Genomic DNA, 115,343 nt, shown 5'->3' with positions numbered 1-115,343 from the left:
AGCCTATTGCAACCCATTAACCTTATCCTGGCCACGAGCATCGAAACCATCCACACTTTAGAGAAGCAGGTAAAGAAAATCGATAAGGCGATCGAAGCAGAAATCAGGCATTTCTCTAATACGCTCATTACCGTTCCCGGTATTGGCCCAGTGCTTTCAGCTGGTATTATTGCTGAGATTGGAGACATCCGTCGTTTTCCAAATGAAGGAGCCTTAGCAAAGTTTATTGGGTTAACCTGGCGTTCTCACCAGTCAGGTGATTTTACAGCCGATGACACACCCTTAACCCGAACCGGCAACACCTACTTGCGCAGTTATATCATCCAGGCTGCTAATTAGTACGCCAAAAGGAACCGGAGTACAAAGCCTTCTACCAACGTAAATTCTCGGAAAGTAAGACTCACCATCATCGCCGTGCTCTAGTGCTTACTGCACGTAAACTCGTCCGTATGGTTGATGCTCTGCTACGCAGCAACCAAATCTATATGCCACATGGCAATAGGGGGAATGCAAACTAAGCATGAACTACGATAATTGAAATCCCATTTTTGTAACTTTTTCCCATATCTTTTTGGGAATGAGATGGTTTCTTATTGTCTTTTTTACCCACTGATTATTAACTTACTGAAAAATTGACTCGCTTAGGGTCTTGACATATTACCGAAGGACTTACAAGCCTGAATTGACTCTTTTGCCTTGCTTTTTATGCCGATAAAACCTAATATGCGGGCCAGCACAACGGCCAATACCACTGAAATTCCTCCGAACAGGAAAATCGCTGTGCTTGTTGCCTTGACATGTCCTACGCTGGCATTAATGTAAACAAATGAAATCCCCATGCATGTGATTAAAAACCAAATTACATATAATGCCCAAACCAGCGCGGTCTGCCAATTTTTCTCTTTTTTGGCACGTGGCTTGATAAATAGGATACCGGCCAAAAAAAGAATCCCCGCTAAAAAAATTAAGAATGTACTCATCATTCTCACCTCCTTAAATTTTGCTGCGTGTTTTATAAGATTATTGTATTGGTTATTACAATATCGGTTATAAGTCCCGGATTACATTGCGTATTAGGTGGAACTTTTTTTGCATTTTTGATGAAGAAAAAAATAAACCGCCTTTCGGCGGTATTTAATGATTCATCCAATCCTCAATCAAAACTTTTAGTTGTGGGAAGTCATAAATAATAATCTTACTCCTTGTTTTATTTAAAATATTTTCTTTTTTTAGATATCTTAAAATTTTATTGACCGTTATAAAATGAACCCCTGTTATTTCGGAAATCGCCCTTTGAGATATTTTCACATTGATTTCATAAACATTATCAACCAGTTTCCCTTGTGTATTGCAGAGTAAATAAAAAAATCGTAAAATCCTGACGGATGGCTTATAAAGAACCGCCTCACTAGCCTCATGCATGAAATAACAACGTTTGGATGAAAAACACGTAATAAATTCTAAAAGCAATTCTTTGTTCTCATGAAGGATCATAAGAAATTGAAATTTTTCAAAAAAACAGACGCTGCTATCTTCCTCCGAAACAACATGAACATAAGAGCTTGTAAATATGCCAAGGGCTTCATCTATGAAAGTGTACGGATCCGCATGATACATAAATTTTTGCTTTCCATTCTCATGCATGAAGCTGATACCCAATTTTCCCGAAAGTACGAAGATGATACTATCAATGGTTTCTCCAGGGAAGACGATGGATTCCCCTTTGCGATAATTACGGATGATTCCCAAATGAAGGTAATCGCGAAATTTCAACATCGGATAAAAATTTTGGGGCAAAATATAATGATCATTCATCATTTTTCCCATGTTTATCCCCTTCCGAAAGAGTCTTCCAGTAAGATTTTAATAAGATAGCAACTATTTATTATTATCTTAGACTTATTTTGGATCGAGGGCAAGAAATATATTTTAGTATTTACTAAGTTCTCCTGTGTTTAGCTTAAATGCCTCCTGGCTGTAAATCAACAAAGTTTACCGGTGTTCACATCGTGTATGGGTAGCGAGAAGTTCTGGGGAGGTTCTGGTTTGGGCAAAAACTTTGCTTTGGAAAGGGTAAATCCGATTTAGAAGATTGTTAGGACGGGAAAAATTATTTTCCAGTCCTTGTTTATTATTACTTGACTTCAACATTGTACTAGTGTACTATTTACATAGTGAACTAGTACAATGTTGAAGGGGTGACACAATGAATTTTGATAATACTGCGCCGATTTACATTCAGATTATGAATTTGATTAAGAAAGACATAATTCTAGGAAAAATGAATTTAGGCGAAAAACTGCTGTCATCAAGGGAGTATGCCCAAAACCTGAAGGTGAATCCCAATACCATGGTAAGGGTCTTCAATGAACTGGAACGGGAAGGAGTGACCTTTACCAAACGAGGGGTAGGAACTTTTATTACAGAATCGGAGGAAAAGGTGGAGATTATGAAAAAAGAAATGGCAGAGGATATCGTCAGAAACTTTATTGAAGGAATGATGGAATTGGGATTTAATTTTAACGACATGATCGAGCTGATAAAAAGCAGGCTGGATAAGGAGGCTGTTCAATGACATCTGTATTGATTGCTGAAAATGTCAGCAAAGGATTTTTCCGGAACAAGGCACTGCACGACCTGGATCTGAAGATTGAAGAGGGCAAAGTATACGGACTGCTCGGTCCTAACGGCAGTGGAAAAACTACATTTTTCAAGATTGCCGCAGGCCTTTTTAAGCCAACTTCCGGCAGAATGACGGTTATGGGTTATCCCATCGGGGCAGAAACCAAAAAACTCACGGCTTTTATGCCAACGGATGATTTTCTGTTCGGCTGGATGAAAATTGACGGGATCCTCAGTTTTTACACAGACATGTATGAGGACTTTGATCGAAATAAAGCACTGGAATATTTAACGTTCATGGAATTACAGGAAAATATGAAAGTCAGCAGTTTATCCACGGGCATGAAAGCCAGGCTCAAACTGGCCGTAACGATGGCCCGGAAGGCCAGGCTTTATCTTCTGGACGAACCGCTGAATGGGATTGACCCGATTTCCAGGGAAAAAATTGTAAAGATGATTATGGGTGCTTTCCGCGATGACTGTGCAGTGATTATTTCGAGCCATCTGGTCAGTGAATTGGAAACGATTCTGGATGAAGTAATTTTCCTGGATCGCGGAACGGTCGTCCTGGCTGGTGATGCGGAAAAATTCAGACTGGAGAAATCCTGCTCGATTGAGGCACTGTATAAGGAGGTTTACCATGGCTAATCTGATAAAATATGAATTTATCCGAAAATGGAGGGGCCTGGGCATTTTTATGGCCATCGTCCTGATCCTGAATGCGGTTATTTTGATCAAACTACAAATTGGCACGCATACTCCTGATGAGCAAATGATTGCTCTGGGGGCATTCTTTACGGGAATACTCGGCGTCTTTTTTATCCTATATATCATCGATGTAACAATGATGTACAGCCGCGATCTTGACCATAAGACGGGGTATATGTTTATGCTGACGCCGAACAGTGGCTACAAGATCCTTGGGAGCAAGGTCATTACTGCAATATTGGAAGGATTGCTGTTTCTGCTGGTCTACTTGCTGCTGCTTGCGGTCAATTTTGTGGGATTTTACGGGGAACCTCTCCGGGCTTTGGTCGGAAGTGATCTGTTTTCAATGATTGTCAATCAGGTTCATCTGGAAGGGGTTAATTTGATTTCCTATTTTACAGTGAGTCTGTTGATGATGTTTGTATCGATTGTGGGCTTGTTTTTAATGATCTATGCCGCAATATCCATTCGCAAGAGTATCCTTGCTGAGAAAAAATTCGGCGGTTTGATCAGCTTCATCATCTTTATGCTGTTAGCCTGGGCTGACAGTGCCATAACAAATACGCTGACAACGGATATCTTTAGTGCCAATTCGATGATCAGTCCAGGGGTGCCAAGCTATACGTTTCTTTTGATTCAAATTTTGATTCAGGTGATGCTGGGTGCCGTTTTCTTCTGTGTCTCCGCCTATTTGCTTGAGAATAAAATGGATATGTGATCAGAAGAAATATCTGAATAACGAAAAAAGCTGCTACAGACAAAGATCCGGCGTCTGCAGTAGCTTTTTTCTAGGTATAGGCATTTCTTCGGCAAGTGCCGATACTACTTCCGGAGGGGACGCAACAATTAAAGAACAATTCAGATCAGAAGAGTCTGAGGACATCAGTGTCTTATATTTCTTTAAAAAATGATAAAAATCGCTATAAACCGCTTAAATGCAATATAAATTATGGCATTTTAATGGTATAATTACACCAGTCAAAGTACCTTTAATCTTGATAACAAGGAGTTCACATGAGGTTAGTCAATATCAAATACGTTCAGGAAGGATCTGTGCTGGCCAGACCGATAAGAAACTCCTACGGCAGGATACTTCTCGGTAAAGGAGTCGAGCTCAATAAGAACTATTTAGCAAAGCTTAAAGATATCGGCTACGATATGGTATTCATTCAAGACGAACGGTTTCAAGATGTTGAAATCGGTTATGCCATTATGGACAAGACCAAAGAGATTGCATATAATGCGGTTCGGGGAGTTACCGATGAACTGGAGAAACATCCGGAGGCAGAGATAGATGCGGATTCAGTCCGTTTTGCGGTTCTAAATCTAGTTCAGGATTTGTTGCACAGTTTTGATATCCTTAGTAATCTGACTGATATTAACGGCTACGACGAATATACGTATCATCATTCGATCAACACCACAGTCCTGGCTTTGATGCTCGGAATCGGCAAAGGTTTTACCCAAAACCAGCTTTTGGAGCTCGGGATGGGAGTTCTGATGCATGACATCGGAAAAACAAAAATATCGAAAGAAATTCTAAACAAAAAAGGCAAATTGGAAAAAGAAGAATTTGAGCAGATTAAGACCCATCCGTTGCATGGTTATGAATATATCCGCGGCAATCGTGATTTCAGCATCCTGTCTGCCCATGTTGCGCTGCAGCATCATGAGAAATGGAAGGGCGGGGGCTACCCCAGGGAACTAAGAGAGAATGAAATTCATGAATACGCTAGGATCGCCTCTGTCGCCGACGTGTATGAGGCCTTGACCAGCAAGCGCCCTTATCGCGATGCAATGCCACCTTATCTGGCATACGAATATATCATTGTTCATTCAGGGCTGCAGTTTGACCCTGAAATTGTTCGCATTTTTGCTCAGTCTGTGGCGCCGTATCCGACAGGAACAGGTATAGAGCTTAGTAATGGTTTGCGCGGTGTTGTTATCAAACAAAACCCTATTTTGCCAACAAGACCGGTGGTCAGGGTAATCACTCAAGGTGATCAGGCCCTGGACAATCCGGACGACCTGGATTTATCCAAGCATTTATCTACGATGATCACCACCATTGTGGATCATTGATGAAGTATTATTCCTCTACGAAAATTGGAACGAAGGCGGCAAGAATATGGATATCCAAGGCCTAAATGTATGAACCGATAAGAGACCTTTCGTAGCATTGCTGTGGGAGGTCTCCTTATTATTGGTCATATTCCGAACATTAGAACAAAAAAACAAAATAATGTTCGGATTCTGATTGACCCTGTATTTGTTGTCGGGTAAAATATGTTTAGAATTTATTGCAGATAATATGGTTGAATTTGATTATTTCTGCTCACAAATAAGAAAAAGCATTTAAAGGAGGAAATGAACGAATGATCTCTGTTGGTGTAATCATGGGTAGCGATTCTGATTTTTCCATCATGGAAGAAGCAGCAAAAATCCTGCAGCAATTCTCAGTACCCTTTGAAATGAAAATATCTTCTGCTCACCGCACGCTGAAAAGAACCGTGGAATGGGTGGAAAGTTTTGAGAAACAGGGAGGAAAAGTGATCATCGCCGGAGCCGGTATGGCTGCGCATCTTCCAGGCGTGATCGCCGGAGCCACGACGCGCCCTGTTATTGGTGTCCCGATCAAGAGTGGTGCTTTGGAGGGTGTAGATGCGCTTTATGCAATTGTGCAAATGCCTCCCGGTATCCCGGTCGCCACGGTTGGGATCAACGGTGCCCGCAACGCAGCGCTCTTGGCTGTAGAAATGCTGGCGATCGCTGATCTGGAACTGCAGAACCAGCTGAAAGCTTTTAGACAAAAAATGGCGGCAGATGTTGAAGCCAAGGACAGTGCGCTTCAGGATAAACTGAAAGCTTAGAAAATATTTAAATAAAGGAGAATTTCTGTGATAGAAAGGTACACGCTTCCCGCTATGGGGAGACTATGGCAAGATGAATACCGTCTAACGCTCTGGCTGAAGATAGAAATTGCAGCCTGCGAAGGATGGGCGAAAAAAGGAAAGATCCCGCAAGAGGCTGTCGAAGTAATCCGTCAGAAGGCCGCTTTTTCCTGGGACAGGGTCAAGGAAATTGAAGAAGTCACCCAGCATGACGTATTGGCCTTTTTGACCAATGTCGCTGAGAACGTCGGCGATGAAGCCAAATATATCCATCTCGGACTGACCTCTTCCGATGTACTGGATACATCGCTCTCGCTGCAGCTGGTTGAGGCTTCCGATATCCTGCTCGAGAAGATGGATAAGCTGATTGATGTTTTGGGCAGAAAAGCCCTCGAATACAAAGATACGCTGCAAATGGGAAGATCGCACGGGATTCATGCCGAACCAATCACATTCGGCCTGAAATTCGCACTCTGGTATGACGAAATGAAACGGCAGAGGGAGCGGCTGAAATATGCGCGCGAAGAGATTCGGGTAGGCCAGATTTCGGGTGCAGTCGGCACGTTTGCGAACGTTGATCCTGCCGTGGAAGAATGGGTCTGTGAGAGCCTGGGCTTAAAGCCGGCTCCAGTGTCAACCCAGATTATCCAGCGGGACAGGCATGCATTCTATGTAGGCGTGTTGGCCGGAATCGCTTCTTCACTTGATAAGATTGCTACGGAAATTCGTAATCTGCAGCGGACGGACGTCCATGAGGTCGAAGAACCTTTTGGTAAGGGACAAAAAGGCTCTTCAGCGATGCCGCATAAGAAAAATCCGGTTATTTCGGAAAGAATTTGCGGAATGGCCCGCCTAATCCGCGGGAATGCCCAGGTCGCTTTTGAAAATGTCGCACTCTGGCATGAAAGAGATATATCCCATTCCTCAGCTGAACGCGTGATCCTTCCTGACAGCACCATTGCGCTGGATTATATGCTGCATAAGATGATTCAGACTTTGGAAGGATTAAGAGTGTCCCCGGAACAGATGATGACAAATATTGAAAAGGTCTATGGTCTGATCTTCTCCCAAAGGGTTATGCTGTCGCTGGTCGATAAGGGCATGAGCAGGGAAGCATCCTACGCGCTGGTACAGAAAAATGCAATGAGAGCCTGGGATACCAAAGTGCCGTTTAAGGATTATGTGCTTCAGGATGCTGAGATCATGCAGTTTCTAACCAAAGAAGAAGTTGATGCGCTGTTTGATTATGAGTATCATACGAAAAACATTGACTATATTTTCCGCAGAGTCGGCCTACTGAAATAAATAAACATAAAATCAACTTTTTGAAAATTACCTATTTAAATCACATTGTTATAAGCAGCCTTAAACTCGAACGGTTTATTAAACGATGAAAATTGAATATGGATGTAAATTTAGACATTATTACTGGAGGGTTATGATATGGAAAAGCTCGCAATGCTTTATGAAGGCAAAGCCAAAAAAATCTATGATACGGATGACAAAAATGTTTTCTGGGTCGAGTACAAAGATGATGCAACTGCCTTTAACGGGATAAAAAAGGGTACCATTGTTGACAAAGGGATTATCAACAACAAGATGTCCGCGATGATGTTTTCCTATCTTCAAAAAAATGGCGTGGATACGCATTTTGTTGAGCTTTTAAGTGACAGGGAACAAATTGTCCGGCGCCTGCAGATGGTTCCGTTGGAAATCGTTGTCCGCAATATTGTAGCCGGTAGTCTCGTAAAGAAGGTGGGCAAAGAAGAGGGCTATTCTCTGGCTTCGCCTGTGCTTGAGCTTTATTATAAGGATGACGCGCTCGGTGATCCGATGGTCAATGAAACCCATGCGCTTGCAATGGGATGGGCAACGATCGAACAAATCAACAAAATGAAGGAAATTGCTTTGAAGGTCAATGAGCTCATGACCAAAATTGTTGCCAAGGCCGGGATTGACCTGGTTGACTATAAGCTGGAGTTTGGTCTGATTGACGGCAAAGTCATGCTCGGAGATGAGATTTCTCCGGACACTTGCCGCTTTTGGGACAAAGATACCGGAGAAAAGCTGGACAAGGACCGTTTCCGTCGGGATCTTGGCAAGATTGAAGAAGCGTATGCCGAAGTCTATACCCGTCTGAAGGACGCTGTAGAAAATGCTTAAAGCGATTGCTAAAAATACGATGCTGGAAACATAACTGCTAGAGGACAGAGACAGCATATGACAGTAGTTGAAAGGAGTTCTTGACTGTGGATTTGCTCTGGGATGACAAGCCCAAAGAGGAGTGTGGTCTCTTCGGAATCTTTGCTCCTGAAAAGGAAATTGCCCGTCTGACTTATTATGGCCTTTATGCGTTGCAGCACAGGGGACAGGAAAGTGCGGGGATTGCTGTTTCCGATGGAAGGAAAATCGTTGTAGAAAAAGGAATGGGCTTGGTATCCGAGGTATTCTCGCCTGATTTGCTCGCAGGTCTGCAAGGGAAAATGGCGATTGGACATGTCCGGTATTCAACGACGGGTTCAAGCCTGTTATCGAATGCACAGCCGCTGGTTGTTCATTTTCAGAACGGAATGATGGCGCTGGCGCATAACGGAAATCTGACGAACGCCGTAGAAATCAGACAGGAGCTTGGCAGTCAGGGAACAGTCTTTCAGACAACCATTGACAGCGAAGTCATTCTGAATATGATTGCGCGTTACCGCAGGCATAGCCTGGAAGATGCGATTATCAAAACGATGATTGATATCAAGGGAGCCTATGCACTGCTGATCATGGCTGAAGACAAAATTGTCGGGGCGAGAGATCCCCATGGCCTGAGGCCCTTGTGCATCGGACGTCTGGGAGAGCGGTACTGTTTCGCTTCGGAAAGCTGTGCGCTCGATACGATCGGTGCGGAATTTGTCAGGGACGTTAAACCAGGAGAAGTCGTGACGATCGACGAAGCAGGGCTTCATACCCGTTTCGGTACGCCGCAGGAACGGATTGCCCCCTGCTCTTTTGAATATATTTATTTCGCGCGGCCTGACAGTACGCTGGATAATCTGAATGTCTGGGAAAGCAGGAGGCAAATGGGTGTTCAGCTGGCGAAAGAATGCCCGATTGAAGCTGATGTGATTATTCCGGTTCCGGACTCCGGGACGCCGGCCGCCCTGGGCTATGCCCAAACGCTGGATATCCCTTTTGAGGAGGGGCTGCTCAAAAACAGGTATGTTGGACGGACGTTCATTCAGCCCACGCAGGAGTTAAGAGAAGTTGCTGTCCGGATTAAGCTGAATGCCAACAAGCAGGTCATCCGCGGACGCAGGGTTGTGATGATCGATGATTCGATTGTCAGGGGGACAACGAGCTCCAAGCTTGTCGAAATGGTCAAAGGATGCGGCGCCAAGGAGGTTCATCTTCTGATTAGCTCACCTCCGGTGAAGTATTCCTGCTATTATGGCATCGATACGGCCGAAAGGGAAAAATTAATTGCTAATCAAATGAACATCGATGAAATTCGCAGGTTTGTCGGGGCGGACACCCTGTACTATCTGTCGGAGGAAGGGCTGAAAAAGGCTTTGGGTAGTGATTCAGTCTGTCTGGCCTGTTTTAACGGTGAGTATCCGACCACTGTTCCGAAGAAGTTTTCCAAAGAAGACATGGAGTGTTAAACTAGCCGTTAGGAGGAGTAATCATGGGAATTACCTATAAAGATGCCGGTGTGGATATCCAGGCCGGAAATGATGCTGTAGAGAAAATTAAGCCTGCGGTAGCTGCAACCTGGCGGCCCGGAGTATTAGGGGGACTCGGCGGATTCGGCGGATTGTTCAGTCTGGATCTGCAAAAATATTCTGATCCCGTGCTGGTTTCCGGTACGGATGGTGTCGGAACAAAATTGCGGCTGGCTTTTCAGTTGGATAAGCATGATACCATCGGCCAGGACGCTGTTGCAATGTGCGTGAATGATGTTCTGGTCCAGGGCGCCGAGCCATTGTTTTTTCTAGATTATCTTGCAGTAGGGAAACTGGTTCCGGAAAGAATTGCTTCCATTGTAGGCGGCGTGGCCGAAGGCTGCCGTCTGGCAGGCTGTGCACTGATTGGCGGAGAGACTGCTGAGATGCCCGGTTTCTACGTTGAAGAAGAATATGATATTGCCGGCTTCGCTGTGGGTGCGGTGAACAGGGACAAGTTGATTGACGGCTCGGACATCCGCGAAGGGGATATTCTTCTGGGACTGAAGTCCAGCGGACTGCACAGCAACGGCTTTTCTCTGGTCCGCAAGATTTTTGCGGAATACCCCCTTGACAAGGTATTCCCGGAACTCGGGAGATCGCTCGGGGAAGTATTGATCACCCCGACCAGAATCTATGTAAAGTCAGTACTGGCGCTTCTGGACAAGATTGCTGTTCCGGGTATGGTACATATTACCGGCGGCGGTCTGACTGAAAATGTTCCAAGGGTTCTGTCGTCCGGACTCGGAACGGAGATCGTCACTTCCGCGTGGCAAGTTCCGCCGGTATTTGAGTTAATGCAGAAGCTTGGCAATGTTGAAGATGAGGAGATGTTAAGGACGTTTAATATGGGAATCGGGTTTGTTCTGATCATTCATCCTGAAGATGAAAAGCAGGCCATGGATATTCTGGCTGCAAACGGCGAAGAGCCGATCAGGATAGGCAGTGTGATTTCCGGTCAAGGAGTGAGCTATCGATGAAAGCAGCCGTACTCGCTTCAGGGCGTGGCAGCAACCTGCAAGCCTTGCTGGACGAATGGCAGGATGGCCAGCTCCCTGTAGAATTTGTCGGCGTAGGTTCGAATAAAATAGACGCAGAGGCTCTGGTTAGGGCAGAAAGAATCGGTATTCAGGTCCGGACTTTTCCGAGGGAAAGTTATGCAGACAATAGCTCTCAGGAAACGGATATCTTAAACTGGCTTGAAGTCATCGGTACGGAACTGCTGATTCTGGCCGGTTACATGCAGGTGTTAAGCTCGGATTTTATCCGCAGGGCCGAATATCCGATTCTGAACATCCATCCTTCGCTGCTGCCGTCTTTTCCGGGCTTACATCCCCAAAAACAGGCAGTGGAATATGGTGTTAAAGTCAGCGGCTGCACGGTGCATTTTGTGGACGAGGGAATGGATTCCGGACCGATTATCCTGCAGGAGACGGTGCCGGTTTTTGCTGAGGATGACGCCGACCAGCTAGCTGCAAGAATCCTGAAAGTTGAGCACACGATATATCCAGAGGCAGTCAGACTGATTGCGAATGGGAAGATAAAAAGAGAGGGAAGAAGAGTGATCGTCCTCAGAGACTCATAATCGCGAGTACCTTGTCAACCCTAAAATTATCATAAATGGCGAGCAGATTTCTTGTAAAGCAAGGAGCTGCAAGACAATGCAGTATTACGAGAAATATGCCGCTCAGGATATATAAGATTTAGGGTTGAGATGGCACGAATGTATCGGCGTATTTAAGGATTATTCGGGGGTTGTTCCAAAGAATAATTTTGGATTGTTCTGAGGAAATCTCCAAGGAATGATGATAGGGGGTTGACATGATGGTGAAAAAAGCAGTGATCAGTGTTTCAGACAAAACAGGTATTGTAGAATTTGCCGGAGGCCTTGTTGCCGAGGGCTTTGAACTGATTTCAACAGGCGGTACGTATAAGACATTGAAAGAAGCGGATATTCCTGTTCGTTATGTCAGTGAAATTACAGGGTTTCCGGAAATTCTTGATGGCAGAGTAAAAACCCTGCATCCAAAGATTCACGGCGGAATCCTCGCAATTGATACTGAGAAACACCGGGCTCAGTGCGCGGAAAACGGAATTGATTTTATCGATTTGGTTTGTGTAAATCTTTACCCTTTCAGAGAAACGATTGCCAAAGAAGGGGTTACCTTCGAAGAAGCGATCGAGAATATTGATATCGGCGGACCGACCATGGTCCGTTCAGCTGCGAAAAATCACAACAGAGTAACCATTATCGTCAATCCGGAAAACTACGGCAGGGTGATTGAGAGCCTCAGGGAGAACGGTCTAATCCCATTGGCCTTGCGGAAGGAACTTGCAGCCGAAGCGTTTGCGCATACGGCGGAATATGACCGTCTGATTGCTGGATATCTGGAAGGTCAAATCAATACAAAAGCCTCTTTTCCCCAGCATCTCCGTCTGGTGGCGGCAAAGGTGCAGGATCTTCGCTATGGAGAAAATCCCGGGCAGCAGGCGGCCTTTTATGCGGACCCGGAGGCCGGAAAAGGGACACTTGCCTATGGCCAGCAGCTCCAGGGCAAGGAGCTGTCCTATAATAACTGGATGGACATGGACGCGGCCTGGAAAATCGCTATGGAATATGACAAGACAGTCTGTGTGATCATTAAACATACCAATCCATGTGGTGTTGCGCTTGGAAACTCACTGCTGGAAGCTTATCAAAGAGCGCTGGAAGCGGATCCGGTCTCGGCGTACGGCGGAATTATTGCGCTTAACCGCGTGATAGATGAGGTCACAGCTGAAGCGATTAAAGAGAAATTCTACGAAGTGATCATTGCTCCAGATTTCAGCCCGCGGGCGAAGGAGATTTTGGCTGCAAAGGTTAACCTTCGTTTGTTCGCAGTTGGCAGGGAAGCGTGCTGTAAGACGCGGGGCTGGAAAATCCGTACGATAAACGGCGGTTTCCTGGTTCAAGATGAGGATGAGGGAACAACACCGCCTGTCGAATGGGAAGTCGTTACAGAAACCAAGCCGACCGAAGATGATCTGGCGGAACTGGAGTTTGCCTGGAAAGCCTGCAAGCATGTCAAATCCAATGCGATCGTCATTTCGGCGAAGAGACAGGTCATCGGTGTTGGAGCCGGCCAGATGAACAGAGTCGGCTCGGCGAAAATCGCGCTTGAGCAGGCTGCAGAAAAAGCACAGGGCGCCTATATGGCTTCGGATGCTTTCCTGCCATTCCCGGATACGGTCGAACTGGCTCATTCCCATGGGATCGAAGCCATTGTTCATCCCGGTGGTTCTATCCGGGACAAAGAAGTGATTGAAACAGCCAACAGGCTTGGGATGATTATTCTCCATACCGGAAGAAGGCATTTTGAGCACTAAGAATAAATATTACTTATTGAGGTGGGAAAACGATGGCTGACTTGTCTGGTTGTCAAAAAAACGGGAAGAAAATTTTGGTTGTAGGCTCAGGAGGAAGGGAGCATGCTCTTGCCTGGAAAATCAATCAGAGCACTTCTTGTCAGAAACTCTTTGTAGCTCCGGGTAACGCAGGAACAGAGCAATGGAATGTCCCGATCAAGGCCAATGAACTTGACGCTTTGGTTGACTTTGCCAAGGATGAAGGGATTGATCTTACGGTTATTGGTCCTGAGGAACCGCTTAGTCTGGGAATTGTCAACGCTTTTCAGGCTGCAGGTCTCAGAGTTTTTGGCCCGTCCGGAGCGGCGGCGACGCTTGAAAGCAGCAAAGCCTTTGCCAAGGAAATTATGGCACAGGCGAAGGTCCCGACAGCAGACTACCGGACTTTTACCGAGAAGAGTGAAGCGGAAAGATACATCAGACAAACCGGCGCTCCAATTGTCATTAAAGCGGATGGTCTGGCAGCAGGTAAAGGGGTTATTGTGGCAGCTACACTGGAAGAGGCGTTTGAAGGTATCGAGACCATTATGGGTGGGGCCTTTGGTGCTGCCGGAGACAAGGTCGTGGTAGAAGAATTCCTGGAGGGGCAGGAGGTCAGTCTGCTGTGCTTTTGCGACGGTGAAAAGGCTCTCCCGATGACCCCCGTTCAGGATCACAAGAGAGCGCTTGACGGGGATATGGGGTTAAATACAGGCGGAATGGGGACTTATTCGCCGCCTCCTTTCTGGACCAAAGCATTGGAACAGGAAGTTATCAATACGATCGCTCAGCCGACGCTTTTAGTTATGCGCCAAAGAGGAACTCCATTTACCGGCGTACTGTTTTTAGGCTTAATGATTACGGCCAAAGGCCCAAAACTCCTGGAATACAATGTCCGGTTCGGTGATCCTGAGACACAGGTTGTGATGACCCTGCTCAAGTCGGACTTGATCCCAATCTTCGAAGCGTGTATCGACGGGAAACTGTCCGAAGTCAAAGTCGAATGGCATGATGGCACCGCGCTGTGTGTGGTCATGGCAGCTCCAGGTTATCCGGGTGAATACAGGAAGGGGATTCCGATCAGTCTTACGATGACCCAAGAAAACCAGGTAGTTTTCCATGCCGGCACGGAGATGGAAGACGGAAAACTGGTCAGTTCAGGCGGCCGGGTACTTGGAGTTACCGTCCGTGATGCATCCATCGCGGCAGCCAGGGAGAATGTCTATGCACTAGTCGACAGCATCGATTTCCCTGATGCCCATTTCCGCACCGACATAGGGATTAAAGGACTCAACATGTGATGATAATTCCGGAGCTTATTCCAATCGGAATGAATGAATTTGGATCGAATTCAAGATGAAGGAGGTTTTAGAATGTTTATCAGCGAATTGTTCCAACAGAAAAAGGTCGTATCTTTTGAGATTTTCCCACCAAAGCTTACTTCATCTATAGAGGTCATTTACGATACGATTGATGCTCTGGCACCGCTCCGTCCTGATTTTATCAGTGTTACCTACGGTGCCGGAGGAAGTACCAGCAAAACGACCGCAGAAATTGCATCCATTGTTGAAAATAAATACAACATTAATTCTTTGGCCCACCTGACTTGTATTACCTCTTCCAAAGAACAAATTGAGGGAACACTGACGCAGCTGGCAGACAGCAACGTCTCCAATATTCTCGCTTTACGGGGAGATATTCCGAAGGGTTCGGAAGAGACCGGCAGGGCGAGGGATTTTCAATATGCTTCCGATCTTGTCGCGTATATCCAGGACAAACATTCGTTCTGCCTGGGCGGCGCCTGTTATCCGGAAGGCCATCCCGAGTGTCCCGATAAAGACCAGGATATTGAAAATCTTCGGCGGAAAGTGGATGCCGGAGTGGGGTTTCTTGTTACACAGTTGTTCTATGACAATGATGCCTTTTTTCGTTTCCAGGAGAAAGTTGCTAATCTAAACATCAATGTTCCAATTCTGGCAGGGATCATGCCAATCACTAATCGGGTTCAGATTGAAAGAATATTAGCACTGTCGAATGCACGGATGCCGCAAAAACTGATTAAAATACTTGACAAATTTGAGCATAACATGGAAGCTTTAAAAGATGCCGGTATTGCTTACGCGACCAAACAAATTGTGGAATTGCTTGCAAATGATATTGACGGTGTCCATATCTATACAATGAACAAACCGCAGATTGCGAAGGACTTAGTCCGCAATCTCGATTCTCTTTTCTATGCGGTGAACAGCCAGGAAACCAGGAAGGAAGGCAACCTAGCTTAAATCTAAAACGACAGGATTACAGAAATGGATAATCATCGAATTGATTCAAAGTTAATCGCTGAAATTCTGGGGGTATCTGTGCCAAGTATCCGCAACTGGGTCCGGCATGGCTATCTCCATCCTTCTGATCCTGACGGGAAGGTCTTTGATCTTGATGAGGTGCTCCTGCTTCGGGAACGGATTGCGCAGGGAGAGCTTGACCGCTTAAGAAAAAGAGCAAACAAAGCCGGAGCTGATAAACGATTTGTCCCGACAGAATACATCCCAAACGAACGAACACGTAAGCAGATCATGGATATATTGACGTATCTGCTCCGGCACAACATAGACCGGGGATGGGCAGTCTTCATTCTGGCTTTGAATCTTTTTCGGAGATCGGGAGACATATTGTCCGACGACCTGAAACAAATTATTGATTTCCCGGAAGCTATTTTCCAGCGACAGCATGTCCGCATAGAGCTAAAGAATTTTTATCAGGATATACTCAGGACATCTAAAAAATCTTCTTTAGGATCTTCTTTGAAGTTTTCGTACGGCAGGCCGGATTCTCAGCACCTTGAATATCTTTTTAACATCCGTTTTCCTTTAGAAGAAGATATACTCGGTGTCATCTATCAATCACTGACCATGGAGGGAAATAAAGCTCGCCTTGGTTCTTACTTTACCCCGCCAGGCATTGCGTATGACGCTGTCCGGGCTTATATCCGCAGCGGACAGAAGGTGCTTGATCCCTGCTGCGGCACGGGACAGTATCTTTTATCCTTTGCCCGGAATATGGACGAACCCGAAAACATCTATGGGATGGACCTCGATCTGACATCGGTAAGGATTGCCAGACTCAATCTTCTGTTGACATGTTCCCGGGATTTTCAGCCTAACGTTATTCACTGCAATACTTTAACCGATATGCGACGGGAATCTTCCGCTTTCGGGAAATTTGATTTTGTAGCCACGAACCCTCCGTGGGGAGCGGAGATTGATGCGGGTGTCCGCCAGAAAATGGCTGTGGAGTTTCCGGAAATAACTTCCGGGGAGTCCTTTTCTTATTTTCTCAGGGCGAGTCTTGATCTGCTGAAAGACGGAGGGGTTATCTCGTTTATTCTGCCAGAATCCATTCTGAACATCCGTGCTCATGCCGATATCAGAGGATATTTGCTTGAGAATTGCCAGATCATCAGGATCGAATATCTGGGCAGGAGATTTAAAAATGTCTTCTCAGCGGTGGTCCGCCTCGATCTCAGAAAAGCCTTGCCATCGGAGCAGGACCAAGTCCTGGTGAAATTTCCGGAACAGGAATACCTGGTTTCTCAGGAAAGGTTTCGGAGTAATGACTGGCACATTTTTGATATTTACCTGAGCAGCCAGGAGGAAGTTATTTTCAGCAAGGTCTATTCGACCAGACATACTTACCTGAAAGATAAGGCCGGCTGGGCCTTGGGAATCGTCACCGGAGATAATCGGAGATACCTGCTTCAGATGAACGGTCCGGGTGCTGAGCCGGTCTACAAGGGCTCAGATGTGGACAGGTTCGTTCTGAAGAAGCCGTCTTCTTTTTTACGGTTTCAGCCGGACAAGTTCCAGCAAACAGCACCGGAGCAAAAATATAGGGCGGCGGAGAAACTGATTTACCGTTTCATTTCTGAAAGACTTGTTTTTGCCTATGATGATCAGGGCAGTCTTACACTGAACAGTGCCAATATCCTGATCCCCGAACCAGAAAACTATCCGGTGAAATTAATTCTTGCTTTATTTAACAGCAGCCTTTATCAATTTCTTTTCCGCAAGAAATTTCATACCCTGAAAGTGCTCCGGGGAGATCTGGAACTACTTCCGCTGCCCTTATGGGAACAGGCAGTGATTGACCATATCCTGCAATTAACAGACCGAATCATCATTGGGGAAGATCAGTTTGAAATCCTAGATGAATTCATTATGGAACAGTTTAGGCTGACGCCCGAGGAACGCCGTCATATCAGAGATTTTTCCGCATGAACAGATGACGAGTTATCTGCTATAATTGATACAGCATCCGATTTTTTGACATCAGCAGGGAGGAACCTTGAAATTGAGCGGATACGCAGAGGTGCTGATCGATGTCGCCAACAGGCGTCTTGATCAGAGTTTTCATTATTACATTCCGGACAATCTCGTAATTCATGCGGGGATGATGGTGGTTGTCCCGCTTAAGTACAGAAAAGTCCGGGGCCTCGTTGTCAGTATCAGTTCCGACCCGCCTGAACTCGACGGTGAGCCCAAATTCCGCAGCATAGAAGCGGTCCTGGAGGAAAACTATCTAATTCCACCGGAGCTCATAGAATTGGCCTGCTGGCTTTCGGAGACGACGATCTGCCCAAAGGCGCAAGCCCTTCATTCAGTGTGGCCTTTTTTAAAGGGAAAGGGAGAAACCTGGATGACTTCCATGGCCAGCATGGACGATGAGGACGTTAAAGTTTTGGAGCTTCTCGATCCGGATACATTTCAGGTCTTAAAAACCCTTAACAGGTCGCGCCGGGGAGGTCTGCCGGAAAATGTCCTGCTAAAAAGAAGCGGAGCGAAGAAAGAACTGCTTGAGGATATGCTTAAGCAGGGATGGATCAAAAAAGAAATCCGGTTTTCCGGAAAAACAGGCAGTCCCGACATAAATGAAAGAAAAAAAAATAACAGGGAGAATAAAATTGATATAGACTCAGATAAAGACATAGACGCCGATATAAAAAACAATATTGAGCAGATAACAGCTGGTTCCGTTTGGCACATTACAGGCACATTAAGTCCTGCCCAGGAAAAAGCTTTCCAGGATATTCTGGCGTTTCGCAATAAAAATGATGGCGGGACGGTTTTGATCCATGGGATAACCGGCAGTGGCAAGACAGAGGTTTATAAAGAGCTGGTGGCAAAGGTACTGGTTGAAGGCGGCGATGTTATTCTGCTTGTACCTGAGATTTCACTTACTTCTCAGATCTCTAGAATATTTCTGGAACAGTTCGGAGATATTGTCGGAATTATTCATTCAGGCATCAGCTCCGGCGATAAACTAGCAATTTGGGAGCAAATTCTGCAACGGAATAAGCGCGTGATTATCGGAGCGCGCTCCGCTGTTTTTGCGCCTCTGTCAAACCTTAAACTGATCATACTGGATGAGGAACACGATAACGCTTATAAACAGGATGAAAACCCAAAATATCATGCGCGGGACGTCGCACGGAAAAGGATGGAAGACAGAGGCGGGCTTGTGCTTCTGGGCAGCGCTACCCCATCCCTGGAAGCGTATGCGGCGGCCCAAAGGGATAAGATTGGTCTTGTGTCGCTGGAAGAACGCTTCAACCAACGGGCTTTACCCGCTGTCGATATTGTGGATATGAAACAGGAACTGGCCAGCGGCAATAAAACAATGTTTTCCATGGTACTCAGAAACAAGCTTCAGGAGAGAATCGACAACGGAGAACAAAGTATCCTTTTTCTGAACCGCAGAGGTTATTCCACTTTTGTATTTTGCCGTGAATGCGGGTATGTCGCACGCTGCCCGCATTGTGATGTTTCCCTGACATATCACAGTCATAATCAGCAGCTGTGTTGTCACTACTGCAATTATCAACAGGATGTTTTTCACCGTTGCCCGGAATGCAACAGCCGATTTATCCGTTTCTTCGGCCAGGGAACCCAAAAAGTTGAAGAAGAGGTTTCCGCTTTGTTCCCAGGAGTTGAAGTCTTACGGCTGGATACCGACACGACCTCCGGTTCCCGGGAGTACAATAGAATTCTAGAACGGTTTCGCAGCGGAGAGGTTCCGATTCTTGTCGGGACTCAAATGCTGGCTAAAGGGCTGGATTTCCCGAACGTTACCCTTGTCGGTGTAATCTCTGCCGACCAGCTTTTCAATATGCCCGACTTTCGATCCAGAGAACGAGCTTTCCAGCTGCTGACTCAGGTTGCTGGCAGGGCAGGACGTGGGGCTAAAGGCGGCGAAGTGGTGATCCAGACCTATTCACCTGAAGAGAGATCGATCCAGCGGGCAGCCAAACAGGATTATGCAGCCTTTTTTTGGGAAGAGATCACTTACCGCAAACAGCAAAGTTATCCGCCGTTTGCTCATATCATCAGGATCATGATTTTTCATGAAAAAGAAGATCGGGTAATCAAAGCGGCTCAGGACCTGGCCAACAGCATCCGTCTGGTGCTTGCTGATCAGGATCAGGAATATGTGATTCTGGGCCCAGCACCGGCTGTTTTGACCAGGCTGAAGAATGAATTTCGCTGGCAGGTGTCGGTCAAAGGAAAGAACCCGGCGGTCCTCCGCAGGATCGTCCATCAAGGAGTCCGGGCTTTCTATCTTGGAACGGCCAGTTCAGGGATCAATATCAGTATTGAGGTGAATCCGCTATCTTAAATACAACATATTTGAGGTAGGTCAGCACGCCACAGTAGCGCTTTCGGACATTGTGTCATCCCTGACACGTCGCTCTTAAGGTGTTAATTGCTTTCAGGCTTTCAGAAATGTATAATTCTATTATATGGTTTTTTTATGGGATATTATTTTAGAAATTGCGTGAGAAGGGAGCGGATCCAGTAATGGCCGTTTACCAGATAGTAAAAATTGGAGAAGACATTCTGCGGGAAAAAGCAATAGAAGTCAAGAAAATTACCCCGAATATCATTAAATTGCTCGATAACATGGCTGAGACCATGTATGAGGCGAAAGGGGTAGGGCTGGCAGCTCCTCAGGTCGGCGTATCCAAAAGAGTTGTGGTGATCGACGTCGGAGACGGTCTTTTGGAACTAATCAATCCGATGATTATTAAAAAAGCCAGTTCGGAAGTAGATGAAGAAGGATGTTTAAGTGTCCCAAATAAGACTGGCCGGGTGAAACGGGCAGCTGAAGTGGTGCTTCAGGCCATGGACCGCAATGGAGAAATAAAGGAATATCATGCCGATGGTTTCCTGGCCAGAGCGATGCAGCATGAAACGGATCATCTTGACGGGATACTGTTTGTTGATATTGCAGACAAGATTTATAATGTGTAGTACCTTAGTATCTCGGGTCTGTCTGCGTGCCACAATTCTGCTTTCGGCCGTTGTATCATCCTTGCCCCGTCGCTCCTTGCCATCCATGGCATCGCGACATTAGGCCATCCATGGCCGTCAAAAGGCCGCGCTACGCACTCCATGCTCCGCTTGACGCTGAAATTGTAGCATGCAGACAAAATATGGGGCATAAGATTTATGGCTAAGATTTGCTAGATGCGCGAAGAGAGAGTCTTTGCATTTAGAATACGGAACGGGAAGTGACAGTGTTAGATGCGGCTTGTTTTTATGGGAACACCGGATTTTGCGGTGCCTGTCCTGGAGGCGCTCTATGCTTCAGGACATCAAATCGGCGGCGTTTTTACCCAGCCCGACAAACCTGCGGGAAGAGGGAACAAATTGAAAGCGAGTCCGGTCAAAGTGCTGGCTGAAAAGTATGGACTTGCTGTATTTCAGCCTGCCAGGATTAAAGCACCCGAAGCGGTCGACCAGATCAGGGATTTGCAGCCGGACTGCATTGTGGTGGTCGCTTTCGGACAAATCCTGTCCAAAGAGATTCTGGAAATACCGTCTTTTGGATGCATTAACGTGCATGCCTCACTGCTTCCGGCTTATCGCGGAGCAGCTCCGGTCCACTGGGCAGTGATGAACGGAGAGTCTAAGACCGGTGTTACAACCATGCTGATGGACGAAGGTCTGGATACGGGCGCAATGCTTATCAGCGAAGAATATGCAATCGTACCGGAGGCCACAACGGGTGAAGTTTACGATGCGCTGGCCCAAATCGGCGCTAAGGCGTTGATTAATACACTCGAAGGATTGCAGAATGGGACCGTTCGGCCGGTACCGCAGCCTAAAGTATTTTCGTATGCACCGCTTCTGAAAAGAGAACATGAGCAGGTGGATTGGTCCTGGGACGCAGCCAAAATCCATAACAGGATTCGCGGACTGAATCCCTGGCCCGGTGCTTTTACGCTTTTCCGGGGAGAACAGGTTAAAATATGGCTAAGTGAGCTGTCCGGAAAACCTGCCTTATCCGGACAGACTGCGCAAAACGCTTTGCCGGGAAGCATTTTGTCCCTTGCTAAGGGAGGACTGCTGGTTCAGACCGGGGAAGGTATTTTAAAAATTTCAGAGCTTCAGCCTGCTGGGAAAAAGAAAATGCGTGCCCAGGACTTTTATAACGGATATAGACTTAAAGCAAATGATCGTTTTGAGTAAACGATCGCACTCGTCTTTCCTTCTTTTAAGCAAAATCTAAGAATAAATGGATATACTTCTAATAGTTAAACAATGATTGTTTTAGTGCCTTGAATTATACATAAGAAGCATGACTCCTATGCTATTTGAGCAGGTCTGGCTTTTTAAGGAGGAAGATTATGTTTTTATTTGATTACACAATTATACTGCTGATTCCAGCGATTATTCTGACTGTCTATGCTCAGGCCAAGATCAGTGGTGCTTACGGCAGATATTCCAAAATGAGGAGCAGTTCGGGAGCGACGGGTGCAGACGTGGCCAGAGCGCTGCTGAATGAGAATGGCCTTTATGATGTTCAGGTAGAGCAGGTTGCCGGAAACCTTACGGACCACTACGACCCGAGGACTCATGTTGTGAGGCTCAGCAGCGGTGTATATAACAGTACGTCCATTGCAGCGCTGGCTGTCGCGGCTCACGAAACAGGTCACGCTGTGCAGCATGCTGACAGCTATGTTCCGTTGAAACTCAGGTCGGCCTTTGTGCCAGTGGCTTCATTCGGCAGTCAGGCAGGACCCATCTTGATCCTTCTTGGGCTGTTCCTGCCGTCGATATCCTTCTTGTTGGATATTGGGATTTATGTTTTTGCGTTTGCAGTTCTGTTCCAGATCGTTACGCTTCCTGTTGAATACAATGCCAGTAACAGAGCCTTAGCTTTTCTGGGAGACAGCGGCATTATTAAAGATACAGAAGAGATGACAGGTGCAAGAAAGATGCTCAGTGCAGCAGCCCTGACCTATGTCGCCGCAGCACTGACTGCGATCCTGACCTTGCTGCGTTTTGTGTGGATTGCACAAGGCCGGGATGATTAATACCGAATCAAGAGAATAAAAAAGATTGGGATAGAAAAATGACGGAGAAGAATAACCCTATTACTGAAGAAAAAACCAAACGTAGGCGGAAACGCATAAACGATCAAAACGCACGGCTGATAGCCGTGCGTATTCTTACGCGGGTCGAAAAAGAAGGGGCCTATGCCAATCTTCTTTTACGTTCCCAGCTTTCAGGACTGACTCAGAGCCGGGACAGGAATCTGGCTACTGCTTTGGTCAACGGGGTATTAAAAAACAAATTGACGCTGGATTATGCGTTGAGAAAACATCTGAATAAGCCGATGTCCGCATTACCGCAGGAAGTCAGGGCTGTTTTAAGGACCGGTGTTTTTCAGATACTACTCATGGACAGAGTGCCGGTGCCCGCCGCGGTCAATGAGAGTGTTGACCTGATGAATCAACTGAACCGAACCTATTCCCCCCTTGTCAACAGTGTCCTGCGCAAGGCGGCTGAAACAGGCTGGAATTTTGAATGGCCAGACCAAAAGAAGGAAACGGTCCGCTATCTTTCGGTCAGATATTCTCATCCTGAATGGATGATCAAGCGCTGGCTGGCAAGGTGGGGGCAGGAAGAAACAGAAGCTTTGCTCAAAGCCAACAACGAACCTTCCCTTACTTCTATCCGTGTAAACACCCTAAAGACAACAAGGCAGGAACTAAAAACCTTATTGGAAAGTCAGGAAATTGAGGTCGCGGACGGAGAATACACACCGGAAAGCTTAATTCTGAAAGATTTTGGCGGATTGGACCAACTTTGGGAATTCCAAAACGGATATTTCGCGGTTCAGGATCAGAGTTCTCAGTTGGCTGCTCATCTATTGGGAGCGCGGGAAGGGGACAGCGTATTGGATGTCTGCAGTGCCCCGGGAGGGAAGACAACCCATCTGGCGCAATTGATGAAAAACAAGGGAACCATTGTTGCTGTTGATATGTATCCCCAAAAGCTTGATTTGATCAAGGAATCAGCCGAGCGGCTCGGAATTACAATGATAAAAACTGTTGAGGGCGACGCCCGGATTTTGGAAGGAATCGGAGAGAAGTTTGACCGGGTCCTGGTTGATGCGCCCTGTTCGGGCTTGGGTGTGCTTAGGAAAAGAGCTGATCTGCGCTGGCAGAAGAGAGAAGACGAGATCAGCAAACTGCCAGAACTCCAGCTGGCAATCCTGCTGAAAGCTGCCGATCATGTGCGGGAAGGCGGAGAGCTTGTTTATTCGACCTGTACCATGGAGCCGGAAGAAAACTTTGAAGTGGTTAAAGCTTTCCGGCAGCTTAAGCCCGAGTTTGTTTCCGTTGACTTGTCGGGAAGTTTGCCTTTTGCAGCAGAGGAGAGAGATCTGAAACAACTCCGGAAAGGGGTATGGCAGATCCTGCCTCATCATCACAATATGGATGGATTCTTTATCGCTAAGTTTCGAAGGCCACGGATGGCCTAGTGACGCGATGCTACGGATGGCAAGGAGCGGCAAGAAGATTTTATAGCAAGTCTATGTGCTCTAATTGACAAAGCTTTACGTCTGGCGGAAAAACATGTTTAAGATTATGAAATTGGGAGAATAATACTAATTATGGAAAAGCTGGATTGCCGCGGTTGTCTTGAAGGAGAAATGCGTGCAGTATGCCTCGAAAACGGCTTGAAAAAGTTTAGGGCCAATCAGGTTTTCAACTGGGTTAATGCCAGAGGAGTTCATCATTGGGATGAAATGATGAATATCGGGAAACAGGACAGCGAACGGCTTGACAGGGTTTTCTTTATCCAGCCGCTGACTGTTTTAAAAGCGCAGCGTTCTGCCGATGGGACCCGGAAGTTTTTATTTCGCCTGGCTGATGGAGAAAGCATTGAAACGGTGCTGATGGACTATGATCATCTGACAAGCCGGGACAGACACACTCTATGTGTCTCGACTCAGGTAGGATGCCCTGTGGGATGCCCTTTCTGTGCAACCGGAATGGATGGATTCCGCCGAAACTTGACTGCAGGAGAGATCACCGGCCAGGTGCTCGAAATCAGTCGGCTGCTTCAGCAGGAGGACCCGAAATTCACGGTAACCAATATTGTTTTCATGGGGATGGGCGAACCTTTTCTTAATTATGATGCGGTGATGAAAGCGATTCGAATCCTGAACAGCGAGAACGGTCAGAATATCGGCATGCGGAGAATGACCATCTCGACGAGCGGTGTTGCCCCCAAGATCATTCAACTGGCACAGGACAACCCGCAAGTCGGTTTGGCTGTATCGCTTCATTCAGTCAGAAATGAAGTCAGGGATACGCTGGTTCCTATCAACAGGAGATATCCATTGCAGGAACTGCTGGAAGCCTGCCGGTATTATTCCGATCAGACGAACAGAAGAGTTACATTTGAGTTTGCTTTACACCAACAGAATGTCTCCAAAGAGGAAGCAGAGAAACTGGTCGTTCTCCTTAAGGGCATGCTGGCCCATGTCAATTTGATCCCCATTAATCCGGTAATCGGCAGCGACGTTCAAAGAGCGGGCAAAGAGCGGTTAACGATGTTCAAAAGGGTTCTCGAGGCGGGCAAGATTCCTGTTTCGATCAGAGAAGAAAAAGGCCTGGACATTGACGCAGCCTGTGGTCAGCTTAGACAGCGTTTGGAGTGTGAGGAGTATGCGTCTCTTAAACAAAGTTGAATCGATCGCCGAACAGATGGCTACATTTTTGTTCAGCAAGTCGGTGGGCACGATTCAGCCTGTTCAGGTTGCCAGGGAACTCAATAAAATAATGCTGAAAAATAAGCAGGTCAGCATATCCCATGTCTATGTCCCGAATGTTTACACTGTAAGTTTAAACCCTGAGGATTATGCGGTCTTGGAAAGTTTTGGAGAGACACTGCTGGTGGAGCTGGCCAAACATCTCTATGACGAAGGGACCAGGCAGGGCTACACTTTTCTGGCGCTTCCGGTTGTGCGGATGCAGCCTTCGGAGAAGATTGATGCTGGCTTAATGAAAACCCAGGTTGAGTTTAAAGATTCTGTTGTCGCCAATTGGCGGATTAACGAAGAAAAACTGCCTGCGGAAGATGAAGAAATGGAAAAAACAACAGTTCTGGCGGATGCTGCAAGATTAATCATGGCATCATCCAAAACAGTCAGCAGGAAAACTCATCCTTATCTCGAAGTTATAAAAGGGACAAATGAAGGTGAGATTTACGATCTTAATAAGGACGAGTATATCGTCGGACGCCAGGAAGATTGTGATATCGAAGTCAGAGACCTGGAGATCTCCCGTCACCATTTGAAGCTTTATACAGAGAATAGAAGGTGGTTTGTTCAGGATCTAGGCAGTACCAACGGTACCTATCTGAACAAATTAAGGGTTGACCGCTATATGGTAAATCCTGGGGACAGGATAAAGGCCGGACAAACGCATTTTCAATTTCAGGTAGATAAGTAAAGTCGGTGATTGAATGCAAATGCTTACGGTAGTTGGAAGGATTGTATTTGTTGGTTTTATCTATCTCTTTCTCTTACGGATATTGACGGTTATGCTGGCCGATTTAAGGTCGAGGGGAATCATGAGCAAAACCGAATCTGATCTTGGCTGTATCGAGGTCTTAGGCGGAGCTGAAAAGCTACCCAAAGGACGCAAGATTAAGATTGATTCCCGGGGGCTTTCCATCGGAAGAGGAAAGCACAACGATATCGTCGTTCCGGACCATTATTGTTCGCTGGATCATGCTGAATTCAAGCATAACAGAGGGATGACAACGCTGGAGGATGTTGGGAGCACGAATGGTACCTGGGTGAACGGAGAACGGATCAACTCCCAGGTCCAGCTTGTTTCCGGTGACTTCATCAAGATAGGCAGCATTACTTTTCTATATTCGAGGTGGGGAAATGAAAGCAGTTAGGATTTATGAGACCGGTTGTGTTAGAAAAAACAATGAAGATTATTTTCTTATATTGCCGGAGGAGTCATTTTTTGCGGTGGCCGATGGAATGGGCGGACATAATGCCGGGGAAATAGCTTCGAGGATCGCGGTCGAACAATTAGAGGAAAAAGCAGCTGAATTAAAATCTTCGGATATTCAGGATATGCAGGACTGGATCGTTCAGGCTGTGAATCAGGCCAACCGTGAAGTATACGAGGTATCGCTTCGGACTGAAGGGACGGAAGGCATGGGAACAACCCTGACTGCTCTGATGATCTATGACAATAAAGCCGTTGTTGGCCATGTGGGCGACAGCAGGATTTATTTATGGCGAAATCAGACCCTCACGCTCCTGTCGGAGGATCATTCCATGGTAAACGAACTTGTCCGCCTCGGAGAGCTGACGGAGGAGAAAGCCAAAAATCATCCGCACAAGCATGTTTTGTCCAGAGCGCTGGGTGTGGAGCTCAACATTGATGTAGATTGTTTCCAACTTAAAGTACAGGACGGAGATGTTTTTCTTCTGTGCACGGATGGCTTTTCGAATGAAATTAGTGATCAGGAGATTGCTGCGGAGTTTTCCGAGGCTAAATCATGGGATGACCATCTCGAAACCTTGAAGAATGTTGTGATCGAACGGGGGGCTCCGGATAATTTTACGGCAATATGCTGTATTGTGGAGCGGTGAGAACATGCTACATCGTCTATCTTTGAGAGTTCTGACTTTAGTAATTCTATGGATGGGACTCGGTGTACTGAAACTGGATGATATGAGTGAAAGCGGTTTTTTCCTGCAAGGAGCTGTATTTTCTTTTTTGATCCTAGCAGGTGCCTTGTTTGAAATATTTTTTTGCTATCAGGGAGATCCGTATCTCCTGCCGGTAGTTCAGACCATCCTCGCGATTGGCTTGGTTTTTCTAGCAAGGATCAATCCTGCCCAGGCGGCGGACCAATTTATCTGGGCGAATCTGGGCTTGATCATTTACTATGCTGTCTTTTTTATTTTACGAGATTACCGCAAGCTTGGTGAGTATCAGTATCTCTGGGGAATGCTGGCCTTGCTTATGCTTCTGCTGACGCTGATATTTGGGACCACCATCAATGGTGCGACAAGCTGGTTTAGGTTTGCCGGGGTGGGTTTCCAGCCCGAGGAGCTCGTCAAAGTGGCCCTGCTTCTTTTCCTGGCATCCTATTTAAGTGATAATAAAGAGCTTTTGCGTTTTGGAACGATTCAGGTTGGGAGACTTTCTCTGCCTGATGCCAAAACAATGGGCCCGTTTGTTTTTATCGGCGTATTTGTTCTCGGATTGCTGGGTGCCCAGAAAAGCCTTGGAACGGCGCTGGTATTCTTCCTTCTTATGGTGTTTATCTTGTATGTCGCAACCGAAAGACTGCTTTATCTCGTGGTTTCCGTTCCGTTGGTCATGGCGACAGGGGCAGCTGGTTATTTCCTGTTTGATCATGTCCGCGTAAGGGTTGCTACCTGGATTAACCCGTGGCTGGATGCCAGCGGCGGGGCTTATCAGATCTCCCAGTCGATCTTCGCCATAAGTGGGGGAAGGCTTCTGGGGACAGGTCTCGGAAATGGGATAGGTGCTTACCAGATTCCGAATGCGGACACTGATTTTATCTTTTCGGTGATTGCTGAGGAAATTGGTTTTATTGGCGCAATGGCAATCATCAGTCTGTTTATTATTGTCGTAATGCGCTGTTTCTGCGTCAGCACCAGAGCTGTGGATCGGTTTGGCCAGATCCTGGCGGCGGGAATAGGCATTCTGATCGGTGTGGAAGCGCTGATCATCCTGGCCGGGGTGACCAAAATGCTTCCGCTTACAGGTCTGCCTTTGCCTTGGATGAGCTACGGGGGAAGTTCCATGGTCGGACACTTTTTACTCCTTGGGATTCTGGCCGGCATTTCTCATAGCTCAGCTTTCTCCGTGAGTCAGATACCAATCGGAAAGCAGGCAGATGCCTTATGAACAATGGAATCCGCAAAATTGCACTGATCATGGTTTTTAGCTTTGTTTTTCTAAGCCTGGGTCTGGTATACTGGCAAGTGGTTAAGGCCGATGAGATGCTGGATAATCCAGCTAACCGGCGCGCGGTTTATTTAGAGGAAAGAATTACCCGGGGCGGCATTTTTGACCGCAACGGCGTTGTTCTGGCAAAGACGGAGCAAACCGCTGACGGAAAAGTCAGAACGTATCCGCAGGGTGAGATGTTTGAGCCTTTACTGGGGTATGCCACAGTAAAATACGGTTCTGCCGGCCTTGAAGCAACGGAGGCGGAAACACTTCTCGGAATGAAGAATCCTTCCATTCTCAGACGGATTCAGAATGCATTTGAATTGCAGAGAACAGGTAATGACCTGATACTGACACTTGATTCCCGTCTACAGGAGACTGCTTATCAGAGTTTGCAGGGCAAGACCGGAGCAGTGGTGGCAATCGATCCGCAAAACGGGGATGTTCTGGCGCTGGTCAGTCAGCCAAGCTATGATGCTGGAGCAATTGAACAGGACTGGGACAAGATTATTGCTGAGGAGGACAGTCCGCTGGTGAACCACGCTTTCTCGTTGTTTCCTCCAGGATCAATTATGAAAGTTATTACTTCAGCAGCCATTTTTCAGGCAGGACTCGACACAACGGAGCTTTATGATTGTGAAGGTTCTACTGTGATTAACGGGCAGACGATCCAGGAACAAAATGATAAAGCGCATGGCTGGGTCAATTATGATCTTGCTTTGGCCTACTCCTGCAATACTTATTTTGCTCAGTATGGGATCAAAGCTGGTGTGAATCATTTTTTGGAGGCTGTGTCCAATTTCGGATTTGGCAGGGATATCCCGTTTGATCAGTATGTTCCGATCAGTTCAATTACCAGGGATGACCCTTTGCCGGAGAACTTAAGCCTCAATTTGTTTGCCGAGAGTACCTTCGGTCAGGGTCAGGTAATGGTTAGTCCTTTCCATATGGCCTTGATCACAGCCGGAGTTGCCAATGACGGCAAAATAATGGTTCCACATTTGATTGACAGTGTGCTCGATTCCAAGCAAAATAGTATCTATCGAAGGACACCTGAAGTTTGGCTGACGCCTCTCAGTAAGGAAGAAGCAGAAAAAATAACAAGCGGCATGGTTTTGGCTGTCAATAAAGGAACAGCATCTCCCGGAGCCATATCTGGGGCCCAAATAGCAGCAAAAACTGGCTCGGCTGAACCGGGAGGAGACGGGGATACCCACGCCTGGTATATTGCTTTCGCTCCTGCGGAGAATCCGGAAATAGCTGTAGCGGTCCTGGTGGAACATGGCGGAACCGGCGGCGGAGCGGCAGCGCCGATTGCTAAAGCAGTCATAGAGAAAGCACTTGAATTGAAAGAAGGTGAAAACTAATGGAAAAGATGTTCGGAGGAAGATATGAAATAGAAGAAAAAATTGGGGCCGGAGGGATGGCAATCGTCTACCGGGCCAAGGATACATTACTGAACAGAACCGTTGCTATCAAGGTCCTGCGGGAACAGTACGCTTCCGATGAGGGTTTTATCCGTCGTTTTCGCCGGGAAGCGCAGTCTGCAGCCAGCCTGTCTCACCAGAACATCGTTTCGATCTATGATGTGGGCAGAGACGGGAACGAAGATTATATTGTCATGGAGTATGTCAAAGGCCAGACGTTAAAGGATATTATCCGTACGCAAGCGCCTCTTTCCCAGGATAAGGCGATTCATATTGTCCGTCAGATTGCTGAAGCACTGGTTCATGCACATGCCAACAATATTATTCATCGGGATATCAAACCGCAGAATATTTTAATTGCACCGGATGGAAGGGCCAAAGTTACTGATTTTGGGATAGCCAGAGCCGCCTCTTCGGCAACCGTCACCCATACCGGGGATATCGTCGGCTCAGTGCATTACCTGTCACCGGAACAGGCCAAGGGTTCCCAAACCACGGAACAGTCCGATATCTATTCGCTTGGAATCATCCTTTATGAACTGATTGCGGGAAGGCTTCCGTATGATGGAGATACCGCGATTACCATTGCCTTGAAGCATATCCAGGAGGAAGTCGAGCTGCCCGGGAAGCTTGTTGCCGGAGTCAGCCCGGAACTGGAAACCGTGATCATGAAAGCACTGGCCAAATCACTTCAAGACCGCTATAAAAGTGCAGCGGAATTTCTCGAGGATCTCGACAGGATCGAAGCCGGAGAGATCATTGTTTGGGAAAAAAGACAGGCCAGAGACCATGAAGATACCATGCAGACCCAGGTTCATAGGGGCTTGAAGGATAAAGTAATCCCGAATGAGGCCAAGAATGATGCGCTTCTGCGTACCAAAAAGCGCAAGAAAAAAATTCCGATGCTGGTTATGATTGCTATTGCCGCACTGATTGTAGTTGTCGGGACATCCTCAGGAGTTTGGGTTTTCACCCATACACAGGTGGTTAACGTTCCGGATCTTACGGGTAAGACTGTAGAAGAAGCTAAAATCGAATTGACCAAAGCCCGTCTAGTTCTCGGCAACCGGACCGAAACCTACAGCGATGAAATTAAGCAGGGTGGGATTGTTTCTCAAAGCATTAAGCCGAAGAGTGAAGTTAAGGCTGGAAGGTCAGTGGACATTGAGATCAGCAAAGGGGTAGAATACATTAAAGTACCGAATGTAACAACCGGGTATCCACTTCAGGAAAACGCTGAGAGTACGCTTAAGGAAGCCGGTTTTACGAATATTACGGTCAAAACAATGCTGAGCGCTTCCGTTTCGAAAGGACATGTTTTCGGACAATCGGTTGCGCCCGGTTCGACCTGGACAAAGAACGGAGAGATCGAACTGTTTGTCAGCGAAGGGATTCAACCAACGATTACCGCTATGCCTGATTTTACAGGCATGTCACTGGAGTTTACCACGGATTACCTAGAAAAATACGATATGAAAGTAATGCCGATCATGGAAGAATCGGATTTATTTCCGGAGAAAGCCGTGATTACAACTGAACCCAAACCGGGCAAACCAATCCAGCAGGGTTCGGAAGTGACCATCGTTGTGTCTCAGGGACCGGGACCCCCGGCCTAAAATGACCCAAATATCTGATGCTATCATTTTTTTGACATGATAAGAGGTACAGGAGTTATTTGAATTAGAGCGGAGGAAAGAACAGGATATATGCTGATTCAGGGAACATTGATGAAAGGATATGCCGGCTTTTATTACGTATACGCCGATGACCGGGTATGGGAATGCTCCCTGCGCGGTCGTTTTCGTGTAAAAAAGCAGGAATTTATCCCCGGCGACAAGGTGATGGTTCTTCCAGGAACAGGGGATAAGGCCACGATTGAAAAGGTACTCGAACGTCAAAATTCTCTGGTCAGGCCGTATATTGCAAATGTGGATCAGGTTCTCTTGGTCTTCTCCTTGAAGACCCCTGATCCGGATTACAATTTGCTGGACAGGCTGCTCATTCAGGCCGGGGAAGCAGGAATCAGCATTTTGATCGTATTCACCAAGGAAGATCTGGATGTTGGAAATAAAACCCCATCTGTCGATTACCGCAGGATCGGCTATGAAGTCGTCCAGGTGTCGAATCGGACTCTGACAGGGATTGATGAAATTGCTGAAAGGCTCAAGGGCAATGTGTCTGTGTTAGCAGGACCTTCCGGATCTGGCAAATCCAGCCTGATCAATGCTCTGAATCCCGGGAAGACACTTAAAACAGGTAACGTCAGCGACAAAATCGGCCGGGGAAGGCATACAACCAGGCATGTCGAGCTTCTTTCCGTAGCAGGAGGACTTGTTGCAGATACGCCGGGATTTTCATCCCTGTACCTGCCCGAAATGAAGAGAGAGGAACTGCAATCCTACTTTCCTGAGTTTGTCCGGATTAAACATGAATGCCGCTTTTCAAGCTGCCTTCATGACAAGGAACCTGACTGTGCTGTAAAAGAAGCCCTGAGCGAGAGCCTTATTAATTCTTCCAGATATGAGCACTATCTGCAGTTTTTAAAAGAAGTCATCGAACATGAAAAAAAATATTAGATGTATCAGAACTTAACTTAGAATTTTTTTGATACCCTAATAAAGGGTTTCAGGGCTGAACGAAGAATAATTACAGAAAACCGTACAATTAATGATAAGAAACTGCACGCAGCCAAAGAAACAGCACCATAGGTTTGGAAGGAGGATCTTTATGGCTTTGACGATTGCCCCATCGATACTGTCTGCCAATTTTGCCAGATTGGGAGAGGACGTCAGTCTTGTTGAAAATGCGGGGATTGATATGCTGCATATAGATATTATGGATGGACATTTTGTTCCGAATATCTCGATAGGGCCTGCCGTTGTTGGATCGCTCCGCAAGGTCTCCGCGCTGGAGTTTGATGTTCATCTGATGATTGAACATCCTGAAAAGTATGTTGAAGATTTTGTGAAGGCAGGTGCCGACTCGATCACGATTCATGCTGAGGCGACCAGGCACCTTCACCGGGTCATCCAGCTGATCAAATCTCTGGGGGCGAATGTGGGCGTTGCACTGAACCCTGCAACCCCGCTGGAAATGCTGACATATGTTTTGCAGGAACTTGATGTTGTGTTGCTGATGACTGTGAACCCTGGTTTTGGCGGCCAAAAGTTTATTCAGGAAGTCTTGCCGAAAATCGTAGCGCTGTCGGAGATTCTGAAGGAAGTGAACCCGCTTTGCCGTATTGAGGTGGATGGCGGAATCAATGTTGAGACAGCCCGTCTGGTAAGCAAAGCCGGGGCCGAGATATTAGTAGCTGGTGCAGCTGTATTTAGTTCTCCGGATCCGCAACAGGCGATTTGTGATATCCTTGAAGCAGCCAAAGAGGAACAGCGTGATAACAAAAATAAAAGATTCCGGGGGAAGATCAAGCAATGAAGGTTGCAGTCGTGGCAAACGGAGAATGGGATGCTGCGTGGGGCCGCGGCGAACTCGCCGGGAATCATATCGAGATGTTGATCTGCGCGGACGGAGGCGGCAACAAGGCCATCGCTTCGGACAGAATCCCTGATGTATTGATCGGGGACCTCGATTCCATTACAAAAGAAAATCTGGAAAAATGTATAGCGGCCAAAACAACCGTCAAACAATATCCCTGCGAAAAAAATGAGACGGATTTAGAGCTCGCTGTGGCCTATGCAGATACATATTTAGATTCTCAGGGATGTTTTCAGGACGAAATCGTCCTTTATGCCGCCGGCGGTAAAAGGCTGGATCACCTGATGGGGAATATCTCAATCATGATTGCGTATGCTGAGAAAGGCAGACGGCTGAAGATGAAAGACCCGAGATCCGATGCTTGGGTGATGCTTCAGGGTAAAGAGAACATCAAGGGCAGCATTGGTCAGCAGTTGTCGATCGTCGCCTTATCCGATGATGCCCGGGTATCTGCCGAAGGGCTGTACTATCAGCTGGATATGCTAAATCTTGCGCATAATTCCCCGCGTGGAATCAGCAATGTGTTTACGGATAAAGATATTTCGATTGAAATTCATGAAGGCAAAGTTCTGATCTATGTTCAGATGCCTTGTTAATCTTAAAACTTACTCCTCAAAATTGGTTGAAAAGCAAAAACCCCGGCTTTAAAGTCGGGGTTGTTTTAATCCAATCACAGTCGTTTCACGATGAAGTTAGATTGCTCGTTTCACTTTACCTGAACGAAGGCATCTTGTGCAGACTTTGACATGGGTGGGAGTACCGTTCACTACAGCACGGACACGCTGGAGGTTTGGTTTCCAGGTACGCTTGGAGCGAATATGGGAGTGACTGACACTCATCCCGGAAGAAACTCCTTTTCCGCAAACATCACAAATACTAGCCATGATTTCTTCTACCTCCTTTTCACCCAAAAATGACACTATTATAGTTTAGCAGAACTTAAAAGAATTGGCAAGGGCAGGTTTTTATTATCCGACGAGGTTTATATAGGTCTTATACATCCTGCAAATGCAAATATTTTATTCATATATTATACTACATTTACCGGGTACTGATAAGAAAAAATAAGGAGTTGTTCCCTGAGGTATTCACATAGTATTTGACGAAAGCTACCGCGTATATTATCCTAATTATATTAAAGGAAACGGTGAATCTTTCAAAATGGAATTTTATCATGCAAAAGATTAAATTGATGCTGGATTATAGGGAAAGCGAGGTTGAAAAGATGGCAAAGCTGATGGAAACAAAACTGGGAAATGTAGAAATATCAGAAGATGTTATAGCTACGATCTCAGGTGCGGCGGCAATCGAGTGCTATGGATTGGTGGGTATGGCTTCGAGAAAGATTTCGGACGGCGTTTCAGGTTTGCTTAAAAGGGAAAACTTATCCAAAGGGGTGAGTGTCACCCTTCAGGAAGAGGACTTGATCATAGACCTTAACATCATTGTGGGATACGGAATTAAAATATCGGAGGTTGCCTCCAATGTAATGGACCGGGTCCGATACACTGTCGAGACAATGACAGGTCTAAAAGTGGCTGAAGTAAACGTAAATGTTCAAGGGGTAAGATTTTTAGAATAGTTGAGAATACACTCAGATGATCTTAGGATGAGTAGGAGGATAAATTTTGAAAGCCGTGTCGGACGCTCAAAAAATTGACGGAAACGTATTAAAAGATATGATAAGGTCGGGGTCTCGTCTGCTGGAGCAAAGGAAGAAGGAAATTGATGCTTTGAATGTATTTCCGGTCCCGGACGGGGATACGGGTACAAATATGAATTTGACATTCAAAGCAGCATCATTAGCAGCAGACAAGGTAACGGGCAATTCTGTGCATGAAGTCGCAAGTGCCGCTTCTACAGGTTCCCTGATGGGTGCCAGGGGGAATTCAGGTGTTATTTTGTCTCAGATCATGAGAGGGATTGCCAGGGGCTTGGAAGGTCTTAACGAAGCAAATGCTCTCCAGATGGCTCATGCGCTGCAAACGGGCGTTGAAAGCGCGTACAAGGCAGTAATGAAACCGGTCGAAGGAACAATTCTTACTGTATCCAGGGAGACTGCCCGGGGTGCATATCTTAAAGCAAAAAGCGGAACGACTGATATTTTGGAAGTTTTGAGGGCTGGTTGTGAAAAAGGTGAAGAGGCGCTGGCCAGGACGCCTGAGATGCTGCCTGTTCTGAAACAGGCAGGTGTGGTTGATGCCGGCGGTCAGGGCTTCCTGACTATTCTATACGGCTGGATCTCGGCTTTGGAAGGCAAGGAAATTGGTTACGCTGAGGTACAGCAGGAGGAGGTCCAGATTCCTGCGGTTTCAGGTATTATTGCCGTTGGAAGCCTGGAATTTCCATATTGTACTGAGTTTCTGATGAAAGGAAATGGCCTTGATCCCGATGTTATAAGACAGGCACTCCTGGACAAAGGTGACTGCTTGTTGGTCGTGGGCACGGAGGATGTGGTCAAGATCCATATTCACACCCGGAACCCCGGACTTATTTTGGATTATGCCATCAAATATGGTTCTCTGCATGAAGTTCAGATTCACAATATGCTTGCCCAGAATGAGCTGGCTGCCCATCAGGCTAAAAATGTGCCTGAAAGCAGTGAAGCTGCTTATACCGGCGGGCTCGCGGATACTTCATCAGGGGCTCCTGCAGACCAGGCGGCTTCGGCCGGGACAACAGAGGTCAAGGACTATGGGATCGTTGCCGTCGCCATGGGAGAAGGTATTGCCCAAATCTTCACCAGTCTGGGTGTCGATGAGGTTGTTTTCGGCGGTCAGACTATGAATCCGAGTACCAGTGATCTTGCCGAAGCGATTAGGAAAGTTCCCGCCCGCCATATTTTCCTTCTGCCGAACAACAGTAACATCATCATGGCGGCCGGTCAGGTCAACGAACTGATTGAAGACAAAGAAATCTACGTTATTCCGACTAAGACAATACCGCAGGCGATCGCTTCTTTACTTGCTTTCAATTCTGACAGCCTTCCGGAGGAAAACGTTCAAAATATGACAACGGCATTCAGACAGGTAAGTTCGGGAGAAGTAACTTATGCAGTCAGAAATTCGCAGTATGGCGAGCTGGAGATTGCCGAAGGGGATATTCTTGGCCTGATTGAGGGAACAATAAAGACGACAGGCAGAGATATTCTCGACGTTGCCAAAAATGTTCTGGAGGAAATGAATTGGCGCGAAAAGGATCTTGTCACCATTTTTTACGGTAAAGACATGGCTGAAGAAGATGTAAGCCTGCTTACGGACTGGCTTAGCGAGGAGAAACCGGAGATTGAAGTCGAGGTTTATTCCGGGAAACAGCCATTATATTATTATATTCTCGGGGTTGAATAAACAAAAAACTTCGGCTTCGGCCGAAGTTTTTTTTATCAAGCCGGTTTCTCGATGTAGGTCTTCGAACGTGTCTTGTTAGGGCAGATCTCCTGAGCCAATCTGCTAGGGTAAGTCTGCATGCCACAATACCGCTTTCGGCTATTGCGTCTTCCTTGACGCAAAAAGCCGCGCTACGCCATCCAGGCTTCGCTTGTCGCGGAACTGTGGCCCCCAGACTTACCCTAGCATAATGGTTATGTAAGTAAGCCATCCATAGTAAATGTATGAATGTATGAATGGATGAAAACGGATTACCCCAAATTATTACTGAAGGAAGGTGAGCCGGTGAAGGTCGGAAGCGTTTTTGATTTGCTGGGGCCGGTGATGGTCGGGCCCTCCTGACTTTAGAAGATAAAAGACGAAAAATCGCTGAATCACTTGATGCGCAAGAGATTCAGCGATTTTAAATTGTCCTATTATTTTAGGTTTATTGTTAGATCCAATTTTGTGCATGAACGGAACTTGGTCAGTGTCATGTTTGTCTTTAGAGGAGTCAGTTTGAGTATCGATGCGAGATCGAGATAAGTCTGGGAAACTTGGGTTGGGGTAACGATATTATTTGGGTATTCTCCCTGAACTAATGCAAGGGGGTCCTGTATTGCTTCCATGATTTGCGCGGCCGAAACGCTCTTGCCCATTGATTGTTCGAGTAAGTACTGTGCATAACGGAGTATGCATAACGCGATGAAACACATGGCAAAGTGCCCCTTAATATGTTCGTCATTCCATACGAAAACCGGTCGTGCTCTAAGGTCAGTCTTAAGTATTCTAAAACTCTCTTCGATCTTCCATAGTCCTCCGTATATCTTGGAAACCTCATCTGTGCTCAAGTTCAGGTTGTTGGTAATGACCGCATAATACCCATCATAGCGGGCGGCTTGCTCAATTTTTGCTTCATCCAGCTTCCAATCTTCTGTGTCAAGCTCCATCTGCAAAAACTGATTGCAACCCCGTTTTACTGCAGCCTTAAGCTGATAGGGTTTGTCAAGGCGTTTCTTGAGCTTCTCTAGTACGCGTTCCCTGTCGGATCTGTCTTTGTTAGCCCGTTTGGCCGACCAGGTTAAGTGTATCTTTACGGGAATTTTTTCAATAGTGTACTTCCTGGGCCTTCCTCTTTTTTTCTTTTCAGCACTTTCCTCATCCTGATCTATGGGAACCTTGACCTCCAGTATTTGCTCTACGATCTTGGAACGAGAGGTTATCTCCCCTGTGGCAAGGTCCACACTATCTTGCCATCCTTCGTCGTTCCATACAAGTTCCTTAAAGGAGTCAGGAGAACGCTTTAAAGTATAGCTGATGACGAAGTCGTGCCCACCCTTGCAGAGGTACTCAAGATTGCTGCCGCTGTTGAGTCCTCTGTCGGCAACCACCGTGATCTTTTCCAGCCTGTACAGACTCTTAAGCTTCTCTACCGATCGGGTCAGAGTACACTGATCCATCGTGTTGCCTGGAAAAAGTTCATACGTTATGGGTATGCCGTTGTTGTCCAAAAGCAGCCCCATGACCACCTGAACTTCGTTATTTTTGTGATCCTTCGAGAAGCCAAACATTCGTAATTCGCCCCAGCGGGTGCTCTCAAAAGCGTACGTTGTGACGTCATAGTATGCTTCAGGACCACTGCGGCTGGTTTTCTTTTCAAAGAAGTCAGCAAGGTGGCTTATGATGGCCTCTTTCTGCTGGGAGAGTACATCAAGAACATCGTAAAGGACATCGATCCCAAGAGAAAGGATACCCGCATAGGAATTCTGTTCCAATGCACTCGCATGGATACTGCAAGGATCTGCGCAGCGATGGGCGACAAGGTAGAATAGAGCTTGTCCAACAGCTGTAGCATTGCGCTTTCCGCAATTAGCAAGAAAAAAGGCGTCTAACCCCATAGTGCTCCAAAGCTGTTTGATTAGCGCATGACCGAACCTGAAGGAAGGAACAACATCCTGAGGTGATGTGATGTCCATAACGGTAACGCTTAAAGCGAGAGGAGCGTTCGTTTCCTTCTTTGCCCTTGTCAGTTCAGCTGCTTCAGCCTTAAGCTTGGCAATAATGTCCGGATCCTCAGCGAGCATTCGTTCATAGTTACCAATCGTCTTCACGACATGCGTCTTTTTCTTCGTTGTTCCCGGAATACGGGTATCTTCTCTAAACTGTATGACCGGGCCTTGCCCGAGCCTGTTATGGCAACGTACATACAGAAGGCTCCTCTGGATTAAAAATATCTAAAACTATTATACCATAATCGCAACTAATATAAAAGGACATAATAGGACAAAATATAATATATTTTCTACATAAAAATCAGCCCTGAACTCCGCTATCTAAACGGTTTTTCAGGGCTGAGTGCTAGCAGTTTTTCGTCTTATAAGTCCTAAAGTCAGGAGTAAGCCATCCATAGTAAATGTATGAATGTATGAATGGATGAAAACGGATTACCCCAAATTATTACTGAAGGAAGGTGAGCCGGTGAAGGTCGGAAGCGTTTTTGATTTGCTGGGGCCGGTGATGGTCGGGCCCTCAAGTTCCCATACGGCGGGGGCGGTCAGGCTTGGTCTGATGGCTGCAAAAATACTTGGCGCCAAAGTGAAGCAGGCCCGTATCCAGCTGCACGGTTCTTTCGCGGAGACGGGGAAGGGACATGGAACTCATCTTGCCTTGACAGCAGGGCTGCTCGGGATGAAGCCGGATGATAGCCGGATCAGGGAGGCTTCGAGGATTGCACTAGAGGCTGGGATGGAAACGGTATTTGAAAATGTCAATCTGGGTGATGTACACCCGAATTCGGTTCGTTTCCTGCTAACCGGCTGGGGCGGTGAAAAAGCTGAAATCAGTGGTTCATCGTTGGGCGGCGGGAAAATACTGATCACCGAGGTAAACGGTTTTGAAGTTGAGTTCACCGGGGAATATCCGGCTTTGATTGCAATTTATATGGATTATCCGGGAATGATAGCTGAAATAACCAAACTGCTTGCGGGCAAAGGAATCAATATTGCCCAGATGAAAGTATCCAGAGAAGGCAAAGGGCAAAATGCGCTGGCGGTTATTGAGACGGATGAGCCGATCACGGATATTCTTAGCAGCGAAATGAAAAAGATGCCGATGATCGAGCAGGTGATGTTTATTGAACCTATCATAGACATTTGACGCGGGGGGCTGACAGATGCGTTCTTATGGTGAATTAGTGGAAAAAACTGAAAAGCTTAATAAAAAAATCAGTGATATGGTTCTTCAGGAGGAATGTCTGAGGACAGGTATACCGGCTGAACAGCTGTTAAAAAAAATGAAGAACCATTATGCAGTGATGCGGGAATCAGTTGAAAGCGGAATGACTGGAGAGTGGAAATCATTGTCAGGCCTTGTAGGAGGAGAAGCTGCTCTTTTGGAGAAATATAGAGAAAGCGGCAAGTCGATTCTGGGTAATCCGGTGAACAAGGCGGCGGCCAGAGCAATGGCCGTAGCTGAGGTAAACGCCGGCATGGGAAGGATCGTTGCAGCACCGACAGCAGGATCGTGCGGCGTGTTGCCTGCTGTACTGCTGACAGTTCAAGAGATGTCGGATGCAACGGAAGAAGATGCCGTTCGGACTCTTTTTACATCTGCCGGCCTTGGGATGGTCATTGCGGAAAGAGCTAGTGTCTCAGGTGCAGAAGGCGGGTGTCAGGCTGAGATAGGTTCAGCGGCTGCCATGGCTGCAGCGGCGGCAGTGGAATTGTGCGGCGGATCGCCCGATCAAACAGCGCAGGCAGCAGCATTGGCTTTGAAAAGTTTTCTTGGTCTGGTCTGTGACCCTGTAGCCGGGCTGGTTGAGGTGCCCTGTGTAAAAAGGAATGCCATGGCAGCAGTTATAGCATTAACCGCAGCAGAAATGGCTTTGGCTGGAATCAAAAGTGCGATCCCATTGGATGAGGTCATTGATGCAATGGCTTCAATCGGCAGGGAAATGTCCTGCAGCCTCAAGGAAACGTCCCGGGGGGGACTCGCCGTCACTCCTGCGGCTCAGAAATATAAAGATCATTTGGCAAGGTGAGAATGTGCTGCAATCAGATCATTGGCGAAACAGCGTGAATAGGGCGATGAAAGCCGAGGAAAAACAGGGATTTATTAATACAGGCGCTGTCGGCGGCTTCAGCAGCTTTTTACTGGACTTGCTTGCTGAACTGGACGGTGTTTTTTCCGCGGAAAACCTCGCCTTAATGCAGTGTATTGCAGAGGAATATCAAGAAGTTAGCCCGTATAAACGACGGGCTTTATGGCGTGAACTCCAGGAACTACTGGACAAAACAACATCTTCAGATGCTCCTGGAATAGCTTCTGGAGCAATCTGCGGAACAACATCCGAAGAAGCATCAGGAACCTTTCGTACCACAGAGAAAGTCTTAACCAGCCTTGAAGTTCAGACAGGAAGCATCTGTCAGCCCCAAAATCTGCAGTATATCAAAGGTGTCGGACCGCAAAGAGCCAAACAGTTCGAAATTATGGGGATTTATACTGTTGAGGATCTTCTGCGGTATTACCCGCGCAAATATGAAATCCGATCGAAACGGCGGATTCAGGATATTCAGGACGGGGAGTATGTTACGATTGACGGGATTGTAACTGGAAGCCTGGTTACCAAAGGCAGAGTCAAGGTCGTCAAATTAAATATTGAACAGGACGGCAGAAGCATTCATGCCGTCTGGTTCAATCAAATACATATTCCAAAACAATATCCGGACGGAACAAAGGTCACTGTGACAGGAAAAGCACAATGGCGCACCAGAGTCCCGGAATTGCTCGCGTCCGAAATCAGGAAAGGACTTTACGAGGGTCCTGCTCAAAAAATGGTTCCAGTATATTCGGAAACAGCCCGTCTCAATTCGAAAACTATCCGGGAGATCATCCAGGTTATTTTGCCGCAGGCTGACCGAATCTTTGACGAGTTCTTTCCGTATGAGGAAAACAATTTGATGGAACGGCGGCAAGCCATCAAAGAAATTCATTTTCCGCACTCCGCGGAAACCTTGAAAAAGGCACGTGAAAGACTGGTCGTTGAGGAAATCCTTCTGCTCCAGCTGGCGTTGGCTAGGCTTCGTTCCCCCGGGCCTCAGAAAGCAGGTCTCGTTTTAAACCAGGGTGGAGCTTTGGCCCAAAAATTTGTTTCCGGGCTTCCTTTTCGGCTGACGGGTGCCCAGCAAAGAGTCATCCAGGAAATATTCCGAGATATGGGGAGCATCGAAAAGCCGATGGCCCGTTTGCTTCAGGGCGATGTTGGATCAGGTAAAACCGTGGTAGCAATGGCTGCCCTGCTGCAGGCTGTGGGCTCGGGTTTTCAGGCCGCTATGATGGCGCCGACTGAGGTGCTTGCCCAGCAGCACTATGAATCGCTGCAGGCCGCGTTTGAACCTTTGGGGGTAAAAGTTGTATTCCTTGTCGGGAACCAAAGTAAGCCTGAAAGGGAACAAATCTTAGGACAGATTTTGAGCGGAAAAGCCCAGGTTGTCGTCGGAACCCAGACCCTCATTCAGGAATCCGTCCGATTTAACGCCCTCGGTCTTGCCATCACCGATGAACAGCACCGGTTTGGCGTCAGACAGCGGACCCTATTGCAGGACAAAGGCGAGAACCCACATGTCCTGGTGATGACCGCTACTCCGATCCCGAGGACGCTTGCGCTGACTTTATACGGCGATCTTCAGCTTTCGGTGCTAGATGAGCTTCCTGCTGGCAGGAAGCCGATTATCACCAGGAAAATTTCAGACCGCAGCCGCTCCAGCATGGAAAAATTTCTGAAGCAGCATGTCGCTGCGGGTCGGCAAATCTTTGTCGTTTGTCCGCTTGTCGAGGAAACAGAAAAATCGGATTTTGTTTCAGCAACTCAAAAGGCTGATGAATTGAGCCGCATTTTTGAAGGAAGCAGTGTTGCGCTTCTGCACGGAAGAATGAAAGGACAGGAGAAAGAGGAGATCATGCAGCGCTTCCGACGCGGGGAGATTGATATCCTGGTTACGACAACTGTCGTCGAAGTCGGAGTCAATGTACCGAATGCGTCTGTGATGGTGATCGAGGATGCTGAAAGATTCGGGCTTGCCCAGCTGCACCAACTTCGCGGAAGAGTCGGACGCGGACAAGAACAGTCGTATTGTCTTCTGATCAGCAATACCCGGGACAGTGCCCGGCTGAATGTTCTTTGTGAGACAGAGGACGGCTTCCGGATTGCCGAGGAGGATTTGAAGATCCGGGGCCCGGGAGAGCTGCTTGGGCTTCGCCAGCATGGCGTACCGGAGTTAAAGCTTACAGACCTGGGAACTGACGGAAGACTGGTTGAAAAAGCCTATCAACTGCTTCAAAAGGTTCTGAAAGATCCTCAAAAATACGAAAAAGCCTATCAGGAAGTCAGCCGCCTTTATCCCAAAGAAAAAATCGGAGTGAATTAGTGCTGAGAGCAATTTTATACGATGAACAAGTCACAGTACGTATGATTTTTTTACACAGGCTCATACTATTTCTTGTCGGCACATTCCAGTCATGGATTGATGCAGAACTTTCAAGGAGGCAGAGGGCATGACAGAGACGAAAAAAGATACGACAAGTGAATTGGAAAATCTTAAATATGAAATTGCGCAAGAGATGGGTCTTACCCAGAAAAAAACAAAAAGAAAAAGTAAAAACAGAGAAGACGTAACGAATAACGAATGACGAGATACGGAATAAAAAACCTTCTGTTGAAGCATTGATTGATAGGCTTCAACAAAAGGTTTTTTAGTTACGGTTAAAGGATATTCTTCCTCTTATAATCATTATAGTTATTCGGGTCGATGTAAAAAAGTAGATTGTTTAATGGAGGTAGGTCTCAAAATTATGGCCGTCAATTCCGGGATGAATGCTCTGGTTGATTGCTGCAGCAATAATTTTAGCGCTTCTTTCAATTAATTCATCGACTTCCTTGGGTGTAACCATCAGGCTGCCCTCGTAAGGCGACAAGGCTTTCTGCATGACATTCATCAAGACCTGTTCATTTTCCTGTTGATAAATTTTGGCCAGGGAAGGTTCGGATTCCATTTGTTCAAAAAGCTCTTCGATAGTCTTATGCGCAATGATTGCAGCATTGACAACAGTCGGAACGCCGATAGCAATGACTTTGCAGCCAAGGGTTTCTTCGTTGAGCCCTTTGCGGTGATTGCCAATTCCGGAACCAGGATTGATCCCGGTATCCGCTAATTGAATGGTTGTGCCGATTCTATCCAGTGCACCTGCGGCCAGGGCATCGATTGCGATCACATAATCCGGACGGACATGTTCAACCAGTCCGCGGATTACCTCCGCCGTCTCGATTCCGGTCAGGCCAAGCACACCAGGTGATATCGCTGACACTTGGCGCACTTTCCCCTCAATTTCTTCGGGGGTATAATGAAAAAGGTGACGGGTGACCATGATTTTCTCGACAACTTTGGGCCCAAGCGCGTCTGGAGTTGCCTGCCAGTTGCCAAGACCAACGATCAAAAAACTGGTATCTTCCTTAAAATTAAACAATCCGGCGAGATGCCTTGCTAATACTGCAACGATTTTATTGTGCTGCTGGTAGTTGTTTTCTTTGATATCCGGAGCATCAATTGTAATATAATTTCCTTTAGGCCTGCCCAATTCTTTTTCACCTTTGGCATTTATGATTTGAATTGCGGTGACAGTTGCCTCTTGAAGTTCTTCTTTTTTCATGATGACGCCCGCTATCTCCTGGCCGCTTTCTCCCCGCAGCAAGTCATGGGCTTCCACCGCCAGGTCGAGAGAAATATTCATTTTTTTTAGAAAGCTTGATTTGTTCGATAATTTCATATCGGCAGCAGCTCCTTTTTAAATCTGTTTTAGTATGTTGGATTTCTAACACAGATATTCAAATCAGGAAGATTAATGAGTTAAAGATAAATGAGTAAAAGGTAAAATGGCAAATTCAAATTGCGCATCAAATGAAATATTAATTGGAGATTCAAGAGATTCAAGTCGGAGATTCATTAGATACTGGAATGGAATAATATGTTTTTCGTTTGGAATCAGATATGATATACTAAAAAAATGGAAGTATCCTGTAAAAAAATATTTAAATCAGGTTAGATCATTGTATAATAAAAGGATATAGTGAAGACATCATACTCAGAGGATTAAACATCGTGCGAATTATTTCAGGGCAATGGAAAGGCCGCAATTTAAAAACTGTTAAAGGCATGGATACCCGTCCGACTTCCGATAAAGTCAAAGGGGCGATTTTCAATATTCTTGCCGGCAAGGTAATGAACGCCAGAGTGCTGGATCTTTTTGCGGGAACCGGAAACCTTTCCTTTGAAGCTTTGTCCAGGGGGGCCCGTCATGCTGTTCTGGTTGAGAAAGATACTTCAGCCCTGGAGACAATCAGAAAGAATGCCGAAATTCTAGGGGCAGCACCAAGGACCAGCATACTCCGGATGGACGCAATGAATTTTTTTAAACAAGCAGTTCAGGAACGCTTTGACTTAATTTTTCTTGATCCGCCTTATCGGCGGGGACTGGCCAACATGGCCCTTGCCTATTTGCAGACGCATCCTGTGTTAAATCCCAGTGGAGTCATTATCATTGAAACTTCTTCAGACGAAACCATTGATGATGCGATAGATCCTCTGGAGATAAGGTTAACAAGAGAATATGGAGATACCAGGTTATGGTTTATTCAGAACAAAGAAGAGCATGAGGAGGGATAATTCCTTTGGAAAATCATTTGATTGATCTCATTGAACAGTTGGAAGAAGTGCTTGACCATGGAACCAAGGTGCCTTTAACCGGCAAGATCATGGTTGATGAAGAAACAGTATTAGAAATATTGGATGGAATTCGTTCCGTTCTGCCCGAGGAAATCAAACAGGCGAATTATGTTTTGGCTGAAAGAGACCGCTATATGGAAGAAGCTCGCAGCGATGGGCAGAGAATTGTAGACCGGGCGCAAAAGCAGGCTGACCAGCTGCTTCAGGAAAATGAGATTGTTGCTCAATCCCGGGCTTATGCCGAAGAAATTGTCTTAAAGGCGCAGCAGTATTCCCGCGAAGTAAAATTAGGCGCTTTGAAATATTCCGATGATCTGCTTCAGGATATTGAATCAAAAATGGGAGAGGCTTTTCAATCCATCAAAGCCAGCCGGGAAGAATTAAATGCCATGGCCCGCTGGGATGAACGGGTTCAGACCATGGAGCAGGAATAAACAAATTTATCTTAATGGCGGTGCACTTTTTTCCATATTCCAATCATGAAGACAATGAAAAGCAGAGCCAAAATGCATAGGCCAAAATACAGGCTGCTCCATCTTAAGGACAACAGCCAGGAAGCATCACCTCCAGTTAGCTGTACAGGGAGGCCGGAGGTTGGAATATCGCTGAATTTTAGCAGCAGCTGACTGATCAGAAGCGCCAAAATGGAATGGATGGTTCTGCCGGCTACAAATGGAAGGAGCCGAAGGTCTGTCGACACTGTAAAGCTGGATACCTGTGCAAAAACAGAAATCCCCCCCCATCCAAGCAGCAAGGCCAGAACCCCAATCTTGCTGTTCAGGGATGAAAAGGCCTGGACGGCTGCATTACAGCCCAAGGTGGTTTCCAGGAATCCCTGGATGATGGCATTTGCTTCCAGAACAGAAATGGATCCGGCCGAGAGGAAATGGAATGTGTCGGCTAGAACGGAGCTCAGATGCGTTACTGTTAGAAGATGGGTTATTACAGAGAAAAAAATGATATATCCTCCAACCAGGATAATCGTTGACGTACTTTCCCTGACTGCATCAGCCAATAATGCGCCAATGGTTTTATTGTTTTGTTGGAGGTTTTTTAATTCACGCAAAGCCTTTCTCCAGGAAGAATTCGTTCTTGGAATAGGCTTTTCGGATGAAACACCATAATTACGAAAAATTAAACCGACCAGCAGGTTGGCCAGATAAACAGATCCTGCAATAATAATACCCAGAGCAGGGTTTCCAAGCATCCCCGACGCCACTGCCCCGAACATAAAACCTGGACTGGGATTGCTAGTAAAAGCAAGAAGTCTTTCCCCTTCGATCCGTGTAATATCTCCGTTTTTCCTGAGTTTGCATGTCAGTATCGCTCCAATCGGAATCCCCGAAGTATGTGTCATGGCCAAAACAAAAGAGGCTTTGCCCGGCAGACGGAAAACAGGACGCATCAGTGGTTCGAGCAAGACTCCTAGAAAGTTGACCAGGCCAAGCTGCAGAAGAAGTTCAGAGACAATGAAGAATGGAAATAAGGCCGGCAAGATATAATTTACCCAAAGCGTTAAGCCTTTGGAGGCAGAACTCAATACTTCCTGAGGATAAATGAACATACAGGCGGCAAGTATTAAAAAGAGCAGGATTCTCAGGAATGGCAAGGCAGTCGTCACCATCCTTTAGCGTATTTAGAATGGAACACCAAAATGGGGTTGACAGGGCACAAAGATATGATAGACTCTTTATAATCAGTTCATATATTGTTTATTTTATTTCACTCATATTTAGGGTATTCCTATATGTGATTTATATAACCGGAGTATACAAAGATAAGAAAGAGAAAAAAATACAATATTATATAGGCAATGTATCTTGATTGGTGGAAGAGAGTAAAGGAGTGTAATTTGTGAAGATTCTCGTGCTAAATTGCGGCAGCTCATCGCTCAAATACCAGATGATGGATATGGAAACGAAGAGTGCGATGGCAAAAGGCCTGGTGGAAAGAATCGGGCTTCCCGGAGCGATGCTTACTCATCGTCCGAAAGGTGGAGAAAAAGAGGTCATTGTTGCTGATTTGCCGGATCATACAGCTGCGATCAAATTGGTTTTACAGGCTGTGATCGATCCGAATTTTGGTGTTTTAACGTCACTGGAAGAAATTGATGCTGTAGGGCACAGAGTGCTCCATGGTGGAGAAAAAGTGTCCGGCTCCGTGCTTGTGAATGAAGAGGTCAAACAGGCGGTTGAAGAGTGTTTTGAACTTGGACCGCTTCATAATCCAGCTAACCTGGCAGGAATTATTGCTTGCGAACAGATGATGCCCAAGACACCACAGGTTGCCGTGTTTGATACGGCTTTCCATCAAACGATGCCTCCGGAGGCTTATATCTACGGGATACCTTACGAGCTGTATGAAAAGTACAAGATCCGCAGATATGGTTTCCATGGAACCTCCCATAAGTATGTCAGCCAGCGGGCCGCAGTAATCATGGACAAACCGCTGGAAAAGTTAAAGCTGATCAGCTGTCATCTGGGTAACGGATCTTCGCTTACGGCCATAAAAAACGGAAAATCAGTCGAAAATTCCATGGGGTTCACACCGCTGGAGGGGCTGATGATGGGCACCCGGTCGGGGGATCTTGATCCGGCCATTGTTCCGTTTATCATGAAAAAAGAAAAGATCTCCGGGGACGCAGTCAATGCGCTGTTAAACAAGAAAAGCGGCGTACTTGGCCTTTCGGGAGTCAGCAGTGATTTTCGCGATTTACAGAAAGCTGCTGACGAAGGCAATTACCGTGCCCAGCTTGCCCTGGATGTTTTTGTTCATGACGTTAAAAAATACATTGGTGCCTATACTGCAATTCTAGACGGCGTCGACGGGATCATATTTACAGCCGGACTGGGAGAAAACTCTCCTTTAATTCGCCGGTCGATCTGTGATACGCTGGGCTGCATCGGTGTCAGTATTGACGATGAGAAAAATGAAGCGGCCGGAGGGCAAGAAGTGGACATTTCCAAGTGGGGAGCCAGATGCAAGGTGATGGTCATCCCGACAAACGAAGAACTTATGATTGCCTTGGATACTGAGGAAATCATCCAGAAGATGTAATCCTTTCTTGACAAAGAAAAAAGTGATAACTATAATTACAGTTGTTGCATATCGAGGTGATTGCTGGTGATCGTCAATGTTTTTCAATTAAGGCGGGCCGAGGGTGGGTCAAAAACTTTTAGTTTTAATGAAGAAAATTTTCCACCTTTGCAGCTCGGAAATGAGTCTTATCGTTTCTTATCCCCGCTTGAAGTGGAATTAAAAGCTGAAAATGTTGGTAAATCACTCTTGGTGAATGGGAAAATATCGTCTGTGATTGCTGTTAGTTGTTCCAGATGTCTGAAAGAATTTCCGTATAATCTGAAGATTGTTTTTGAAGACGAATGGGTCCCGGCAGAATTTGCTTCTGAAGCCAAAGACGACAGCATACTGGTTTTTGAAAAGGACGAATTCCCGATTGACGACAGGATTGTAGAGCATATGCTGCTGCAGCTTCCTTTAAAGTTCTTATGTTCTGAAGACTGCAGGGGGCTCTGTCTGAAATGCGGTGCTGACCGCAATGTGAATCCTTGTTCGTGCTCCACTGAGGATATTGATCCTCGCTTAGAAATATTATCCAAATGGAATAAGGGGGTGTAATATCAATGGGTGTTCATCAAAATAAACAATCCAAATCTAGAGTCCGCAGGCGCAGAGCAATGGATAAGCTGTCCGTTCCTAATCTTGTGGAATGCCCCCAGTGCCATCAACAGAAGCTTCAGCATCATATTTGTGCGAACTGCGGCTATTACAATGGCAAAGAAGTCATCTCTATGGGTGAATAATAAGTTAGAGTACTCGAAAAAACAGATCAAAGCTTGGCGTCAGCCAAGTTTTCTGTATATAATGAGAGAAAGGAGGTATGTCGTGGATGAAAATCGCCGTTGATGCCATGGGCGGAGATCATGCGCCCGGAGAGATTGTCAAAGGCGCCTTAAAAGCGGCCAAGATTCTTCCGGATATCCAGATCATCCTTGTCGGACAGAAAGATAAGATAGACTTACATATACCTGAAGACTTAAAAAGCACTATTGAGATTTATGAATGTTCCGAAGTCATTGAGATGGATGAACATCCGGCCGCTGCGATTAAGAAGAAAAAAGATGCCTCTATTGTTGTCGCCACGAGACTCGTGAAGGAAGGATATGCGGATGCTCTGGTGTCAGCAGGCAGCACCGGAGCACAGATGGCTTCAGCTTTGCTGGGCTTAGGCAGAATTAAAGGAATTAACCGGCCTGCAATCTGCACGGTCCTACCGACGCTTCAAGGCGGAAAGCTGCTGCTCGATGTCGGTGCCAATCCGGATGCCAAACCGGAAAATCTTCTGCAGTATGCGATGATGGGAAGTATCTACGCCGAAAAGATTCTGGGGCTTAAAAGTCCCAAGGTCGCCTTGCTGAATATCGGCAGTGAAGAGGGCAAAGGGAACGAACTTGTTCAGGCTGCTTATGACCTGCTAAAACAATCTTCCCTGAATTTTGCCGGAAATATTGAAGGCAGGGACATTCCCTATGGGACTGCAGATGTCATTGTCTGTGATGCTTTTGTCGGCAACATTGTACTAAAAACCATTGAAGGAATGTCATCATCGCTTTTCCAGCTGATTAAGCAAAAAATTACAGCTAGCACTATCAGGAAAATAGGAGCAATACTGGTTAAACCCGGATTGAAAGAAATTGCACACATGCTGGATTATTCTGAGTACGGTGGGGCCCCGCTTCTCGGAGTGGACGGTACGAGTATTATCTGTCACGGAAGTTCCAAAGAAAATGCTATTTTTAATGCTGTTCGTGTAGCCAAAGAATGTATTGAAGGACAAATTATTGAAAAAATCGCCGATGGTTTAGAAAAAAGTACGCAAAAATAGACTGCTGTCATGAAAAAGTTGCTTGCATTATTGATAAATACTGGTACAATTCTGAATAAAAGACTTTACTGCTCAGAATAATAGGGTAAGAAATAAACTATCTGAGAGGGGGTGGCATAAATGGATGTATACGAAAAGGTAAAAGCAATCGTTATTGATCAACTGGGAGTAGGCGAAGATGAAATTACTCCTACCACGACTTTCCAGGCTTTAAACGCAGATTCTCTGGACATTGTTGAGCTTGTCATGGCACTTGAAGAGGAATTCAACCTTGATATTGCCGATGAAGAGGTGGAAAATATTCAGTCCATTGCTGATGTTGTGAAGTATGTGCAAGAGAACCAATAAGCCTAGTTCCGAGGCCCCGTAGTTAGGCTACTACGGGGCTTTTAACTCATTTAGGATGAAAGGAGCAATACATGGCCAAAAGAAACCGCCGCGCGTATTTCCATAAGAGCTCCCGGAATAAATACCTTGAACAAACGGGAGAAGTTGAATCCTTTATCAGCCAGTTAGGGTTGGAAAACCTGCAAAGCGAACTGATTTTTACAGCGCTGACGCATCCTTCTTTTACTTTTGAAAATCCCAACAGCGGGTTGGAGAATAATCAGCGGCTGGAGTTTCTAGGCGATGCCGTTTTGGATTTTATCATTGGCGAGTATCTCTATCAGAACTATCCGGATAAGCCTGAAGGTGAACTTACCAAAATGAGGGCTGCAGTCGTCAATGAAACGACGCTGGCTAGAAAAGCCCGCAGTATTAACTTGGGCCAGGCGCTCTTTCTGGGTAAAGGGGAACAATCCTCTGGTGGCAGGGACAGGCCGTCCATCATTGCCGATGCGCTGGAGGCAGTCATTGGAGCGATTTATTTGCAGTATGGCTTTGAAAAAGTTCGTAAATTCATACTCGACATGCTTGTTCCGGAGATTCTGGAACTTAACGAAGGAAATTATGGAGATTTCAAAACCATGCTTCAGGAAAAAGCGCAAAAGAAGGAATATGAGGTTTGCTACAGGATCATTGAAGAGACAGGACCCGACCACGATAAGCGGTTTACTGCAGGGGTCTATCTTCATGGTGAACTGCAGGGAAAAGGAATCGGTAAGACCAAAAAAGAAGCAGAGCAGCAGGCAGCCCATTTTGCGCTGAAAGCATGGGAGGTATAAATTGGTGATACCTGGAATGGACGCGGAATTATTTCTCAAATCGATTCATATTCAGGGATTTAAGTCTTTTGCAGATAAAACAAAAATTGACCTGCAGCCGGGCATGAGCGTCATTATCGGACCAAACGGCAGCGGCAAGAGCAACGTCGCCGATGCTGTACGCTGGGTGCTTGGTGAACAAAGTGCCAAGAGTCTCCGCGGAAGCAAAATGGAAGATGTCATCTTTGCCGGAAGTTTGTCCCGCAGGCCTGTAGGGATGGCGGAAGTATCTCTGCTCTTTGATAATGCTTCAGGTCTCTTTCCGCTGGATTATGAGGAAGTTGTCATTACCCGCCGGGTTTACCGGGATGGAGAAGGGCAGTATTTTATCAACCGGACGCCTTGCAGGTTAAAAGATATTCAGGAACTTTTCCTTGATACCGGCTCGGGAAAAGAAGGATTTTCAATTATCGGACAGGGCAGGATTGAAGAGATTCTGAATCTGAAATCTGATGAAAGGCGTCTCCTGATCGAAGAAGTCGCCGGCATCAGTAAGTTCCGCCTGCGCAAGAGAGAAGCTTTGAGAAAACTTGAGGATACCCGGCAAAATGTCGATCGTCTCAGCGATATTATTGCCGAAGTCGAAGCTAGAATCGAGCCGTTAGCCGAACAGGCCGACACAGCCAGAACAAGCAAGGAATTAATCTCAGGGCTGGAAAAGCTCGAGATTAATTTAATCGTTAATGAACTTTCTGATATACACAGTAAGCTGACCAATGCCCAGACCTCCGAAGAGACGCTGCGTCAGGAATTTACGGCGCTGACAACGAGGGTCAATGAAGAAGAAAACCTAAGCGTACGCGGCAGGTACGAACTGAACCAATTGGAGCAGCGTGTTCAAGACCTGCAGGGGGAAATATACGCTCTCGAAAATAAAATGAACGAAGCAGAACACGAATTGTCCCTGCTTTCCGAGAGAAGCGGCTATATCCAGGAACAATTTGGGCGCCTGCAAAAAGAACTGGCGGCCACACAGGAAACGCTGGCCGCATCCGTTGAAAAAAAAGAAAACCTTGCTGCAAAGCAAACACTTCTGCAGGAGATTCTCCAAAATGCAGCTAGGGATTTAAAAGAGAAAGAACAACAGCTGGAAGAGCTTCGGAAATTAAGCGGGGAAGCGCGTCTGGAAGAGCTGAAAACGGAAATCTTTGAAGAACTCTCCAACAAGAGCAAACTGGCTAGTGAAATTGCTGAAATTAATCAAAAGAAAGAAGCTCTTCTTCAGCAAGAGAAACAATATACCCGAAACATCAAAGCCAAAGAAGCAGAGAAGGAATCTGTGCTTCAGGAGGTTACTGCCCAAATCGAGGAAAAACAAAAACTGGAAGCCAGAGAGATCGAACTTCTGGGAAAAATAGAAAATATCAGGAAGACGATCCAAAACAACAGGCTGGAACAACAAAATGCTGAGACTGCGTACTCGGAGCTTCAACGTAAAATTGACCAGACCGGGGCGAGACTTCATGCCCTCCATACACTCCAGGACAGTCTGGAGGGGTATAACAGGGGCGTCAAGGAGACGGTTCTGGCTTACCGGAAAGGCCAAATTACCTGTGAGACTATATTCGGTACAGTGGCCGACAATATCGAAGTAGAGGCCAAATATGAGCTTGCAGTGGAAACCGCTTTGGGGAGTTCCCTGCAGAACATTATTGTGGAAAAGACCGAGGACGGGAAAAAATGTATTGAATACTTGAAAAAGACGAACAGTGGCCGGGCCACTTTCCTGCCTTTGGATGCAATCCGCGGAACGAGGCAGTCACTTGATGACAAAACAAGACGGCATCACGGTTTTCAGGGTCTGGCAGTTGATCTGGTCAAGTTTGAGCCGCGTTTTAAAGATATTATGGAGTCGCTGCTTGGAAGAATTCTGGTTGCAGACGATCTGGATTCTGCGATTGAGCTGGCTAAAGCTAACCAATACCGGGTCAGGGTAGTGACGCTCTTGGGTGACCAGGTCAACATCGGTGGGTCGCTTACCGGCGGAAGCACGAGATCTCAAAGCAGCGGCCTCTTAAGCAGAGCAAGAGAAATTGAAGAACTGTCTTTGAAGACTAAGGACATGCAGGCCGAACTGGAAGAAAAGAAGCAGCGATACACTGCCATAAAGAAAGAAATGGAAGGCCTCGGGGAAGCGAAAGAAACCATTGATATGGAATTGCTGAAAATTAATGGGGCTAAAGATATCATCGATGTGGACAGCAAACACCACGAGGAAAGAATGAACCGACTGGAACAGGATTTCCGGGTCATCCGGTATGAACTGGATGAAGTCCGCAGTGAGCTGACAGCATTTGCTGTCAAATATGAAGAAACCAGACACTTACTGAACGAAACAGAACAGAAGATTCTGGCTCTGCAGTCAGAGCAGACCGAACAGGAACAACTGCTGAAAGAAAAAACTTCAGAGGCGCAGGAAATCTCGGAAAAAATTACTGCGGCCAAAGTTGAGGCTGCCAGATCGGAGCAGGAGTTTAACCAGATCATTCAGCAGATCACTGAGGAAAATGAGCGGATTCTGGTTAATAAGGACCTGATCGCAGAAAAAAACAAGGAGATCGTGGGGCTTCAACAGGCTGAGCAGGAACTGTATTCCGGCAAGGAACAACAGGAAGATAGTGTTCGGGAATACACAGTTCAAATAAATGCCCAGAAATTCAAGCTTATCGAACTGCGCAGGGAAAAAGAATCTTTCTCAGCGAATAATCTCAAGCAGGAACAGGATATTCAGATGCTGCGGAGTCAGGCCAGGGACATGGAACAGCAGATTCATCAAAATGAGCTCCGAATTGCCCGCTGGCAGGGTGAATGGGAATCCGGAAATGACCGCCTTCAGGAAGAATACCACTTGGCTTGGAAAGACGCGTTAGGCTATCTTTCGCCTGAAAAGAAAGACTCTTTACAGGAGAAGATTGCTTTTTACAAACAAAAAATCGAAGAACTTGGGCCCGTAAATTATACAGCCCTTGAGGAATACCCGGAAACGCTGAAAAGATTTGAATTCCTGTCCACCCAGAAAAATGATCTGGATGAGGCTGGAAGGACACTTCAGGAGTTGATCGGGGAACTAGACAAGAGCATGATCGAACGTTTTCAGGAAGGCTTTACGGCCGTCAATGAAGCGTTCAAAGAAGTATTTAAACAGCTTTTCAACGGCGGACAAGCTGAACTGTTACTGGATGATCCGGACAATCTTCTGGAGACCGGAGTCAGGATCATGGCCCAGCCCCCGGGCAAAAGGGCACAGCTCCTGTCGCTTCTGTCAGGCGGGGAGAGGTCCTTTACGGCGATTGCCTTGCTGTTTGCGTTCCTGAAAGTCAAACCGAGTCCGTTTTGCCTCCTGGATGAGATTGAGGCGGCCCTGGATGAAGTCAACGTCAAAAGATTTGTGCAGTATCTGCGCAAACTATCCAAACATACGCAGTTTATTATTATTTCGCACCGCAGGGGAACCATGGAATCCGCGGACAGGCTGTATGGAATCACTATGGAAGAATCAGGCGTATCGAAGCTGCTGACTGTTGAGCTTGAAGACAGACTGGAAGCACCGGCGATTTAAAATTAGCTTTGTACAATTAGCTTTGCTTGGGTTAGTCTCCATGATGGATAGCCGCTTTCGGCAGATTGCGCCCTCCGTGGCGCAAACAGCCGCGCTCCGCACTCCATGCTCCGCTTGACGCTGGCTATCCATCACGGAGACTTAATTTGGAGTTAGTGGTTCTTTTGAAGCTAATGTTGCTTTGGAGTCGCTGAACTAGTAAAACGTCCTAAATTCTGGTTGCAGACATGCTTGAATAGACCTATGATCAGTCTGGGGGCCACAGTTCCGCTGTGAGCGGAGCAGGATAGCGTAGCGCGGCCTTTTGTGCCATGGATGGCACAACGGCCGAAAAGCGGTATTGTGGCCCTCAGACTTGCCCAGATGGTTCTGTGTAATAAGGCCTCCTTAGAAGGATATGAAGTTGTTTGAAGTAGCCGAATATGGTAGAATTTTTGTTGTGCAATATTGCTTTGATAGGAGAAGATGAAGTGGCAGGAATATTTTCCAGACTTAAAGAGCGCTTGACCAAAACCAGAGAAGGTTTTGTCGGCAAAGTTGAACAGCTCTTTACCGGCTCAGGCAAAATTGATGAAGATCTTTATGAAGAATTGGAAGAGATTCTACTTCAATCAGATGTAGGTGTCAATACAACACTGAAATTGGTTGGAATGCTGCGTGCATCCGTCAAAGAACAAAAAATTAACGACCGCTCCGAGCTGAGGGATGTACTGCAAGAACATATTACTGCGCTATTGGGTGAAGAGATTCCCTTGTCTTTTGCAGATTCCAAGCCCACCGTCTATCTGATCGTTGGTGTCAACGGTGTAGGAAAAACGACCACGATTGGCAAGCTGGCCAAAAATCTGCAGGGCCAGGGCAAAAATGTTTTGCTGGCGGCAGGGGATACTTTCCGAGCAGCAGCGATCGAGCAATTGGAAGTATGGGGAGAACGGTCCGGGACAGAGGTCATCAAACAGTCGGAGGGGGCTGATCCTGCTGCGGTGGCTTTCGATGCGCTTCATGCGGCAAGATCCCGGAATGCAGATGTCCTCTTGATCGATACTGCCGGAAGACTGCACAATAAAGTGAATCTGATGAAAGAATTGACCAAGATCAAAAAGGTGGTCGAGCGCGAAGTTCCGGATGCCCCGCACGAGGTGCTGCTGGTACTCGATGCAACGACCGGACAGAACGCCATCCAGCAGGTGAAACTGTTCAAGGAAGCAGTCGATGTGACAGGGATCATACTCACCAAGCTGGACGGTACAGCTAAAGGCGGCGTAATCCTGGGGATCCGCAATGAAGCGGATATCCCGGTAAAATTGATTGGAATCGGTGAAGGGGCAGAAGATTTAAGGCCTTTTGAACCGAGGGAATTTGCCCGGGCCTTGTTTGACCGTTCTGAGGAGGAATAGTCTTGGATTTTGCACTGATTGGCGGCACCGGAATTGAAAATCTGGCGCTTGACGATAGGACCGAGAAGACAGTTGAAACGCCGTATGGTTCTGTTCAGCTGGCTGAAGGGTTCATCGGCGGGATTGGAATGGTGTTTTTAAAAAGACATGGTGCAAAGCATACCTGCCCGCCTCACCTGATTAATTACCGGGCCAATATCTGGGCCCTCAAAAAAATAGGCGTGAAAAAAATTTTGGCGACAGGTGCAGTAGGTTCCATATCTGAAGCTTATCGAATCGGTGATATTGTCTTGCCGGATCAGTTTCTCGATTTTACGAAAAGCCGCGCGGCGACTTTTTTTGAGGATGGGGAACAGGGGGTTTTGCATGTCGATGTTTCGGAACCTTACTGTCCCGATGTGCGTAATCATATCATAGAAGGTGCAGCAAGATCTGACTTAAACGTGAAAAACGGCGGGGTCTATGTCTGTACCGAAGGTCCCCGTTTTGAAACTCCGGCGGAAATAAACATGTTCCGGATGCTGGGCGGGCACCTGGTAGGAATGACCGGAGTTCCGGAAGTGGTATTGGCCAGGGAACTTGGAATGTGCTATGCGACCATGGCCCTCGTAACCAATCAGGCTGCGGGTATTAAAAAAGACCCATTGACACATGCCGAAGTAATCGCTACTATGGACTTGTTGAGCAAAACTGTGGCAGCATTGGTGGAAAGCACCTGTAAGATCATGGATCATGACCAGCGGTGTTACTGTACTACCGGAAGCAAAGAAGCAGGCTTATTTTAAAGGTTGACACCAGCCAAGTTTTCTTAAGAAAGGCGGAAATCGTGTGAAAGCGCTTCAATGGCAGGGAGATCATTTGTTGATACTCGATCAGACGAAATTGCCGTTTGTCGAACAATACCGCGAAATACATTCTTACAAAGAAATGGCAGAGGCAATAAAGAATATGGAAGTTCGCGGAGCTCCAGCAATCGGGGCGGCTGCAGCCTACGGCTTTGCGCTGGGGGCTGCCGAATACCGCGGAAGCGGTGAAGACTTTAAAGACTATATGGATGAGGTTCGGACCGTTTTGGAAGGAACACGTCCAACTGCTGTAAACCTTTTTTGGGCACTTAGAAAAATGGAAGATAAATTCAGAGAATTTTTGAATATGAATGATATCGGAAATATTCGGGCAGCTTTAATTAATGAAGCGAATGAAATTGCCGAAGATGACCGCAGAATGAACAAACGTATTGGGGAATACGGCAACACGCTGATTCCGGAAAAAGCAAATATTCTGACGCACTGCAATACAGGCAGTCTTGCTACGGTTGAATTTGGGACAGCCCTGGGGATTATTAGGACTGCACATGAATCCGGGAAAAAGATCCATGTCTTTGCAGGCGAAACGAGACCCCTTTTACAGGGGGCCAGATTAACGGCCTGGGAGCTCCTTCAGGATCAGATCCCGTTGACGTTGATTACGGATAATATGGCCGGCTATCTGATGCAGCAGGGGAAAGTCGATATGGTTATCGTAGGGGCGGACCGTATCGCCGCCAACGGCGATACGGCCAACAAGATCGGAACCTATTCGCTGGCCGTGCTGGCTGCTGCTCATCAAATTCCGTTTTATGTGGCGGCACCGACAACGTCCATTGATTTGAAAATATCTGGCGGGGACGACATCCCTGTGGAAGAGCGGGACGATCAGGAAGTTCGAAAAATCATGGATGTACGGATTGTTCCCGATGAAGTCAGTGTGTACAATCCTGCTTTTGATATTACGTCGGCAAAATATATTACCGGGATTATTACGGAAAAAGGGATCATATCCCCGCCCTACTCTGTAAATATGGTGAAGATGCTAGTAAGATAATACAAAATAGAAAAAACATTCGGCTCAAATGGATTTTTGTACAGGTTCATTTAAGCCGTTTTTTTCTGCAAACAGGAGTCAAATGATATAGAAGAGAAAGAAGGTAACAAACAATGTCCAGGTATCTAATCAGAGCGATGATTTTGCCGATGACCGATGCGCAGGATTTCTATCCGCAGGGAGAAATTGCGATAGACGGGGACCGGATTGTTTCTGTCGGGGAGAGAGGAACAGCCCCGGCGGGTTTTAATCCGGACAGAGTCCTGAATTTAACAAATCATGTTGTGATGCCCGGACTTATTAACACGCACACGCATGCTGCAATGACGCTGCTGCGCGGCTATGCCGATGATATGCCGCTTATGCCCTGGCTGCAGGAAAAGGTCTGGCCTTTTGAAGATAAAATGACACCGGAAGATATCTACTGGGGGAGTTCGCTTGCTCTTTGTGAGATGCTCCGTTCCGGCACGACGACCATGACGGATATGTATATCAGTGAAGAAGAAACGGCCAGGGCAGTTTTGGAATCAGGGACCAGGGCACTGCTGTCCCGCGGCATGATTGAGCACAATAAAGAAGCTGGAAACAGATCACTGCAGGAAAATATTGAATTATTCCGGAAATATCATAACGCCGGGGACGGACGAATTAAGATTATGTTTGGCCCGCATGCCCCGTATACCTGTTCAGGAGAATTTTTGCTGACTGTAAAACAGGAGGCCGATAGGTTAGGGACCGGCATCCATATCCATCTCGCGGAGACACAATCCGAACTCGTTACGATCAGGGAGAGATATGGAACAACGCCGCTCTGCTGGCTGGAACAACAGGGTATATTGGGAGGACAAATGATTGCTGCCCACTGTGTTTACCTGAATGATGCCGAACTGGATATACTTAAAAAGTATAACGTAGGGGTTGCCCATAACCCGGAAAGCAATATGAAACTGAGCAGCGGAACAGCACGGATTCCGGAAATGCTTAAGCGGGGAATTACTGTCGGACTTGGAACAGACGGTACTTCCAGCAATAATGATCTTGATATGTTTGGGGAAATGCGTTCGGCTTCCTTCCAGCAAAAACTGGTTGGCTCCCCTGAAGACCTCAAAGCCTATGAAGTTCTGAGAATGGCGACGACCGGAGGGGCAACCGTGGCAGGACTGAAGGATCTAGGCAAACTTCAGCCCGGCTATAAAGCTGATATAATTTCGATTGACTTTGATCAGCCGCATTTCTATCCGAGGTTCTCGATACCTTCGCATCTGGTTTACTGTGCCAGGGGCGGGGATGTCAGAACGGCAATCGTCGACGGAAAGATCCTGATGGAAGACGGGAGACTGCTGACACTTGACGAGCAGAAAATCTGCCGCGAAGCAGAAAAAAGAGCCAGGAGAATAGCGTCTGAAGTCTGAGCTTCTCGCTATCCTGCCGACTCGGTTAAACAAGAGAAATTCTGTAAAATTTAATAAAGAAATGATTGAAGAATTTACTGAAGAATTTTCTAAAAGGAACTATTGGGGTAAGTTAAAAAATGCTTTTTCGAACTCTTTAGCCGGCATAGGCTTGGCCAGATAGTAGCCTTGAATCTGATCACAGCCCAATTCTTTCAACACGTCGTATTGGGCTGCAGTTTCAACGCCTTCGGCGATAGTTTTAATTTTCATAAAATTCGCCAGCACAATAATCGAACGTACAATTTCTTTGTCAAACTCATCATTGACAATATGATCAATCGAGAGTTTGGGAAATTTTATGCGGTCGAATGGGAACATCTTCAAATGATTTAAAGAGGAATAGCCGGTTCCAAAGTCATCAATTGAGATAGAGATTCCGAGATCCCTGATCGTTTTGGTAATCTTGTGAATATCGTAGGCTTCTTCGATTGCTATGCTTTCAGTGATCTCCATATCAATCCATTCCGGAGGAACAGCATAGAACTTGATTGCTGATTTGATCATTTCACCAAATTCTTTATGATTTAGCTGTTTGATCGAAACGTTGATGCCCATTTTCAGAGTGGTCTGATAACGGTTGTTCCATTCGGCAATTTGGCGGATCGCCCTGTTCATCACCCATTTTCCAAGCGGAATAATCAGGTCTGTCTCCTCTGCAATCGAAATGAATTCACTCGGAGGAATTGAACCTTCGGCCGGACTATTCCAGCGGAGCAGTGCTTCAATCCCGATAAGACTGTTATCCGGTATGCTGAACTGGGGCTGGTAATGAAGTGAAAATTCTTTATCATAGATCGCTTTTCGCAATAAAATTTCAAGCTTTAGATTCCTTTGGAGGATCGCATTGATTTGCTCATTGAAAAAGACGTATTTATTGAACCCTATTTTTTTGGCCTCATACATCGCTATATCGGAATTCTGGATCAGGGCGTCAAGACTTGAAGCATCATGCGGGTAAATGGAGATCCCGACACTGATCGTTATGTGGAATGTATATTTACTGAGCTGGATTGGTTCTGTACAGATGGCGATGATACTTTGGGCCAGGTTCTCAATATCTGCGTTGTGATATTTGCCATGGAACGCCAGCACAAATTCATCACCGCCGAAGCGGGCCAGCAGGTCATGTTCAGGATCGGCAAATTTCTGGAGACGCTTGGAAAGAGCAATGATCAGTTTATCTCCGATAATATGGCCATAAACATCATTGATCGTTTTGAACCGGTCAATATCGAGAAATAACAGGACGAGAATATCATCGGCCTGGCAGTTTCTGATTTTTTCCTGCACAGCTTCCAGAAAGAAGCGGCGGTTATAAAGCTTGGTTACGATATCTTGACTGGAAAGGTAATGCAGCTGGCGGTTTTTCTTCTCGAGTTCTCTGGCTTTTTCCGAAAGCTCCCGGGTACGTTCATCAATACGTTTTTCAAGTTCAGCATTCAGCTCTTTTTCTCTTGTTAAGAGACGTTGGTCTTTGATGGAATTCTGAATATGATTGCTCAATATTCCATGAAGAAAGATAATAATGAGATAAATCAATAAGCTCTGGATATTGAATCCAACGAAAAATAGAATAATAATAGGTCCGACCAATAAAAGTAACCCCTGATTTCTGTAGCCTTCGTTGGAATAATCCCCATATAGCTCAAGATCATCAGCCCCTGCTTTTATATTCTCGGGTGTTATAAGCGCACTGAGCGCAATGCCTAGCAATGTCGCCATATAAACCGAATCAATCACTGAATTCGGAATATAAAGATCATGCAGATAGAGATAATAATAGACCAAATCGATCAAAGCAAAAGCCAAAACGGAACTTGCTGCGAGCCGGACGGAGGCTGCGATATTACCGGCCCGGATTGAGAAGAACCAGATGGCTATACCGGTCATCATGCCAATATCAAGAACAATGCTCATAGCTGAAGTCCAGCCGCCTCTGGAAACGAGATAAAGGTTCTCGTAGTTCGCATCAAAGTAAATGATCCAGATCAATAGCAGGATGGAAACAGACATCGCCAGACTGTCAATCAGCAGCTGCAGGGCATTCCATCTCCTGAAACGGTTTAGGGCAAAGATGACAGAACTTATCGAAAGAAAAAGATTGGTGCCAAAATACAGGGCTGCAACAAACAAGTCCTCTATTGGATCAATTCCAAGTATCCAAACAGAATAGTCCCACATGAAGTCACCGACTGCCCAAGAAAGGGAAGCAAAAGAAAAAAACAGCCAGATGTAACGAACATACTTTGGCTGGCTTGATTTATAATAGGCCTGCAAAAGCAGAAAAAATGAAATCAGCGCACCAATCGGCGAGAGAATATTTCCCCAAAAATCGGATTGGTTAATGGTCGCAGTAAGGTAAAAAAGATAATAAACAGCAATGAAAACAATAATCAGTGTCTTATTCTTTGTTACTTTCATATTTATTTCTCCGTACAGTGTTTATCATAATTTATATCGGAAATTTTTCTCTTTTTCTGAATAGTATAAATAGGGCATGTACCTAATAAAAATGTAATAATAAAAAGGATTATGAATATTTCTGAAAATACATGTAATATATTACCACAGAAAAACAGTGATTTATACATTAAAATGTAAACACATTTATCATTAATAACTTGTCAATCACAATCAGAACGTTGAAGTAAAAACTTGACAATGAAGGTGTTTTTGGATAAAATACAAAAGGTGTAAAGCAAAAATACTTTACAGTGAGGCCGGAATATCAAAATGAAAGAAATCACTGAAAAAGCCTTGTTATTTGATTTTTATGGCCCCTTGCTGACAGAAAAGCAGGGAAAAATATGGGATTTGTACTATCAGCAGGATTACTCACTTTCTGAGATCGCTGAGGAAGAAGGCATCAGCCGCCAGGCAGTTTATGATTTGCTCAAAAGAACCGAAAAGATTCTGGAGGGATATGAGCACAAGCTTGGACTCGTTTTCCGATTTATCCAGGAAAGAGATAAATTCCACCGCATAGAGTCCTTGCTGGAAGAAGTAAAACAAGAAGATTTCTCCAGCGGATATGCCTGGAAACGTCAGTTGGACATAAATATGCGGATCAAAGAGATTATTGCAGATACATTCGAATAGCGAATAAAAATATGATGGGGAAAGAAGGGACGCCGGGATGGCAATGTTTGAGGGCCTAAGCGAAAAACTCCAGGCTACTTTCAAAAGACTTAGAGGAAAAGGTAAATTAACCGAAGCCGATGTTACAGAGGCCCTGCGTGAAGTTAGAATTGCGCTGCTTGAAGCAGACGTCAATTTCAAGGTTGTCAAAGAACTGATTGCCCGGATCAAGGAGAGGTCTGTAGGTCAGGAAGTACTGGAATCCCTTACTCCCGGGCAGCATGTGATTAAAATTGTCCACGAAGAGATTATCCGTCTGATGGGTGGGAGTGAAAGCAAAATATCGATTTCCTCCAAACCACCGACCATTATTATGCTGGTGGGGCTGCAGGGAGCCGGGAAAACCACCCATGGTGCCAAGCTCGCCAGTATGCTGAAAAAGCAGGGGAAAAACCCGCTGCTGGTCGCCTGTGACATCTACCGTCCTGCTGCAATTAAACAGCTGGAAGTTTTGGGGGAACAGATCAAGGTTCCGGTTTTTTCTCTTGGTCAGGAAAATCCCGTGAAGATCGCTTCCGAGAGTCTGGTATTTGCGAGAAAAAACGGCAATGATGTTGTCATCATCGATACTGCCGGACGGCTGCATATTAATGAAGAACTCATGGATGAACTGTCCAAGATCAAAGGAAATGTCAGACCGCATGAAATATTGTTGGTCGTCGATGCCATGACTGGTCAGGATGCAGTGAATGCTGCCGATGCTTTCCACCAACAGCTCGGACTTGACGGCGTCATTCTTTCCAAACTCGACGGGGATACCCGCGGCGGGGCGGCGCTTTCTGTCAAAGCAGTGACTGGCTGCTCGATCAAATTTGCCGGAACCGGCGAAAAAATGGATGCTTTGGAAGTCTTTCACCCTGACCGGATCGCGTCCAGGATTTTAGGTATGGGCGATGTGCTGACTCTGATCGAGAGAGCCCAGCAGAACGTCGACGAGAAAAAAGCCAGGGAACTGGAAGAGAAAATCCGCAAACAGGAGCTTACGCTGGATGACTACCTTGACCAGATCAAACAGCTGCGCTCGATGGGTCCTTTGTCGTCTGTGCTGGAAATGCTGCCTGGAATCGGTAAGCAGCTGAAAGGCGTCCAAATTGATGAGAAAGAGTTCTACAAGGCGGAAGCCATCATCTGCTCGATGACAGCGGATGAAAGAAGAAAACCGATCCTGATCAAGGACTCCCGTAAAAAAAGGATAGCGAAAGGGAGCGGAACAACGGTTGTCGATGTTGGAAGGCTTCTTAAGCAATATGAACAAACCAAGAAAATGATGAAACAGCTTTCCGGGCTCCCAGGGATGGGAGGAGCCGCCAAAGGCGGTACGAAGAAAGGAAAGAAAGGGAAAAAACAAGGCAAGAAGTCTTTCCCAAAATTTCCTTTCCAAATATAGTGCCATAAAATCCAAACAATTTTATATAGCTTTAAATCATTGCGGATTCCCAAATATCATTTATGTTGTTGAATATATGGGTTTAGAGTTTGTTGGAGGAGGTGAAATTATGGCAACAACGATTCGTTTGCGCCGCATGGGTGCAAAGAAAAATCCTTTCTACCGTCTTGTAGTATGCGACTCAGCATCCCGCCGTGATGGCAGAGCAATTGAGGAAATTGGTTATTATGATCCTACCAAAAATCCTCATGAAATCAAGATAGATGAGATCAAAGCGCTGGAATGGTTGACTCAGGGAGCTCAACCTTCAGATACCGCAAAATCTCTGCTCAGTCAGGCCGGAATTATGGAGAAATTTCATAAATCCAAGTAAGCATGGAGGTGACTCCTGTGAAAGAAGTCGTAGAGGTACTAGCTAAGGCATTGGTGGATCATCCTGAAGAAGTTATTGTGGTTCAGAATGCTACAGAGAGAACTGTGCACCTTCAATTGACAGTTGCTCAGGAAGATATGGGCAAAGTGATCGGTAAACAGGGCAAGATCGCTAACGCTATTCGGACAATAGTCAAGGCTGCGGCCGTGAAAGACGGACGCAGGGTTATTGTTGATATTGACCAGTAAGGTTGGAAAGGGCTCAGGCCCTTTTTGACTTTAATGGTTCAGAAGAACGCTAAGTGCTTTCTGAACCATCTAAGGGCAGCTAAGGCTGACGACGACCAAGTTTTCTTTAAATGGGATGATGGATTTCGGGAATTCTTTAAAGGAAAGGGCGTAACGCCTTGGAAAGTATATTAATTGGAGAGGTCCTGAAACCGCAGGGTATCAAAGGAGAGATCAAGGTATACCCGATTACGGATAATACGGAGCGGTTCAGGGATCTGAAAGAAATTTATCTATCTGATGGAAAGACTGAAAAAAAAATTCATGTCCAGGGGGTAAGGATTGATCCGAAAGGTATTGTGTTCTTGACTTTGGAAGGCATTGCTACCAGGGAGGATGCTGAAAAGATCCGTGGATTTGAGGTCAGACTAGATCGATCGGAAATTCCTCCGCTGCAAGACCGCTGGTATTACTTTGAGCTTGAGGGAATGCAGGTTTACGAGAATGATATTCTGCTGGGGACTTTGATAAGAGTTCAGGAAACTGGTTCGAACGATATCTATATTGTCCGCGGCGAAAAAACTGAATTCTGTGTTCCGGCCTTGAAAAACGTCGTCAAAAAGGTGGATGTCCCCGCGAAAAGAATGGATGTCATTTTGCCTCCGGGACTACTCGATGATGAGTCTTAGCATAAAGAGAGGCTGCGTATGAAGTTTATTGTACTGACGATTTTTCCGGAAATGTTTGCGCCATTAAAAGAAAGCATTCTGAAAAGGGCTCAGGAAGCGGGCCTGCTTGAGATAGCGCTTGTTAATTTCCGCGATTATGCCGAGAGCAAACATAAAAATGTGGATGATATCCCGTATGGCGGGGGTTCGGGAATGGTTCTAAAGCCGGAGCCTCTGTTCAAGGCTGTCCGGAATTTGCCGGAGCCTGCAGGAAGCCGCCGAATTATTTTGCTCTCGCCTCAGGGAAAAAAATTTGAGCAGCGGGAAGCTTTGAGACTGGCTGGATATGATGAGTTAGTTTTTTTGTGCGGCCATTATGAAGGATTTGACGAGAGAATACGCGTCCTGGCCGATGAGGAGATGTCCATCGGAGATTATGTTTTAACGGGAGGAGAACTTGCTGCGATGGTGATGATTGATTCGGTGGCAAGGCTCTTACCGGGGGTTCTCGGGAACAGTGTTTCGCAGGAGGATGATTCCCACAGTCAAGGTCTGCTCGAGTATCCTCAGTATACACGTCCTCCCGACTTTGAAGGAATGCAGGTGCCCGAGGTTCTGCTTTCAGGACACCACGCCAACATTGAGCGCTGGCGTAGAAAAGAGTCTCTGAAAAGGACTCTCCTGAAAAGAAGTGATTTAATCCCGCAGATAGAGTTTCAGCAAACAGATTATCCGCTTTTAGAGGAACTTGCGCTTGAGCATCCGGAGATTAAGGTTTACCGCGAGAGATGGGAACATTTAAAGCCTGCTCCGAAACGGAGACGACGAATTAAGAGCGAGTAGTATAAAGACCAAAGACCTATTGTGGCAGGTCTGCTTGCCACAATACCGCTATCGGCTATTGTGCCCTCCGTGGCACAAAAATCCGCGCTGCGCACTCCATGCTCCGCTTGTCGCGGAACTGTGGCAATCAGACTAATTATAAGTTTTTTGGACAGGTCTGCTTGCTATATAGCCACTTATTTAGGGTATTGCTTTACAATTTAATAAGATCTGGAGGAAATAATGGGAGAATTATATGTAGCCCTTATTCACGCACCTGTCTACAACAAAAATATGGAGCAGGTCGTAACGTCAATAACCAACCTCGATTTGCACGATATTGCCCGAAGCTCAACTACATATGGGGTGAATACCTATTATGTTGTTCATCCCGGTCCGGCTCAGCAGGATCTTGCCCGGCGAATCATGGGCTTTTGGCGGGAAGGGTATGGCGCTGAATATAATCCTAATAGATATGAAGCTTTTGAGAAAGTGCAGCTTGCTTCGACGCTGGAAGAAGTTGTCCAGGAAATCAAAATCAAGAATCCCGGCAAGAAATTATTCACGGTTGCAACGGATGCGAGACTGTATCTGAATACGATTGAATATTCCGAACTGCGCCGGAAGCTTGAGGAAACTGATGAGGACTTCCTGCTGCTTTTCGGAACAGGTTGGGGTATTATAAAGGAAGAAATGGAAAAAGCAGACTATATTCTGAAGCCAGTTTATGGTTTTGGAGACTATAATCATCTGTCTGTCCGGTCAGCTGCTGCAATTATTTTGGATAGGCTCAGAGGCCATTAATCGCGATCTTTCGGATTGACAAGGCACTAGAATAAAGTGTTTTTCTTTGGGGAAAATAGTGCTGGGGTGAGATTATGAAAAACACTTTAATTCTGGGTGGGGGAATCGGCGGTATTGTTGCCTCCAATATTCTTAAAAATGCGGCGGGAGATTCCATGCAGGTAACGGTCGTAGACCGGGAAGTGAATCATTACTTTGCAGCCTCTTATCCACTTCTGATGATCGGTCAGCGAGAACCAACGGATATAACAAGGAAGTTAACCAATTTAAAAAAGAAGAATATCCATGTTTTGCATCAGGAAGTACAGAAAATCGATGTAACCGGACATCAGGTCTCAACAAATCAGGGAGTCTTGCCTTTTGACTATTTGATTATTTCTTTGGGAGTGGAGTATCACACTGAAACCGTACCCGGATTCAAAGAATATGCTTTAAATGCTTATGATTTTGATGGTGTGAGAAAGATAAATCAGCAATTGAACAATTTCTCCTCTGGACGAATTGTATTTTTTATATCTAGCTTGCCATATAAATGTCCACCTGCTCCTTATGAAATAATGTTTCTTTTGGACCAGTTTTTTCGGAAAAGGGGAATTCGGAATAAAATTGAGCTTACCTTGGTGACGCCAGATTACTCCCCGGAGCCATTAGCCAAGCCCAAGGTTGGGCAAAGCGTAAGAAAAATGCTTGCTGAAAAAGGGATAGAATTGATCACAGAAGCGAAAGTGCTCAGGATTGAGGAAAAAACTTTAATCCTGGATCATGGCACGAAGATTGCTGCGGATCTTTTGTTGGGTATTGCGCCTCACTGGACTCCGGAGGTATTGCGAAAGTCGAATTTGGTGGATAGCAGTGGATTTGTTGAAGTAGACCTTCACACTTTGGAAACAAATCACCCGACAATCTATGCCATTGGTGATGCTGCAGCGGTAAAGCTTCCGGTAATTGGGGCCTACGCACCGAAAGCCGGTTCATTTGCGCATTACCAGGCAGATGTTGTAGCAAGAAATATCTATCTTCTGTCCAGGGGGGCAAAGCCGGAATATACCTATAAAGGAAAGGGTACCTGAATCATGAATACCGGGTTCGGTCGAGCCCGATATTCATCGGTTCAGTATTATAAAAAACCAAGCCCATCGATCTCTCTATGGAAACCAACACGGACAGCCTATCTCACAAAACTTGGATTTGAAAAATACTGGTTTCGCCGTTTTATATAATCCAGAATTACAGAAGATTAGAAAAACGAACAGAAATGAAAGCAGGTATGAAGAATGCAAAAATTTAAAGGGAACCAACGTGAATCAACGCTGTATCGAAAACTTGAAGAAATTAACTAGAGATTTAGTAAAAAAGATATAGTATATTGCGCATTTTTGGTGTGTGTGGTAATATGATACAGTGTAAAAAACGGATGGTCCTCTGGCTTGATGTAAGAAGTTAAGAACATCTAGGCAAGGAAGGGGGTAATTTATTATGGATTATATTCGTATGATTGAAGAGCAGCAGCTTAAAGATAATATTCCTTCATTCCGTCCTGGAGATACAGTCAAAGTACATGTACGTATTATCGAGGGTACTCGTGAGCGTATTCAGGTCTTTGAAGGGCTTGTGATTAAAAGGAAGGGCGATGGCTTAAGGGAGACTTTCACCGTGCGCCGAGTTTCCAACGGAGTAGGTGTAGAAAGAACATTCCCCCTTCATTCTCCACGTATTGACAAGATTGAAGTTGTACGTAAAGGTATTGTCCGCAGAGCGAAACTTTACTATCTGCGTGACCGTTACGGCAAATCGGCCAGAATCAGAGAACGCCGCTAAAAACAGAGAAGATAGGAAAGAGCTGGAGAAATTCAGCTCTTTTGACGTCCATGGAGGGACTAATACCGCGATGCCATGGACGGCAAGGAGCGGTGAATTTCTATGGAGGATTATGAACATTCAATGGTATCCTGGTCATATGACCAGAGCGAAAAGAAAGCTCGAAGAACAACTGGCTTGGGTTGATATTGTCATGGAACTGGGAGACGCTCGTTTGCCACTGAGCAGCAGGAATCCCCTGCTGAAGCAGCTGCTTGGAAACAAGCTCCGCTTGCTTTTGTTGAACAAATCGGACCTTGCTGACAAAAAGAGGATCGACCAGTGGCTTGTGAAACTTGGCAAGGAAGGACCTGTTTTAGCGATCAGCTCCATGACCAGCATCGGCGTCAAAAAAATTGTCCCGCTGCTCGAGGAACTGATGACGGATAAAAGAGAACGGCTGGCCGCCAGGGGAGTGCGGGGAAGACCTATTCGCGTCATGGTAGTTGGTATACCCAATATTGGCAAGTCTACGCTGATTAATCAGCTGACCGGCGGTTCACAAGCCAAGACGGGCAACAAACCAGGTGTTACGCGCGGCAACCAGTGGATCAGGATACATGATAAAGTCGAGCTGCTTGATACTCCGGGTATGCTTTGGCCCAAATTTGATGATCCTGAAGTAGGCAGGAAACTCGCTGTGACCGGTGCGGTAAGAGATGAGGTATTCGACCAGGAAGAACTTGCCCAGTGGCTTCTCGCTTGGCTTAAACAGAACTATCCTCAGGAACTGCAAAGCTTTTACAAGCTTGAAGAAACAGACACCGATCTTGAAGGAATTGGCCGTAAAAGAGGCTGTTTGGTTAGCGGTGGCAGGATCGATACCTTCAAAGCCGCCCAGATCTTTCTTCGTGAGTTCCGCAGCGGTAAAATCGCCAAAGTGACTATGGATTAAAAATTGACGCTTCTATACATTACGGAGACTGGTCTCTGGAGTATGTGCCACATTTTATTCAGCTGGGGAGATGAAGGAATGAATGAAATCGAAAGAATAGAGAAACTCCTGGAGATAGAAAAAGGTTTGTTCGCTGAAGGATATTCACGGATTGCCGGTGTAGATGAAGCAGGGAGAGGCCCGCTTGCCGGGCCTGTTATTGCCGCTGCCTGCATCCTCCCAAGGGGGTTTGACCTGCCTGGTCTGAATGACTCTAAAAAATGTTCGGAAAAGAAAAGAAGAGAATTAGCGGGAAAAATTAAAAGGCAGGCTGTAGCTTTTGCGCTGGGAAGTGCGACATCCGAGGAAATTGACCTGCTGAACATATTAAGAGCCACAAAGCTGGCGATGACAAGAGCCCTGGAAAACCTGAAACCCAACCCTGACTACATCATTATCGACGGCAGGGACATGCTGAATATGGATACGGCTCAGAAAGCCATTATTGGTGGAGACGGTCTTAGTGCGAGTATTGCCGCAGCTTCAATCCTGGCCAAGGTTACCAGGGATGAGCTGATGGATGAGATGCATCGGATTTATCCGGAATATCATTTTGATCAACACAAGGGTTATGGAACCAAGCTGCACATGGAGGTAATAAATCACTTTGGTCCTTGCCCAATCCACCGGCAGAGCTTCTCACCGATCAAAGAAATGATCGCCGGGACGCAGTATAAACTCGGGTAATATCTGAGATTGGGAGCGTCATACAGTGTACATAAAGAAGATTTGAGACTTAAGGATTACAATAGAATTTATTTCAGTAACAGATAAGGAATAGCTGCATTGTACGCGGCTATTCCTTTTTGATTTTTATCCAATGACGTATCCAATATTTCCAACTATTTTACTCTGATTCTTTCACCAACATAAATACGATGTCTGCGCTTTCTTAAATGGGGGTTCAAATTTAATAAGATGATGACAGTCACGCCGTGCTGGCGTGCAATCTTCGATAAATTGTCTCCCTTGTGAACCTGATGATGCAAACGGATCACTCCTTTAACCAAATTACATATCCATATTATGGAATGACCCGGATTGTTCGTGTATGTACATATGGATTATTTTTTGTTCATCATATTTATAAATTTATAATTTGACTGTACTTATTTGATTAATTAATTCGTCTTCGTCCTGTCCAATACCCTGTACTGCAATGATTCGGCCAGATGTTGTGCCTGTATATTATCAGATCCGGCCATATCGGCGATCGTTCTGGCTACCCGCAGGATACGGTCGTGGGCCCGGGCACTGAAGAGGTTTTTATCAAAAACTTTTTGCAGGAGGGATTCACCGGCGCTGTCCAATTGGCACAGCACTTTTGTTTCGCGTCCGGTCATTTCTGAGTTTGTCCTGCTCTCATTCAATCTTTTGTACTGAATTTCTCTGGTTCTGATCACCCGGTTACGGACAATCTCAGAGGTTTCCCGGTTGTCCCCATGCTTTAACTCCCCATAGCTCAAACGGGGCACTTCAAGCTGAAGATCAAAGCGGTCCAGCAAGGGTCCGGAAACCCTCCCACGGTAGTGGCTAACCTGCAGGGGCGTGCAGGAACATTCCCGGCCATTCTCCCCAAAATAGCCGCACGGACACGGATTCATCGAAGCGATGACACAAATGCGTGTCGGAAACTCGATTCTGCCTCTCAGACGGATTAACGTCAGTTTCCGGTCCTCGAGCGGCTGACGGAGTGCTTCGAGGACTTCCCGGGAAAACTCAGGCAGTTCATCTAGAAAGAGAACACCATGATTGGCCAAGGCGAGTTCCCCGGGCTTAATTTTCTGTCCCCCGCCGATGATTCCGGCAACTGTAGCCGTATGGTGAGGGCTGCGGAAAGGCCTTTGCGTAATCAGCTGTCCATTTCCCCGGATAATACCAGTCAGGCTGTGAAGCTGAGTCACATCAAGACTCTCCTCAACCGTGAGCGGAGGCAGGATCCCGGCAAATGCTCTGGCCAGCAGCGTTTTCCCAGAGCCAGGCGGACCAATCATAAACAGGTTGTGCCCGCCACAGGCGGCAATTTCCAGTCCGCGTTTGACCTGCATCTGCCCGTGAATATCCGACCAGTCCACAGATACCTTTTCAAGGATTTCAGCAGAGGGCGGGAAAGGAATAACGGAAAAATTATCTTCTCCGTTCAAAATTCCCACTAACTCAGCAAGACTGATCACGCTTGCACTTTTTATTTCGGTTACAAGCCTCGCTTCGGCTAGATTCGCAGGCGGTATAATCAGAGCTTGTTTTTCTGGCTCGCTTTTTAAAGCCAGCGCCATGGTCAGAACACCCGGTATCGGACGTAAAAGACCTTCCAGGGAAAGCTCGCCGGCAAAAACATAGCGGTTCAGTACGGAGTTATTCAGTTCTTCCATGGCAGCCAATATACCCAAAGCGATCGGTAAATCCAGACCGGAGCCTTCTTTGCGCAGGTCTGCAGGAGCAAGATTCACTGTAATTCTTTTCAAAGGGAAATCAAAGCCTGAGTTTTTCAACGCTGATCGGACTCTGTCCCTGGCCTCTTTCACAGCAGTGGCCGCAAGACCTACAATTTCCAGACAGGGAAGACCATTGGCAATATCCACTTCGACGCTGACCGGCTGGGCTGAGAGACTGTCGATAGACATTCCACTGACAGAAGCAAACATTTTTTTCACCTCGAAAACAAAATTCGCTTCTGACAGCAAATATCCTTCTATAAATTTACATTAATAGAATAATATAGTTGAATTTTAGGGAGCTTTATGGAATTAGACAGAAACGGAAAGAAAACCTAAAAGTTAACCTTAAATGAAAAGATAACTTCAGTTTTGAGCGTCCTAATCAGAACCCCATTTCTGAATAATAAGACAAATCCCGTTTTCCAACCTTAATTGCAAAAAACGGGATTTATCTTCAGCCTTTTTACTTCTATATTTTTTATGCCGATTTCGAATTTCTTTCGGACCTTTGTCGTTTTCATTATTTAGCTCCATGTACGCATATCCTCCCCTTATAGCTTGGTCTAAAAATTAACATACTTCAAAATAATGGAATAGGTGTTTTCGCTATAAAAGTAGTTAAAGCTACATCTGTATCCGCATTGAAGAAGTATAATAAATATTAGATAATTAGCTTATAGATTAACTACTATGGGGAAGGTGGTCATTTTATGGAGCGGTTAAGCAGCGAAGATTTCTCGTTTATATTCAAACGCGATAATATTCCTCAGGCATTAATTAATAAAGGGAGAGTACTACATATTGCTAAGAATACAATAATAGCCTCTCCCGGCGATCTGCCAAATGAATTATATTATGTCTGTAAAGGCAGCTTACACGCTTACGAATACTCCACAAAGGGAAATGAACGGATCGTAGCGATTCTTGATGAAGGTAGTATATTTTGGGAAACTTGTTTCCTTTTTCAAGTGCCTATCCCTTATTACTTTAAGACAACAAAGGACTCTCATTTAATATCAATAAAGCATAGTGACCTCATCAATTTATTAGCATCAGATTTGAGTGTAACCCTGTCGATTCTACAGTCGCTTACCAAAAAATTATTAACCCAGATGTACCTGACAGATGAACTGCTCCATTATAATACGGAATGGAGGATCTGCAATCTTCTTATCGTCATAGCTGAAAATTACGGCTTAGAAGAAGACGCAAAGGTTAAATTGGATACTAATATTACCCAACAGTTTATGAGCAATTTGCTTGGTATAAACCGAGTCACCACCGTAAGGGTTATTCAAAAATTGAAAAGAATGAAGCTAATTGATTTTACTAATGGGTACTACTATATAAGAGATATTCAGAGACTAGAAGACTATCAAGCAGGGTTATTATTCAGTTCTTGAAAGTATCCCTTCTTTGTTATCTTTTCCTAACCAGTTTATCTCCTCTCTGGGAGCATTGGGTGGCGATGCTCCGGCCTTTTTTCAAATAATAAAACTCATCCAGCACATCGCCATAGGAAGTAATCACATTATTTTGCGCGAAAAACACATCTACCCCGATAGCCACGATCTGATTGGAATGGTATTATTCAATTTAAAATTTCTGATGAACTCTTTTGGCACCGCATCTTTCAAAGCCTGTCCAACTCCTCCCAGATCATGAGAAAATAATTCCTAATTGCTTAGTTCTAAAAGGATAGGAGTCTCCGCTACACCAGTAGCTGAAACTCCTATCCTTTTATTGGAGGTTGTGCTATTTTAGCATTGAAAAACATTATACGAGGGAGGTGTTATACAATGTTGAAAACAATCAGCGGATATTTCAAAATGATTTTCTTCAAAATTTTTACGATCAGCCCCAAACATTCCCGGTCAGGCAAACGATGGTTTCAGGGCATATCTATCCTGGCAATCCTGATCCATGGTCTGCTGCTAATCGGGATGTTACTCAAAGTCGGAATCATTCATTTCCTGGAAATGCTGGTGACTGCGGTCACATTCCAAAGCGATCGGCTTGATTTCAACAACGGCGCGCTGGCATTCGTGGTGGTTCTGATGTTTGTGTACGGGATTCTTTCCCTGCGCCTGCGCCCAAAATCTCTTTATCTCTACGACCTCGCGGTACTCTTCGGTCTTTTTTCTATTGTTCTCGGGGCCCGGCAGGTGTTACTTTTCGAGGTGGCTTGGATTATCTTTTGGCTGGCGCACCGCCTGTTTTTAGGATTGAATGTCCTAAAACAGCCCGCCGCCGCGGTACTCGCTGAGAAGGTGGCTTTGTAAGGATTAGTGAAACGTTCAACATGATGGGAAAGGGAGATGTGATAGTGAAAGAATATAAAATGACGCGCCGCCAGTTTCTTAAGCGGACCGGGATGGCAGCCGCGGCGACGGCGGCCACTTCAGCTTACCTGAATACCACGGAGGCCCTGGCGAGCACCGAGGTTCCCGCCCCCCGTCCGGTCGGAAAGTACATCCAGTCGGAGGAGTGGGCCGACGGGGCGGTCATAGAGACTGATTTACTGATTATCGGGACTGGCTTTGCTGGACTATGGGCGGCCATAACCGCTGCCGACCAGGGTGTGAAAAGCATCGCGGTGGTGGACAAAGGATCGATCGGCAATTCCAGCAACGCCAGTATGACTGGGGGAGGCACGTTCTTCCTGCACCCGGGCGAAGATAAAATGGACTGGATGAAGGAACTTGTGCCCATTTCCGATTATTTGAGCCGGCAGGATATGTGGGACGACCAGCTGACCACTTCGTATTCCCGTATGGAAAAGCTTAAGTCCTGGGGACTCGAATACAAAGATATGATTCCCATGGTGGCGCCCCGCGTGAGTATCGACGGCTTCAAGCATGTCGCGCTAAATGGTAATCCCGTGTGGAACGGTCTGACTGCGGGCAAAGCGGTGACTGGGATGCTCCGTGACCAGATGCAGAAAAGAAAAGGAATCCGCTATTTTTCCAAGACCATGATCACCCGGCTATTAAAGCAGGATGGGAAGATCGCGGGTGCGGTGGGCGTCCACAGGGTCAACGGGAAAGCGGCGGTGTTCAAAGCCAAAGCCGTGATTATTTCCACAGGGCAGTGCAGTTTCCGCGGGCAGTACGCGGTGACGGAGATCCAGACCGGAGATGGGTACGCGCTGGCTTATAACGCCGGGGCGACCATGACTAATATGGAATTCCTGTCTTTTGAGACAGTTCCGGGTGTTTACGGAGAGGAAGGAGCCTGCCTGAAGGGCACCTTCGGCTGCCGGTTGCTCAACTCGGAGAACCGCGACTTTATGTGGGATTATAATCCTAAGGACGGCTTAGGCGGCCCCGCCCGCATCACCACCCGGGCCATGGCCAAGGAGGTCAGGGAGGGCCGGGGACCTATCCGCATGGATCAGACTACGTTCACCTTCACCCTGTTGGGCCAGCGCATATGGCGATCCATGCTTATATATACAGAATGGCAAAAATTAAACGAGTACAGGCTGGATGACACTGGGCACGACGTCACGGAGAAGCCCGAGATTTTTTACGTCGGCTCGTTCGGGATCATTGGCGCCGTCAAAGCCGATATTGGTTGCGGCACTACCATCCCCGGCCTTTATGTTGCCGGCATCACCCTTTCGCAAGACCCTGGGATGATCAAAGGCGCTGAGAGCGCCCGGGCGATGTGGTCCGGCCAAAAGTCGGCGATGTCCGCGGCCGATTATATCTCACACGCTCCGGATGTAAAGCTCGATCTGGATTATGCGGAAGCGGAAAGAAAGGCAGCCTTGAAGCCTTTGGGCAGGACAGACGGCAGAACGCCCAACGAGATTCTCTTTAAACTACAGGAAATCATCTTCGATTACAATGTCTCCATCTTGAAAAACGAGTCAAGACTACGGGATGCCCTGCAGAAAGTCATTGCGATTAAGGAATCCGACCTGCCCGTCATGACCGCCGCCGATACCCACGAGCTGATCAAATACTATGAGACACACAATATGGTAGAATGCGCGGAATTGTACCTGCGGGCTTCCCTGGAGCGGCGTGAGACCCGAGAGTGCCATTACCGGGAAGACTATCCCGAGACCAATAACAAGGAATGGCTAAAATGGATTAACTTAACCAAGGGAGCGGACGGGCAGCCGGTCATAGCTTTGGAAGCGGTTCCATTTGATCAATATCCCATTAAGCCGCCGAAGGAGGTCTGACATGATCCAAGAAATCAACGTCCAAAAATGTACTGGCTGTCGCACATGTTTTGAGGTCTGCACCAAGGATGTCCTGCGTTTCGACGAGGCAAAGAAGAAGGCGTATATCGCCTATATCGTTGATTGTCAAACATGCTATAACTGCGAGATTAACTGTCCCTCACTTGCGATTTACGTCGACCCGATGCATCACAAGAAATATTTGCCCTGGTAATTATTCGGTCACTTTTCTGACGCTCTTTTAGGAAGTCGTGAATATATATAACTGCATTACTTGTGTCCCTCTTAAAGCAAGGTTTTCTGCTGATAGAAATATCTGTCGGCGAAAGGTCTTGCTTTAAGTGTCCAAATATGAAACCACTGCGATCAGAATCAGCATAAGGCTCAGAAGGGTCGAAGCCTAGATTTAACATTAATTGACGAGGCGACTACCAATGTACTCCTTATCACTTTTTATTATATAGATGCTCACCGATTACAGCCGACCCATTCAAATTAATCAAGAATGAAACTATAGTGCCCCTTGAATCCAATTGAATTCGGGGACGCCTTCAGCCATGTTAATGGCGAAAACATCAAACCTGATTTGCGGCCATTGACGATAGTGTTGTTCCAGAAGATAATACGAGGCAATACTTTTAAGCCTTTGGATTTTCCAGAGGCCGATGCTTTCTTCTGCGGATCCCCGGCTATTGGAACTCCTCAGTCTGACTTCGATAAATACAATTGTTTTCCCATCCCTGGCGATAATGTCGATTTCTCCCTTGGGACAGCGATAATTGCGCTGGATAATGTTCAAGCCGGCTTCCTTAATATGTTCCAAAGCCATATCTTCGCCCCGCTGCCCCAACTGTCTTTTATTCAATGTTTTAGGACCTCCTAAGAGTAAAAAATCCCGTACATATTCAACGTAACAGATCAATTTGTATACATGATTAATATTACCAAAAATGGAATGAAATAGTAATGTATTGTTGTAAATAATTGTATCATGAAAGAAAAAATACCGCCAGGATGTTCCCGATTCAGTGTTGTCCGCGATTCAGGTTGACTGAACGCTAAGCATATAAAGCTACAGGTTTTCTTCAATTAGCCAGATATATTCCCAGGCTTCCTGGTTGCTTTGCAAACCGTCATACCATGGAATCCCCGAGACGGGTCTTTCGGAAAAATAACGCGCTTTCAGAATGATTTCCGGACGGTATTCGTAATGCATAATATCGAAATTTCCCCATTTGCCGCCCCAGATAAAACCATATTTTTCAAAGATAGCAGAGACCTCCTGGGGGTAGGCATTAAGCCTTTTCTGACCTTCTTCACGGGTGGACCAGCGCCAATAATCGTATTTATTACTGTTAAGATCGATTGCGATACCGTAGGCATGGGAACTCAGCCTGTTTGTACCGCCGATCAGCCGGTAATTGAAAGCCCCGCTGCTCGGAAAAGAAGCAGCGTACACCTTATGGCTTTGGCGGGACAACGGAAGCAATTCTTTCATGACCGCTTTTAAAGATTCTGCAGCTTTATTGTTACCGTTAAACTCTACATACTTGTAGCCAATGCTGACTTTGGTCAGATTGGACAGGATTGCTTTCTTGCTCGTTCCGTATACTTCTTTCAGAAGCGGATAAACTCTTGCACAGCCAGGGTTGTAGTAATTAGGTAAAATCTCCGTAATCTTGGATAATGGGTAGAGCTGATCCATCATATCCTGGAGGTCGGGATTCCCCGATTTCTGCCAGGAGTTTTTTTCTTTTTTGTCATCATATAAGATTTTCTTCCTGGATTTTAAAAGGACATAGACCTCATTTTCGGATGCTTTATCCACACCGGTAATGGTTTCGGGATAGGCCAGCATCAGACATAGAATATCCCTTTTCATTACGGCCTCATATTCCCAATCGGAAACTGGGGACACTGCAGCAGCGTTTACTGTTATTAAATGTCTATTCCAGATGATTTTGCAGCCTGTAATTAACAAGACAATCACAATCAGACTTAAGATAAATTGTTTAAAGTTCATGGCTTGTTCATCCTTCCGGGGAACCTTGAGAAAGGCTAATCATAATTATTTATGCCTGAACAGAACAGGATAGACCTGTAAATCCGTATAGTGCAATAGCATGCGGTAATAATATTCTTTGAACTGAAAAATCGCGAAGTATAAAATAACAGGGTACGAAAGACCGCAGAAGGGATGTAAGGGTATGGTGAATGAAGATGTTCCAGCAAAACCTCTCATTATCTGGCTCGGGACGAATACCTGTGCCGGCGACATGCTTTCCCTTCTTAATGCCAAGGATCCGGGCTACCAGGAGTTGATCAGCAGCATTGCAGAGCTTCGTTTTGATTATCTTTTGGGCGCGTCCGAAGGCAGTGATGCCATCAATGTTCTTGATGATCTACAGAAAAATCATAAAGCAGCCTATATCCTGGTAGTTGAAGGGAGCATCCCGACGAGGTCCAATGGTCTGTATTCTGTGATCGGTTATCGGAACGGCAAGGCTTGGACGGCTTTGCAGGCAGTGCGGGAACTGGGTGCTGAAGCTCGTTACGTGGTTGCTGCCGGTACCTGCGCAGCGTTCGGAGGGATCTATGCTGCGGCTCCGAACCCTTCTAAATGTGTATCGTTACAGGCTGTTCTGGACAGAAAAGTTATCAATGTGCCTGGATGCCCAATTAACCCCGAATGGATGATGGGCACTTTAAACCATTTAATTCAGTACGGTGAGCCAGCACTTGATGATTATAGCCGGCCCAAACTTTTCTATGGCGAAACAATCCATAACCTTTGCCAGCGGCGGGATTATTTCGACAACAGCATCTTTGCCGCTAAGCCGGGAGAACCCTGGTGCATGTATAAGATCGGCTGTAAAGGGCCGGTCACCTATGCAGATTGTCCTGTCCGCCAGTGGAACGGGGAGCATCTAAGCTGGCCGGTAAAAGCCAATACCCCTTGCATCGGCTGTGCCAGCCCGGAGTTTCCTGATGGAGACGTTCCATTCTTTGAACATTTACCGGATATAAAGCTTCCTGGGATCAAAGTAACGGCAAATAGGGTGGGCCTATTGACAGGGGTTGTGACCGCGCTTGGTATTGGCGCTCATCTGATGGGAAGTATCCTGACCGGCAGACTTGCGGAAACACTGAAAAAGGATCTTCCAGGCGGAAGTAAGCTAAAAATCAGGCCTCGACTTAAAAAGGGTCATAAGTAAGAAAACGGCAGGTAAAAAATTATATGAAGACACGAATAAAGGAAAAGGACTGACTTCATGAAAAAGATTGTCATAGGGCCACTTACAAGGGCTAACAACTCCTGCGCCGTAGAGGTCACAGTTGAAGACAAAAAGGTGGTAGATGCCCGTTGCAGCGGAATTTTTTTCAGAGGATTCGAACTGATACTGCAAGGAAAAGATCCACGTGATGCTGCATACCTCACGGAGAGAATCTGCGGGATCTGCTCATCTCTGCATGGAGCGGCCGCCTCCTATGCCTTGGAAGACGCTGCCGGGATCAAGCCGCCCCGCAATGCCAACATTTTGCGAAACCTGATCATTGGAGCAGATATTCTCCAGAATCATGTCCGTCATCTGTATTTGTTTTCCCTGGTGGATTATTTGGTCCTGCCAGAGAGAGCCCCCTTTGTTCCAGGTTATACAAAAGATAAGCGGCTAGAAAAAAAGAAAAACGATACGATGGTGCAAAATATGTATTTAGCACTGGAAATAAGCCGCCTGGCTCACGAAATGGTGGCCCTGCTAGGCGGAAAAGCCCCATTTCCTCATGGGATATTGGCTGGAGGGGCTACAGTTCCGCCTTCTGCCGATGTGGTCATGAATTTCCGGTCGAAGCTCCAAAAAGTAAATCAGTTTATCCAGAATCAGATGGTATCCGATGTATACATTCTTGCAGACGCTTACAGTGATTACTTTGAACTTGGCCAAAGAGCCCCAAATATGCTTGAATACGGACTGTTTCCATGTACAGAGCAAGACCAGGAGAGATATTTTCCCGGTGGAGCAGTGCTGAACGGCCAAATCCAGAAGTTTGATCTGTCGCTGATTAAAGAACATACAGCAAGGTCCTGGTATGCAGCAGAGTCCGGACCGCGAAACCCATCTGACGGCCGGACAGTTCCTGAACGGGAAAAAGAAAACGCCTACTCTTGGATAAAGGCGCCCCGTTATTCCGGTGTGCCGCTGGAAGGCGGACCACTGGCCAGGCTCTGGATCAAAGGAGATTACCGAAAGGGCACATCCACGATGGACCGGATGATCGCCAGGACGCTCGAGGCCCAAAAAGTAGGGGCCTTAATGGAATCCTGGCTCGATGAGCTTGAGCCGGAAGGATGTATATTCTTACCTTTTGAAGTACCAAAAAATGCCGAGGGCGTTGGCCTCACCGGAGCAATGCGCGGCCCGCTCGGACACTGGCTGCGGATTGAAAACGGCAGGATTGCCCAATACCAGATTATTACACCAAGTGCCTGGAATTTTTCGCCTCGGGATAATCAGAATTGCAGAGGACCGGTCGAGGAAGCGCTGATCGGAATTCCGATTGCGGATGAAAAACAGCCCATTGAAATCGGCCGGGTGATCAGGTCATTTGACATTTGTTCCTCCTGTTCGGCACATATAATAACCACGGGAACACCGGTCAGGGAGATCATGATATGAACTGGAAAAAGCAACGTCATTCAGGAACAGCCAGATTGCTTCACTGGGTTTATGCGCCGGCCGTATTAGCTTTAATTCTCAGCGGGCTTTACATTCACAGCCCATCGCGCGCTTTTGGTTTCAAACGAATGGATTCAGCCCGGAAAACACATGCCGTCGCCCAGTTTTTACTGTTAAATTCGTACGTGGCACGAATTTGCTACGGGATGAAAGACAAAAACTATAAAGAGATCATTCCAAACCGCAAGACCTTAAAGGCAATGCCCAAATTCTTAAAATACGAGTTTTTTCTATCCGAAAAAAAGAAGGAGTATCCCAAATACAATCCAGGTCAGAAAATATTGATTACCTCACTGGCAGGATTGATCCCGGTCCAAATTATTACCGGGATGGCCCTCTACTTCAAGCCCCTGCAGAGAGCGGTTAAAACAGCAGGAGGATTAAACCCTGTACGCTGGCTGCATTATCTGGCGGCATTAATGATGGTCTCATCCGTATCCGTCCATCTTTATTTTACTCTGACGAATAGCCTTAAAAAACTTAAATCGATATTTACAGGCTATGCGTAGATTCCAATTCAAAGAGCGTAGAGTTTGAATCAAAGGCAGAAAAGCTAAAAATAATAATAAAGAAAATAGCATAAGAAAAATAAATAAAAAAATAATTAAAAAAATGAATTGACCATAAAAGAATTACGTAATAATATAATACATGAACAGTTATTCAAGTATTCAATTGATTAGAGTAAATATAAAGGAGCGGTTTGTTTTGATGGAGGGAAAAGTGGAGAATTTACGGTGTGACTGTCTGGTTATTCATGAAAAAATTGTCAGTAAGGTCAAAGAAGCGATGCCGCAGGAAGAAAATCTATACGATCTCGCCGAGTTGTTTAAAGTATTTGGTGATACGACAAGGATAAAAATACTCTGGGCACTTTCCGAAGCGGAAATGTGTGTCTGCGACCTGGCCTTTCTGCTGAATATGACCCAGTCGGCAATTTCCCATCAGCTGCGAGTTCTTAAGCAATGCAGGCTGGTAAAGAACAGAAAAGAAGGAAAGATTGTATTCTATGCGCTGGATGACGAGCATATCAAAGGCATTTTCAACCAGGGGATGCTCCATGTCAAAGAAGGATAAGGATGCGTGAGGAGAAAAAAGATATGGATACAAAAAGTCAGGAAACAGTCATCCTGCTTGCCGGTCTTGGCTGTGCAAACTGCTCGGCTAAAATCGAACAGGAAGTAAGGAAGCTTGATGGCATAAAAACTGCAAATATTGATTTTGCCGGCAGTAAACTCTATCTAGAGGTAAATGATTCTGAAAAGATCACAGATATTGCCCTCAAAATTGAAAAAATTGCTTCCCAGATTGAAGCCGGGATAAGAATTATTGGGATCCGGTCCAAAGATATTGGTGCAGCCAGTAAAGAAGAGAAAACCACGGAACAAGAAAAACGAAAAGAACGAAAAGAACAAAAAAAACAGAAAGTTAATGCCGAGCTGGTTTGCTTTGTCATTGGAGCAGTCATTTTTACGGCTGCGTTTCTGCTGAAATTGAAACCTGCCATTGAAATCGTACTGTTTCTGGTCAGCTATTTGTTGATTGGCGGCAAGATTATCTGGGCAGCACTCCAAAATATTATCCGCGGCAAGTTTCTTGATGAAAATTTTTTGATGTTTATTGCTACAGTTGGGGCGCTGGCTATTCAGGAATATCCTGAGGCTGTAGCTGTGATGCTGTTCTACCGGGTCGGTGAATTCTTCCAGGACAGTGCTGTGAACCGTTCCCGCCGCTCGATCAGTGAACTGATGGATATTCGTCCGGACTATGCGAATTTAATGAAGGACGATTCCATAAGCAAAGTACCGCCGGAGGAAGTCAGGGAAGGCCAGCTGATTCTGATCAAACCGGGAGAGAAAGTTCCCCTCGATGGCACAGTGCTTGCGGGCAGGTCTGTTTTGGATACCTCGGCGCTCACCGGAGAATTTATCCCGAGGGAGGTCGAAGCCGGCAGCAGTATTCTGGCTGGTTTTATCAATAAGACCGGGGTTTTGACCGTGAAAGTTACGAAGGTCTATGAGCAGAGCACGGTTGCACGGATTCTGGATTTGGTGGAAAAGGCCGCCTCTAAAAAAGCTAAGACAGAAAATTTTATGACAACATTTGCGCGTGTCTATACACCGGTTATTGTTCTCGGAGCTGCACTTTTAGCTTTTATACCCCCGCTGTTTATTGAAGGGGCCACGTTCAGCGAATGGCTGAACCGGGCTTTGGTCTTTCTAGTGGTGTCATGTCCCTGTGCACTGGTGATCTCCATCCCGTTAAGCTTTTTTGGGGGTATCGGAGGCGCTTCCCGAAACGGCATCTTGATCAAGGGAAGCAACTACCTGGAAGGCCTGAATCAAGTGCGTACGGTTGTCTTCGATAAAACAGGTACGCTGACTGAAGGTGTATTTGAAGTTACCGGAATACAAGCTGTTCAGGGGTTTGATGAAGATACTTTGCTGGAATATGCTGCTGCAGCTGAATATTTCTCAGGTCATCCAATTGCGGCTTCGATTTTGAAACGATACACCGAAGATTATACGAAAAAACTGAATACCAAGGGCATTGATCAGAAAGATATCCATCAGTATCAAGAAATACCAGGCTATGGCGTAAAAACAGTATATCAGGGAAAAGAAATCATTGCCGGCAGCGCCAGGCTCCTGACTGAGGAAGGAGTCTCCCTGACTCAAATACCCGAGGCTGGAACGATTGCCTATATCGCGATTGACCGTCAATATGCCGGCTATATCCTGATTACGGACAGAGTCAAAAAAGATGTTCAGGAAGCTTTGCGGGGCTTGAGACAGGCAGGGGTTAAGAAGTTGGTTATGCTGACCGGAGACACGAAGGCGATCAGTGAACAGGTCGGACAGCAGTTGGGGTTTGACCGAGTTTACGCTGAATTGCTTCCCGATCAAAAGGTTGCTGTTCTGGAAGAACTGGAGGAGCAGAAGGAAAACGGCAGTAAACTCGTTTTTGTCGGAGATGGGGTCAATGATGCGCCGGTCCTGGCCAGGGCCGATATCGGGGTTGCCATGGGCGGACTCGGATCGGATGCAGCTATTGAGGCCGCGGATATTGTCCTGATGACGGACGAACCTGCCAAACTGCTCGAGGCAATCCGGATTGCCCGGAAAACTAAAGGAATTGTCTGGCAAAATATTGGTTTTGCGCTCGGGATAAAGACAGGTGTCCTCATCCTTGGAGCGATAGGTGCCGCGACAATGTGGGAAGCTGTATTTGCCGATGTAGGCGTGGCTGTGATTGCGATCCTGAATGCAATGCGGGTGTTAAAGAAGAAAAAAGTCAAGGAATATGATATAGTAATATAGGCAAAAACACGCACGTAAAAAAGGAAAGGGAACTTGATGGAAAAGACGACGAACCAGGATCAGATTAAACCCAGAAGGACATTTGCAATTATTTCTCACCCGGATGCGGGGAAAACGACCTTAACAGAAAAACTGCTGTTTTTTGGCGGGGCTATCCGGCTGGCTGGTACGGTAAAAGGAAGAAAAGCAGCCAAGTATGCAACTTCCGACTGGATGCAGATTGAAAAAGAACGTGGCATTTCCGTAACTTCGAGCGCCATGCAGTTTTCATACAATGGAATTCATATCAATATTTTAGATACACCCGGGCACGAAGATTTTAGTGAAGACACCTATCGCACGCTGATGGCAGCCGACAGCGCCGTCATGCTAATCGATCTGGTCAAAGGCGTCGAAGCCCAGACCATCAAGCTGTTTAAAGTCTGCCGGATGAGAGGCATACCGATTTTTACGTTTATTAATAAGCTGGACCGTTTTGGCAAAGACCCGCTGGATGTTCTTCAAGAGATTGAGGATGTTTTAGGCATTAATACGGTTCCTTTGAATTGGCCGGTCGGAATGGGAAAAGATTTCAGTGCAATCTACGACCGGCGGCATCAATGTCTGGAGCTTTACCGGGACGGCGAGCGGAAACGGATTGATGTGGGTGAACGCGGACTTGAAGATCCCGCTCTCAAAGACTGTCTTGAACCTGCCTTATATGATAAGCTCTGCGAAGACTTGGAACTATTGGATATTGCGGGGGATGCGTTTGACGAGGAAATGATTCAGCAGGGGATGCTGTCTCCGGTCTTCTTCGGCAGTGCGCTGAGCAGTATTGGTGTCCAAACTTTTCTGGAGCAGTTCCTGGAAATGGCACCTGAGCCAAGACCACAAAAAAGTTCGGTTGGCTACATTCAGCCAACCGATCCTCAATTTTCAGGTTTCATTTTTAAGATTCAGGCCAATATGAACCCGGCCCACAGGGACCGGATTGCGTTTATGCGGGTCTGTTCGGGCAGGTTCGAACGCGGAATGGCAGCTAATCATGTCCGAAGCGGCAAGAAGATCAAGCTTCCACAACCACAGCAGTTCTTGGCACAGGAACGCGATATCCTGGAAGAGGCTTATCCCGGAGATGTGGTGGGTTTGTTTGATCCGGGCATTTTTCGGATCGGCGATACCCTGAGTGAGGAAGGAACCTTTGAATTCGAAAAGCTACCGCAGTTTGCACCGGAGTATTTTGCCAAGATCATCAATCTGGACTTTTCCAAATACAAACAGTTCCAGAAAGGCATCAAGCAGCTGACTGAAGAAGGGACAGTGCAGGTCTTCCGGACCTTTATGGATGGGCCGGAGGGACTGATTGTCGGAGTTGTGGGAAAGCTTCAGTTTGAAGTCCTGGAATACCGCCTCGAAAATGAATATGGAACAAGAATTCAGCTTCATCATCTTCTGCATCATATGGCCCGCTGGGTCAGAAGCGACAAACCTGTTGATCCGGCCAATTTGCGCGGACTCCGTAATCTGTGCGTCAAAGATCAGGATGACCAGCTGGTCGTTCTTCTTGAAGATGAATACTACCTGGACAGGTTGAAGGATAAGTATCCGGAAATCACGTTCCATACATCCTCCAACGACTAAAACGTTACTTTCAAATTATTCACCGGATTAAATTAAAATTCATTAAATTATATTAAAATCATTTGCTAGGGTTGTCTGTGGGCCACAATCCGTTCAAGGATAAAATCGAGATCCTGGCTATTCTTCCTGTCTTGTCCATTTTTTTTATTAAGCAGCGGAGCGAAAAGATCCCCTTTATCCTTCAGCCTGCCGCTGATATTCAGCAGATTAAAATCCTGGGGTTTGACCCCGTGCCGCAGCTCTTGCCATTCCAGCGGAGCGGCAACGGAGGCGTAGGCTGTTGCTCTTGGTGAATATGGACTGATGATGGTTTTGCCCTGCCACATCTGCAGATAGTCAAAATAGAGCTTATGGCCTCTTTTGGCGACACTGCGCTCCAGGGTAATTTGCCGAGGGTATTTCTGGCTGAAATAAACCGCAAAAAATTCGTTGATTTTTCTGGCAGTATTGTAATCATACTTCCCGCCTGTCGGAATATGGATCTGAAGTCCGCTTGCCCCGGAAGTTTTGATATAGCTTGTAATCTGAAGCGCTTTAAGCTCTTCAAAAATCAGCAGGGCCGCTTCCGTGACATCCTCAAAGGTCTGACCTTCGGAAGGGTCCAGATCGAAAACCAGTGCAGAAGGATACTGATCCCTGTCATATGGGTTAAATGGAATGTGGAATTCCAGACACGCCTGGTTTCCGAGCCAAATGAGGATTGCTTCTGATTCTAAAATGATATACTGATTATCCCGCCATTCGATCGTCGGAATCCACCCAGGGGCATAATCAGGGATATTTTTCTGGAAGAAGGACTTGCCCTGGAAACCATCAGGATAACGGATCGTCGTCAGTAGACGGTCTTGGACGTGAGGCAGAAGGTACGGGGCTAATTCCAGCAGGATTTTCAAATAATCAAGCTTGCGGATACCAAGGTCAGGCCATAATAATTTTTCAGGGTTGGTTATATTGAGCGTTTTGCCGTCGAATTCCAGGTTCATTCCATGATGGTTTCCTTTCCTTGGGCTTCAGAGGCAGGATCTTTGCTAAAACCAAGAATCTTAGGGTGGCGGAGACTCCTGCTGTCTGTCCATTCCAGGAAACTTACCCAGCAGGTCAAGACCGGTTTGAGCCAGGTCGTATCCTTCATTTTTTTAAGGTTGTCGAACGGGCTGCTTTCCTGGGTATAATCCGAAGCGTAAGCCTTGAGAAGCTGGAAGTCTTTCTGGGACAGTCCAAGACTCGCATTCCCGATGTAGAGGTACTGGCCTCCCTGGAAGATACCAAGCAGTAGTGAGTTTGGAAATTGCTCTTTCCAGGATAATCCGCCGACAATGGCCAGGATTTTTTTGCTGATTTTGGTTTTGAACCAGTCATTATGTTTTTTGCCAGCCTGGTAACGGCTGTTCTTTCTCTTGCTAACGATTCCCTCGTAATTTCTTTCTTTCATTAGCTTAAACAGAGCTGAACCGTCCGTAAAATCATCGGTAACCGTGATGTCGGAAGAAGATGACACCTTGGCCCGAAGAAGATCTTGTCTCTCTTCTAGAGGCCGGCTACGCAAGTCTGTGCCATTAAGGAACAAAAGATCAAACAAGATGTAGCAGACCGGGTATTTTTGCTGATAGACTGGCAGATTAGAACTGTTTCTGAGGCGTTCCCGATTCATGATCAGATGAAAGGATGGTCTGTTCTCGGTATTGAAAACAACCAGTTCGCCATCCAGTACGGCCTGATGGCCGTTCAGCAGTTTTGGAGCTATCTGGATTTCAGGATAGAAAGAAGTTCGCTCCCTGCCACTTTTGGTGTAGATCCGGACTCTGCCGTCTTCAATATAGGATATCCCTCTGATACCGTCCCATTTAATCTGGTGGATCCACTCATTACCTGCCCTGATTTCAGATGACAGGACAGGGTCCATTACTTCCAGCAGTTTCATGCTAATCTCCAGACACATTAAGTTTGATGTCATCTATATTCTGGGGTTGGTCTGGACGCCACAAATCCGCTTGCGGCTGATTATGCCCTCCATGGCATAAACAGCCGCGCTCCGCATCCGGCTTCGCTTAACGCTGGAATTGTGGCGTCCAGACGACATGTTACTAGCTTGCAGTCGTCTCTGTTTTGCTTCGGGAGGGCTTTTTGGTTTCTTTTAAACTGGCCTGAAGGGCTTCCATCAAGTCAATGACATTACGGTGGGGCGCTTCAGGTGCGATTTCTATTTCCCTGCCTTCAATCTTTTTGTTGATCAGCTCTCTCAGTGCTTCCCGGTAATTATCCTTGTATTTTTCCGGCTCGAATGGTGCAGTTAAGTTGGTAATCAGCTGGGTCGCGATATCAAGCTCTTTTTCGTTGACACCCTGCTGCTCGCTGATTCCCGGTACCTCGCTGACGGGTCTTATTTCATCCGGATAGAAAATCGTTTCCAGGACCAGGACCTTATTGTAAACCCTTAAGGCAGCCAGCGTCTGTTTATTGCGGATAGTCATTTTAGCCAGGGCAATTTTGCCGGTATCATTCATGGACTGTCGCAGAAGATGATAGGCTTTGCCGCCGGTATCCTGCGGTGCCAGGTAATAGGATTTGTCGTAATAAATCGGATCAATTTCTGCAAGATTAATAAAATCAAGGATTTCAATTGACTTCTCTTCCACTTCAGATTTTAAGGCGATAAGATCTGTCTCATTGATAACAATAAAATGACCGGTTTCATATTCGTACCCGCGGACGATTTCTTCTTCTTTTACTTCTTTGTTACATGTCGGACAATGCTTTTGATACTTAAGAGGCGTATTGCACTCTTTATGGATGTATCTGAAATGGATATCCTTTTCTTCCGTAGCAGCAAACATTTTTATGGGAATATTGACCAAACCAAAGCTTATGGAGCCTTTCCACATTGTATGCATCCTGTTCAGCCCTCCATTTTTCAGATATATGTAGTATGAACATTACGCGGTAAAAATATGAAAAAGCCTGGCGTTGGTGGAATAGACAGAAAGAGCGTGTAAAGCCGCTGAGTAATGACAACAAGGTATACAGGAATGACGAACAGGGGAACTTGAATAGTGGCTCAAAAAGAGGTAGAATCAAAGGGAAAATTACTTTGAATATCAAAATAGTTTTAAAAAATTAATTAATAAAGGGAACCGTTAGAAAGAATTAATGTTTGCAAAAAATTACGCAGAAATTTGTTGAAGAAATTATTGGAGGGCTGTATTTTGAAGTTACCTGTGTTAAGAGTAGGAGGTCTGATCCCGAAGTACCCGATCATCCAGGGCGGGATGGCTATTAGAATTTCCACTTTTCGGCTGGCTGCGGCTGTGGCCAACGCCGGTGGAATAGGAATTATTGCTGCGACGGCTTTGGATGAAACTGAATTAAAAGACGAAATCAGAAAGGCCAGGGAGAAATCCAAAGGAATCATCGGAATAAATATTATGTTTGCAGCAACGCGTTTCAAGGAGCTTGTCTGTACTGCGCTGGAAGAAGGCATTGACCTGATTATTCAGGGAGCCGGTTTTTCCAGGGACATTTTTCGCTGGTGCGCTGAGGCAAAAACTCCTTTAGTCCCGATTGTATCGACGGCCAAGCTTGCCAGGATTTCTGAAAGCCTGGGAGCGGCAGCGGTCGTAGTAGAAGGGAAAGAAGCCGGAGGACATCTCGGAACAGATCAGTCTATGAGAATTCTTGTTCCTGAGATCAAGGCGGCTATTTCTATCCCGGTCATTGCGGCAGGAGGCATTGTGGATACGGGAGATTTACAGGAGGCGTTTAGCCTTGGTGCTGACGGTGTGCAAATGGGGATCCGTTTTGCTGCCAGTGAAGAGGCGAACGGAGCGCCGGCCCTCAAAGAAGCTTATCTGAGAGCAACGGAAGAAGATATTGTCATCATTCAAAGTCCCGTCGGGCTGCCCGGGAGAGCAATCCGAAATAAATTTACAGATGAAATCCTTTTGGGGAAAGTAAAATCCCCACAAATATGTGAAGGCTGTCTGAAAAAATGCACAGCAACTTTTTGCATAAAGGAGGCCTTAATCAATGCCCAACAGGGTAATTTGGATCAGGGACTGATTTTTTCAGGACAATACATTGAAAAGATAACTGAAATCCTACCTGCAGCGAAAATAATCAGTGATTTGGTTAAAGAATATGAGGAAATTGAGGAAATGTGATCATTAAAAAAAGAGGATGGAAACGAAACCATCCTCTTGATCAGTACTAGAGTTTTCCACCGTTGTTCGTCATGTTACTTTCAGCAAATGCAATCATCTTTTTAACCATATTTCCGCCGATTTTTCCGCCAATTTGACCGCCAATCCGGCCAGCATCCCTTGATGTGATGTCTCCGTTATATCCCTTGTTTAACTGGATGCCCAATTCATTGGCTACTTCATATTTGGCGTTGTCCAGATACTGCGCATATTCCTGCGGTCCGCTGTTCATGATACCCAACTCCTTGGAAACTTCATATTTTAGTTGATTCAAATCAGAATTTGATTTTCTCCCCAAACTAAATCACCTCTTTATATTTTTCTTATTTTAGTTTGTTCAATTCTACAGCACAAATACGATGAAATGTTTTGCTATTCAGGCAAAAAAATGACAAATCTTTTTATGAGGTAGAATTACAGAAGGAAATAAAACAAAGGGAAAAAAATACAACAAATATTCAAAAATGATATGAATGCAGACAACCTTTTTCTTTGCCTGGCCGGATAAAAAGCATAATCCATCTCCTTACTGCATAAAAAAATGATATAGACTGTCTGGATTTTATTTAGAAAGGAGTTTCGAATCATGCAAGTTGCGCTCCCTTTGACAGAATCCAATCAGCCCACCCTCGTTCCAAAACAGGTGATTGGCCTAACAGCACTTCTACTGGCCGGAACTGCTGTAGTCCCCTCTAGTCCTTATGCCCTACAGGAAATCGCCTCCTCGCGTCCTAAAGTTACGGCAGCTCCTGCTAAAATGGTTGACGAAAGCCCTGTGCAGACCAACAATATTAGAATCATGGAGGAAAAAGCTGGCGAGAGCAGCTTTTCTTGTGTAAATGTCAGTACCCTTTCCCTGATAGAAGCAAGCAAAGAAAAAGCAGAAATTCAGACCGGTATTGTAGCTTCAGTACTAACCTGGGAAGGAACTGCCTATAAATGGGGTGGCCGGTCTAGATCCGGTGTCGACTGTTCAGCGCTTGTTCAAAGAGTATTTCTTGAAAATGGGATCCAGCTCCCAAGGACATCGTATGAACAATTCAGAGAGGGGGTAGGAATACCCAAAACAAGATTAGAACCTGGTGATCTGATCTTTTTTCATACCAACGGAGCCGGAGCAAGTCATGTTGGAATCTATCTCGGTGATAACAAGTTTATTTCAGCGGCCAAGCATTGCGTTCAGATTTCTTCACTGGATGAACGTTACTGGGCGGAGCATTACCGGGGCAGCAGAAGAGTGATTGCGTGACAATGAGGACAGTCATCTGCCAAGTATGTTGATTTAAAAGACGGATTCTTGACAGAAGAATCAATAAACTCTATAATCAAAATAACCTAAAATTTAGGCAAATCGCTGCAAGGGAAGGTATTACCTCTCGTCTCCATGGGGATGGGAGGTTTAGTTTATTTCAGATACTGGGGGTAGAGTCAGATGAAGATTCTGGTGAATAACAAAGTGGCAGAGGCTGGAATTCAACTGCTGCGTGAAGAACATGACGTGGATACCTATTGTACATTATCTCAGGAAGAACTGATCAAAATGATTCCAAAATATGATGCCTTGGTCATCAGAGGCGATACGACTGTCAGCAGTGAAGTCATTGAAGCTGGCAGGAATTTGAAAGTAATCGGAAGGGCTGGTTTGGAAGTTGAGCATATCGATATTCAGGCAGCCACAAAGCAGGGGATTGTTGTCCTGAATGCCCCTCAGGGCAACAGTGCTTCTTCCATTGAATATACCATCGGGATGATCCTGGCTCTGGCCAGAAGGATTCCTCAGGCTTATTCCTCCGTCAAGCGCGGAGAGTGGCAAAGACAGAAGTTCCTAGGAATGGAGCTGAAAGAAAAGGTCTTGGGCATCATCGGCCTGGGGCGGGTCGGCATGGGCGTGGCCAAGCGGGCCAAAGCGTTCGATATGAAAGTGATTGCCTATGACCCGTTTTTAAGTGATGATAAAGGCAGAGAGATGGGAATCGAGCTGGTGGATCTGGATGAGATCTTAAGTAAAGCAGATTACCTGACGCTGCATATTCCGGCGACGGTCGACACGCGCAATCTGCTGAATAGAGATGCGTTTTCCAAAATGAAAAAGGGCATCAAGATTATTAACTGTGCCAGAGGCGGAATCATTGATGAGGAAGCTTTGATCTGGGCACTGCAGGAAGAGATTGTTTCTGGAGCTGCTCTGGATGCGTTTGCTGAGGAGCCCGTTCGTGCGGGCCAGCCACTGCTTCAAATGGAAAATGTGATCTGCACCCCTAGAATTGCCTCCCGGACGCAGGAAGCTGAAAACGAGGTTGCGATTTGCGCAGCCTGCGGGGTGCTCGCTGCGCTGAGATCCGAACCGGTTTCAACTTCACTGAATATTCCGCCTGTATCAAGAGATGTCATGAATATGATCAAGCCTTACCTTCACTTGATGCAAAAAATGTGTGTTCTGGCTGTCAAACTGACTGAAGGAAGAATAAAAAATATTGAAGTCCGCTATAATGGAGATATCAGCACTGCGGATACCAAAATGCTGACGCTGGCAGCCATAAAAGAGGTCTTAAATCCAATTCTTCAGGAAGAGGTCAATATTGTCAACGCGCCTGAAGTTGCGAAAGAACGCGGCATAACCGTCAAGGAGATCAAAAGCAAAGAGGCGCAAAGCTTTGTTGATCTGATCAGCATTACCGTTAAAACTGATTTGACTGAGCATAAGGTAGCAGGCACGCTTTTCGGCAAAAGTGAACAACGGATTGTGGAGATCGACGATTTCAGGGTTGAAATAGATCCTTCGGGATGGTTCCTGCTTATCTCACATGAGGATTATCCGGGAATGATCGGCAAAGTCGGGACTGTATTGGGTGAGCATAACATCAACATTACCAGTATGCAGGTTGGCAAAATCAGTTCCATGAGCAGAAACATTATGATTGTCGGTATTCAGACCGAAGCCGATTTGGAAGTCATCGGCAAATTGAAAGAGATTAAGGGAACCGAAAATGTTGAAGAGATTTTCTTCAATAAATATCTGTCCTAAGGGGAGATCGGCATGAGCATCAAGTTTGGCACGGCCGGAGTGCCTTTGTCTTCCAAGGAAGCATCCACCGAGGCCGGAATCCTAAGAATCAGGGAACTCGGAATGGATGCGATGGAAGTCGAGTTCGTTCACGGGGTCAGAATGAAGGAAGACAAAGCGTTAAAGACCGGGGGAACTGCGAAAAAAGAACGCGTATCCCTGTCTTGTCATGCGCCTTACTATATCAACCTGAACTCCAGTGAAACGGAAAAAGTTGAGGCAAGTAAAACAAGGATTATGCATACTGCCAGGATTGCCAGGATACTTGGGGCCGGAAGCATAGTCTTTCATCCGGCATTTTATTCCGGGGATACTTCGGATACCGTCTTAGCCAGAGTAGTCAAAGAACTCAGCGATGTCCGGCAGGAACTTGATCAGGAAGGTAATCAAGTCATCCTGAGGCCTGAAACGACAGGTAAACCCTCCCAGTTTGGCGATCTCGGCGAAACGATCAAGATAGCGCAGGAGGTTCCGGGTGTATTGCCCTGTATTGATTTCAGCCATCTGCATGCCAGAGCCAATGGTCAATTCAACAGCTATGACGAGTTCTGCGCGATTCTTGAGCAGACAGCCGAAGGGCTTGGTGAGAAGTGGACAAGCAATGCGCATTTCCATATTTCCGGGATTGAATATGGCCCGAAAGGCGAAAAGAGACATCTCGTTTTGCAAGAAGCTGACCTGAAATACCGGGAAATCCTTAAAGCCTGCCTGAGCTTTGGCATCCAGGGAACCGTGATTTGTGAAAGTCCGAAGCTTGAGGAGGATGCTCTGATCCTGCAAAAGACCTATCAGGAGCTAAAGGCGGAGCATTGACGAAGAACTTATTTGACAGTTTTGATAGGCTTAACTGCTTATAGGCAGACATATTGAAAAATTTAGGACGCTTACAGCCGTTTAGGGTATTCCCCGAACGGCTGTATTGTTTTGTTCACCTGCATATTGTTTTTTGAATCCAGGTTAATGTATTCTTTTTGACTTATGCAGAATACCACTATGATGATCAAATTTTCTGTTGTATAATGCTTCTCGTTATTAAAAAAAGAAATAAAAGGGGAGAAAATCTTGAAAAAGAAAATAGGAGTTTTCATATTAGGCTGTCTGATTTCCTTATTCATACCGATAAGCCTATTCGCCGCAGAGCCAGGTTCTCTCAGCGAAGGGATCCGGCAGATAGAACAATACAACTTCTCTATACATATCATGGCTATGCTTCTGGTTGGTTTTGGTTTCCTGATGGTTTTTGTCAAAAACTATGGCTACAGTGCGACCACAGGGACATTCCTGGTCGTCAGCGTCGGTTTGCCTGTCTATATGCTGATTCGATCCACAGGAGTTCTCTCACTGGAACCCATTTCTGCCAATAATATTCATGCGCTTCTCTTAGCTGAATTTGCTTGTGCCTCGGCCCTCATTGCGATGGGTGCGGTACTTGGACGGCTGCGTGTTTACCAGTACGCGATCCTGGCACTTTTACTGGTCCCGGCTTATATGTTGAATGAATGGATGGTGTTGGATGCCGGACTCGGGATAACCAAAGGGTTTGTTGATTCGGCCGGTTCGATCATTATTCACGCCTTCGGCGCCTATTTCGGAATTGGGATGACCCTGATGGTCACACAGAAAGCCGATAGGGAAAAGGCGATCGAAAGTGATGAAACGTCGGATCGTTTTTCTGTATTGGGGTCTATGGTGCTTTGGATCTTTTGGCCAAGCTTTTGCAGTGCGATCGTGTCTCCTGAACAAATGCCCCAAACCGTGCTAAACACCATTCTGGCACTCTGCGGTGCGACTGTGATCACCTATATTTTGAGTTCTATTTTAAGAAAAGGCAAAACGTCAATTGCCGATATGGCCAATGCTGCACTGGCCGGCGGAGTTGCGATCGGAGCCACCTGTAATCTGGTGACTGCATCTGTGGCGTTCTTGATCGGTTTACTGGCCGGAGCTCTAAGCGTTGTTGGTTTTGTCCTGATCCAGCCCAGACTGCAGTCCTCTCTCAAAATTGTTGATACCTGCGGCGTTCATAACCTGCATGGAATGCCAGGACTCCTGGGCGGTATCATTGCGATTTTTGTGGTTCCGGGAATTGCCCGCGCCCAAATCACTGGTATTTTGTTTACAGTTGTACTGGCTTTGTTAACGGGTGTGGTTGCCGGACTGATTATCAGAATCACAGGGAAGAAACAGCTGCCGTATGAAGACAAGGATGAATTTGCGGCGTAAAATGCAATTACCGGTATTATGGTTAGACGTATAGCATAGTAAGATCGTATCGTGACAATGCATGCTAGGTTGTCAAGCTTTCCAGTGTAAATCTTCAGATCCAGAAATAAATATATAGGGCCGTTGCAGAACGAAAGTAAATTTGTATGTAACGGCTCTTTTTTTTAGCTAAAATACGCAACTTTCCAACCAATAAATATTGGTCAAATCCATGATACCATTCCGGAGGGTGATATCGCTTGATTTTAAATTGCGTTGTAAAAACGAGTGTGAATAGTTCTTTTAAGATTGTGACCACAAAGGATTAATAAGGGGGTGAGTGGTGCCGCTGCCAACAACAATCGGCTTTTTGGCAGCGACACCACTCACCCCCTCCACATAGAAGCTAAAGGGGAAAGAGTATGCTTCAAGTGCTACCCAATATCAAAGATTAAATCCTGTTAAGATCCGCTCTTCTCAAAAGATAAACATAAAACTGCGCCGCCAACACCAGCAATGCTCATCCTAAAACAGGGGTGGATTCTCCGATTACAAAAAAATCGAGAGGGAGTCGATCTCCATTCGGCGTACCCATTTTTATCATAATACGCCAGAAAAACGAATAATTCAAACTGCATGTGGGTTACAAAAGTTGCATTTCCTTTTCAAAACAGGCATTTCGGATTCAAAAACTGCGTTTCGTTTACAAATATTCAGTTGTCGATTACAAAGATTGCTTTTCAATTTACAAAATGGCATCTCGCCTTTCAATTTAGTTTTTAATACAGCCAATGTCATATTATACATTAATAATTGTAATATATATTTTACAATTATTAATGTATATGTTATTATTATCTTGGAGGCGATGACATGGGTAGAAACATTAAAATCAAGGTTGCCCGCGCGGAGATGGATATGACACAAAAAGCTCTGGCAGAGCAAGTCGGAATATCAAGGCAAACGATGAACGCCATCGAACAGGGCGAATATAATCCGACGATCAAGCTGTGCCGCGCCATCTGCAAAGCGCTGGGGAAAAGCCTGGATGAACTGTTTGGAGAGGAGAATGAAAATGCCTAAAAATCTTCTGGATGAAATGCAGGAACAAAGATTACTGAAAATCGAGCATAACGGCGTATGGTTTTGCTTTTGGGCGCTGGCGGTGGCAATCATTGTTCAACAATTATTGGGTGTGCCGTTTGTCCAATTTGCTGGGGAGATGATCATTTTCGCGATCCTCGCTGTGTATCTGCTGGTTAGCTGCCTGAAAGCGGGGATATGGGACCGTCATTTGCGGCCCACGCTCAAAACGAACCTGATCATCAGCACGATTACGGCGATCGTGTTCAGCTCGGTAGTGACAGTCATAAAATATATCAGATATGAGGCTTGTCGCGAAAACCTATTTCTAACGTTGGGGATATTTGTCATTATAGCTGTTCAACTCTTTATTTTATGCTTTATCGCCTTGTGGCTGACCAGCCGCATTTATAAGAGAAGAAGAAATTGCTTGGAGGATAACTGCGAAATAGAGAAAAATGATCGATGAAATTAATTTTTGCTGCGAAACTTTGATTTTTCTCATTACGTCGGAAAAAATAAGCCAGAAAAGGTTAGTCATTATTTAGACAAACCTTTTTCTGGCTTAAATATTTACAGCCCGTAGATAGATTGTAAATTAAAACGACCCGTCTTCATTCCCGAACACTTCAGATAAATCATGAGCGTTTTCAGGCAGCATGTCAATCTCCAGCTTCTCCCTCAATACCTCCCGCATATCCTGTACTGAAATCGGCTCGTCTTTTTTCCCCAATTGGAAGAGCCAGCTGGGAAACCCGATGGCTTTTCTGGCGTATTTTGGACCGAACATTCTCCGGTACTCGGGCAGACCGGCCGCTACCTGAACAACGACAGCGTCCGCCGCGATTTCCCAGCCTGAAGTATCTGAAGCTTCGGGGATGTGCTCATACGTTCTGTCCATCCTATATAAATGATACTCCAGCCTGGGACCGGCCCAGTAATAGGCCTGGATAAAATCCTCTGCTTCGAAGGCGCAGCCCGGCAGGTCCGGGAAAACAACCGTATATTTGCTGCTTATTTTATTCCGCTCAATAATGGCTGGGAAAACATATTTGCTCTTCATCATCCATCACTTCTTACTGCGTATCTCTGATGGGGCGAGTTTGCCTGCTCCACGTCTCGTCTTTAAGCCACACATCCAGAAGATCGTAAACTTTATTCTTATAAATGATATACGTCTCCTTGTCATTAGGGGCGATCTGGAGCAGCTTATGCTTTACTTCCTTAATGGTTTGATCCAAGTTTTCACAGAGGAAGGCAATATGGTTGGCCCTGACTTTGAGCGACGTATTAATAAAGTTTGTTTTCATTCGCTCGTAGCCCTTGGCGGCTGAGCTTTTTTGGAGCGATTCCAGCGCATCCTTCAGCTGCCTGGCCGTTTCATTGAGTTCTGCTTTGGACGTCTTGACATTCTCCAATTGGACCTTCAGATTGGCGAGTTCCGCAGTCAGCCCGGTGATGATACCGATTTGGTCTTCCACTGTTTTCTGGAGATCCGTATTCTCCTGCAGGGCCAGGTCTTTTTCCTGTAAGGCCTGGTCTTTTTCTTGCCGGGCCTGCGTCCGTTCCTTGACCGCTTTCCTGAGTTCCTGATTGGTCATGCCTTCGACATCCAGATCGACGATGAATTGCGCCCGTTCCTCCTTGGGGATACCTAAAAGAAGCACCGCCTGGGAGTATGTCAAATTGCGCACTGGTGCGTAATTTGAGCTGCCGGCAGAAGCCTCGGGCAGTTTGCTCCCGTACTCTCTGAAGACCTTCATAAGTCTGTCGGCCGTACTCTGAGAGTAACTGACCGACTCCTCCAGCCACTTGCCCCATTCTCCAAACTTAAGCAGGGCCTTGGCCTCCGTCAACCGCCTTCCAATCTCGACAGCGGCGGCAAGGTAGATCCTCTCAGTCTGGTATTTGATCATGTTAATTTCAGCCGCTATTACATGCGGCGTGCGTCCGCTGATGATATCAGTTACTGTATTAGATACTGTATTAGATAATGGATTCGTTACTGGATCAGTCAAGATATCCACACTCCTTGGGGCTGATTTCACTCATAGGATACGTGGCCAGGCTTAAAAGTGTGACAAGCTCAGTCGTCGAGCTTTTAGGGAAGAAATCTTTAACATTGGACAATCTTTCTCATAGTATATAAGGTCGGGAACGAACAAGCCTGGCTTGTCAATTGTTGAAGGGAGGGATAAACCATGGCAGTGACAGAAATAACGTTGGATTCGATCGTGTCAACAAAATACCAAACCGGGACTTCGCCGGCAGGCGGCCCGGTGACCCAGAAGAAAAGCCTGAATTATGTGAAGCCTACTGCCACGAGTCAAGACATCTATGATGTTGTAGCGGCTCTATCCAGTCTGAGCCAGTATCCGCTGCTGAATGTTGTGCTCAGCAAGAACTGGGAGCTTACGAATGAATAAGCAGCGGGAAATCTGCCTGAAAGACTAGCTAGGTAAAGTGTAAATGCCAATGTGATTGTCAAGGCAAATCTTTAGGGGGTGATTAAAATCGCGATTATTACAAGCAAGGTGTTAAAGCTAACTTTTTTGACTACCGGCGGCAAATCCTTCATTATTTCCGTCCCCCAGCCGAGGGCGGACCTGACGCTGGCTGAGGCCCAGACCGCGATGGAAATGGTTATAGAAAAGAACATTTTTAACAGCCCCAGCGGCGAACTTGCCACGATACGGGATATCCGGGTGATTGACATGACGACCAACGATCTCTACGATCCACCGGTAGCATAAGCAATTTGCCCATAGAAAAGGAGGCACCTTTTGAACTGCACCCAGTTCTTAAGGCACCTCCTTCTTCGTTCTCTTCATTCCCGAACATCTCAGATAAATCATGAGCGGCCAACTTACCATCGTTGGCATCCTGGCTGGACAAAATGATACAAAATAAATGCTTTAGGCAGGAAAAATATGGAATATGTAGAATCGCTGTTGTTGGAGGGATCATGATGAGGATAATTCAGGAAAAAATCTTTCGAGCAAGTATTTTGACCATTTCAGGGATCGGCAGTCAAAGACTGCGTCAGCTGATAGCCTATTTTGGGAGTGCTGCTGAAGCTCTGGAAGCGCCTGCCGGTGCTTTTTCCGAGTTAGTCCATCTCGTTTGGGTGAAAGAATTTCTGCAGCACAGGGCAGAAATTGATCCTGGAGCGTTTCAGGAAAGACTTCAGAGGGAAGATATATCCTTGGTTATGCCGGGAGAGTCCGCTTATCCATGCTTACTGGCTGAGTGTCCGGATGCGCCTCCTGTGCTGTTTTACAAAGGTGTACTTCAGGCTCAGCAGGAGGGAATAGCGGTGGTGGGTGCGAGAAAGGCTTCACCCTATGGCAAAGCGGCGGCATCTTTTTTAGCCGGCGGGATTGCCAGAGAAGGTTATGCTGTGGTCAGCGGTCTGGCCCGAGGCATTGACACGGCGGCGCATCGAGGAGCACTTGAAGCCGGTGGAATTACCTGGGCCTTTATGGCCGGAGGGCTTGATACGATCTATCCGTACGAGAATACGAAGCTCGCAAATTCCATTATGGAAAAAGGCGCACTGTTAAGTGAGTATCCACCGGGTATTCCGCCCGAGCCAGGACAGTTCCCGGCCAGGAACAGGCTGATCAGCGGTTCGTCCCGCGGAGTCATTATCGTCGAAGCAGCTGAAAAAAGTGGTGCACTGATTACAGCTGACTGTGCCCTGGAACAAGGACGGGAAGTGTACGCTGTTCCAGGTCCGATCTTCAGCGAGCTGAGCCGGGGAACACATCAGCTGCTGCGGATGGGTGCAAAAGTAACGGAGGACATGAGGGATGTATTGAGCGAACTGGCTCCGTTCACACCCGAAAACAGGCTATCAGAAGTTCTGGTATGCCCAGAAGGAATGACGCGGGTAAGGTCTAAGGGAATGATGCAAACAGAATCGAAATGGGCTGAAATCCTGGGGTGTTTGAGCGATGTCCCGCTGCATATTGACCGGTTGGCTGTCTTATGCCCGCTTCCGGCTCAGGACATTGCACTGGGACTGCTGGAGCTCCAGCTTGCCGGAGAGATTTTACAGCTTCCAGGCCAGCATTATGTCCTTCAGCGTTAAAAACGCTATTCATTTTTACAATATTTTGTTTTACCATTGTGGTTTTGAAAATAAATGGTATAATTTGTGTTGCTATTTTTTTTAAGGGTTAAATCAGAAACGATGCAAAGGATTAAGGAAGAAAATTTAGTGATATTAATCAAATTTTAATCAATATAGATACAATAGAATTACATTGAGAGAAATCATGAGGTGAAGCATGTCGAAAACTTTGGTTATCGTTGAATCCCCGGCTAAGGCAAAATCTATCAGCAAATTTTTGTCCAAAAATTATCTGGTCAAAGCTTCCATGGGACATCTGCGGGATTTGCCAAAGAGCCAGATCGGGGTTGATATCGATCATAATTTTGAGCCGAAATACATTGCAATCAGAGGACGCGGCGATTTGGTCAAAGAGCTTAAAGCTGCAGCTAAAACTGCCGACCGTGTCTTGCTGGCGTCCGACCCCGACAGGGAAGGTGAAGCGATTGCCTGGCACTTGACGCACTTGCTCGGTCTGAATCCCGAAGAGCTGAGCAGGGTCGAATTTCATGAAATAACAAAACCAACGATTCAAAATGCCGTAAAGAATCCCCGTAAACTGGATATACATCTCGTAGATGCCCAGCAGGCGCGCAGGGTCTTGGACAGACTGGTGGGCTACAAATTAAGCCCGCTTCTGTGGCGGAAAGTTAAAAAAGGTTTAAGTGCCGGACGTGTTCAATCTGTTGCGGTCAGAATGATCTGTGACAGAGAAGAAGAAATCCGCAACTTTGAACCGGAAGAGTACTGGACTCTGGATGCGGATTTTTTGTGCCGGGGCGGCAGTTTTGCCGCCAAACTGCTTCATAAGCAGGGCAAAAAGATGACAATTTCGAGCCGCGAGCAGATGGATGAAGTCTTGCAGGAACTCCGGGCGGCCGCATTCACGGTCGGAGAGGTGAAAACGAAGGAAAAACGAAAACAGCCGGCACCTCCTTTTACGACCAGCAGTCTTCAGCAGGAAGCCTACCGCAAATTAAACTTTACACCTAAAAAGACGATGATGCTGGCCCAGCAGCTCTATGAAGGACTTGATCTCGGGAAGGCCGGTACGGTCGGATTAATTTCGTATATGCGTACGGACTCTGTCCGGATCGCTGACACTGCACAGGAAGAGGCCAAAGGTTTTATCATCGAGACTTACGGCGAAACCTATTATCCCGAGGAGCCGAGGAAATTTGCCAGCAAAGGCCGGACCCAGGAAGCGCACGAGGCAATCAGACCGACATCCGCTCTCAGGACGCCTGAATCCGTCAAAGGGTTTCTCGGACGAGAGCAGTTCAAGCTTTACCGGCTGATCTGGGACCGTTTTGTCGCCAGTCAGATGAGTGCGGCAGTTTATGATACGATTACCGTAGACGTTCTGGCCGGTGATTACCTTTTAAGAGCCAATGCTTCAGCCGTGAAGTTTCCGGGATATCTCACTGTCTATGAAGAAAGCACCGATGAACCGGAAAAACTGGATAATGAGGAAAACTGCCTGAAAGGAGATCTCGCCATCGGGCAGAAACTGCAGTTAAGGCAGCTTCAGGAGAAGCAGCATTTCACCGAACCCCCGGCGCGTTATACTGAGGCAACCTTGGTTCGGAAAATGGAGGAAGAGGGGATCGGGCGTCCGAGTACGTATGCGCCGACGATTGAAACGATTCAAACGAGGGGCTATGTAGCAAAGGAAGACAAGAAACTTGTTCCAACCGAACTTGGTGAAATTGTGATCAACTTGCTGAAAGAGCATTTTCCGGATATTGTTGACCAGGAGTTTACAGCCAACATGGAGGAAAAGCTTGACGATATCGAAGACGGAAAATCGGATTGGAAGAAAATTGTCGGAGAATTTTACGGCCCGTTTGCCGTTACACTTGATAAAGCTGAGCAGAAGATCGGCAAAATCAAAGTTGAGGATGAAGTTTCAGATGAAGTCTGTGAACTTTGCGGCAGGAATATGGTCATCAAGATGGGACGGTTCGGAAAGTTTTTGGCTTGCCCGGGTTTTCCTGACTGCCGGAATGCGCGGCCTTTACTCGAGGAAATCGGCGTAAACTGCCCGAAATGCGGAGAAAAACTTGTCGTCAGGAGATCGAAAAAAGGACGTAAGTTTTACGGCTGCAGCAAATACCCGGACTGTGATTTTATTTCCTGGGAGAAACCGGCACCTCACCCTTGTCCGGAGTGCGGCGGGGTAATGACCGAGAAAAGTACCAGAAAAAACAAAAAATATGTCTGCACCAATCATGACTGCAGGTTTACCGAAGAAATCAAGGAAACAGAATAAAAATTAGAATCTAAGAACGATACTACACGACTAGGATGGGTACTATGGCAAAAGCGACAATCATTGGCGCAGGCCTTGCGGGGCCTGAAGCTGCCTGGCAGATGGCCCAGCGTGGGATCGAAGTCGATCTTTATGAAATGCGTCCGCAGAAAAACACACCGGTTCATCAAACGGAACAATTTGCCGAGCTGGTCTGCAGTAATTCGCTGAGGGCTGCCGGTCTTGAAAATGCTGTCGGGCTGCTCAAGGAAGAAATGAGGCGTCTGAATTCGCTGATCATGGCGGCAGCAGACCAGACTTCTGTGCCGGCCGGAGGGGCTTTGGCTGTTGACAGGAATCTTTTTGCGCAAATGGTTACCGATAAGGTCTCCGGTCATCCGAATATTAATATCATCCGCGAGGAAGTGAAAACGATTCCGGCGGACGAAAAAGTGATCATCGCCACAGGGCCGCTGACAACGGGTGAACTTGCCGCGGATATTCTGCAACTGACCGGGAAAGAGGCGTTGTCTTTCTTTGATGCGGCGGCACCGATTGTCGAACTTGAGACCGTTGATCTGTCCAAAGCTTTTTGGGCATCCCGCTATGACAAAGGCGAGGCAGACTATTTGAATTGCCCGCTCAGCAAAGAAGAGTATGAAACTTTTTATGAGGCCCTGATTCAGGCCGAAGCTGCCGAGGTTCAAGGTTTTGAAAAAAATATGGTGTTTGAAGGCTGTATGCCGATCGAGGTCATGGCCCAGCGCGGGCCCATGACGATGGCGTTCGGGCCGTTAAAACCTGTCGGGATTATGAACCCGCATACCGGTAAAAAACCGTTTGCTGTTGTTCAGCTGCGGAAAGAAAATATCCAGGGAAGCCTTTTGAATTTAGTTGGCTTCCAGACTCATTTAAAGTGGAGCGAACAAAAACGCGTGTTCAGGATGATACCAGGCTTAGAACACGCTGAGTTCGTACGTTACGGTGTCATGCACAGGAATTCGTTTCTGAATGCACCTGAAGTCCTGAATGCTGATTTTAGCTGCCGGGTGAAGCCGGATCTGTTTTTTGCCGGTCAGATTACAGGTGTGGAAGGCTATGTCGAATCAGCGGCCAGTGGGCTTTTGGCCGGACTGAATATGGGCCGCCTGCTAAACGGACAGGATACGCTTGTCTTCCCGCCTGAAACAGCGCTTGGCGGACTCGCCCGCCATTTAGAAGGCTCGCCCAGTGTTCATTTTCAGCCAATGAATATGAATTTTGGTCTAATCACTCCTCTTGGAGAACGAATCAAAGGAAAACGCGAAAAAAATGCAAGGTTATCAGCAAGGGCGCTGCACGAGCTGGAAAGTTTCATCAAAGAAAAACAACTCTAGAATAGGGTTTCAGAATAACGCTAACTCCAAAAAAGCTTATACTACTCCAGACAAGTCTCCGTAATGGATGTCCAGCGTCAAGCGGAGCATGGATTGCGCAGCGCGGCTTTTTGTGCCATGGATGGCACAACAGCCGAAAGCGGTCATCCATTACGGAGACGAACCCGAAAAAGTCTTTATGAATCGGTCTACTACATTATAAATATGGGTGGTGAAACGAAGTGCTGGCAGATAAAGCCCTTGATTTGTTCTCCGCTTATCTCAAAACCAGAAATTCTTCCGAACTGACGCTTGCCGCTTATCAGAGTGATATCATTCAGTTCTTGGAATTCTCTGCCCATGAACTCGGAATCGAAACCGAAAGTCTTGAAGTTAACCAGATTGATAAATATATTGTCCGCAGTTACATTGGTCAGATGACGGAAAGGGAACTGAAAAGAAAAAGCATTGCCCGAAAAATCGCTGCAATGCGTTCTTTTTTTAAATTTCTCTGCCGCGAAGAAATTGTCAGCCAGAACCCTATACAGAAAATTGCAACGCCCAAAGTCGGCAAAAATCTCCCGCGTTTTCTTTTCCAGGAGCATATGGAAAAGCTTCTGGAAGCTTCAAATCAGGATGAAAAGAACGGACTGCGCGACCAGGTGATTGTCGAACTGCTTTATGGTTCAGGACTTAGAGTAAGCGAGCTTGTCAGCTTGAATAAATCAGATGTGGATCTTGATGGCGGCCTGATCAGGGTGTTCGGGAAAGGGAAAAAGGAGCGGATTGTTCCTTTGACGGAACCGGCGGAAGATGCGGTCAAAAGATACCTGCTGCAGCGGGATGATCAACAGGAAGCGCTGATTTTAAACTACAAAGATATGCGGCTAAGTTCGCGCTCAGTGAGCCGGATCCTGGACAAACTGGAGAAAACCGCTAAGCTTAACCAGCATGTTCATCCGCATATGCTGCGTCATACATTTGCAACGCACCTGCTGGAGGGCGGCGCGGATTTAAGAAGTGTTCAGGAGCTGCTGGGGCATAAAAAATTGTCTTCAACCCAGATTTACACGCACCTGTCCAGGGAAAAACTTCGGAGCGTCTACCTAAAAGCTCATCCGAGAGCAAAATGAAGTAATATTTAGAATATTCATAAAAGCTACTGCATTTTTGAAAATTACCCTTGACTCTTCAGAAAATAATAAGTACACTGCAAATTGAGGGGGAACATATTCATGTTTCATGCAACGACGATTATCGCAATCAAAAAGGAATCAAAAGTGGCTATTGCAGGTGACGGCCAGGTTACCATGGGACAAGCGACAATTATGAAACATACGGCCCGTAAGCTTCGCCGTTTGTATCAAGGAAAAGTCCTAGCGGGATTTGCTGGTTCTGTGGCCGATGCTTTTACGCTTTTCGAAAAATTTGAAGGAAAGCTCGAGGAATATCACGGCAATTTGCAGAGAGCGTCTGTAGAGTTGGCCAAAGAATGGCGGACGGACAGGATGCTCAGAAACCTTGAGGCATTGCTGATCGTGGCCGATAAAAATACGATTTTGCTGATTTCCGGCTCAGGGGAAGTCATTGAGCCTGATGACGGTATTGCCGCGATCGGATCAGGCGGAAATTACGCGCTGGCCGCGGCGCGCGCCCTGAATACACATACGGATCTTAACGCGGGAGAGCTTGTCAGGGAAGCCATGAAAGTGGCTGCCTCTATTTGTGTTTATACCAATGAAAATATTGTCGTGGAAGAACTGGAGGACGTGGACTGATGGAACAGCTTACACCAAAGGAAATCGTCGCCGAACTGGATAAATATATCGTTGGGCAAAAACAGGCCAAAAGAGCCGTAGCCATTGCCCTGCGCAACAGATACCGCCGCTCGCTTCTGCCTGCAGCCCTGCAGGAGGATGTTCTTCCGAAGAATATTTTAATGATCGGGCCTACGGGGGTAGGCAAGACAGAGATTGCCCGGCGCCTGGCTAAGCTCGTCAAGGCTCCGTTTACCAAAGTGGAAGCCACGAAGTTTACCGAAGTCGGCTATGTCGGCAGGGACGTTGAATCGATCATCCGGGATTTGACCGAGATCGCTTTACGCATGGTCAAAAGCGAAAAAATGCAAGAAGTTGAAGCTCAGGCTGAGGTGAATGCGGAGAAACGTCTTCTAACAATACTTGTCCCGGGCAAAAAGAAAGAATCATCCAATGTTAATCCATTTCAGTATTTATTCAACCAGGATAATGAACCGGAAAAAGAAAGCCCTGCTTCTCCGGAAGTAGAAAAAGACAGGGAATTCCTCAGAGAAAAGCTTCAAAAAGGAGAGCTCGAGGAGCATACCCTTGAGATCGAAGTTGAAGAAAGTTCTCAATATACGGATATGCTTGGTGCTTCAGGCATGGAGCTCGGCGTCAACATTCAGGACATGATGGCCGGAATGTTTCCGAAGAAACGCAAAAAACGCAAAGTAACAGTCAAAGAAGCCCGCAGAATTCTGGCTCAGGAAGAGGCCCAGAATCTGATTGAACAAGATGAGGCGGTGCAGGAAGCCATTCGCCGGACCGAGCAGGAAGGCATTGTTTTTATCGACGAAATTGATAAGATTGCCGGCAAGGAATCTTCAGGCGGTCCTGATGTTTCCCGCGGAGGGGTCCAGCGAGATATTCTGCCGCTGATTGAAGGATCCACCGTAATGACCAAGTACGGTCCTGTCCGGACGGATCATATTCTGTTTATTGCTGCAGGCGCTTTCCACGTAGCGAAACCTTCCGATCTGATACCGGAACTCCAGGGAAGACTGCCGATCCGTGTCGAGCTGGAATCGTTGAGTGTTGCAGATTTTAAACGGATTCTGATTGAACCGCAGGCTTCACTGATTAAACAGTATGGCGCGCTGCTCTCTACAGAGGGCATAGACGTCATTTTTTCCGAAAATGCGATTGAAGAAATAGCCCAGATTGCTTACAATGTCAACGCTTACACGGAAAATATCGGGGCACGGAGACTGCATACCATTGTCGAAAAAGTCTTGGAGGAGCTTTCGTTCGAAGCTTCAGAACTGCCGGAGGATTATTCCATCACCATTAACCGGGAGTATATCCAGAAACGGGTCGGCGATGTTGCGAAGAATCAGGACCTGTCAAAGTATATTCTTTAAATCGTATTTCAAAATTATTAACATCAATATAGTTCAAGTTTTGAGTTCTGAGTACCAAGAATAAGGGGGGGTAATCTGTGGAAATTTTACTAGAAAAGATCAGAAAAATTAGCGGACTCATTCAGCGTGCTGCCGGAAAACCTGTGGATTTTGACGAGATGGCCAAAGTACTAAGTCAGGAGATTGCTGCCAATTGTTATATTGTCGGACGCAGGGGGAAAATCCTCGGCTATAGCTTCATGGATGATTTCCACTGCGGGGAAATGGAACAAATCGTTCTTCATACGGAAAGATTTCCGGAAAGCTACAATGAAGGTCTACTAAAAACAATCGAAACAAAGGCGAACACAACGCAAGTTGCGAATGCCTGTGTATTCAGCAAACATCACGAGTGTGTTTTCGGCAATAAGATGACAACAATTGTGCCGATTCTTGGAGGCGGAGACAGGGTCGGGACGCTCGTTCTGGCCAAATTCGGCAAGCAGTTTCGGTCGGAGGATCTGATCCTTGCTGAATATGGCGCTACGGTGATTGGTATGGAGATCCTGCGCGTCAAGGCTGAACAGGCGGAGGAAGAAGCCCGCAAGAAAGCCGCAGTCCAAATTGCAGTGGGAACACTGTCTTACTCGGAACTCGAGGCCGTTGAGCATATTTTTGCTGAACTGGGCGGCGGCGAGGGGCTGCTGGTAGCCAGCAAAATTGCCGACAGGGTTGGCATTACCCGTTCGGTAATTGTCAACGCGCTGCGCAAGTTTGAATCAGCAGGCGTGATTGAATCAAAGTCTCTCGGAATGAAAGGCACGTATATCAAGGTTCTGAATGACTATCTGCTGGACGAGCTGGATAAGTACATTAAACGGCATCGTTAAAGAGAAGGGTAAATGATTATGGATGCGCAAGAATATGGTTACCGCATGAAACCTTTGGTAATTCCGGGAGTGCTATATATCATCCTGTATCCGCTGCTGATCGGAGGGATACTCTTTTTCTATGCTTTGCCGACGCTTTATTTACTGATCCTTTCCGGAATTTATGCTGCTACGATTCTCTTGATCCTGTTGATTTGGTTGACGGCGAAAACGAAACGGATTGTTATTGATGATCGTGCGATCATCTTCCGGTCCTTATTCCGCAAAAAGGCATTTGAGCCGAAAGATATCCGTAAAGCCTCATTCTTTTGGACCAAAAACAATGAAGAAATTGTGATGCTTAAAGCCGGGAATAATAAAGTGTATTACCTTACTGATCTTTATTTTCCTTATAATGAACTGCTTACAGATCTAGAGGAGTTTATCATCTCTCATAATATCCGGTCCAATCTGGCCGCCCATTACGGGATTAATTAAAGTTGCATTCGGGAGTAGGGTATGATATTCTATTCGCAGTGTGATTTTTTGGAGTACACACGCAGTGGGACTTAGCGTACAGGTTCTTTGCGCAAGCAAAGGGTACCAGGAATGAACCTGCGGAGGAAAAAAACAAATGAAGAGAGGAGGTGTAACACAATGGCTGTAATTTCTATGAAGCAACTCTTAGAAGCCGGTGTACACTTCGGGCACCAGACCCGCCGCTGGAATCCTAAAATGGCTCGTTACATTTTTACGGAGAGAAATGGTATCTATATCATTGACCTTCAGAAAACCGTTAAAAAAGTTGACGAGGCCTTCAATTTTATCCGGGATGCCGCAGTAAACGGCGGAACTGTGCTGTTTGTAGGCACAAAAAAACAGGCTCAGGAATCTGTGAAAGAAGAAGCTGAACGTTGCGGCATGTATTTCGTTAACGAGCGCTGGCTCGGCGGAATGCTGACGAACTTCCAGACGATTCAAAAGAGAGTTCAGAGACTGCATCAGCTCGAAAGAATGGAAGCAGAAGGCGTTTTTGAAGTTCTTCCTAAGAAGGAAGTCGCTGCGCTGCGCCATGAAATGGGCAAGCTGGAAAGATTCCTTGGCGGCATCAAAAACATGAAAAAACTTCCTGATGTTTTATTCATCGTAGATCCGCGCAAAGAAAGAATTGCCGTTGCTGAGGCAAGAAGATTAAATATTCCGATCGTAGGAATTGTCGATACCAACTGTGATCCTGACGAGATCGATGTTGTGATTCCTGCCAATGATGACGCGATCCGGGCTGTAAAACTGCTCACCGCGAAAATGGCCGATGCCATTATCGAAGGACAACAGGGAAGTCTTGACAATACCGAAGAAGTCGAAGAGAGCAATCAAACCGAAGACGAAGAATAGTTAATAAAACAGGGTGAGATTGGGGTATGTTCTTCATGACTTACCCTGTTTTTATATGTGTCGTGAAGTATTCAATAAAGGAGGGTTACCGTATGGCTGAAGTTACTTCTTCTCAGGTGAAAGAACTCAGGGAAAGAACCGGAGCCGGAATGATGGACTGCAAAAAGGCATTAACCGAATGTAATGCCGATATGGACAAAGCGATAGATTTCTTAAGAGAAAAGGGTCTGGCTGCCGCTGCGAAAAAAGAAGGACGAATTGCTGCCGAAGGGACTGTAGAAGCCTACATTCATGGGGGCGGTAGAATTGGTGTTTTGCTCGAATTAAACTGCGAAACCGACTTTGTATCCCGTGGAGATGAATTTAAGCAGCTGACTAAGGATATTGCGATGCAGATCGCCGCAGCTAAACCGCTTTATGTCAATAAAGAAGATGTTCCGGCTGACGTTGTTGCCCATGAAAGAGAAATATTCAGGGCTCAGGCATTGAATGAAGGGAAACCGGAAAAAATTGTCGACAAGATGGTTGACGGTCGCATAGAGAAGTTCTATAAGGAAGTTTGTCTTGTAGAACAGCCTTTTATCAAGGACCCCGATGTTTTAGTCAAAGACCTGGTCATGGCTAAGATTGCCAAGATCGGTGAGAAAATAGCTATTCGCAGATTTACCCGCTATGAGTTGGGTGAAGGAATTGAAAAGCGCCAGGATAATTTTGCCGATGAAGTCATGAAAGAAATAAATCGATAAGAGAACACTTCGGTGTTCTCTTTTTTAGGGGATCAGAAAGGTTTATTGCTTCTTGAGTTAATACAGAGTATAAATGCTTTCTGTTACATCTACGTACAGCGACAAGAGGATTTTTATCTTTGGTGTAGAAATAAACTAAGTACGGAGGTTCGTTTATGACAGATGCACGTTACCGCCGCATCGTATTAAAACTAAGCGGAGAAGCGCTTGCCGGGGAGCAGGGTTTTGGAATTGCGCACAGCATGCTGGAATCTGTCGCCAGACAGATTTCTGAAGTCCAGAAACTTGGTGTGGAAATGGCACTAGTCGTTGGCGGAGGAAATATTTGGCGGGGCATTGCCGGGAGTTCTCAGGGAATAGACCGGACAACTGCTGATTATATGGGAATGCTCGCTACTGTAATGAATGCCCTAGCGCTGCAGGATGTTCTGGAACAGCACAACATTGTCACGAGAGTATTGTCGGCGATTGAGATGAGGCAGGTAGCAGAACCTTATATCAGAAGAAGAGCGATCCGCCATATGGAAAAAGGCCGTACTGTGATTTTTGCAGCGGGGACAGGCAATCCCTATTTTTCGACAGATACGACGGCTGCTTTGCGGGCTGCAGAGATTGAAGCAGACGTTATCTTAATGGCCAAACAGGTTGACGGTGTATTTGACAGTGATCCGATGAAGAATCCTGATGCCAAGAAATTTGATAGACTGACCTATCTTGATGTGCTCAGCAAAGGGCTGGGTGTGATGGACTCGACAGCAACTTCGTTGTGCATGGACAATGATATTCCAATCATTGTTTTTAACTTGAAAGAAAATGGCAATATTATTAAAGCACTTAAGGGAGAACCAATAGGTACCTATGTGGGGAGGTAATGAAAAATGCTCAATGAATTTCTGAATGACGCTGAAGAAAAAATGCATAAAACAGAGGAGGTACTCAAGAAGGACCTCGCATCTGTCAGGGCAGGAAGGGCGAATCCGGCAGTTCTGGACAAAGTCTCTGTTGATTATTACGGGACTCCTACCCCAATTAATCAGCTGGCCAATGTCTCAGTTCCTGACCCACGGATGATCACCATTCAGCCCTGGGATAAATCTTCGATTAAGGATATTGAGAAGGCGATTCTTAAATCCGATCTTGGACTTATGCCTTCGAATGACGGCATGGTCATCAGGCTAAATATTCCGCAATTGACGGCGGAACGCCGTGCAGAGATTGTCAAGACGGTTAAAAAGAAAGCAGAAGATGCTAAGGTCGCTGTCCGAAATATCAGACGGGAGCTTATTGATGAGATAAAACAGCTCGAGAAGGACAAAACTGTCTCTGAGGACGATTCTAAAAAAGGACAGGAAAAAGCGCAGAAACTTACCGATAAAACTGTGAAGGATATTGACGAGATCCTCGAGAAAAAAGAAAAAGAAATTATGGAAGTGTAGCGTGTTGCGCTGGCTCGGGAAAAAGTGGGACGACGTTAAAGAGGAATTGACACAAGAAAGCGCGAATTTCTGTTATGAGATAACCAGCCCTGTAGGAAAGGCTGTTCCCTGCGGAGATTTACGTGTGGCCAGAATAAGTTGTACCGATGGTTATTTGAAATTTATTCTAATCCATGATAGATTTATAAGGTAGTTTTTTGGCATATCAGAAAGTATAAATACTTTCTGATATATCTAGGTGCAGCTAAGGCTTCAACGGCCACAGAAGCGTGAAGGCGTTTAAATAGGCTTCACGGTGCCGCGGTGCTAAGAATGGCAAGGAACGACCGCCAAAGGCTTGGCGCCAGCCAAGTTTTCTTTATATGGCCCCCTACGGAACAGGGGGTCTTTCCGCAGCCGTTCTAGTATCTTGTCAGCTCTAAAATGCATGACATGGTACTAAGTACAGATATAAAGAGGAATGCTTGTGACAATCTGGAAAAAAGACAGTGGGGATGTTCAGCTGAAAAACATTGATATGAAAAGAGTCCCTCGGCATCTGGCAATCATTATGGACGGAAACGGAAGATGGGCCCAGCAGAAAGGATTGCCTCGTTCTGTCGGTCACCGGGCCGGAGTAGAAGCACTGCGGGAGGTCGTCAGGGGCAGTGATGAGCTTGGAATCAAATACCTGACCGTATATGCTTTTTCGACCGAGAACTGGAAAAGACCGCAGTCGGAGATCGGGATTCTTATGTCACTCTTGAAGGAGTATATCCGCAAAGAGCTTGCTGAGCTACATGCGAACAATGTTAAGATATGCATTCTCGGGCAGCAAGAGGATATACCGAAGGATGTCCTGAAGGCTTATAACGAGGCTTGTGAAAAAACAAAGAATAACACCGGATTAGTGCTGAATGTTGCCTTGAATTACGGAAGCAGGATCGAAATCCTCAAAGCAGTCAAGGAAGTTGCGCAGGAGGTCCAAAGCGGAGCGCTAAATGTTCAGCAAATTACCGAGGAAATATTTGAAAAGCATTTGTATACGAAAGATTGTCCTGATCCGGAGCTTCTCGTCAGGACTTCAGGTGAAATGCGCTTAAGCAATTATCTGCTCTGGCAGGCCGCCTATTCAGAAATCGTGATTGTGAATGAATGCTGGCCGGATTTTAACAGAGCATCATTATTTGAAACGATTCGGATTTTTCAAAACCGGGAACGCAGGTTTGGCGGCGTAAAAGAAGGTTGAGGGATAGAAAATGGTTAAGAGAATCTTGAGTGCTCTGATCGGAGCCCCCCTTTTATTGGTTTTGACCTGGCTCGGAGGATGGTATTTGTCCATTGCTGTTGTGATTCTGGCTTTACTTGGACTTAAAGAGTTTTTACAGATTGGACAAAAGGCTGGTTTAATAAATAGGTTATGGCCGGCAGTCGTTTACAGCATCTTGTGGCTGGCTATTTTTCTTCTTGGCCGCACGGAATGGATGCTGCCACTTGCGATCATATGGTTCATGCTGACATTTGGAAGTTATGCGCTGCGCTATCCAAATCAGTCTTTAGCGTCTTCAACGTATTATTTTCTAGCGCTGATTTATCCGGTCTTTCTGTTTACCTATCTCTACTCTTTAAGAGAATTTGGTGTTTCTTGGTGTTTTCTTGTTTTCTTACTGGTCTGGCTCACAGATACCGGAGCTTTTTTTGTCGGGAATACGCTTGGCAAAAGAAAGCTTGCCCCGAAAGTCAGCCCGAACAAGACAGTCGAAGGGGCTGTTGGCGGCCTGGTGATGGCTTTAGTCTGCGGTTTTGTTTTCTGGTTGATTACCAAGCAAGCAACGCTTCCGGCTATCCTTGTCCTGTCACTCTTGACCAGCATTGCCTCCCAGATCGGTGATCTTTTTGAATCCGCACTGAAACGGACTGCCGGTGTGAAGGATTCCGGCAGACTGATCCCAGGCCATGGCGGTATCCTGGATCGCTTTGACAGCTTTTTGTTTGCGCTGCCATTGGTGTTTTTTTCTATTAACCTAGGATTGGTGGGATAAGCATGAACGATACGACCAAAAACTCCCTAAGGGTGAATCTAAACAGGTTGGTTATGATTGCAGCTGCATTACTCAGCCTGAAACTTTTTACCTATGCGATCGTCGAGTTTTTCCCTGTCTTTGGCTCAACGCTTGGAACAGTGGTCTCGGCCCTGCTGCCCTTTATTTTGGCATTTATCATTTCTTTTCTGCTGGAACCGCTTATATTAAAACTGATTAATGTGCTTAAAATCAAGAGAACCTACGCATCTCTGCTTGTGGTGGTCCTGGTTATGATTGTGTTTGTGCTGCTGCTGGTTTTGTTCGGAAGCCGGATATACCGCGAGTTAGCCGAACTATATACCGCTTTTCCGATGATTTATCAACAGACCTTGGCAATGCTGACAGAAAAGATCGGCTTAATTCAGCAGTTTATTCAGCTGAATCCTGAGATCAACAGTGCGATTCAGTCCAATATGGAAAAAATACTTGTGGCACTCCAGGTCATTCTTAAAAACGGCAGTCTTGGCTTGCTGAATTTTCTGGGTGCGCTGCCGGGCTTGATGTTTGTGATTGTGATTACAACTGTAGCAACACTGCTGACGAGCATGAGTTTTCCGGCCGTTAAGGAATGGCTGTTTGGCAGGGTAAAAGGGAAATATCTTGGCAAAACCAGACAAATTGCTGCAGACCTTGGTTCAGCACTGGTAGGATTCTTAAGAGCTCAGACCATTCTTGTCTGCATCACATTTGCTGTGATCACAATTGGACTGTTGATCATCGGTAATAGCTATGCCTTTACGCTTGGCATTCTGTCCGGCCTGCTCGATCTGATACCGGTTATCGGACCGGCCCTCATATTTATTCCGTGGATCTTGGTACTGCTTTTTACCGGCAGTATTGC

The 115,343-nt window shown here is 46.1% G+C and carries 111 protein-coding genes and 1 pseudogene (2 of these 112 only partly in view); 94 read left to right on the top strand and 18 right to left on the bottom strand.

The genetic code is table 11. The features are described 5' to 3' along the window. A pseudogene (locus DHBDCA_RS10825) lies at positions 1-518 on the top strand (IS110 family transposase); it begins 723 nt to the left of the window's first position. Between the two features lie 123 nt (positions 519-641). Here the strand turns inward: DHBDCA_RS10825 and DHBDCA_RS10820 are convergent. Continuing rightward, the gene (locus DHBDCA_RS10820) at positions 642-980 is read right to left on the bottom strand and encodes a dehalogenase (protein ID WP_193352155.1); all 339 of its coding nucleotides are present in this window, start codon (positions 978-980) and stop codon (positions 642-644) included. 154 nt (positions 981-1,134) lie between these two features. Next, positions 1,135-1,827, bottom strand: coding sequence for a Crp/Fnr family transcriptional regulator (locus DHBDCA_RS10815; RefSeq protein WP_015044246.1), 693 nt, complete (start codon positions 1,825-1,827; stop codon positions 1,135-1,137). A gap of 379 nt (positions 1,828-2,206) precedes the next feature. Here DHBDCA_RS10815 and DHBDCA_RS10810 point away from each other — a divergent pair, with 379 nt between their 5' ends. From DHBDCA_RS10810 to DHBDCA_RS10670, 29 genes are all read left to right on the top strand, one after another. After that, the gene (locus DHBDCA_RS10810; RefSeq protein ID WP_015044245.1) at positions 2,207-2,575 is read left to right on the top strand and encodes a GntR family transcriptional regulator; all 369 of its coding nucleotides are present in this window, start codon (positions 2,207-2,209) and stop codon (positions 2,573-2,575) included. Continuing rightward, a complete protein-coding gene (locus DHBDCA_RS10805) occupies positions 2,572-3,270 on the top strand; it encodes an ABC transporter ATP-binding protein (protein WP_015044244.1) in 699 nt (232 codons plus the stop codon). The genes DHBDCA_RS10810 and DHBDCA_RS10805 overlap by 4 nt, the downstream gene beginning before the upstream one ends. Continuing rightward, positions 3,263-4,048 carry an ABC transporter ATP-binding protein gene (locus tag DHBDCA_RS10800; RefSeq protein ID WP_015044243.1) on the top strand — a complete coding sequence of 262 codons (786 nt, stop codon included), beginning with the start codon at positions 3,263-3,265 and terminating at the stop codon, positions 4,046-4,048. Before DHBDCA_RS10805 ends, DHBDCA_RS10800 begins: the two co-directional genes overlap by 8 nt. Before the next feature lie 296 nt (positions 4,049-4,344). After that, a complete protein-coding gene (locus tag DHBDCA_RS10795) occupies positions 4,345-5,412 on the top strand; it encodes an HD-GYP domain-containing protein (RefSeq protein ID WP_015044241.1) in 1,068 nt (355 codons plus the stop codon). Between the two features lie 293 nt (positions 5,413-5,705). After that, positions 5,706-6,200: a 5-(carboxyamino)imidazole ribonucleotide mutase gene (gene purE / locus DHBDCA_RS10790; RefSeq protein WP_015044240.1), complete on the top strand. Its 495-nt coding sequence runs from the start codon at positions 5,706-5,708 to the stop codon at positions 6,198-6,200. A gap of 27 nt (positions 6,201-6,227) precedes the next feature. After that, positions 6,228-7,526, top strand: a complete 1,299-nt coding sequence (gene purB / locus DHBDCA_RS10785; RefSeq protein ID WP_015044239.1) for an adenylosuccinate lyase — start codon at positions 6,228-6,230, stop codon at positions 7,524-7,526. 138 nt (positions 7,527-7,664) lie between these two features. Then, on the top strand, positions 7,665-8,384 hold the full coding sequence (gene purC / locus DHBDCA_RS10780; RefSeq protein ID WP_015044238.1) for a phosphoribosylaminoimidazolesuccinocarboxamide synthase: 720 nt from the start codon (positions 7,665-7,667) through the stop codon (positions 8,382-8,384). 86 nt (positions 8,385-8,470) lie between these two features. Then, entirely contained in the window at positions 8,471-9,871 is a 1,401-nt protein-coding gene (gene purF / locus DHBDCA_RS10775; RefSeq protein WP_015044237.1) for an amidophosphoribosyltransferase, read from the top strand. A 23-nt stretch (positions 9,872-9,894) separates the two neighbouring features. Further along, complete coding sequence (gene purM / locus DHBDCA_RS10770; protein WP_015044236.1) at positions 9,895-10,911, top strand: phosphoribosylformylglycinamidine cyclo-ligase; 1,017 nt, start codon at positions 9,895-9,897, stop codon at positions 10,909-10,911. Then, positions 10,908-11,516, top strand: coding sequence for a phosphoribosylglycinamide formyltransferase (purN, locus tag DHBDCA_RS10765; protein WP_015044235.1), 609 nt, complete (start codon positions 10,908-10,910; stop codon positions 11,514-11,516). Before purM ends, purN begins: the two co-directional genes overlap by 4 nt. 239 nt (positions 11,517-11,755) lie before the next feature. Then, the gene (gene purH, locus DHBDCA_RS10760; protein WP_034378672.1) at positions 11,756-13,297 is read left to right on the top strand and encodes a bifunctional phosphoribosylaminoimidazolecarboxamide formyltransferase/IMP cyclohydrolase; all 1,542 of its coding nucleotides are present in this window, start codon (positions 11,756-11,758) and stop codon (positions 13,295-13,297) included. 32 nt (positions 13,298-13,329) lie between these two features. After that, positions 13,330-14,616, top strand: a complete 1,287-nt coding sequence (purD, locus tag DHBDCA_RS10755; protein WP_015044233.1) for a phosphoribosylamine--glycine ligase — start codon at positions 13,330-13,332, stop codon at positions 14,614-14,616. 72 nt (positions 14,617-14,688) lie between these two features. Then, on the top strand, positions 14,689-15,597 hold the full coding sequence (gene metF, locus DHBDCA_RS10750) for a methylenetetrahydrofolate reductase [NAD(P)H] (RefSeq protein WP_015044232.1): 909 nt from the start codon (positions 14,689-14,691) through the stop codon (positions 15,595-15,597). Between the two features lie 24 nt (positions 15,598-15,621). Next, positions 15,622-17,589 (top strand): N-6 DNA methylase, encoded by a 1,968-nt coding sequence (locus DHBDCA_RS10745; protein WP_015044231.1) that lies wholly within the window; start codon positions 15,622-15,624, stop codon positions 17,587-17,589. Positions 17,590-17,662: 73 nt separating this feature from the next. Further along, positions 17,663-19,984 carry a replication restart helicase PriA gene (gene priA / locus DHBDCA_RS10740; RefSeq protein WP_015045360.1) on the top strand — a complete coding sequence of 774 codons (2,322 nt, stop codon included), beginning with the start codon at positions 17,663-17,665 and terminating at the stop codon, positions 19,982-19,984. Positions 19,985-20,166: 182 nt separating this feature from the next. Further along, a complete protein-coding gene (gene def, locus DHBDCA_RS10735; protein ID WP_015044229.1) occupies positions 20,167-20,619 on the top strand; it encodes a peptide deformylase in 453 nt (150 codons plus the stop codon). 273 nt (positions 20,620-20,892) lie between these two features. Continuing rightward, positions 20,893-21,840: a methionyl-tRNA formyltransferase gene (gene fmt, locus DHBDCA_RS10730; protein ID WP_015044228.1), complete on the top strand. Its 948-nt coding sequence runs from the start codon at positions 20,893-20,895 to the stop codon at positions 21,838-21,840. A gap of 158 nt (positions 21,841-21,998) precedes the next feature. Next, complete coding sequence (locus DHBDCA_RS10725) at positions 21,999-22,688, top strand: zinc metallopeptidase (RefSeq protein WP_015044227.1); 690 nt, start codon at positions 21,999-22,001, stop codon at positions 22,686-22,688. 38 nt (positions 22,689-22,726) lie between these two features. Then, positions 22,727-24,142, top strand: coding sequence for a 16S rRNA (cytosine(967)-C(5))-methyltransferase RsmB (gene rsmB, locus DHBDCA_RS10720; protein ID WP_015044226.1), 1,416 nt, complete (start codon positions 22,727-22,729; stop codon positions 24,140-24,142). Positions 24,143-24,265: 123 nt separating this feature from the next. Further along, on the top strand, positions 24,266-25,357 hold the full coding sequence (gene rlmN / locus DHBDCA_RS10715) for a 23S rRNA (adenine(2503)-C(2))-methyltransferase RlmN (RefSeq protein ID WP_176714374.1): 1,092 nt from the start codon (positions 24,266-24,268) through the stop codon (positions 25,355-25,357). Then, the gene (locus DHBDCA_RS10710; RefSeq protein ID WP_015044224.1) at positions 25,335-26,120 is read left to right on the top strand and encodes an FhaA domain-containing protein; all 786 of its coding nucleotides are present in this window, start codon (positions 25,335-25,337) and stop codon (positions 26,118-26,120) included. The genes rlmN and DHBDCA_RS10710 overlap by 23 nt, the downstream gene beginning before the upstream one ends. Positions 26,121-26,133: 13 nt before the next feature. Continuing rightward, a complete protein-coding gene (locus tag DHBDCA_RS10705) occupies positions 26,134-26,577 on the top strand; it encodes an FHA domain-containing protein (RefSeq protein ID WP_015044223.1) in 444 nt (147 codons plus the stop codon). Continuing rightward, positions 26,564-27,286 carry a Stp1/IreP family PP2C-type Ser/Thr phosphatase gene (locus DHBDCA_RS10700; protein ID WP_015044222.1) on the top strand — a complete coding sequence of 241 codons (723 nt, stop codon included), beginning with the start codon at positions 26,564-26,566 and terminating at the stop codon, positions 27,284-27,286. The genes DHBDCA_RS10705 and DHBDCA_RS10700 overlap by 14 nt, the downstream gene beginning before the upstream one ends. 4 nt (positions 27,287-27,290) lie before the next feature. Continuing rightward, positions 27,291-28,577: an FtsW/RodA/SpoVE family cell cycle protein gene (locus DHBDCA_RS10695; protein WP_034378917.1), complete on the top strand. Its 1,287-nt coding sequence runs from the start codon at positions 27,291-27,293 to the stop codon at positions 28,575-28,577. After that, a complete protein-coding gene (locus DHBDCA_RS10690) occupies positions 28,574-29,989 on the top strand; it encodes a peptidoglycan D,D-transpeptidase FtsI family protein (RefSeq protein ID WP_015044220.1) in 1,416 nt (471 codons plus the stop codon). The genes DHBDCA_RS10695 and DHBDCA_RS10690 overlap by 4 nt, the downstream gene beginning before the upstream one ends. Then, positions 29,989-31,665, top strand: a complete 1,677-nt coding sequence (gene pknB, locus DHBDCA_RS10685; protein WP_015044219.1) for a Stk1 family PASTA domain-containing Ser/Thr kinase — start codon at positions 29,989-29,991, stop codon at positions 31,663-31,665. Before DHBDCA_RS10690 ends, pknB begins: the two co-directional genes overlap by 1 nt. A gap of 90 nt (positions 31,666-31,755) precedes the next feature. After that, a complete protein-coding gene (rsgA, locus tag DHBDCA_RS10680; RefSeq protein WP_015044218.1) occupies positions 31,756-32,625 on the top strand; it encodes a ribosome small subunit-dependent GTPase A in 870 nt (289 codons plus the stop codon). A 151-nt stretch (positions 32,626-32,776) separates the two neighbouring features. After that, a complete protein-coding gene (gene rpe / locus DHBDCA_RS10675) occupies positions 32,777-33,484 on the top strand; it encodes a ribulose-phosphate 3-epimerase (protein ID WP_015044217.1) in 708 nt (235 codons plus the stop codon). Continuing rightward, positions 33,481-34,140 (top strand): thiamine diphosphokinase, encoded by a 660-nt coding sequence (locus tag DHBDCA_RS10670; protein WP_015044216.1) that lies wholly within the window; start codon positions 33,481-33,483, stop codon positions 34,138-34,140. Before rpe ends, DHBDCA_RS10670 begins: the two co-directional genes overlap by 4 nt. Positions 34,141-34,236: 96 nt before the next feature. On the opposite strand, the gene rpmB is transcribed toward DHBDCA_RS10670, so the two are convergent. Continuing rightward, a complete protein-coding gene (gene rpmB / locus DHBDCA_RS15045) occupies positions 34,237-34,428 on the bottom strand; it encodes a 50S ribosomal protein L28 (protein WP_015044215.1) in 192 nt (63 codons plus the stop codon). Positions 34,429-34,769: 341 nt separating this feature from the next. Between rpmB and DHBDCA_RS10665 the strand changes: the two genes are divergently transcribed. After that, positions 34,770-35,126: an Asp23/Gls24 family envelope stress response protein gene (locus DHBDCA_RS10665; RefSeq protein ID WP_025205365.1), complete on the top strand. Its 357-nt coding sequence runs from the start codon at positions 34,770-34,772 to the stop codon at positions 35,124-35,126. Positions 35,127-35,223: 97 nt separating this feature from the next. Further along, positions 35,224-36,891, top strand: a complete 1,668-nt coding sequence (locus DHBDCA_RS10660; RefSeq protein WP_051014058.1) for a DAK2 domain-containing protein — start codon at positions 35,224-35,226, stop codon at positions 36,889-36,891. Between the two features lie 455 nt (positions 36,892-37,346). On the opposite strand, the gene DHBDCA_RS10655 is transcribed toward DHBDCA_RS10660, so the two are convergent. Continuing rightward, positions 37,347-39,020, bottom strand: coding sequence for an IS1634 family transposase (locus DHBDCA_RS10655; protein ID WP_242824896.1), 1,674 nt, complete (start codon positions 39,018-39,020; stop codon positions 37,347-37,349). Positions 39,021-39,387: 367 nt separating this feature from the next. Between DHBDCA_RS10655 and sdaAB the strand changes: the two genes are divergently transcribed. The 4 genes from sdaAB (at position 39,388) to DHBDCA_RS15040 (ending at position 43,596) form a co-directional block, all read left to right on the top strand. Then, entirely contained in the window at positions 39,388-40,065 is a 678-nt protein-coding gene (sdaAB, locus tag DHBDCA_RS10650; protein WP_034378606.1) for an L-serine ammonia-lyase, iron-sulfur-dependent subunit beta, read from the top strand. 16 nt (positions 40,066-40,081) lie between these two features. Then, a complete protein-coding gene (gene sdaAA, locus DHBDCA_RS10645; RefSeq protein ID WP_015044208.1) occupies positions 40,082-40,948 on the top strand; it encodes an L-serine ammonia-lyase, iron-sulfur-dependent, subunit alpha in 867 nt (288 codons plus the stop codon). 4 nt (positions 40,949-40,952) lie between these two features. Continuing rightward, positions 40,953-43,334: an ATP-dependent DNA helicase RecG gene (gene recG / locus DHBDCA_RS10640; RefSeq protein ID WP_015044207.1), complete on the top strand. Its 2,382-nt coding sequence runs from the start codon at positions 40,953-40,955 to the stop codon at positions 43,332-43,334. 127 nt (positions 43,335-43,461) lie between these two features. Further along, positions 43,462-43,596, top strand: a complete 135-nt coding sequence (locus DHBDCA_RS15040; protein WP_015044206.1) for a small, acid-soluble spore protein, alpha/beta type — start codon at positions 43,462-43,464, stop codon at positions 43,594-43,596. 138 nt (positions 43,597-43,734) lie between these two features. Here the strand turns inward: DHBDCA_RS15040 and gpr are convergent, their stop codons facing one another. Further along, a complete protein-coding gene (gene gpr, locus DHBDCA_RS10635) occupies positions 43,735-44,730 on the bottom strand; it encodes a GPR endopeptidase (protein WP_015044205.1) in 996 nt (331 codons plus the stop codon). A 311-nt stretch (positions 44,731-45,041) separates the two neighbouring features. Here gpr and rsmD point away from each other — a divergent pair, with 311 nt between their 5' ends. Then, a complete protein-coding gene (rsmD, locus tag DHBDCA_RS10630; RefSeq protein WP_081580532.1) occupies positions 45,042-45,626 on the top strand; it encodes a 16S rRNA (guanine(966)-N(2))-methyltransferase RsmD in 585 nt (194 codons plus the stop codon). A 5-nt stretch (positions 45,627-45,631) separates the two neighbouring features. After that, positions 45,632-46,120, top strand: a complete 489-nt coding sequence (locus DHBDCA_RS10625; RefSeq protein WP_015044203.1) for an ATPase — start codon at positions 45,632-45,634, stop codon at positions 46,118-46,120. 11 nt (positions 46,121-46,131) lie between these two features. Here DHBDCA_RS10625 and ylbJ read toward each other — a convergent pair whose 3' ends face one another. Continuing rightward, positions 46,132-47,310 (bottom strand): sporulation integral membrane protein YlbJ, encoded by a 1,179-nt coding sequence (ylbJ, locus tag DHBDCA_RS10620; RefSeq protein WP_015044202.1) that lies wholly within the window; start codon positions 47,308-47,310, stop codon positions 46,132-46,134. Positions 47,311-47,540: 230 nt separating this feature from the next. Here ylbJ and DHBDCA_RS10615 point away from each other — a divergent pair, with 230 nt between their 5' ends. The 11 genes from DHBDCA_RS10615 (at position 47,541) to DHBDCA_RS10565 (ending at position 60,025) form a co-directional block, all read left to right on the top strand. Beyond that, a complete protein-coding gene (locus tag DHBDCA_RS10615; RefSeq protein WP_015044201.1) occupies positions 47,541-48,743 on the top strand; it encodes an acetate/propionate family kinase in 1,203 nt (400 codons plus the stop codon). Positions 48,744-48,809: 66 nt separating this feature from the next. After that, a complete protein-coding gene (locus DHBDCA_RS10610) occupies positions 48,810-49,322 on the top strand; it encodes a YceD family protein (RefSeq protein WP_015044200.1) in 513 nt (170 codons plus the stop codon). A gap of 5 nt (positions 49,323-49,327) precedes the next feature. Further along, a complete protein-coding gene (gene rpmF / locus DHBDCA_RS15035) occupies positions 49,328-49,507 on the top strand; it encodes a 50S ribosomal protein L32 (protein WP_015044199.1) in 180 nt (59 codons plus the stop codon). An 86-nt stretch (positions 49,508-49,593) separates the two neighbouring features. Next, on the top strand, positions 49,594-50,589 hold the full coding sequence (plsX, locus tag DHBDCA_RS10600; RefSeq protein WP_015044198.1) for a phosphate acyltransferase PlsX: 996 nt from the start codon (positions 49,594-49,596) through the stop codon (positions 50,587-50,589). 120 nt (positions 50,590-50,709) lie between these two features. Further along, positions 50,710-50,937 (top strand): acyl carrier protein, encoded by a 228-nt coding sequence (acpP, locus tag DHBDCA_RS10595; protein WP_015044197.1) that lies wholly within the window; start codon positions 50,710-50,712, stop codon positions 50,935-50,937. A 71-nt stretch (positions 50,938-51,008) separates the two neighbouring features. After that, on the top strand, positions 51,009-51,755 hold the full coding sequence (rnc, locus tag DHBDCA_RS10590; protein WP_015044196.1) for a ribonuclease III: 747 nt from the start codon (positions 51,009-51,011) through the stop codon (positions 51,753-51,755). A 4-nt stretch (positions 51,756-51,759) separates the two neighbouring features. Then, a complete protein-coding gene (smc, locus tag DHBDCA_RS10585; protein WP_015044195.1) occupies positions 51,760-55,353 on the top strand; it encodes a chromosome segregation protein SMC in 3,594 nt (1,197 codons plus the stop codon). 470 nt (positions 55,354-55,823) lie between these two features. Beyond that, positions 55,824-56,750 carry a signal recognition particle-docking protein FtsY gene (gene ftsY / locus DHBDCA_RS10580; RefSeq protein ID WP_015044194.1) on the top strand — a complete coding sequence of 309 codons (927 nt, stop codon included), beginning with the start codon at positions 55,824-55,826 and terminating at the stop codon, positions 56,748-56,750. Positions 56,751-56,752: 2 nt separating this feature from the next. Further along, positions 56,753-57,535 carry an S-methyl-5'-thioadenosine phosphorylase gene (gene mtnP, locus DHBDCA_RS10575; RefSeq protein WP_015044193.1) on the top strand — a complete coding sequence of 261 codons (783 nt, stop codon included), beginning with the start codon at positions 56,753-56,755 and terminating at the stop codon, positions 57,533-57,535. A gap of 43 nt (positions 57,536-57,578) precedes the next feature. Continuing rightward, positions 57,579-58,613, top strand: a complete 1,035-nt coding sequence (gene mtnA, locus DHBDCA_RS10570; protein ID WP_015044192.1) for an S-methyl-5-thioribose-1-phosphate isomerase — start codon at positions 57,579-57,581, stop codon at positions 58,611-58,613. A 113-nt stretch (positions 58,614-58,726) separates the two neighbouring features. Next, positions 58,727-60,025 carry an amidohydrolase gene (locus DHBDCA_RS10565; RefSeq protein ID WP_015044191.1) on the top strand — a complete coding sequence of 433 codons (1,299 nt, stop codon included), beginning with the start codon at positions 58,727-58,729 and terminating at the stop codon, positions 60,023-60,025. A 99-nt stretch (positions 60,026-60,124) separates the two neighbouring features. On the opposite strand, the gene DHBDCA_RS10560 is transcribed toward DHBDCA_RS10565, so the two are convergent. Then, positions 60,125-62,488: a putative bifunctional diguanylate cyclase/phosphodiesterase gene (locus DHBDCA_RS10560; RefSeq protein WP_015044190.1), complete on the bottom strand. Its 2,364-nt coding sequence runs from the start codon at positions 62,486-62,488 to the stop codon at positions 60,125-60,127. A gap of 312 nt (positions 62,489-62,800) precedes the next feature. On the opposite strand from DHBDCA_RS10560, the gene ylxM reads away from it, so the two are divergent. The 11 genes from ylxM (at position 62,801) to DHBDCA_RS10505 (ending at position 70,964) form a co-directional block, all read left to right on the top strand. Further along, positions 62,801-63,166, top strand: a complete 366-nt coding sequence (gene ylxM, locus DHBDCA_RS10555) for a YlxM family DNA-binding protein (RefSeq protein WP_015044189.1) — start codon at positions 62,801-62,803, stop codon at positions 63,164-63,166. Between the two features lie 43 nt (positions 63,167-63,209). Next, a complete protein-coding gene (gene ffh / locus DHBDCA_RS10550; protein WP_034378608.1) occupies positions 63,210-64,592 on the top strand; it encodes a signal recognition particle protein in 1,383 nt (460 codons plus the stop codon). Positions 64,593-64,701: 109 nt separating this feature from the next. Continuing rightward, complete coding sequence (gene rpsP / locus DHBDCA_RS10545; protein ID WP_015044187.1) at positions 64,702-64,965, top strand: 30S ribosomal protein S16; 264 nt, start codon at positions 64,702-64,704, stop codon at positions 64,963-64,965. Positions 64,966-64,982: 17 nt separating this feature from the next. After that, positions 64,983-65,213 (top strand): KH domain-containing protein, encoded by a 231-nt coding sequence (locus DHBDCA_RS10540; RefSeq protein ID WP_015044186.1) that lies wholly within the window; start codon positions 64,983-64,985, stop codon positions 65,211-65,213. Positions 65,214-65,371: 158 nt separating this feature from the next. Next, positions 65,372-65,881, top strand: coding sequence for a ribosome maturation factor RimM (gene rimM, locus DHBDCA_RS10535; protein ID WP_015044184.1), 510 nt, complete (start codon positions 65,372-65,374; stop codon positions 65,879-65,881). Positions 65,882-65,899: 18 nt separating this feature from the next. Continuing rightward, complete coding sequence (gene trmD / locus DHBDCA_RS10530) at positions 65,900-66,703, top strand: tRNA (guanosine(37)-N1)-methyltransferase TrmD (protein ID WP_015044183.1); 804 nt, start codon at positions 65,900-65,902, stop codon at positions 66,701-66,703. A gap of 222 nt (positions 66,704-66,925) precedes the next feature. Then, positions 66,926-67,486: an RNA methyltransferase gene (locus DHBDCA_RS10525; protein WP_015044182.1), complete on the top strand. Its 561-nt coding sequence runs from the start codon at positions 66,926-66,928 to the stop codon at positions 67,484-67,486. 74 nt (positions 67,487-67,560) lie between these two features. Further along, complete coding sequence (locus tag DHBDCA_RS10520; protein ID WP_015044181.1) at positions 67,561-68,556, top strand: NAD(P)/FAD-dependent oxidoreductase; 996 nt, start codon at positions 67,561-67,563, stop codon at positions 68,554-68,556. A gap of 406 nt (positions 68,557-68,962) precedes the next feature. Continuing rightward, positions 68,963-69,304 (top strand): 50S ribosomal protein L19, encoded by a 342-nt coding sequence (gene rplS, locus DHBDCA_RS10515; RefSeq protein WP_015044180.1) that lies wholly within the window; start codon positions 68,963-68,965, stop codon positions 69,302-69,304. A gap of 112 nt (positions 69,305-69,416) precedes the next feature. After that, a complete protein-coding gene (ylqF, locus tag DHBDCA_RS10510) occupies positions 69,417-70,238 on the top strand; it encodes a ribosome biogenesis GTPase YlqF (RefSeq protein WP_015044179.1) in 822 nt (273 codons plus the stop codon). 78 nt (positions 70,239-70,316) lie between these two features. Beyond that, positions 70,317-70,964 carry a ribonuclease HII gene (locus DHBDCA_RS10505; RefSeq protein WP_015044178.1) on the top strand — a complete coding sequence of 216 codons (648 nt, stop codon included), beginning with the start codon at positions 70,317-70,319 and terminating at the stop codon, positions 70,962-70,964. Positions 70,965-71,119: 155 nt separating this feature from the next. On the opposite strand, the gene DHBDCA_RS15905 is transcribed toward DHBDCA_RS10505, so the two are convergent. The 3 genes from DHBDCA_RS15905 to DHBDCA_RS15470 all read right to left on the bottom strand — a co-directional run bounded on the left by DHBDCA_RS15905 (position 71,120) and on the right by DHBDCA_RS15470 (position 73,249). Next, complete coding sequence (locus DHBDCA_RS15905; RefSeq protein ID WP_256364967.1) at positions 71,120-71,275, bottom strand: LysM peptidoglycan-binding domain-containing protein; 156 nt, start codon at positions 71,273-71,275, stop codon at positions 71,120-71,122. A 123-nt stretch (positions 71,276-71,398) separates the two neighbouring features. Beyond that, the gene (locus DHBDCA_RS10500) at positions 71,399-72,922 is read right to left on the bottom strand and encodes a YifB family Mg chelatase-like AAA ATPase (RefSeq protein ID WP_015044176.1); all 1,524 of its coding nucleotides are present in this window, start codon (positions 72,920-72,922) and stop codon (positions 71,399-71,401) included. Between the two features lie 171 nt (positions 72,923-73,093). Next, on the bottom strand, positions 73,094-73,249 hold the full coding sequence (locus DHBDCA_RS15470; RefSeq protein ID WP_015044175.1) for a hypothetical protein: 156 nt from the start codon (positions 73,247-73,249) through the stop codon (positions 73,094-73,096). A 176-nt stretch (positions 73,250-73,425) separates the two neighbouring features. On the opposite strand from DHBDCA_RS15470, the gene DHBDCA_RS10495 reads away from it, so the two are divergent. From DHBDCA_RS10495 to DHBDCA_RS10480, 4 genes are all read left to right on the top strand, one after another. Beyond that, positions 73,426-74,118: a Crp/Fnr family transcriptional regulator gene (locus DHBDCA_RS10495; RefSeq protein WP_015044174.1), complete on the top strand. Its 693-nt coding sequence runs from the start codon at positions 73,426-73,428 to the stop codon at positions 74,116-74,118. Positions 74,119-74,514: 396 nt separating this feature from the next. Beyond that, complete coding sequence (locus tag DHBDCA_RS10490; protein ID WP_015044172.1) at positions 74,515-74,997, top strand: hypothetical protein; 483 nt, start codon at positions 74,515-74,517, stop codon at positions 74,995-74,997. Between the two features lie 20 nt (positions 74,998-75,017). Further along, on the top strand, positions 75,018-76,910 hold the full coding sequence (locus DHBDCA_RS10485) for an FAD-binding protein (RefSeq protein WP_343205463.1): 1,893 nt from the start codon (positions 75,018-75,020) through the stop codon (positions 76,908-76,910). 1 nt (position 76,911) lies between these two features. Beyond that, positions 76,912-77,124 (top strand): 4Fe-4S dicluster domain-containing protein, encoded by a 213-nt coding sequence (locus DHBDCA_RS10480; RefSeq protein ID WP_021315576.1) that lies wholly within the window; start codon positions 76,912-76,914, stop codon positions 77,122-77,124. Positions 77,125-77,421: 297 nt separating this feature from the next. Here the strand turns inward: DHBDCA_RS10480 and DHBDCA_RS10475 are convergent, their stop codons facing one another. Next, positions 77,422-77,775, bottom strand: coding sequence for a YraN family protein (locus DHBDCA_RS10475; RefSeq protein ID WP_015044170.1), 354 nt, complete (start codon positions 77,773-77,775; stop codon positions 77,422-77,424). 207 nt (positions 77,776-77,982) lie between these two features. Further along, positions 77,983-78,933 carry a M15 family metallopeptidase gene (locus DHBDCA_RS10470; protein WP_015044169.1) on the bottom strand — a complete coding sequence of 317 codons (951 nt, stop codon included), beginning with the start codon at positions 78,931-78,933 and terminating at the stop codon, positions 77,983-77,985. A gap of 184 nt (positions 78,934-79,117) precedes the next feature. Between DHBDCA_RS10470 and DHBDCA_RS10465 the strand changes: the two genes are divergently transcribed. From DHBDCA_RS10465 to DHBDCA_RS10440, 6 genes are all read left to right on the top strand, one after another. Continuing rightward, complete coding sequence (locus DHBDCA_RS10465; RefSeq protein WP_015044168.1) at positions 79,118-80,125, top strand: hydrogenase small subunit; 1,008 nt, start codon at positions 79,118-79,120, stop codon at positions 80,123-80,125. Positions 80,126-80,182: 57 nt separating this feature from the next. After that, a complete protein-coding gene (locus tag DHBDCA_RS10460) occupies positions 80,183-81,586 on the top strand; it encodes a nickel-dependent hydrogenase large subunit (RefSeq protein ID WP_015044167.1) in 1,404 nt (467 codons plus the stop codon). Next, positions 81,583-82,155: a cytochrome b/b6 domain-containing protein gene (locus DHBDCA_RS10455; protein ID WP_015044166.1), complete on the top strand. Its 573-nt coding sequence runs from the start codon at positions 81,583-81,585 to the stop codon at positions 82,153-82,155. The genes DHBDCA_RS10460 and DHBDCA_RS10455 overlap by 4 nt, the downstream gene beginning before the upstream one ends. A 202-nt stretch (positions 82,156-82,357) precedes the next feature. Beyond that, positions 82,358-82,723: an ArsR/SmtB family transcription factor gene (locus tag DHBDCA_RS10450; RefSeq protein ID WP_015044165.1), complete on the top strand. Its 366-nt coding sequence runs from the start codon at positions 82,358-82,360 to the stop codon at positions 82,721-82,723. A gap of 23 nt (positions 82,724-82,746) precedes the next feature. Further along, positions 82,747-84,966, top strand: coding sequence for a heavy metal translocating P-type ATPase (locus tag DHBDCA_RS10445; protein WP_015044164.1), 2,220 nt, complete (start codon positions 82,747-82,749; stop codon positions 84,964-84,966). 36 nt (positions 84,967-85,002) lie between these two features. Beyond that, positions 85,003-86,589 (top strand): peptide chain release factor 3, encoded by a 1,587-nt coding sequence (locus DHBDCA_RS10440; RefSeq protein ID WP_015044163.1) that lies wholly within the window; start codon positions 85,003-85,005, stop codon positions 86,587-86,589. A gap of 65 nt (positions 86,590-86,654) precedes the next feature. Here the strand turns inward: DHBDCA_RS10440 and ligD (DHBDCA_RS10435) are convergent, their stop codons facing one another. The 3 genes from ligD (DHBDCA_RS10435) to DHBDCA_RS10425 form a co-directional block, all read right to left on the bottom strand. Beyond that, positions 86,655-87,572 carry a non-homologous end-joining DNA ligase gene (gene ligD, locus DHBDCA_RS10435; RefSeq protein WP_015044162.1) on the bottom strand — a complete coding sequence of 306 codons (918 nt, stop codon included), beginning with the start codon at positions 87,570-87,572 and terminating at the stop codon, positions 86,655-86,657. Beyond that, the gene (gene ligD / locus DHBDCA_RS10430) at positions 87,569-88,510 is read right to left on the bottom strand and encodes a non-homologous end-joining DNA ligase (protein ID WP_015044161.1); all 942 of its coding nucleotides are present in this window, start codon (positions 88,508-88,510) and stop codon (positions 87,569-87,571) included. The genes ligD (DHBDCA_RS10435) and ligD (DHBDCA_RS10430) overlap by 4 nt, the downstream gene beginning before the upstream one ends. Before the next feature lie 163 nt (positions 88,511-88,673). Then, positions 88,674-89,480, bottom strand: a complete 807-nt coding sequence (locus tag DHBDCA_RS10425; protein WP_015044160.1) for a non-homologous end joining protein Ku — start codon at positions 89,478-89,480, stop codon at positions 88,674-88,676. Between the two features lie 312 nt (positions 89,481-89,792). On the opposite strand from DHBDCA_RS10425, the gene DHBDCA_RS10420 reads away from it, so the two are divergent. Beyond that, positions 89,793-90,746 carry an NAD(P)H-dependent flavin oxidoreductase gene (locus tag DHBDCA_RS10420; RefSeq protein WP_015044159.1) on the top strand — a complete coding sequence of 318 codons (954 nt, stop codon included), beginning with the start codon at positions 89,793-89,795 and terminating at the stop codon, positions 90,744-90,746. Positions 90,747-90,792: 46 nt separating this feature from the next. On the opposite strand, the gene DHBDCA_RS10415 is transcribed toward DHBDCA_RS10420, so the two are convergent. Then, complete coding sequence (locus DHBDCA_RS10415; protein ID WP_015044158.1) at positions 90,793-91,017, bottom strand: alpha/beta-type small acid-soluble spore protein; 225 nt, start codon at positions 91,015-91,017, stop codon at positions 90,793-90,795. 354 nt (positions 91,018-91,371) lie between these two features. On the opposite strand from DHBDCA_RS10415, the gene DHBDCA_RS10410 reads away from it, so the two are divergent. From DHBDCA_RS10410 to DHBDCA_RS10380, 6 genes are all read left to right on the top strand, one after another. Further along, complete coding sequence (locus DHBDCA_RS10410; RefSeq protein ID WP_015044157.1) at positions 91,372-92,034, top strand: C40 family peptidase; 663 nt, start codon at positions 91,372-91,374, stop codon at positions 92,032-92,034. A gap of 183 nt (positions 92,035-92,217) precedes the next feature. Continuing rightward, positions 92,218-93,810: a phosphoglycerate dehydrogenase gene (gene serA, locus DHBDCA_RS10405; RefSeq protein WP_015044156.1), complete on the top strand. Its 1,593-nt coding sequence runs from the start codon at positions 92,218-92,220 to the stop codon at positions 93,808-93,810. 12 nt (positions 93,811-93,822) lie between these two features. After that, the gene (locus DHBDCA_RS10400) at positions 93,823-94,662 is read left to right on the top strand and encodes a TIM barrel protein (protein ID WP_015044155.1); all 840 of its coding nucleotides are present in this window, start codon (positions 93,823-93,825) and stop codon (positions 94,660-94,662) included. Between the two features lie 249 nt (positions 94,663-94,911). Further along, complete coding sequence (locus DHBDCA_RS10390) at positions 94,912-96,072, top strand: ammonium transporter (protein ID WP_015044154.1); 1,161 nt, start codon at positions 94,912-94,914, stop codon at positions 96,070-96,072. 852 nt (positions 96,073-96,924) lie between these two features. Beyond that, complete coding sequence (locus tag DHBDCA_RS10385; protein ID WP_015044153.1) at positions 96,925-97,134, top strand: helix-turn-helix transcriptional regulator; 210 nt, start codon at positions 96,925-96,927, stop codon at positions 97,132-97,134. Beyond that, a complete protein-coding gene (locus DHBDCA_RS10380) occupies positions 97,127-97,603 on the top strand; it encodes a DUF6773 family protein (protein ID WP_015044152.1) in 477 nt (158 codons plus the stop codon). The genes DHBDCA_RS10385 and DHBDCA_RS10380 overlap by 8 nt, the downstream gene beginning before the upstream one ends. Before the next feature lie 129 nt (positions 97,604-97,732). Here the strand turns inward: DHBDCA_RS10380 and DHBDCA_RS10375 are convergent, their stop codons facing one another. Further along, positions 97,733-98,200, bottom strand: coding sequence for a type II toxin-antitoxin system HicB family antitoxin (locus DHBDCA_RS10375; protein ID WP_015044151.1), 468 nt, complete (start codon positions 98,198-98,200; stop codon positions 97,733-97,735). A 10-nt stretch (positions 98,201-98,210) separates the two neighbouring features. Further along, on the bottom strand, positions 98,211-99,152 hold the full coding sequence (locus DHBDCA_RS10370) for a DUF3102 domain-containing protein (protein WP_015044150.1): 942 nt from the start codon (positions 99,150-99,152) through the stop codon (positions 98,211-98,213). A 183-nt stretch (positions 99,153-99,335) separates the two neighbouring features. On the opposite strand from DHBDCA_RS10370, the gene DHBDCA_RS10365 reads away from it, so the two are divergent. The 17 genes from DHBDCA_RS10365 to ytvI all read left to right on the top strand — a co-directional run. Then, positions 99,336-99,560, top strand: coding sequence for a DUF1659 domain-containing protein (locus DHBDCA_RS10365; RefSeq protein ID WP_015044148.1), 225 nt, complete (start codon positions 99,336-99,338; stop codon positions 99,558-99,560). 78 nt (positions 99,561-99,638) lie between these two features. After that, positions 99,639-99,887 (top strand): DUF2922 domain-containing protein, encoded by a 249-nt coding sequence (locus DHBDCA_RS10360; RefSeq protein ID WP_015044147.1) that lies wholly within the window; start codon positions 99,639-99,641, stop codon positions 99,885-99,887. A 212-nt stretch (positions 99,888-100,099) separates the two neighbouring features. Further along, positions 100,100-101,227 carry a DNA-processing protein DprA gene (gene dprA, locus DHBDCA_RS10355; protein WP_015044146.1) on the top strand — a complete coding sequence of 376 codons (1,128 nt, stop codon included), beginning with the start codon at positions 100,100-100,102 and terminating at the stop codon, positions 101,225-101,227. 199 nt (positions 101,228-101,426) lie between these two features. Further along, positions 101,427-103,520 (top strand): type I DNA topoisomerase, encoded by a 2,094-nt coding sequence (gene topA, locus DHBDCA_RS10350; protein WP_015044145.1) that lies wholly within the window; start codon positions 101,427-101,429, stop codon positions 103,518-103,520. A gap of 44 nt (positions 103,521-103,564) precedes the next feature. Continuing rightward, complete coding sequence (trmFO, locus tag DHBDCA_RS10345) at positions 103,565-104,875, top strand: methylenetetrahydrofolate--tRNA-(uracil(54)-C(5))-methyltransferase (FADH(2)-oxidizing) TrmFO (RefSeq protein WP_015044144.1); 1,311 nt, start codon at positions 103,565-103,567, stop codon at positions 104,873-104,875. 221 nt (positions 104,876-105,096) lie between these two features. Further along, positions 105,097-105,987 (top strand): site-specific tyrosine recombinase/integron integrase, encoded by an 891-nt coding sequence (gene xerA, locus DHBDCA_RS10340; protein ID WP_015044142.1) that lies wholly within the window; start codon positions 105,097-105,099, stop codon positions 105,985-105,987. A 102-nt stretch (positions 105,988-106,089) separates the two neighbouring features. Next, the gene (gene hslV / locus DHBDCA_RS10335) at positions 106,090-106,632 is read left to right on the top strand and encodes an ATP-dependent protease subunit HslV (RefSeq protein WP_015044141.1); all 543 of its coding nucleotides are present in this window, start codon (positions 106,090-106,092) and stop codon (positions 106,630-106,632) included. After that, on the top strand, positions 106,632-108,014 hold the full coding sequence (gene hslU / locus DHBDCA_RS10330; protein ID WP_015044140.1) for an ATP-dependent protease ATPase subunit HslU: 1,383 nt from the start codon (positions 106,632-106,634) through the stop codon (positions 108,012-108,014). The genes hslV and hslU overlap by 1 nt, the downstream gene beginning before the upstream one ends. Before the next feature lie 77 nt (positions 108,015-108,091). Continuing rightward, the gene (gene codY / locus DHBDCA_RS10325; protein ID WP_015044139.1) at positions 108,092-108,883 is read left to right on the top strand and encodes a GTP-sensing pleiotropic transcriptional regulator CodY; all 792 of its coding nucleotides are present in this window, start codon (positions 108,092-108,094) and stop codon (positions 108,881-108,883) included. A gap of 12 nt (positions 108,884-108,895) precedes the next feature. Further along, positions 108,896-109,360: a hypothetical protein gene (locus tag DHBDCA_RS10320; protein WP_015044138.1), complete on the top strand. Its 465-nt coding sequence runs from the start codon at positions 108,896-108,898 to the stop codon at positions 109,358-109,360. 159 nt (positions 109,361-109,519) lie between these two features. Continuing rightward, the gene (rpsB, locus tag DHBDCA_RS10315) at positions 109,520-110,257 is read left to right on the top strand and encodes a 30S ribosomal protein S2 (RefSeq protein WP_015044137.1); all 738 of its coding nucleotides are present in this window, start codon (positions 109,520-109,522) and stop codon (positions 110,255-110,257) included. A 92-nt stretch (positions 110,258-110,349) separates the two neighbouring features. Then, positions 110,350-111,003: a translation elongation factor Ts gene (tsf, locus tag DHBDCA_RS10310; RefSeq protein ID WP_015044136.1), complete on the top strand. Its 654-nt coding sequence runs from the start codon at positions 110,350-110,352 to the stop codon at positions 111,001-111,003. Positions 111,004-111,158: 155 nt separating this feature from the next. Beyond that, entirely contained in the window at positions 111,159-111,875 is a 717-nt protein-coding gene (gene pyrH, locus DHBDCA_RS10305) for a UMP kinase (RefSeq protein WP_015044135.1), read from the top strand. A gap of 6 nt (positions 111,876-111,881) precedes the next feature. Then, entirely contained in the window at positions 111,882-112,439 is a 558-nt protein-coding gene (gene frr / locus DHBDCA_RS10300) for a ribosome recycling factor (protein WP_015044134.1), read from the top strand. Between the two features lie 466 nt (positions 112,440-112,905). Further along, positions 112,906-113,667: an isoprenyl transferase gene (locus tag DHBDCA_RS10290; protein WP_015044133.1), complete on the top strand. Its 762-nt coding sequence runs from the start codon at positions 112,906-112,908 to the stop codon at positions 113,665-113,667. Between the two features lie 10 nt (positions 113,668-113,677). Beyond that, positions 113,678-114,460 (top strand): phosphatidate cytidylyltransferase, encoded by a 783-nt coding sequence (locus tag DHBDCA_RS10285; protein WP_015044132.1) that lies wholly within the window; start codon positions 113,678-113,680, stop codon positions 114,458-114,460. A 2-nt stretch (positions 114,461-114,462) separates the two neighbouring features. Further along, on the top strand, positions 114,463-115,343 hold the 5' portion of the coding sequence (gene ytvI / locus DHBDCA_RS10280) for a sporulation integral membrane protein YtvI (RefSeq protein WP_021315573.1). Its footprint extends 223 nt past the window's final position; only the first 881 of its 1,104 coding nucleotides appear in the window; it begins with the start codon at positions 114,463-114,465; the stop codon falls past the right edge of the window.

It is taken from the genome of Dehalobacter sp. DCA (assembly GCF_000305775.1).
Taxonomy (GTDB): Bacteria; Bacillota; Desulfitobacteriia; order Desulfitobacteriales; family Syntrophobotulaceae; genus Dehalobacter; species Dehalobacter alkaniphilus.
This window is presented reverse-complemented; position numbering and strand designations above follow the sequence as displayed.

Excerpts from the sequence above, each read along its gene's own strand:
- purN (WP_015044235.1), top strand. The coding sequence starts at position 10,908 with ATGAAAGCAGCCGTACTCGCTTCAGGGCGTGGCAGCAACCTGCAAGCC.
- DHBDCA_RS10320 (WP_015044138.1), top strand. The coding sequence starts at position 108,896 with ATGATTATGGATGCGCAAGAATATGGTTACCGCATGAAACCTTTGGTA.
- DHBDCA_RS10705 (WP_015044223.1), top strand. The coding sequence starts at position 26,134 with ATGCAAATGCTTACGGTAGTTGGAAGGATTGTATTTGTTGGTTTTATC.
- DHBDCA_RS10520 (WP_015044181.1), top strand. The coding sequence starts at position 67,561 with ATGAAAAACACTTTAATTCTGGGTGGGGGAATCGGCGGTATTGTTGCC.
- DHBDCA_RS10490 (WP_015044172.1), top strand. The coding sequence starts at position 74,515 with ATGTTGAAAACAATCAGCGGATATTTCAAAATGATTTTCTTCAAAATT.
- DHBDCA_RS10815 (WP_015044246.1), bottom strand. The coding sequence starts at position 1,827 with ATGGGAAAAATGATGAATGATCATTATATTTTGCCCCAAAATTTTTAT.
- DHBDCA_RS10745 (WP_015044231.1), top strand. The coding sequence starts at position 15,622 with ATGGATAATCATCGAATTGATTCAAAGTTAATCGCTGAAATTCTGGGG.
- rsgA (WP_015044218.1), top strand. The coding sequence starts at position 31,756 with ATGCTGATTCAGGGAACATTGATGAAAGGATATGCCGGCTTTTATTAC.
- DHBDCA_RS10500 (WP_015044176.1), bottom strand. The coding sequence starts at position 72,922 with ATGTTTGCTTCTGTCAGTGGAATGTCTATCGACAGTCTCTCAGCCCAG.
- DHBDCA_RS10425 (WP_015044160.1), bottom strand. The coding sequence starts at position 89,480 with ATGCATACAATGTGGAAAGGCTCCATAAGCTTTGGTTTGGTCAATATT.
- DHBDCA_RS10700 (WP_015044222.1), top strand. The coding sequence starts at position 26,564 with ATGAAAGCAGTTAGGATTTATGAGACCGGTTGTGTTAGAAAAAACAAT.
- rpmB (WP_015044215.1), bottom strand. The coding sequence starts at position 34,428 with ATGGCTAGTATTTGTGATGTTTGCGGAAAAGGAGTTTCTTCCGGGATG.
- ylqF (WP_015044179.1), top strand. The coding sequence starts at position 69,417 with ATGAACATTCAATGGTATCCTGGTCATATGACCAGAGCGAAAAGAAAG.
- DHBDCA_RS10400 (WP_015044155.1), top strand. The coding sequence starts at position 93,823 with ATGAGCATCAAGTTTGGCACGGCCGGAGTGCCTTTGTCTTCCAAGGAA.
- DHBDCA_RS10445 (WP_015044164.1), top strand. The coding sequence starts at position 82,747 with ATGGATACAAAAAGTCAGGAAACAGTCATCCTGCTTGCCGGTCTTGGC.
- pyrH (WP_015044135.1), top strand. The coding sequence starts at position 111,159 with ATGACAGATGCACGTTACCGCCGCATCGTATTAAAACTAAGCGGAGAA.
- ffh (WP_034378608.1), top strand. The coding sequence starts at position 63,210 with ATGTTTGAGGGCCTAAGCGAAAAACTCCAGGCTACTTTCAAAAGACTT.
- DHBDCA_RS10415 (WP_015044158.1), bottom strand. The coding sequence starts at position 91,017 with ATGAACAGCGGACCGCAGGAATATGCGCAGTATCTGGACAACGCCAAA.
- DHBDCA_RS10695 (WP_034378917.1), top strand. The coding sequence starts at position 27,291 with ATGCTACATCGTCTATCTTTGAGAGTTCTGACTTTAGTAATTCTATGG.
- def (WP_015044229.1), top strand. The coding sequence starts at position 20,167 with ATGGCCGTTTACCAGATAGTAAAAATTGGAGAAGACATTCTGCGGGAA.
- rpsB (WP_015044137.1), top strand. The coding sequence starts at position 109,520 with ATGGCTGTAATTTCTATGAAGCAACTCTTAGAAGCCGGTGTACACTTC.
- DHBDCA_RS10795 (WP_015044241.1), top strand. The coding sequence starts at position 4,345 with ATGAGGTTAGTCAATATCAAATACGTTCAGGAAGGATCTGTGCTGGCC.
- ligD (WP_015044161.1), bottom strand. The coding sequence starts at position 88,510 with ATGAAACTGCTGGAAGTAATGGACCCTGTCCTGTCATCTGAAATCAGG.
- DHBDCA_RS15470 (WP_015044175.1), bottom strand. The coding sequence starts at position 73,249 with ATGGAGCTAAATAATGAAAACGACAAAGGTCCGAAAGAAATTCGAAAT.
- DHBDCA_RS10365 (WP_015044148.1), top strand. The coding sequence starts at position 99,336 with ATGGCAGTGACAGAAATAACGTTGGATTCGATCGTGTCAACAAAATAC.
- hslU (WP_015044140.1), top strand. The coding sequence starts at position 106,632 with ATGGAACAGCTTACACCAAAGGAAATCGTCGCCGAACTGGATAAATAT.
- DHBDCA_RS10440 (WP_015044163.1), top strand. The coding sequence starts at position 85,003 with ATGGAAAAGACGACGAACCAGGATCAGATTAAACCCAGAAGGACATTT.
- DHBDCA_RS10525 (WP_015044182.1), top strand. The coding sequence starts at position 66,926 with ATGGGAGAATTATATGTAGCCCTTATTCACGCACCTGTCTACAACAAA.
- purC (WP_015044238.1), top strand. The coding sequence starts at position 7,665 with ATGGAAAAGCTCGCAATGCTTTATGAAGGCAAAGCCAAAAAAATCTAT.
- rplS (WP_015044180.1), top strand. The coding sequence starts at position 68,963 with ATGGATTATATTCGTATGATTGAAGAGCAGCAGCTTAAAGATAATATT.
- fmt (WP_015044228.1), top strand. The coding sequence starts at position 20,893 with ATGCGGCTTGTTTTTATGGGAACACCGGATTTTGCGGTGCCTGTCCTG.
- frr (WP_015044134.1), top strand. The coding sequence starts at position 111,882 with ATGCTCAATGAATTTCTGAATGACGCTGAAGAAAAAATGCATAAAACA.
- DHBDCA_RS10465 (WP_015044168.1), top strand. The coding sequence starts at position 79,118 with ATGGTGAATGAAGATGTTCCAGCAAAACCTCTCATTATCTGGCTCGGG.
- DHBDCA_RS10410 (WP_015044157.1), top strand. The coding sequence starts at position 91,372 with ATGCAAGTTGCGCTCCCTTTGACAGAATCCAATCAGCCCACCCTCGTT.
- DHBDCA_RS10820 (WP_193352155.1), bottom strand. The coding sequence starts at position 980 with ATGAGTACATTCTTAATTTTTTTAGCGGGGATTCTTTTTTTGGCCGGT.
- purD (WP_015044233.1), top strand. The coding sequence starts at position 13,330 with ATGGCTGACTTGTCTGGTTGTCAAAAAAACGGGAAGAAAATTTTGGTT.
- purH (WP_034378672.1), top strand. The coding sequence starts at position 11,756 with ATGGTGAAAAAAGCAGTGATCAGTGTTTCAGACAAAACAGGTATTGTA.
- rpmF (WP_015044199.1), top strand. The coding sequence starts at position 49,328 with ATGGGTGTTCATCAAAATAAACAATCCAAATCTAGAGTCCGCAGGCGC.
- metF (WP_015044232.1), top strand. The coding sequence starts at position 14,689 with ATGTTTATCAGCGAATTGTTCCAACAGAAAAAGGTCGTATCTTTTGAG.
- purE (WP_015044240.1), top strand. The coding sequence starts at position 5,706 with ATGATCTCTGTTGGTGTAATCATGGGTAGCGATTCTGATTTTTCCATC.
- rsmB (WP_015044226.1), top strand. The coding sequence starts at position 22,727 with ATGACGGAGAAGAATAACCCTATTACTGAAGAAAAAACCAAACGTAGG.
- DHBDCA_RS10690 (WP_015044220.1), top strand. The coding sequence starts at position 28,574 with ATGAACAATGGAATCCGCAAAATTGCACTGATCATGGTTTTTAGCTTT.
- DHBDCA_RS10480 (WP_021315576.1), top strand. The coding sequence starts at position 76,912 with ATGATCCAAGAAATCAACGTCCAAAAATGTACTGGCTGTCGCACATGT.
- DHBDCA_RS10710 (WP_015044224.1), top strand. The coding sequence starts at position 25,335 with ATGCGTCTCTTAAACAAAGTTGAATCGATCGCCGAACAGATGGCTACA.
- purM (WP_015044236.1), top strand. The coding sequence starts at position 9,895 with ATGGGAATTACCTATAAAGATGCCGGTGTGGATATCCAGGCCGGAAAT.
- DHBDCA_RS10485 (WP_343205463.1), top strand. The coding sequence starts at position 75,018 with ATGATGGGAAAGGGAGATGTGATAGTGAAAGAATATAAAATGACGCGC.
- DHBDCA_RS10660 (WP_051014058.1), top strand. The coding sequence starts at position 35,224 with ATGATAAGGTCGGGGTCTCGTCTGCTGGAGCAAAGGAAGAAGGAAATT.
- gpr (WP_015044205.1), bottom strand. The coding sequence starts at position 44,730 with ATGAAATTATCGAACAAATCAAGCTTTCTAAAAAAAATGAATATTTCT.
- DHBDCA_RS10385 (WP_015044153.1), top strand. The coding sequence starts at position 96,925 with ATGGGTAGAAACATTAAAATCAAGGTTGCCCGCGCGGAGATGGATATG.
- plsX (WP_015044198.1), top strand. The coding sequence starts at position 49,594 with ATGAAAATCGCCGTTGATGCCATGGGCGGAGATCATGCGCCCGGAGAG.
- sdaAA (WP_015044208.1), top strand. The coding sequence starts at position 40,082 with ATGCGTTCTTATGGTGAATTAGTGGAAAAAACTGAAAAGCTTAATAAA.
- DHBDCA_RS10460 (WP_015044167.1), top strand. The coding sequence starts at position 80,183 with ATGAAAAAGATTGTCATAGGGCCACTTACAAGGGCTAACAACTCCTGC.
- DHBDCA_RS10455 (WP_015044166.1), top strand. The coding sequence starts at position 81,583 with ATGAACTGGAAAAAGCAACGTCATTCAGGAACAGCCAGATTGCTTCAC.
- DHBDCA_RS15040 (WP_015044206.1), top strand. The coding sequence starts at position 43,462 with ATGACAGAGACGAAAAAAGATACGACAAGTGAATTGGAAAATCTTAAA.
- DHBDCA_RS10665 (WP_025205365.1), top strand. The coding sequence starts at position 34,770 with ATGGCAAAGCTGATGGAAACAAAACTGGGAAATGTAGAAATATCAGAA.
- trmD (WP_015044183.1), top strand. The coding sequence starts at position 65,900 with ATGAAGTTTATTGTACTGACGATTTTTCCGGAAATGTTTGCGCCATTA.
- DHBDCA_RS10725 (WP_015044227.1), top strand. The coding sequence starts at position 21,999 with ATGTTTTTATTTGATTACACAATTATACTGCTGATTCCAGCGATTATT.
- pknB (WP_015044219.1), top strand. The coding sequence starts at position 29,989 with ATGGAAAAGATGTTCGGAGGAAGATATGAAATAGAAGAAAAAATTGGG.
- DHBDCA_RS10805 (WP_015044244.1), top strand. The coding sequence starts at position 2,572 with ATGACATCTGTATTGATTGCTGAAAATGTCAGCAAAGGATTTTTCCGG.
- DHBDCA_RS10565 (WP_015044191.1), top strand. The coding sequence starts at position 58,727 with ATGTCCAGGTATCTAATCAGAGCGATGATTTTGCCGATGACCGATGCG.
- rpe (WP_015044217.1), top strand. The coding sequence starts at position 32,777 with ATGGCTTTGACGATTGCCCCATCGATACTGTCTGCCAATTTTGCCAGA.
- ylbJ (WP_015044202.1), bottom strand. The coding sequence starts at position 47,310 with ATGGTGACGACTGCCTTGCCATTCCTGAGAATCCTGCTCTTTTTAATA.
- ligD (WP_015044162.1), bottom strand. The coding sequence starts at position 87,572 with ATGAACCTGGAATTCGACGGCAAAACGCTCAATATAACCAACCCTGAA.
- topA (WP_015044145.1), top strand. The coding sequence starts at position 101,427 with ATGTCGAAAACTTTGGTTATCGTTGAATCCCCGGCTAAGGCAAAATCT.
- DHBDCA_RS10450 (WP_015044165.1), top strand. The coding sequence starts at position 82,358 with ATGGAGGGAAAAGTGGAGAATTTACGGTGTGACTGTCTGGTTATTCAT.
- ylxM (WP_015044189.1), top strand. The coding sequence starts at position 62,801 with ATGAAAGAAATCACTGAAAAAGCCTTGTTATTTGATTTTTATGGCCCC.
- rpsP (WP_015044187.1), top strand. The coding sequence starts at position 64,702 with ATGGCAACAACGATTCGTTTGCGCCGCATGGGTGCAAAGAAAAATCCT.
- trmFO (WP_015044144.1), top strand. The coding sequence starts at position 103,565 with ATGGCAAAAGCGACAATCATTGGCGCAGGCCTTGCGGGGCCTGAAGCT.
- rnc (WP_015044196.1), top strand. The coding sequence starts at position 51,009 with ATGGCCAAAAGAAACCGCCGCGCGTATTTCCATAAGAGCTCCCGGAAT.
- dprA (WP_015044146.1), top strand. The coding sequence starts at position 100,100 with ATGATGAGGATAATTCAGGAAAAAATCTTTCGAGCAAGTATTTTGACC.
- acpP (WP_015044197.1), top strand. The coding sequence starts at position 50,710 with ATGGATGTATACGAAAAGGTAAAAGCAATCGTTATTGATCAACTGGGA.
- DHBDCA_RS10505 (WP_015044178.1), top strand. The coding sequence starts at position 70,317 with ATGAATGAAATCGAAAGAATAGAGAAACTCCTGGAGATAGAAAAAGGT.
- DHBDCA_RS10470 (WP_015044169.1), bottom strand. The coding sequence starts at position 78,933 with ATGAACTTTAAACAATTTATCTTAAGTCTGATTGTGATTGTCTTGTTA.
- DHBDCA_RS10285 (WP_015044132.1), top strand. The coding sequence starts at position 113,678 with ATGGTTAAGAGAATCTTGAGTGCTCTGATCGGAGCCCCCCTTTTATTG.
- DHBDCA_RS10670 (WP_015044216.1), top strand. The coding sequence starts at position 33,481 with ATGAAGGTTGCAGTCGTGGCAAACGGAGAATGGGATGCTGCGTGGGGC.
- serA (WP_015044156.1), top strand. The coding sequence starts at position 92,218 with ATGAAGATTCTGGTGAATAACAAAGTGGCAGAGGCTGGAATTCAACTG.
- DHBDCA_RS10810 (WP_015044245.1), top strand. The coding sequence starts at position 2,207 with ATGAATTTTGATAATACTGCGCCGATTTACATTCAGATTATGAATTTG.
- DHBDCA_RS10375 (WP_015044151.1), bottom strand. The coding sequence starts at position 98,200 with ATGATGAAGAGCAAATATGTTTTCCCAGCCATTATTGAGCGGAATAAA.
- DHBDCA_RS10495 (WP_015044174.1), top strand. The coding sequence starts at position 73,426 with ATGGAGCGGTTAAGCAGCGAAGATTTCTCGTTTATATTCAAACGCGAT.
- hslV (WP_015044141.1), top strand. The coding sequence starts at position 106,090 with ATGTTTCATGCAACGACGATTATCGCAATCAAAAAGGAATCAAAAGTG.
- tsf (WP_015044136.1), top strand. The coding sequence starts at position 110,350 with ATGGCTGAAGTTACTTCTTCTCAGGTGAAAGAACTCAGGGAAAGAACC.
- DHBDCA_RS10800 (WP_015044243.1), top strand. The coding sequence starts at position 3,263 with ATGGCTAATCTGATAAAATATGAATTTATCCGAAAATGGAGGGGCCTG.
- DHBDCA_RS10380 (WP_015044152.1), top strand. The coding sequence starts at position 97,127 with ATGCCTAAAAATCTTCTGGATGAAATGCAGGAACAAAGATTACTGAAA.
- DHBDCA_RS10560 (WP_015044190.1), bottom strand. The coding sequence starts at position 62,488 with ATGAAAGTAACAAAGAATAAGACACTGATTATTGTTTTCATTGCTGTT.